The sequence below is a fragment of the Streptomyces spiralis genome (assembly GCF_014654675.1).
Lineage (GTDB): Bacteria > Actinomycetota > Actinomycetes > Streptomycetales > Streptomycetaceae > Streptomyces > Streptomyces spiralis.
This window is the reverse complement of the sequence record NZ_BNBC01000019.1, coordinates 14,252-129,594: the sequence shown is the minus strand read 5'-3', so window position 1 is coordinate 129,594 and position 115,343 is coordinate 14,252. Positions and strand designations below refer to the sequence as shown.

At 71.7% G+C, this 115,343-nt stretch carries 94 protein-coding genes and 2 pseudogenes (1 of these 96 cut by a window edge); 54 read left to right on the top strand and 42 right to left on the bottom strand.

Translation table 11 applies throughout. The annotated features are described in order from the left end of the window. The 3 genes from IE318_RS20800 to IE318_RS20790 form a co-directional block, all read right to left on the bottom strand. Nucleotides 1-227, bottom strand: partial view of a phosphatase PAP2 family protein gene (locus tag IE318_RS20800; RefSeq protein ID WP_189902559.1) — the 5' end (the start) only. 1,075 nt of this gene lie to the left of the window's left edge; the window shows 227 of its 1,302 coding nt (coding positions 1-227); the start codon lies at nt 225-227; its stop codon lies off the left edge, out of view. 274 nt (nt 228-501) lie between these two features. Beyond that, nucleotides 502-1,773: a MalY/PatB family protein gene (locus IE318_RS20795; RefSeq protein ID WP_229903633.1), complete on the bottom strand. Its 1,272-nt coding sequence runs from the start codon at nt 1,771-1,773 to the stop codon at nt 502-504. Between the two features lie 61 nt (nt 1,774-1,834). Further along, entirely contained in the window at nt 1,835-2,986 is a 1,152-nt protein-coding gene (locus IE318_RS20790) for a YeiH family protein (protein ID WP_189902502.1), read from the bottom strand. 71 nt (nt 2,987-3,057) lie between these two features. On the opposite strand from IE318_RS20790, the gene IE318_RS20785 reads away from it, so the two are divergent. The 5 genes from IE318_RS20785 (at nt 3,058) to IE318_RS20765 (ending at nt 8,116) form a co-directional block, all read left to right on the top strand. Then, complete coding sequence (locus tag IE318_RS20785; protein ID WP_229903632.1) at nt 3,058-4,047, top strand: LysR family transcriptional regulator; 990 nt, start codon at nt 3,058-3,060, stop codon at nt 4,045-4,047. Between the two features lie 183 nt (nt 4,048-4,230). Beyond that, entirely contained in the window at nt 4,231-4,764 is a 534-nt protein-coding gene (locus IE318_RS20780; RefSeq protein ID WP_189902498.1) for a hypothetical protein, read from the top strand. Between the two features lie 85 nt (nt 4,765-4,849). Then, on the top strand, nt 4,850-5,788 hold the full coding sequence (locus IE318_RS20775) for a hypothetical protein (protein WP_229903631.1): 939 nt from the start codon (nt 4,850-4,852) through the stop codon (nt 5,786-5,788). Between the two features lie 20 nt (nt 5,789-5,808). Next, complete coding sequence (locus IE318_RS20770) at nt 5,809-7,143, top strand: Dyp-type peroxidase (protein WP_189902494.1); 1,335 nt, start codon at nt 5,809-5,811, stop codon at nt 7,141-7,143. A gap of 61 nt (nt 7,144-7,204) precedes the next feature. Next, nucleotides 7,205-8,116 (top strand): bile acid:sodium symporter family protein, encoded by a 912-nt coding sequence (locus IE318_RS20765; protein WP_189902491.1) that lies wholly within the window; start codon nt 7,205-7,207, stop codon nt 8,114-8,116. An 18-nt stretch (nt 8,117-8,134) separates the two neighbouring features. On the opposite strand, the pseudogene IE318_RS20760 reads toward IE318_RS20765, so the two are convergent. Continuing rightward, nucleotides 8,135-8,410 (bottom strand): annotated as a pseudogene (locus tag IE318_RS20760) (AMP-binding enzyme); the annotation flags it as partial. An 83-nt stretch (nt 8,411-8,493) separates the two neighbouring features. Between IE318_RS20760 and IE318_RS20755 the strand changes: the two are divergent. Beyond that, entirely contained in the window at nt 8,494-8,679 is a 186-nt protein-coding gene (locus tag IE318_RS20755; protein WP_189902489.1) for a hypothetical protein, read from the top strand. Nucleotides 8,680-8,718: 39 nt separating this feature from the next. Here IE318_RS20755 and IE318_RS20750 read toward each other — a convergent pair whose 3' ends face one another. Together IE318_RS20750 and IE318_RS20745 are read right to left on the bottom strand one after the other, a co-directional pair. Further along, the gene (locus tag IE318_RS20750; RefSeq protein WP_189902487.1) at nt 8,719-12,090 is read right to left on the bottom strand and encodes a LamG-like jellyroll fold domain-containing protein; all 3,372 of its coding nucleotides are present in this window, start codon (nt 12,088-12,090) and stop codon (nt 8,719-8,721) included. 187 nt (nt 12,091-12,277) lie between these two features. Continuing rightward, nucleotides 12,278-14,245 (bottom strand): DUF8189 domain-containing protein, encoded by a 1,968-nt coding sequence (locus IE318_RS20745; protein ID WP_189902485.1) that lies wholly within the window; start codon nt 14,243-14,245, stop codon nt 12,278-12,280. Between the two features lie 467 nt (nt 14,246-14,712). Here IE318_RS20745 and IE318_RS20740 point away from each other — a divergent pair, with 467 nt between their 5' ends. The 6 genes from IE318_RS20740 to IE318_RS20715 all read left to right on the top strand — a co-directional run bounded on the left by IE318_RS20740 (nt 14,713) and on the right by IE318_RS20715 (nt 28,004). After that, entirely contained in the window at nt 14,713-24,414 is a 9,702-nt protein-coding gene (locus IE318_RS20740) for a polymorphic toxin-type HINT domain-containing protein (protein WP_189902482.1), read from the top strand. After that, a complete protein-coding gene (locus IE318_RS20735; RefSeq protein WP_189902480.1) occupies nt 24,411-24,908 on the top strand; it encodes a hypothetical protein in 498 nt (165 codons plus the stop codon). The genes IE318_RS20740 and IE318_RS20735 overlap by 4 nt, the downstream gene beginning before the upstream one ends. 167 nt (nt 24,909-25,075) lie before the next feature. Next, complete coding sequence (locus tag IE318_RS20730; RefSeq protein WP_189902478.1) at nt 25,076-25,447, top strand: DUF6317 family protein; 372 nt, start codon at nt 25,076-25,078, stop codon at nt 25,445-25,447. A gap of 11 nt (nt 25,448-25,458) precedes the next feature. Then, the gene (locus tag IE318_RS20725; protein ID WP_189902476.1) at nt 25,459-27,042 is read left to right on the top strand and encodes a peptidoglycan-binding protein; all 1,584 of its coding nucleotides are present in this window, start codon (nt 25,459-25,461) and stop codon (nt 27,040-27,042) included. Continuing rightward, nucleotides 27,014-27,544, top strand: a complete 531-nt coding sequence (locus IE318_RS20720; RefSeq protein ID WP_189902474.1) for a protease inhibitor I42 family protein — start codon at nt 27,014-27,016, stop codon at nt 27,542-27,544. Before IE318_RS20725 ends, IE318_RS20720 begins: the two co-directional genes overlap by 29 nt. Before the next feature lie 46 nt (nt 27,545-27,590). Then, on the top strand, nt 27,591-28,004 hold the full coding sequence (locus tag IE318_RS20715; protein ID WP_189902472.1) for a hypothetical protein: 414 nt from the start codon (nt 27,591-27,593) through the stop codon (nt 28,002-28,004). A 99-nt stretch (nt 28,005-28,103) separates the two neighbouring features. On the opposite strand, the gene dmpG is transcribed toward IE318_RS20715, so the two are convergent. Genes dmpG through IE318_RS20685 form a run of 6 tightly spaced genes read right to left on the bottom strand, consistent with a single transcriptional unit; the run spans nt 28,104 to nt 34,346 of the window. Beyond that, nucleotides 28,104-29,123: a 4-hydroxy-2-oxovalerate aldolase gene (dmpG, locus tag IE318_RS20710; RefSeq protein ID WP_189902470.1), complete on the bottom strand. Its 1,020-nt coding sequence runs from the start codon at nt 29,121-29,123 to the stop codon at nt 28,104-28,106. Further along, nucleotides 29,120-30,103 carry an acetaldehyde dehydrogenase (acetylating) gene (locus tag IE318_RS20705; RefSeq protein ID WP_189902468.1) on the bottom strand — a complete coding sequence of 328 codons (984 nt, stop codon included), beginning with the start codon at nt 30,101-30,103 and terminating at the stop codon, nt 29,120-29,122. Before IE318_RS20705 ends, dmpG begins: the two co-directional genes overlap by 4 nt. Beyond that, nucleotides 30,100-30,963: a 2-keto-4-pentenoate hydratase gene (locus tag IE318_RS20700; RefSeq protein ID WP_189902466.1), complete on the bottom strand. Its 864-nt coding sequence runs from the start codon at nt 30,961-30,963 to the stop codon at nt 30,100-30,102. The genes IE318_RS20705 and IE318_RS20700 overlap by 4 nt, the downstream gene beginning before the upstream one ends. Next, a complete protein-coding gene (locus IE318_RS20695) occupies nt 30,956-31,813 on the bottom strand; it encodes an alpha/beta fold hydrolase (protein WP_189902464.1) in 858 nt (285 codons plus the stop codon). Before IE318_RS20695 ends, IE318_RS20700 begins: the two co-directional genes overlap by 8 nt. Then, complete coding sequence (locus tag IE318_RS20690; RefSeq protein WP_189902462.1) at nt 31,813-32,763, bottom strand: VOC family protein; 951 nt, start codon at nt 32,761-32,763, stop codon at nt 31,813-31,815. Before IE318_RS20690 ends, IE318_RS20695 begins: the two co-directional genes overlap by 1 nt. 35 nt (nt 32,764-32,798) lie before the next feature. Continuing rightward, nucleotides 32,799-34,346, bottom strand: coding sequence for a bifunctional 3-(3-hydroxy-phenyl)propionate/3-hydroxycinnamic acid hydroxylase (locus IE318_RS20685; RefSeq protein ID WP_189902460.1), 1,548 nt, complete (start codon nt 34,344-34,346; stop codon nt 32,799-32,801). Between the two features lie 183 nt (nt 34,347-34,529). Between IE318_RS20685 and IE318_RS20680 the strand changes: the two genes are divergently transcribed. Then, nucleotides 34,530-35,189 carry a TetR/AcrR family transcriptional regulator gene (locus tag IE318_RS20680; protein ID WP_229903630.1) on the top strand — a complete coding sequence of 220 codons (660 nt, stop codon included), beginning with the start codon at nt 34,530-34,532 and terminating at the stop codon, nt 35,187-35,189. A 21-nt stretch (nt 35,190-35,210) separates the two neighbouring features. Here IE318_RS20680 and IE318_RS20675 read toward each other — a convergent pair whose 3' ends face one another. Further along, nucleotides 35,211-35,987 carry an IclR family transcriptional regulator gene (locus tag IE318_RS20675; protein WP_189902455.1) on the bottom strand — a complete coding sequence of 259 codons (777 nt, stop codon included), beginning with the start codon at nt 35,985-35,987 and terminating at the stop codon, nt 35,211-35,213. Between the two features lie 69 nt (nt 35,988-36,056). On the opposite strand from IE318_RS20675, the gene IE318_RS20670 reads away from it, so the two are divergent. From IE318_RS20670 to IE318_RS20655, 4 genes are read left to right on the top strand one after another with little or no spacing between them, the layout of a single operon-like run. After that, nucleotides 36,057-37,217: a cupin domain-containing protein gene (locus tag IE318_RS20670; RefSeq protein WP_189902454.1), complete on the top strand. Its 1,161-nt coding sequence runs from the start codon at nt 36,057-36,059 to the stop codon at nt 37,215-37,217. Nucleotides 37,218-37,219: 2 nt separating this feature from the next. Then, complete coding sequence (locus tag IE318_RS20665) at nt 37,220-38,047, top strand: fumarylacetoacetate hydrolase family protein (RefSeq protein ID WP_189902451.1); 828 nt, start codon at nt 37,220-37,222, stop codon at nt 38,045-38,047. After that, nucleotides 38,044-38,676 (top strand): maleylpyruvate isomerase family mycothiol-dependent enzyme, encoded by a 633-nt coding sequence (locus IE318_RS20660; protein ID WP_189902449.1) that lies wholly within the window; start codon nt 38,044-38,046, stop codon nt 38,674-38,676. The genes IE318_RS20665 and IE318_RS20660 overlap by 4 nt, the downstream gene beginning before the upstream one ends. Before the next feature lie 27 nt (nt 38,677-38,703). After that, the gene (locus IE318_RS20655) at nt 38,704-39,963 is read left to right on the top strand and encodes an FAD-dependent oxidoreductase (protein ID WP_189902555.1); all 1,260 of its coding nucleotides are present in this window, start codon (nt 38,704-38,706) and stop codon (nt 39,961-39,963) included. 124 nt (nt 39,964-40,087) lie between these two features. On the opposite strand, the gene IE318_RS20650 is transcribed toward IE318_RS20655, so the two are convergent. From IE318_RS20650 to IE318_RS20625, 6 genes are all read right to left on the bottom strand, one after another. Further along, nucleotides 40,088-41,107 (bottom strand): hypothetical protein, encoded by a 1,020-nt coding sequence (locus IE318_RS20650; RefSeq protein WP_189902447.1) that lies wholly within the window; start codon nt 41,105-41,107, stop codon nt 40,088-40,090. A 36-nt stretch (nt 41,108-41,143) separates the two neighbouring features. Continuing rightward, a complete protein-coding gene (locus tag IE318_RS20645; protein ID WP_189902445.1) occupies nt 41,144-43,093 on the bottom strand; it encodes a DNA/RNA non-specific endonuclease in 1,950 nt (649 codons plus the stop codon). 81 nt (nt 43,094-43,174) lie between these two features. Beyond that, nucleotides 43,175-46,555, bottom strand: coding sequence for an ALF repeat-containing protein (locus tag IE318_RS20640; protein WP_189902442.1), 3,381 nt, complete (start codon nt 46,553-46,555; stop codon nt 43,175-43,177). 727 nt (nt 46,556-47,282) lie between these two features. Continuing rightward, nucleotides 47,283-47,849: a type 1 glutamine amidotransferase domain-containing protein gene (locus IE318_RS20635; RefSeq protein ID WP_189902553.1), complete on the bottom strand. Its 567-nt coding sequence runs from the start codon at nt 47,847-47,849 to the stop codon at nt 47,283-47,285. 215 nt (nt 47,850-48,064) lie between these two features. Continuing rightward, nucleotides 48,065-48,373 carry a DUF1931 family protein gene (locus tag IE318_RS20630; protein ID WP_229903629.1) on the bottom strand — a complete coding sequence of 103 codons (309 nt, stop codon included), beginning with the start codon at nt 48,371-48,373 and terminating at the stop codon, nt 48,065-48,067. A 63-nt stretch (nt 48,374-48,436) separates the two neighbouring features. Then, a complete protein-coding gene (locus IE318_RS20625) occupies nt 48,437-49,717 on the bottom strand; it encodes an MFS transporter (protein WP_229903628.1) in 1,281 nt (426 codons plus the stop codon). A 136-nt stretch (nt 49,718-49,853) separates the two neighbouring features. Here IE318_RS20625 and IE318_RS20620 point away from each other — a divergent pair, with 136 nt between their 5' ends. Then, nucleotides 49,854-50,744: a LysR family transcriptional regulator gene (locus IE318_RS20620; protein WP_189902440.1), complete on the top strand. Its 891-nt coding sequence runs from the start codon at nt 49,854-49,856 to the stop codon at nt 50,742-50,744. A 61-nt stretch (nt 50,745-50,805) separates the two neighbouring features. On the opposite strand, the pseudogene IE318_RS20615 reads toward IE318_RS20620, so the two are convergent. The 6 genes and pseudogenes from IE318_RS20615 to IE318_RS20590 all read right to left on the bottom strand — a co-directional run. Continuing rightward, nucleotides 50,806-51,078, bottom strand: a pseudogene (locus IE318_RS20615) (PucR family transcriptional regulator); the annotation flags it as partial. 154 nt (nt 51,079-51,232) lie between these two features. Then, nucleotides 51,233-51,412: a hypothetical protein gene (locus tag IE318_RS20610; protein ID WP_189902438.1), complete on the bottom strand. Its 180-nt coding sequence runs from the start codon at nt 51,410-51,412 to the stop codon at nt 51,233-51,235. A gap of 87 nt (nt 51,413-51,499) precedes the next feature. Further along, nucleotides 51,500-51,943 carry a PaaI family thioesterase gene (locus tag IE318_RS20605; protein WP_189902436.1) on the bottom strand — a complete coding sequence of 148 codons (444 nt, stop codon included), beginning with the start codon at nt 51,941-51,943 and terminating at the stop codon, nt 51,500-51,502. Between the two features lie 493 nt (nt 51,944-52,436). After that, on the bottom strand, nt 52,437-53,108 hold the full coding sequence (locus IE318_RS20600; RefSeq protein ID WP_189902434.1) for an enoyl-CoA hydratase-related protein: 672 nt from the start codon (nt 53,106-53,108) through the stop codon (nt 52,437-52,439). A 44-nt stretch (nt 53,109-53,152) separates the two neighbouring features. Beyond that, nucleotides 53,153-53,869, bottom strand: a complete 717-nt coding sequence (locus tag IE318_RS20595; RefSeq protein WP_229903627.1) for a TetR/AcrR family transcriptional regulator — start codon at nt 53,867-53,869, stop codon at nt 53,153-53,155. Nucleotides 53,870-54,312: 443 nt separating this feature from the next. Continuing rightward, the gene (locus IE318_RS20590; protein ID WP_189902430.1) at nt 54,313-55,650 is read right to left on the bottom strand and encodes an aminotransferase-like domain-containing protein; all 1,338 of its coding nucleotides are present in this window, start codon (nt 55,648-55,650) and stop codon (nt 54,313-54,315) included. 88 nt (nt 55,651-55,738) lie between these two features. Between IE318_RS20590 and IE318_RS20585 the strand changes: the two genes are divergently transcribed. The 4 genes from IE318_RS20585 to IE318_RS20570 all read left to right on the top strand — a co-directional run bounded on the left by IE318_RS20585 (nt 55,739) and on the right by IE318_RS20570 (nt 58,667). After that, the gene (locus IE318_RS20585) at nt 55,739-56,362 is read left to right on the top strand and encodes a DJ-1/PfpI family protein (RefSeq protein WP_189902428.1); all 624 of its coding nucleotides are present in this window, start codon (nt 55,739-55,741) and stop codon (nt 56,360-56,362) included. A gap of 764 nt (nt 56,363-57,126) precedes the next feature. Beyond that, nucleotides 57,127-57,546 carry an aspartate 1-decarboxylase gene (gene panD, locus IE318_RS20580; protein WP_189902425.1) on the top strand — a complete coding sequence of 140 codons (420 nt, stop codon included), beginning with the start codon at nt 57,127-57,129 and terminating at the stop codon, nt 57,544-57,546. Between the two features lie 36 nt (nt 57,547-57,582). Then, complete coding sequence (locus IE318_RS20575) at nt 57,583-57,927, top strand: GNAT family N-acetyltransferase (protein WP_189902423.1); 345 nt, start codon at nt 57,583-57,585, stop codon at nt 57,925-57,927. Between the two features lie 5 nt (nt 57,928-57,932). Then, the gene (locus tag IE318_RS20570) at nt 57,933-58,667 is read left to right on the top strand and encodes an aspartate/glutamate racemase family protein (protein WP_229903626.1); all 735 of its coding nucleotides are present in this window, start codon (nt 57,933-57,935) and stop codon (nt 58,665-58,667) included. A gap of 825 nt (nt 58,668-59,492) precedes the next feature. Here IE318_RS20570 and gnd read toward each other — a convergent pair. Then, nucleotides 59,493-60,932: an NADP-dependent phosphogluconate dehydrogenase gene (gene gnd, locus IE318_RS20565; protein ID WP_030178398.1), complete on the bottom strand. Its 1,440-nt coding sequence runs from the start codon at nt 60,930-60,932 to the stop codon at nt 59,493-59,495. Between the two features lie 317 nt (nt 60,933-61,249). On the opposite strand from gnd, the gene IE318_RS20560 reads away from it, so the two are divergent. Then, a complete protein-coding gene (locus tag IE318_RS20560; protein ID WP_189902421.1) occupies nt 61,250-62,560 on the top strand; it encodes a transglycosylase family protein in 1,311 nt (436 codons plus the stop codon). Here IE318_RS20560 and IE318_RS20555 read toward each other — a convergent pair. Further along, entirely contained in the window at nt 62,550-63,878 is a 1,329-nt protein-coding gene (locus tag IE318_RS20555) for a DMT family transporter (RefSeq protein ID WP_189902419.1), read from the bottom strand. The genes IE318_RS20560 and IE318_RS20555 overlap by 11 nt on opposite strands. 211 nt (nt 63,879-64,089) lie before the next feature. On the opposite strand from IE318_RS20555, the gene IE318_RS20550 reads away from it, so the two are divergent. From IE318_RS20550 to glgC, 3 genes are all read left to right on the top strand, one after another. Then, a complete protein-coding gene (locus tag IE318_RS20550) occupies nt 64,090-64,845 on the top strand; it encodes a (2Fe-2S)-binding protein (protein ID WP_229903625.1) in 756 nt (251 codons plus the stop codon). A 155-nt stretch (nt 64,846-65,000) separates the two neighbouring features. After that, nucleotides 65,001-66,164: a glycogen synthase gene (gene glgA / locus IE318_RS20545; RefSeq protein WP_189902415.1), complete on the top strand. Its 1,164-nt coding sequence runs from the start codon at nt 65,001-65,003 to the stop codon at nt 66,162-66,164. A 50-nt stretch (nt 66,165-66,214) separates the two neighbouring features. Then, nucleotides 66,215-67,435 (top strand): glucose-1-phosphate adenylyltransferase, encoded by a 1,221-nt coding sequence (glgC, locus tag IE318_RS20540; RefSeq protein ID WP_189902413.1) that lies wholly within the window; start codon nt 66,215-66,217, stop codon nt 67,433-67,435. Nucleotides 67,436-67,474: 39 nt separating this feature from the next. Here glgC and IE318_RS20535 read toward each other — a convergent pair whose 3' ends face one another. Continuing rightward, nucleotides 67,475-67,852: a cupin domain-containing protein gene (locus tag IE318_RS20535; protein WP_030178386.1), complete on the bottom strand. Its 378-nt coding sequence runs from the start codon at nt 67,850-67,852 to the stop codon at nt 67,475-67,477. A 295-nt stretch (nt 67,853-68,147) separates the two neighbouring features. On the opposite strand from IE318_RS20535, the gene IE318_RS20530 reads away from it, so the two are divergent. From IE318_RS20530 to IE318_RS20515, 4 genes are all read left to right on the top strand, one after another. Next, complete coding sequence (locus tag IE318_RS20530; protein WP_189902412.1) at nt 68,148-70,763, top strand: PA14 domain-containing protein; 2,616 nt, start codon at nt 68,148-68,150, stop codon at nt 70,761-70,763. Between the two features lie 52 nt (nt 70,764-70,815). Then, entirely contained in the window at nt 70,816-73,149 is a 2,334-nt protein-coding gene (locus IE318_RS20525; protein ID WP_189902410.1) for a GH92 family glycosyl hydrolase, read from the top strand. Nucleotides 73,150-73,298: 149 nt separating this feature from the next. Continuing rightward, entirely contained in the window at nt 73,299-74,660 is a 1,362-nt protein-coding gene (locus IE318_RS20520) for a wax ester/triacylglycerol synthase family O-acyltransferase (RefSeq protein ID WP_189902408.1), read from the top strand. Between the two features lie 116 nt (nt 74,661-74,776). Beyond that, complete coding sequence (locus IE318_RS20515) at nt 74,777-76,294, top strand: SDR family NAD(P)-dependent oxidoreductase (RefSeq protein WP_030178378.1); 1,518 nt, start codon at nt 74,777-74,779, stop codon at nt 76,292-76,294. A 91-nt stretch (nt 76,295-76,385) separates the two neighbouring features. On the opposite strand, the gene IE318_RS20510 is transcribed toward IE318_RS20515, so the two are convergent. Further along, nucleotides 76,386-76,907 (bottom strand): hypothetical protein, encoded by a 522-nt coding sequence (locus tag IE318_RS20510; protein WP_189902406.1) that lies wholly within the window; start codon nt 76,905-76,907, stop codon nt 76,386-76,388. Between the two features lie 436 nt (nt 76,908-77,343). Here IE318_RS20510 and IE318_RS20505 point away from each other — a divergent pair, with 436 nt between their 5' ends. Both IE318_RS20505 and IE318_RS20500 read left to right on the top strand, forming a co-directional pair. Then, entirely contained in the window at nt 77,344-77,517 is a 174-nt protein-coding gene (locus IE318_RS20505) for a hypothetical protein (protein ID WP_107473447.1), read from the top strand. 74 nt (nt 77,518-77,591) lie between these two features. Next, a complete protein-coding gene (locus IE318_RS20500) occupies nt 77,592-78,074 on the top strand; it encodes a GNAT family N-acetyltransferase (RefSeq protein WP_189902404.1) in 483 nt (160 codons plus the stop codon). Between the two features lie 52 nt (nt 78,075-78,126). Here IE318_RS20500 and IE318_RS20495 read toward each other — a convergent pair whose 3' ends face one another. Further along, nucleotides 78,127-79,476 carry an amidase gene (locus tag IE318_RS20495; protein WP_189902403.1) on the bottom strand — a complete coding sequence of 450 codons (1,350 nt, stop codon included), beginning with the start codon at nt 79,474-79,476 and terminating at the stop codon, nt 78,127-78,129. 349 nt (nt 79,477-79,825) lie between these two features. On the opposite strand from IE318_RS20495, the gene IE318_RS20490 reads away from it, so the two are divergent. Continuing rightward, nucleotides 79,826-80,077, top strand: coding sequence for an NfeD C-terminal domain-containing protein (locus IE318_RS20490; protein WP_030178368.1), 252 nt, complete (start codon nt 79,826-79,828; stop codon nt 80,075-80,077). A gap of 13 nt (nt 80,078-80,090) precedes the next feature. Beyond that, on the top strand, nt 80,091-81,317 hold the full coding sequence (locus IE318_RS20485; protein WP_229903624.1) for an SPFH domain-containing protein: 1,227 nt from the start codon (nt 80,091-80,093) through the stop codon (nt 81,315-81,317). A gap of 208 nt (nt 81,318-81,525) precedes the next feature. Here IE318_RS20485 and IE318_RS20480 read toward each other — a convergent pair whose 3' ends face one another. Next, entirely contained in the window at nt 81,526-82,572 is a 1,047-nt protein-coding gene (locus IE318_RS20480) for a LacI family DNA-binding transcriptional regulator (protein WP_189902401.1), read from the bottom strand. 237 nt (nt 82,573-82,809) lie between these two features. Here IE318_RS20480 and IE318_RS20475 point away from each other — a divergent pair, with 237 nt between their 5' ends. The 7 genes from IE318_RS20475 to IE318_RS20445 all read left to right on the top strand — a co-directional run bounded on the left by IE318_RS20475 (nt 82,810) and on the right by IE318_RS20445 (nt 92,960). Next, nucleotides 82,810-84,102, top strand: a complete 1,293-nt coding sequence (locus IE318_RS20475) for an ABC transporter substrate-binding protein (protein WP_189902399.1) — start codon at nt 82,810-82,812, stop codon at nt 84,100-84,102. A gap of 6 nt (nt 84,103-84,108) precedes the next feature. Next, a complete protein-coding gene (locus IE318_RS20470; protein WP_189902397.1) occupies nt 84,109-85,050 on the top strand; it encodes a carbohydrate ABC transporter permease in 942 nt (313 codons plus the stop codon). After that, nucleotides 85,047-85,952, top strand: a complete 906-nt coding sequence (locus tag IE318_RS20465) for a carbohydrate ABC transporter permease (protein WP_189902395.1) — start codon at nt 85,047-85,049, stop codon at nt 85,950-85,952. The genes IE318_RS20470 and IE318_RS20465 overlap by 4 nt, the downstream gene beginning before the upstream one ends. A gap of 64 nt (nt 85,953-86,016) precedes the next feature. After that, nucleotides 86,017-87,273, top strand: a complete 1,257-nt coding sequence (locus tag IE318_RS20460) for a glycoside hydrolase 5 family protein (protein WP_189902393.1) — start codon at nt 86,017-86,019, stop codon at nt 87,271-87,273. Continuing rightward, nucleotides 87,270-89,312, top strand: a complete 2,043-nt coding sequence (locus IE318_RS20455) for an endo-beta-N-acetylglucosaminidase (protein ID WP_189902390.1) — start codon at nt 87,270-87,272, stop codon at nt 89,310-89,312. Before IE318_RS20460 ends, IE318_RS20455 begins: the two co-directional genes overlap by 4 nt. Before the next feature lie 59 nt (nt 89,313-89,371). Next, a complete protein-coding gene (locus IE318_RS20450) occupies nt 89,372-92,392 on the top strand; it encodes an alpha-mannosidase (protein ID WP_189902387.1) in 3,021 nt (1,006 codons plus the stop codon). A 100-nt stretch (nt 92,393-92,492) separates the two neighbouring features. Next, nucleotides 92,493-92,960, top strand: a complete 468-nt coding sequence (locus IE318_RS20445; protein ID WP_051844710.1) for a DUF4231 domain-containing protein — start codon at nt 92,493-92,495, stop codon at nt 92,958-92,960. Between the two features lie 28 nt (nt 92,961-92,988). On the opposite strand, the gene IE318_RS20440 is transcribed toward IE318_RS20445, so the two are convergent. After that, the gene (locus IE318_RS20440) at nt 92,989-93,744 is read right to left on the bottom strand and encodes a FadR/GntR family transcriptional regulator (RefSeq protein WP_373311232.1); all 756 of its coding nucleotides are present in this window, start codon (nt 93,742-93,744) and stop codon (nt 92,989-92,991) included. A 162-nt stretch (nt 93,745-93,906) separates the two neighbouring features. Between IE318_RS20440 and IE318_RS20435 the strand changes: the two genes are divergently transcribed. Genes IE318_RS20435 through IE318_RS20400 form a run of 8 tightly spaced genes read left to right on the top strand, consistent with a single transcriptional unit; the run spans nt 93,907 to nt 101,806 of the window. After that, nucleotides 93,907-95,004 (top strand): sugar ABC transporter substrate-binding protein, encoded by a 1,098-nt coding sequence (locus IE318_RS20435; protein WP_189902385.1) that lies wholly within the window; start codon nt 93,907-93,909, stop codon nt 95,002-95,004. After that, complete coding sequence (locus IE318_RS20430; RefSeq protein WP_189902383.1) at nt 95,001-96,512, top strand: sugar ABC transporter ATP-binding protein; 1,512 nt, start codon at nt 95,001-95,003, stop codon at nt 96,510-96,512. The genes IE318_RS20435 and IE318_RS20430 overlap by 4 nt, the downstream gene beginning before the upstream one ends. After that, entirely contained in the window at nt 96,505-97,533 is a 1,029-nt protein-coding gene (locus tag IE318_RS20425; protein WP_189902381.1) for an ABC transporter permease, read from the top strand. The genes IE318_RS20430 and IE318_RS20425 overlap by 8 nt, the downstream gene beginning before the upstream one ends. A 38-nt stretch (nt 97,534-97,571) precedes the next feature. Continuing rightward, complete coding sequence (locus IE318_RS20420) at nt 97,572-98,921, top strand: L-fuconate dehydratase (RefSeq protein ID WP_189902379.1); 1,350 nt, start codon at nt 97,572-97,574, stop codon at nt 98,919-98,921. Continuing rightward, complete coding sequence (locus IE318_RS20415; protein WP_189902377.1) at nt 98,918-99,673, top strand: SDR family NAD(P)-dependent oxidoreductase; 756 nt, start codon at nt 98,918-98,920, stop codon at nt 99,671-99,673. Before IE318_RS20420 ends, IE318_RS20415 begins: the two co-directional genes overlap by 4 nt. After that, nucleotides 99,670-100,659: an aldo/keto reductase gene (locus IE318_RS20410; RefSeq protein ID WP_189902375.1), complete on the top strand. Its 990-nt coding sequence runs from the start codon at nt 99,670-99,672 to the stop codon at nt 100,657-100,659. Before IE318_RS20415 ends, IE318_RS20410 begins: the two co-directional genes overlap by 4 nt. Then, nucleotides 100,656-100,970 (top strand): L-rhamnose mutarotase, encoded by a 315-nt coding sequence (locus tag IE318_RS20405; protein WP_189902373.1) that lies wholly within the window; start codon nt 100,656-100,658, stop codon nt 100,968-100,970. The genes IE318_RS20410 and IE318_RS20405 overlap by 4 nt, the downstream gene beginning before the upstream one ends. After that, nucleotides 100,967-101,806 carry an amidohydrolase family protein gene (locus IE318_RS20400; RefSeq protein WP_189902370.1) on the top strand — a complete coding sequence of 280 codons (840 nt, stop codon included), beginning with the start codon at nt 100,967-100,969 and terminating at the stop codon, nt 101,804-101,806. The genes IE318_RS20405 and IE318_RS20400 overlap by 4 nt, the downstream gene beginning before the upstream one ends. A 23-nt stretch (nt 101,807-101,829) precedes the next feature. Here the strand turns inward: IE318_RS20400 and IE318_RS20395 are convergent, their stop codons facing one another. Beyond that, nucleotides 101,830-103,254, bottom strand: a complete 1,425-nt coding sequence (locus tag IE318_RS20395) for a lipase maturation factor family protein (RefSeq protein WP_189902368.1) — start codon at nt 103,252-103,254, stop codon at nt 101,830-101,832. 111 nt (nt 103,255-103,365) lie between these two features. On the opposite strand from IE318_RS20395, the gene IE318_RS20390 reads away from it, so the two are divergent. Next, nucleotides 103,366-105,453 (top strand): SpoIIE family protein phosphatase, encoded by a 2,088-nt coding sequence (locus tag IE318_RS20390; RefSeq protein ID WP_189902366.1) that lies wholly within the window; start codon nt 103,366-103,368, stop codon nt 105,451-105,453. A gap of 52 nt (nt 105,454-105,505) precedes the next feature. After that, nucleotides 105,506-106,369 carry an Fpg/Nei family DNA glycosylase gene (locus tag IE318_RS20385; protein WP_030178312.1) on the top strand — a complete coding sequence of 288 codons (864 nt, stop codon included), beginning with the start codon at nt 105,506-105,508 and terminating at the stop codon, nt 106,367-106,369. 7 nt (nt 106,370-106,376) lie between these two features. Here IE318_RS20385 and IE318_RS20380 read toward each other — a convergent pair whose 3' ends face one another. The 3 genes from IE318_RS20380 to IE318_RS20370 all read right to left on the bottom strand — a co-directional run bounded on the left by IE318_RS20380 (nt 106,377) and on the right by IE318_RS20370 (nt 108,412). Then, on the bottom strand, nt 106,377-107,027 hold the full coding sequence (locus IE318_RS20380; protein ID WP_189902364.1) for a zf-HC2 domain-containing protein: 651 nt from the start codon (nt 107,025-107,027) through the stop codon (nt 106,377-106,379). A 178-nt stretch (nt 107,028-107,205) separates the two neighbouring features. Further along, nucleotides 107,206-107,718: a hypothetical protein gene (locus tag IE318_RS20375; RefSeq protein WP_189902361.1), complete on the bottom strand. Its 513-nt coding sequence runs from the start codon at nt 107,716-107,718 to the stop codon at nt 107,206-107,208. 145 nt (nt 107,719-107,863) lie between these two features. Then, nucleotides 107,864-108,412, bottom strand: coding sequence for a sigma-70 family RNA polymerase sigma factor (locus IE318_RS20370; RefSeq protein WP_030178304.1), 549 nt, complete (start codon nt 108,410-108,412; stop codon nt 107,864-107,866). A gap of 262 nt (nt 108,413-108,674) precedes the next feature. Here IE318_RS20370 and IE318_RS20365 point away from each other — a divergent pair, with 262 nt between their 5' ends. Next, nucleotides 108,675-108,845, top strand: coding sequence for a hypothetical protein (locus IE318_RS20365; RefSeq protein ID WP_189902359.1), 171 nt, complete (start codon nt 108,675-108,677; stop codon nt 108,843-108,845). Here IE318_RS20365 and IE318_RS20360 read toward each other — a convergent pair. Then, nucleotides 108,785-110,212 carry an amino acid permease gene (locus IE318_RS20360; protein WP_189902356.1) on the bottom strand — a complete coding sequence of 476 codons (1,428 nt, stop codon included), beginning with the start codon at nt 110,210-110,212 and terminating at the stop codon, nt 108,785-108,787. The genes IE318_RS20365 and IE318_RS20360 overlap by 61 nt on opposite strands. Nucleotides 110,213-110,342: 130 nt before the next feature. Beyond that, nucleotides 110,343-110,822, bottom strand: coding sequence for a universal stress protein (locus IE318_RS20355; RefSeq protein WP_030178298.1), 480 nt, complete (start codon nt 110,820-110,822; stop codon nt 110,343-110,345). Between the two features lie 163 nt (nt 110,823-110,985). On the opposite strand from IE318_RS20355, the gene IE318_RS20350 reads away from it, so the two are divergent. Continuing rightward, on the top strand, nt 110,986-111,834 hold the full coding sequence (locus IE318_RS20350) for a polysaccharide deacetylase family protein (RefSeq protein ID WP_189902354.1): 849 nt from the start codon (nt 110,986-110,988) through the stop codon (nt 111,832-111,834). A gap of 49 nt (nt 111,835-111,883) precedes the next feature. On the opposite strand, the gene IE318_RS20345 is transcribed toward IE318_RS20350, so the two are convergent. Continuing rightward, nucleotides 111,884-112,570 (bottom strand): class F sortase, encoded by a 687-nt coding sequence (locus IE318_RS20345; RefSeq protein ID WP_189902352.1) that lies wholly within the window; start codon nt 112,568-112,570, stop codon nt 111,884-111,886. Between the two features lie 337 nt (nt 112,571-112,907). Between IE318_RS20345 and IE318_RS20340 the strand changes: the two genes are divergently transcribed. Then, nucleotides 112,908-113,384, top strand: a complete 477-nt coding sequence (locus IE318_RS20340) for a hypothetical protein (protein ID WP_189902350.1) — start codon at nt 112,908-112,910, stop codon at nt 113,382-113,384. A 116-nt stretch (nt 113,385-113,500) separates the two neighbouring features. Here the strand turns inward: IE318_RS20340 and IE318_RS20335 are convergent, their stop codons facing one another. From IE318_RS20335 to IE318_RS46145, 3 genes are all read right to left on the bottom strand, one after another. After that, complete coding sequence (locus IE318_RS20335) at nt 113,501-113,932, bottom strand: hypothetical protein (RefSeq protein ID WP_189902348.1); 432 nt, start codon at nt 113,930-113,932, stop codon at nt 113,501-113,503. Between the two features lie 261 nt (nt 113,933-114,193). Continuing rightward, entirely contained in the window at nt 114,194-114,958 is a 765-nt protein-coding gene (locus IE318_RS20330; protein WP_189902346.1) for a bestrophin-like domain, read from the bottom strand. A 16-nt stretch (nt 114,959-114,974) separates the two neighbouring features. Continuing rightward, a complete protein-coding gene (locus IE318_RS46145) occupies nt 114,975-115,103 on the bottom strand; it encodes a hypothetical protein (protein ID WP_268256743.1) in 129 nt (42 codons plus the stop codon). Nucleotides 115,104-115,343 lie beyond the last annotated feature (240 nt).

Here is a 115,343-nt window from a genome sequence, read left to right as displayed (position 1 = left end):
ACCACGTCGACGCCGATCGCGACACCGGCCGAGACGAGCCGTTGCCGCCAGCTGAGCACCACCATCATCAACGCCAGACCGGCGTAGAGCAGGGGCCCCGAATGAGGTGCGAATATCACCTCTCGCGTCAGATTGGTGATCGGCCCCGGCAGGCCGTAGCGGCGTGCGGCATATTCCAGCGCGATGAGGAACCCGGCGACCGCCACACCTGCCGCCCCCCACAGCATCACTCGCGGCCGGCTCCATGCGGAGAGCTCGGAGCCGTTGTCTCTTCGCGAGGATATTCGCTTTTGCGTGTTTTCCAATTATTCGACTCATTCGGTTAGATGGTGGACAAAAGGATATGAATTATGCCGGATGGCGTGATTTACCGGTGAAGAACGGGCGGTAGTCGATCATCACAGGTTCGAACATGCTAACGGTATGGTGTGCCGGTTTCACGGCTTCGGCCCGCTTGACGCCGTGAGTCGCGGGCCGGGCCTCGGACCGAGCCGCTCCCGATCAGTACACCCGGCGCGCGTGGAGGACGGCGGCTCGTCCCATCCTGGCGACCGCCTCGGCGAGGACGGAGTGGGAGGTCGCGAAGTTCAGGCGGACGTGCCCCGCTCCTCCCGTTCCGAAGATGTGCCCGGAGGACAGGGCGACCCTGGCGTGCTCGAGGAACATCCGTGCCGGGCCGGCCAGGTCCGTGACCACCGCGAGGTCGCCGGCGCCCTCTTCCGGGGCGAGGCCGAGGGACCGGCAGTCGAGCCAGGCCAGGTAGGTCCCCTCCGGCCGCGCGTAACCGACCCCGGGCAGGTGCTCGGCGACCAGCCGGCCCAGCAGGTCCCGGTTCGCGTCGAGCCCCGCCAGCAGCGCGTCGAGCCACCGGTCCCCGTGGCGGTAGGCCGCCGTGTGGGCGATCACGCCCAGATAGCTGGCGCCGTGCGTCACCTCCTCTGGCATCCGGCCCAGATCGCCGGCCGCCTCGGGCCCCGCGAGGGCGAGCGCGGCCTTGATACCGGCGAGGTTCCAGCCCTTGGTCGCCGACATCAGCGAGAAGGCGTTCTCGGACCCGGGCACGCTCAAATAGGGAGTGAACGTGGCGCCCGGCAGCACGAGCGGGGCGTGGATCTCGTCGGCGACCACACGGACCCCGTACCGCCGGGCCAGCGCCGCCACGGCGGCGAGCTCCGCGAAGGTGTGGACCGTGCCCGTCGGGTTGTGCGGATTGCTGAGCAGATACGCGATCCCGCCCCCGCCGCTGCGCTCCCGGACGCGCCGGAACGTCTCCTCGAGCGTTTCCAGGCTGATCCGGAGGTCCGGCCCGAGGGGCGCTTCGACGATCCGGCGGTCGTCATGGGTGACGAAGGCGTAGAAGGGCGCGTACACCGGAGAGTTGACGATCACCGGATCCCCGGGCTCGGTGACCAGCCTGAGCACCTGGACCGCGCCCGTCATCACGTCCGGGATCACGGCGGTGCGGTCGATCGCCACCCCGTCCCACTTCCAGCGCCGCGCGGCGAAGCCGGCCAGTGACTCCGCGAACTCGGTACCGACGGGGTATCCGGTGTCGCCGGCGTCGACGGCTTCGCGCAGCGCGTCGGCGACCGCCGGTGCCAGCGGGACATCCATCTCCGCCACCCACAGGGGCAGGACGTCCGCCGGATGCGTGCGCCACTTCATGCTCCCGCGCCGGCGCAGCTGCTCCAGCGACAGCTCCTCGAGAGGGTTCGCACACTCTTCGGCCTCAGCGCCCGCGTCCGCGGAGCCGCGCCCACCCACGGCAGTCATCTTCAGCATTGGACCCCCATCCCGATCTCGACGCAAGGGTCCGGGACCGTCGGTGCGACGGTCACAGGTACCGGGTCAGGAACTGGAGCCCCAGGCTGGTGGCGGACACGACCAGCCACAGACAGCCCCCGAGCAGCAGCGGCGCGGGGCCGGTCCGGCGCAGCCTGGAGGGCTCGGTGGACAGGCCGATCGCGGACAGGGCGACGGTGATGAGGAAGACGGCGAGCGTGCCGAGCGGGCCGTGGGCGGCGGACGGCACGAGACCCGCGGTGTTCGCGGCCGCCAGGGCGAGGAAGCCGGTGAGGAACCACGGCACGAGCCGGCCGACGCGCACCGGGCCGGGCAGGCTCCGCCCGGAACCTGCCGCGCCGACACTGGCCGGCGCGCCGTCCGTCCGTGCGCGGCGGCGGGCGAGGGCGGCGAGGCCCAGGCAGATCGGGATGATCAGCAGCGTCCGGGCCAGCTTGACCACCACCGCGTAGTCGGCCGCCGGGCCGCCGTAGGTGGTGGCGGCGGCGACGACCGACGACATGTCGTTGACCGCCGTGCCGGCGAACAGGCCGAAGGCGTGCTGGCCCATGCCCAGCAGATGCCCGAGGACGGGGAAGGCCAGCACCGCGGCGACGTTGAAGACGAAGATCGTGGAGACGGCGTAGGCCACCTCCGCCTCGGCCGCGCCGATGACCGGCGTGACCGCGGCGATCGCGGAGGCGCCGCAGATGCCGGTGCCCACGCCGATCAGGGTGCGCAGATCGCGGACGACACCCAGTCGCCGTCCGATCCAGTACGCCGACGCCAGGCAGACCGCAAGGGTCACGATCATCACCGGCAGAGAGCCGACACCGACCCGGAGCACCTGGCCCAGGGACAGCTGCGCGCCCAGGACCACCACCGCGGCCTGGAGAACTCCGCGCCCGGCGAAGACGATGCCCGGCCGTGTCCGATCACCCGGCCGCACCACGATGGCCACCAGCACCCCGAGGACGATGCCGCTCACCGGCCCGCCGACGACAGGGACCAGCCGGCCCAGTGCGGTCGCGACCAGGGCGACTCCCACGGCCAGGGCCAGCCCGGGGAGCCGGACGGCAACGCCGGAGAGCCGGGCGGCGACACCGGGAGGCCGGGCGGAGAGCGCGGCCGCGGACCCGCGGGCAAGGGCAGGGCGGGGCGGCCGGGCGGTGGTCCCTGACGGGGACAGGCTGGCGTCCTTCATGATCACCACTCTGGTCGGCGCCGTCCCGGCCCTGTAGCCCCTCATTGATCATCAGCTCATAGCGCAGACGTATGACTGACTCATACGCTGGGACTGTGACAGACTCCTCCGCGCCGGATTCCCGGACCCTTCCCCTCCCCTTGCGCACGCCCGACCTCGAGTCGCTGCGGCTCCTCGTCCTCGTGGCCGACCTGGGCAGCCTGGGGCGGGCGGCCGAGCGGCTGCGGATCTCCCAGCCGTCCGCCAGCCGCCGGCTGTCCACGCTGGAACGCGGGCTGGGACTGGTGCTGGTCGACCGGACCCGCCGCGGCTCCCGGCCGACGCTGGCCGGACAGATCGTCGCCGGACACGCCCGGCGGGTCCTGGACGAGCTGGACGACCTGCTCGCCGGGGCCGGCAGGCTGCGTGACCGGAGGGAGGCCGAACTGCGCGTCGCGGCGAGCCTGACCATCGCGGAGTACCTGCTGCCGGTCTGGATCAGCGAGCTGCGCGCCCGCCGGCCGGAGCTGTACGTCGGACTGCAGGTGACCAACAGTGAGCACGTGCCCGAGCTGGTCGAGTCGGGCGAGGCCGACATCGGGTTCATCGAGGGGCCGCGCCTGTCCCGCGTGATGTCCACGAAGCAGGTGGCCGAGGACCGGCTCGTCGTCGTGGTCGACCCCGCTCACCCGTGGGCGCGGCGCCGCGAGCCGCTGTCGGCGCGGGAGCTGTCCCGTGCGCCGCTGGTGCTGCGGGAGAGCGGTTCCGGCACGCGGCAGACCCTCGACCGCGCCCTGTACCTGGCGGGCTGTGAACGGGTCCGGCCCCTGGTGGAGCTCGGCTCGACGGCCGCCGTCCGCGGCGCGGTGATCGCCGGCACCGGGCCGTCCGTCCTGAGCGAGCTGGCCGTCCGCGGCGACATCGCCGAGGGCCGGCTGATCGGCGTGGACGTCGAGGGCGTCGACCTCACGCGCGACCTGCGCGCGGTATGGCCGACCGGACGGCGCCTGGTGGGCCCGGCGGCGGAACTGGTCACGGTGGCCCGCCGAGCGGTCGCGGGCGAACGGCGGGGCCGCGGGTAGGGCCCCCGTACGATCTCACCGTCCAGCACGGCCAGGGGCTTTCTCCCTCAGGTCCACTCCGACACCGCCGACACGGCGACCTCAGAGATCACGTCCGGCCCCTCCTCCGCTCCACGGGCGCAACCAGCGAGCCGGTGGGACGATGACGGGGTCCCCGACCGGCACATGGCGGGAGGAGCGGGCATGGAGATCAAGCCGCAGGCAGTCGTCATCCCCAAGGACGCCGATCACCTGGAACAGGGGAAGTACGGCCCCGTTTTCCCCAGGACCCCGGCGTGCCACGGGTTCACCGTCATCGCGCGCGTCAAGCCGGGCCGCGCGGAAGCGGTACGGGACTACGGCCACGCACTGGCCAAGGCGCTGGAGCAGGATCCGTATCTGCTCGCGCCGTTGAAGTTGCACTACCTCAGGTGGGTGCTGTTCGACGACGACACGCGCTTCATGTACCAGGGGATCTTCGACACCGACTTCGACAAGTACACCGAGGACGCGATCGCGCTCTTCGCGAAAGCGGGTGTGAGCACCGTCTTCGAGAATCTCGAGGGGTTTCCCGAGGACTGGCGGACCAACCCCGAGGCGTTCATCCGCTTCGTGCGCGAGCATCAGTGTCCGAGCTTCATCGAGTACGGAGAGTACCCGTACGTCACGGCGGACGAGATCAAGAAGGCGCTGCGGGTCAAGGGCGCCCTGTCGGAGATGCTCGACCAGTTGCAGTGAGGGCCGTGACATGAGTGAGACCAGGACCGCGCGCACTTATAACCAGAGGCACACCCCACGGGAGTACACCCCCGGTGGAAAACGGGTGAGCATCTACGTCTCGTGGAGCTATCCGGCCGAGGCGGGCCGGTACACATCGGAGTTGGACAACCGCTTCTCCACCATGACCGAGGTCAGGCGGGCGGCATGGCCCGCCTACGAGGACCCGAAGTGGTCCGATCCGTATCGGTTCCAGCAGGGCATCGCCGGTGCGCTCGAGCTGTTCTTCTGGGCCTGGGTGCCGTTCCAGGACTTCGTCGAGGAGACCACGGGGCATCCGGTTCCGGTGTACCAGCGCATCGACCAGGCCGGCTTCCAGACCCCGCTGGACGAGCGGGTCCTGGCGGACACCGATGTCCTGTTCGTCTTCGGGCTGGACCACATGATCACCCGACAGGAGGCCCGGCGGGACGAGATCGAGGCCCTTCGGGCCTTCCTCGCCCGGGAGGACGTCCGCCTGGTGCTCGGCCCCCACCACGACGTCGGCGCGTCGGACGATCTGTCCGAACGGGAGATGGAGTACCGCCACCACGGCGATCCTCTGGTGCCACGCCGGCAACGGTTCGCGACGTACGTCAGGGACCTGATGAAGGGTCTGGGCGTACCGGTCGTCAACCGCTACGGACTGCGTCCCGCGACCGGCGAGGACAACAGGATCGCGCCGCTGTCCACGGTCCGCGACCTGGATGCCAAGGGGTGGCTGGACGGCGTGACCAACTTCAACTTCCACATGCATCTGCCGCACTACGAGGTGACGCCCGGCGACCCCGAAACCATCCATGTCCTGGCGAGGCAGCCGATCGACACGTCCAGGCCGCATCCGTTCACCGAGGCCGGCAACAGCGAGTTCAACATGTTCCTGTGGATGCCGCCGAGCGGGGACCGGGCGGGCGATGTGCTGCTGGCGGACTCGACGATCTTCAGTTCCCTGTTCGGGGGTGATGAGAGTCTGCGCAGCTTCTGGCGGAACCTCGTCTCGAAGTAGGGCCGGCAAGGAGGTCGCCCGTGAGTGAGCCCTCGGCGGTCGGGCTGGAGCTGGACGACATCCAGCGCGGTGTCCTGAGCCCCCGGCCGACCCCTTACGCGGCCGCCTACCTGGCCTTCCGGATCGACGACCGGGAACAGGGGCGGGAGCTGATGCGGCGCGTCAGCGGAGCGGTGACCTCCGCAGCGGACGCGGCCAGCCCGCTCGGGGACGCCTGGGTCAGTGCCGCCCTGACCTGTCGCGGCCTCGAGGCCCTCGGAGTGCCGGCCGCATCGCTGGACACGTTCGCCTGGGAGTTCCGGCAGGGTATGGCCGCCCGTGCCGGAGCACTCGGCGATGTCGGCGACAGCGCCCCGGAGCACTGGGAAGCACCGCTCGGCACCCCCGACGTCCACGTGGTGATCACAGCCATCGCGCCCGACTCCCCGCGCCTTCAGGCCGCCATCGAGCGCGCTCGCCCGGCGTACGACCGTCTCCCCGGGATCACCGCGGTCTGGCGGCAGGACTGCTACGCGCTGCCCACCGAGACGGAGCACTTCGGCTATCGCGACGGTGTCAGTCATCCCGCCGTCGAAGGAAGCGGCATCGCCGGCTCGAACCGGCTCGAAGTCCCGCTGAAGGCCGGGGAGTTCGTTCTCGGATACCCCGACGAACTGGGAGGAGCCCAAACCCCGCAGCCCGCCGCGCTGGGGCGCAACGGCAGCTACGCCGTCTTCCGCAAACTCCACCAGGACGTCGCCCGGTTCCGCCGCTACCTGAGGGACAACTCCACCGGGCCCGAGGACCAGGAACTGATCGCGGCGAAGATCATGGGGCGCTGGCGCAGCGGGGCTCCCCTCGCGCTCGCCCCCGAGCACGACGATCCGGCGCTCGGCGCCGACCCGCACCGGCGCAACACCTTCCAGTACCAGCGGGACGACCCGATCGGTTTCCGCACTCCCGGCGGCTGCCACATCCGCCGGGCCAACCCCCGCGACGCCGCCGTGGCGGGCGAGGTGCGCCTGCACCGCATGATCCGACGGGGCGCCGTCTACGGACCGCCACTGCCGGACGGGGTGCTCGAGGACGACGGAGTGGACCGCGGCCTGATGTTCGCGTTCATCGGCGCACACCTCGGGCGGCAGTTCGAGTTCGTCCAGTCCGAGTGGTTGAACGACAGCGTCTTCTTCGGCGGAGGAGACGGCAAGGACCCCGTCACCGGCTCCCAGGACGGCTCCACCGGTTTCACCGTTCCCCGCAGGCCGGTGCGACGACGCCTCGCCGCGCTGCCCCGGTTCGTCGTCACCCGAGGAGGCGAGTACTGCTTCCTGCCGAGCCTGAGCGCCCTGCGCCGGCTCGGCGGTCTTCAGGAGTGACGAGCGGTGACACGCGCCGTGGCCGACGCCCGAGGATCTCCGCTTCCTGGAGAGTGGGCCGATGGACACCCTGCACCTGGTGCTCAACGCCGTCACCGTCGTCTTCATCGCGGCCACGATGTTCGCGGCCGGCCTGGGGGCCACCCTCCCCGCTCTGCGAGGCGTCTTCACCGACGTCCCGCTGCTCCTGCTGGCGCTGCTCGCCAACATGGTGGTCGTCCCGCTGCTCGGCTGGGGCATCGGAACGCTCCTCGGCCTTCCGCCGGCCTCGCTCGTCGCCCTCGTCCTGCTCGCCTCGTCGCCGGGCGGCCCCTTCGGCGCGAAACTGGCCATGGTGCAGAACGGCGACGTTGCCGCGGGCGCGGCGATGCAGGTACTCCTGGCCTCCATCGGCAGTCTCACGTTCGCACCCACCGCCAACGGCATCCTCAGCGCCGCCGACATCGGCACCGACGTGTCCCTCGACGTCGGGGCGCTGGTCCGGACCGTGGCGCTGCTTCAGCTGGTGCCGTTCGCCATCGGCCTGCTCATGCGCCACTACGCCACGCCCACGGCGCGGTCATGGCACCCCACGGCCGCCGCGGTCTCCAACATCACCTTCCTGATCGTGCTGGCGGGCATGCTGCTCGGCAACTGGCGAACGGTCGTGGATCTCTTCGGCTCCCTCTCCCTGCTCGCCGGTTTCCTGCTCGCGGCCGCCGCTTTCGGCGTGGGCACCTTGCTGGCCACGGGCACGACGGTGCGCCGTACCACCATGGGCGGGGTCGCCTCGGTGCGCAACGCGGGTCCCGCGCTGGCCGCCGTAGGGCTCGCGTTCGACGACCGGACCGCCGTGCTGGGGGCGCTGGCGGGGGTCCTGCTCAGCGGGCTGGTCGCGGCCCTGCCGATCGCCGTGTTCCTCAGCGGCCGGCGTCAGGCCCCGGCTCCGCCGGAAACCGGACGAGGCACGCCGTCGGCCCCCACACGGCCTTGACGTCTGCCGAGGCGTGAATCACGGGCGGACCGGCGGCGGGACGGTGATCTCCCGCTTGAGGATCTTTCCGGTGGGGCCCTTGGGAAGCTCGGCGGTGAGGGTGACGACGCGGGGATACTTGTACGCCGCCACGCGTTCCTTGACATAGTCGCGGATCTCCTCCGGCGTCGTGTCGTCGCCGGTCCTCAGCACGACGACCGCGGCGACCTCCTCGCCGTGCAGTGGGTGCGGAACTCCCACGACAGCGGCCTCGGCGATCGAGGGGTGCCCGTGGAGGACCTCCTCGATCTCCCGGCGGCGAGGAGACCGACGAGGCCCTACGGGGGCGGATCACCGCGGCCATCAGACGGCAGCTGTTCCCGCGCCACGTACCCGACGTGATCGCGCGGGTACCCGGGCTGCCCCGCACGCTGACCGGGAAGAAGCTCGAGGTGCCGGTCAAACGGATTCTGCAGGGCGCCCGGGTGTCCGAGGTCGCCGGTCCCGGAGCGGTGACGAACGGCTCCATGCTGGACTGGTTCGCGGAATTCCGGGCCCGGACGGACTCGAGCAGGACCAGGTGAGGCAGGACATGGTCAGCCTGAGGACCGGCGGAACCGGGGTCACATCCGGGCGTACGGCTGAGGCGACAGCGTCTCGAAGGGGAGCCGGACGGTGGTGGCCGTCCCGGTGTCCGCGTTGGACGTGCGCAGGGCCGTCAGTTCCTCCGTCGTCAGCGCGCGCCGCACCAGGCGGAACTCGTCCAGGGAGCCCTTGAACCGGTCGTAGCCGTCCGGCCTGGCTCCCAGATGGAGACCGAGCACGGCGAAGCCGTCCTCGTACGTCACCGAACCGGCCGGAGCCGTGGCCTCGGCGGGCGCTCCACCGTCCACCGACAGGCTCAGCTTTCCGCCCGTGCGCTGGAGCACCACATGGTGCCAGGCGCCGTCGCCGAAGGCGTAGGCCGCGCTGCCGTCGGCGGCGTAGACGGTGGTGGTGGCCGTTTCCGTCTGGAGCACGGCGGCGAGCCGGTCCTGGCCCGGCTGGGCCCGCAGCCACAGCTGCCGTTCGGCGGCGCCGACGCCGTAGGCCCAGAAGAGGACCTGGTTGGCGCTCGTCTGGCCGGCCGTGTAGCGCATCCAGGTCGCCACGGTGAAGTCGCGGGAGCCGAGGGCCAGGTCCGCGCCGTACGGCAGCTCGACGGAGTCGTCCGTGCCGTCCAGGGCAAGTCCCGCACCGAACCTGCCCGCCGAGGCCGCAGGCCGGGCTCCGCCCCGTACGAAGGCGTGGCCGCAGTGCACCGACGAGTCCGGGGTCGCCGGGCCCGCGGCCGGTCTGACCACCTGGTGGGCCTCGGTGTTGCCGTTCTCCATGGACCACGACAGGGCGGGCCTGTCGGTCGGGTAGCCGCCCGCGGAACCGACGGCGGACCGCGCGACCCTCGTCAGTTCGTCCGCGGTGAGCGCCCGCTTGTAGAGCCGGGCCTCGTCCAGGGAGCCGGTGAACACATCGAGGTCGCCCGGCTTGGAGCCGATCCTCAGCCCCTCCGGTGTGGCCGTCGAGGTGAGGGCACCGGACAGCCCCGTCGTCTCGGCGGCCGTGGTTCCGTCCACGCTCAGCCGCAGCGTGCCACCGCTCCGGCCGACCGCGAGCAGGTGCCAGGCGCCGTCGCCGAAGGCGGCCGACGGGCCGGGGTCGGGCAGGGCCACCTGCACCGCACCCGAGGGCGTCTCGGCCCAGGCGAGCAGCCGTCTCTGTGACGGCTGTGCGCGCACCCACAGCGAGGGTTCGCCGGAGACGGAGCCGTAGGCCCACAGCAGCGCGGCGTTCGGGTCGGTCGCGGTCAGGGTGTGCCGGAACCACAGGGTGTAGGTGAAGTCGCCCGAGCCGACGTCGAGGGCCGGCAGATAGGGGACCTCGACGCCGGGCCGGGACGCCGAGACGGAGATCGCGCCCTTGCCGACCCGGCCGGCCACCTCACCGGGCACTCCGCCGAGAAGGGTGCCGTCGGCACAGTGCCCCGAGACGTCGTCCTCGATCGCGACCGAGGTCAGCGCGGGCACATCGGCGGTGTCGACCACCTGGAACGGCAGCCGCACACCGAGCGAACCCTCCGCGGAAGGGGCCGCGTTCGCCGATCGCAACTCCGCGAGCTGGGTATCCGTCAGCGCGCCGAGGTACACCCGGAACTCGTCCAGGCCGCCGCTGAAGGGGTCACCGGCCGCGGTGTCGGGCTTGGCCCCGAGCCGGATCCCGTCGACACCGTCGACGCGTTCGGCGCTGACCGACCCGGCCACCCCCGTGGCCTGCGCCGAGGACGTGCCGTCCACCGAGAGCGTGATCCGTCCGCCGCTGCGCACCAGGGCCAGATGGTGCCAGGCGTCGTCGCCGAATGCGGTCGACGGGCCTGCATCGGGCAGGGCGACGGAGGCGGTGCCGCCGGTGCCCTGCACCCAGGCGTACAGCCGGTCCTGGCCGGGCTGGGCGCGCACCCACACCTGCGGCTTCGCCGCGCCGTAGCCGTAGGCCCACATCAGTACCCGTTGCTGGGTCTCGCCGGGCTGCGCCTTGTACTTGAAGAACAGCGAGCAGGTGAAGTCGCCGTCGCCCGGGTCGATGCCCGGCGTGTACGGCACGTCGGCGTACTCACCGTCGGCGTCGAGCACGAGCCCCTGGCCGAAGCGCCCGGCGCCGAGCGCCGAACCCCCGGCGAGATAGGCGTCGTCGGCCTCGGGCGTGGCGTCAGGAGTGGTGCGGCCCGCGGCCCGGGAGGCCTGCGGGTGGACGGCGCCGGTGAAGGTGCCCGGTACACCGGCCGCCGCCGGGGTGAAGCGGTTGAAGTAGATGTTGGCGGCGGAGAAGCCGTCGCCGCCCTCGTAGACCAGGCCCAGCTCGCCGTCGGTGAGCTCGGCCAGGTCCGAGTACCCGGCCCGCTTGGCGTTGATCTGTGCGGCGTCGTGCCAGGTGGTGCCGCGGTCCGTGGAGTAACGGATCCGCATGTTCTGGCGGTCCGTCGGGTGCGAGGGCGCCGAGAGGACGAGCGTGTCACCGGGCGTGGCCCGGTACGTCTGCTCCAGCGCGAGGACCGACGCCTGCACCTCGGGCGTGGTCAGCGAGGGAACCACCTGCTGCGCGGGCACGGTCGCGCCCGAGTCGGTGCTGACGGCGTGCGTACGGTGACCGGACGAAGCACCGTTGTTGTTGCGGGCGTTGATGTAGACGTCCCCGTTGTCGAGTTCGGCGACGGTGGGTTCGCCCGGCAGCATCCCGGGCCCGGCGGAGTCGGCCGTGGCGCTCGCGAACCACTCGTCGCCGTCGTCGCTGTAGAGCACTCCGACGAGCTGGGGATCCTGACCGGACTGCGGGGGTGACTCGTACGCCCCCACCACCAGCCGGCCCGCCTTGTCGCCGCGCTTGAGCTGGATGCCGTGCGAGGGGCCGGTGCCGAACCAGCCGTCCTGCGCGTTCGTCAGCCGCGGCAGCGGCTTCGGTGCGCCGAAGGTCAGCCCGTCGTCCGTGCTGCGCTGGATCCACGGCAGCCGTCTGCCGCCCGGCTCGGCCGGTTCCGACGTGGAGAGCAGGTAGACGGAGCCGGTGCGCAGGTCGGCGACGGGGGAGGGGTTGCCGCGCGTGTACGGCGTCTCCGGGTCGGTGTCGCTGCCGGCGAGCGCCACGCGCATGGGGCCCCAGGTGCGGCCGCCGTTGGTGGAGCGGCGGACGACGATGTCGATGGCACCCCGGTCGGCGCAGGAGGGCGAGCGGCGGGCCTCCGCGAAGGCGAGCAGGGTGCCCGCCTTCGTACGGACGATCGTGGGGATGCGGAAACAGCCGTATCCGGCGGTCCCGGAGCGGTACAGGATCTGTTCGGTCCCGATGAGGCCGTCGGACGACGGCTGGGTACCGCCGGCGGCGGCGGGCGGAGCGACGGCTCCCAGGAGGATCAGGGGCAGGGTGACGAGGGCGGCGCCGAGGGCGCGCAGGCGTGGCCGGGACACGGCGGTGCAGACCTTTCTGGTGCGGTGCGGACCTCGGGTGAGGATCTGGGGCGTCTGGCCGTCAGCGGACCGCCGCCCGGTCCGCCGTTCCCCGTGCCGACAGGACGGAGGGAGACGGGCAGAGCGGGCGGCGGTGGAGGCGGGGCGTGACGGCCGTCGGGCCGTCACGGCCCCCTCTATGGTGTGATCACTTGGCCGGAGGGGCGGGCAGCTTGCTGCCCTGGAAGTCCGGCGCGTCGGCCGCGGCGCGCATCGTGCTGAGCGAAGAGGTCTGCTGCACCTGGTAGATGCGGGTCTGGTTGTCGGCGGTACGGAAGGTGTAGGCCCAGGTCGGGCCGGTGGGGTTGGTGTAGGTGAAGGCGGTCGGCTCGGTGGCCGACGCCTCGAAGCTCACCTGCTGCCAGGCGCGCCAGGCACCACTGCCCTGCGCGGTCTCCCCGGTGTTGTGGACGTAGCCGTCGGTGCCGCGGACGACGACCTCGGTGAGGCCGGTCAGCGGGGAGATCACGGCGCTGGGGGAGCCCTGCGCGGTGATGCCGGCGATGGTCTCCCAGGCTCCGTAGGCCCCGCCCTCGGCGGACTGGCCGGTGGTGACCACGTTGCCGTTCGGGTCCGTGGCGAAGACACGCATGCGGTAGCCGGGGTAGACGATGACGGACGGCGTGCCGTCGATGGCCTGGGTGCCCAAGCCGGTCCACGCCGAGAGCGTGCCGCCCTCCTTGAAGAGCGCGGTGGAGAGGGTGCCGTCGGCCTCCCTGCCGAAGAGCTGGATGCCGTCGCGCACGGTGACGGCGGTGAGGGGGCCGGTGAAACCGCTGCCGGAGAGCGGCATCCAGCCCATGAAGTCGACGTTGGCGCGCTGCTGGATGCGGTACCAGGGCTTGCCGTCCGCGTCGACGGCGAACTGGGTCATCAGACCGCTCGGGGTCTTGCCGGTGACGGCGTGCTGCTGCATGGCGCCGGCCAGATCGATCCAGTTGCCCCAGTCGGCGCTGCCCACGGCGGACTGGTTGCGCTGCCAGACGCTGCCGGAGGTGTTGTGGGCGGTGACGACGACACGGCCGTCGGTGTGCGCGGAGAGCGAGGGCCGGCCGGTGAAGGCCTCCTGGCCGGAGATCACCGTCCACTGGGCGCCGTTGATGTCGGCCGGGTCGGTGCGGCCGTGGACCAGGCGGCCGATGTTGTCGGTGTAGGCGATCTCCAGCTTGCCGTCGGACGCCTGCATGACGGAGTTGGGGGTGTACGACTCCAGCGGCACGGGCGTCGCCGCGGGTGTGTAGTTGACGTTGAGCTTGCAGATGTCGGGCCCCGCCGAGACAGAGACGTAGCCGGCCCAGCCGGACGCCTCGACCTGCTTGTTGTAGACGGGGAAGTTGCGGGTGTCCTCGTCGAAGCGGTAGTACGTGACGGCGCCGCCGCCCTTGACGCGGAACAGCGTGTCACCGCCGTAGGACGGCATGAACTTGGTGTCGCTCCAGTCGGCGGCGGACGCCAGCACATGGCGTTCGATCCAGCGCTGGCTGGTGTAGTCATAACGCGATCGGTAGAGCTTGCCGTCGGTGGCGTCACGGCCGTAGATGACGCCGCGGTCGCCCGCGTAGATGGCGTCGTAGTTCCAGCCCTTGTCGACGATTTTGCCGCTGCCCTCGACGAACTTGTCGGCGGTCGCGTCGTAGCGGTACCAGCGCAGGTCGTTGGTGGTGCCGGAGAGCGACCATATGTAGCCGCCGCGGTCGATGGTGATGTCGTCGGTCCGGCCGGCGGCCCTGAACTGGGTGAAGTCGGAGCTGATCTTCCGGTGGTGGACGTCCCAGGTGGTGCTGGAGGTGATCCGGTGGCTGTAGTACAGCCCGTCCGACTTGATGCCGTAGAAGGACGCGCCGGGGCCGGCGAGCATGAGGCCGTAGCCGGTCCAGGTGGTGTCGATGGTGTTGCCGGCGGGCAGGGCGTTGCCGACCGCCGGGTCCGGCATGTCGGTTCTGCTGAGCTTGCCGGCGGAGTCCAGGGTGTAGGTCGCCCCGGCGGAGCCGCAGGTCAGTGACACGGCGGCCGCCGCGGGAGCGGAGGGCAGTGCGCCGGTGAGCGGAAGGGCGGTCGCCAGGGCCGCGGCCAGAGCTGTGGCGGAGATGAGTGTGCGAGGTGAAGTCCGATTCATGACGTGGACGTTAGGCGTCCGAGGGTGAACGCGACCGTTTCAGCAAGGTGAACAAAGATCGCCGATAAGGATCTTGAAGGTAAACAGATGGGCTCAACACGACTTGCACCGTGGTCGATTGATGGGATTTCAATTTGACGGCCCACCCGGCGGTGATTCGGCGTCCTCTGAGGCGTCAGGTGAATCCCGCGTGAACTCCCGCCGTATTTCCGTTGAATGAAGCCTCGGGGGAACCCATGTCGACCCCTGCCGGAATCCTGAGCCCCGAAACCGGCACCACCAGTGGGTGCCTTGGGAAAAGCACGTGTCGATTCCGAAGGTAATGATCACGTAATGATCACGCCAAGGTGAATGGTCTTGTCATCCAGTCGACATGGTCATGGTGATCCGACAGGCTTCCCCTGCTCATTCGTTCGATCTGTGGGGGGATCGTGCCGGCGTACCGGACACTCGCGCGCACGTTGCTGATGCCGAGACTTCTGCGTTCGCGCTGGGGCAAGGCCATCGGGCTCGCCGTTGCAACGGTCATCGCCGTCGGCTCGCTCGCCGTCGCGGGCGCCGGGCTCCTCCTCTTCCCCGGGGAGCCGGCCGCCGCCAAGGGCCCCGGTCAGCGCTGGGGCAGTGCCGAGGGGCTGAGCCATGCCGCGGGCGGCAGGCGCAACAACAGCGTGCCGCGGTCCCTGCGGGCCAAGTACCCACTGAAGAGCCCACCCGCCGCACGGGCCGTGGCGCGGAAGAACACGGTCCAGGTCAGCACGCCGGCCCCCGCGAAGGTCAAGGGCTTCGACCGCAGGACGAGCAAGGAGATCGCCTCGGAGCGCGACGCCCGCAGCCGTACGTACGCCAACGAGGACGGCACCCGCACCACCGAGATCTCCACCGAACCCGTCAACTACCGGGACGCCCGCGGAGTCTGGCGGCCCATCGACACCTCGCTCGTGGAGGACCACGGCGGCTGGGACAACGCAGCCGACTCCGTGGCCCTGCACTTCGCCGGCCGGGCCGACGCCGGCGAGCTCGCCTCCGTCACCCTGCCGTCCGGCGAGTCCTTCGGGTACGGGCTGAGCGGCGCCGCCTCCGTGGGGGGCAGCGCGGACGGTGCCCGCGTGAGCTACGAGCAGGTGCTCCCGGGGACGGACCTCTGGCTGGACTCGCGGGCCGGCGGGGTGAAGGAGACCCTCGTCCTGAAGTCCGCCGACGCCCCGGACGCCTTCGTCTTCCCGCTCCGCCTCAGGGGCCTCACCGCCAAGGCCGACGGCGGATCGATACTGCTGACCGACGCCAAGGGCCGCACCCGCGCCGTCGTCCCGGCCGGCTTCATGGAGGACGCCGCCCACGCCGTCTCGCACGCCGTGAGGTACGAACTCGTCGAGCAGGACGGCGGCCAGGCGCTGAAGATGACCGTCGACCGGGACTGGCTCGCCGACCCGGCCCGTGCCTTCCCCGTCCGCGTCGACCCCTCCGTCGACACCACGTCCGCCTCCACCTCCATGACCGTCCGCAGCGGCGGTTCCGTCGTCGGCTCCAGCGAACTCCAGGTCGGCAAGGGCCCGGACGGCGCCTCCGCCGCCTACCTCGGCTTCCCCGGCCTCGACGAGGAGCTCAGGTACCACCAGATCTTCGGTGTCCAGTTGCAGGTCGTGAACTTCGACTCGGCCTCCTGCAAGCCGCGTTCCGTCTCCGTCCACCCCGTCACCGGGTCATGGACCGCCGGCACCGGCACCGCCTACCCCGGCCCCTCGGTCGGCGCCGCCCTCGCGTCGAAGTCCTTCGCCTACGGCTACATAGGCTTCGGCCAGTCGAAGTCCGCCTGCCCCACCTCCGGTGAGCTCTTCGACCTCGGCAAGGGCGGCCGCGACCTGGTGCAGCGCTGGGTCAACGGCACCCAGGCCAACTACGGCCTGTCCCTGCGGGCCTCGGCCACCGACTCGCTCGCGTTCAAGAAGTTCACCGGCCACGCCACGGCCAACCCGCCCAAGCTGTACGTCACGCACTCCCCGTACAACGCCTCCTACAGCTTCCCCAAGCCCGTCCCCGACCCGCCGGTGCTGCAGAACCAGGCCGGCCAGGTCAAGGTCGCCGTCACCAACAAGGGCGCCGAGACCTGGACGCCGTCCACCTACTACCTCGCCTACCGCGCCTACGACAAGAAGGGCAAGCTGGTCACGCAGCAGCGTGCGGGCAGCCTCACCGGCAACGTGGCCCACGGTGCCAAGGCGACGGTCGACGCCACCATCAAGGCGCTCCCGCCGGGCGTCTACATGCTCGACTTCACGATGGTGCGCCAGGGCGGCAAGGTCTTCACCGACGAGCAGGTGCCGCCGGGGCGCCTGACCATCCAGGTCTTCGACATCGCGCCGGTGGTCAAGGAGCAGTTCCCGCCCAACGGCTACCAGGCCCAGACGCTGACCCCGCAGCTGTGGGCGGCCGGCGTCGACATCGACGCGCCCCCCGGCTCCTCGCTGCAGTACAAGTTCGAGATCTGCGAGGCCGACAAGGACGGCAAGCCGACCGCCTGCACCACCTCCGCCTATCAGACGAGTTCGGCCTACCCGGTCCCGTCCGGCCGGCTGAAGTGGGGCAAGACCTATCTGTGGCGCGGCTTCGTCAAGGACGCGTCCAACGAGGTGCCCACCCAGCAGGTGGCGCTGGTCGCCGCCGTTCCGCAGCCCGAGATCACCTCGCGGCTCTCCGGCGCGCAGGGCAAGGAGTTCGACCCCAACGTCGGCAACTTCACCTCCAGCGCGACCGACGCGTCCCTCGCCGGCGTCGGTCCCGACCTGACCCTCATCCGTACCTACAACAGCCTCGACCCGCGCCGTGACCTCGCCTTCGGCGCCGGCTGGACGACCCGCTTCGACATGCGGCTCACGCCGGACGACGACGGCAGCGGCAACGTCGTCATCCGCTACCCCGACGGCCAGGACGTCCGCTTCGGCAGGAACGCGGACGGGACCTACGCCCCGCCGCCCGGCCGTTTCGCCAAGCTGACGTTCGACTCCACGGCCAACACCTACAAGCTGCAGGACAAGTCCGGTAGCACGTACGAGTTCAGCACGACCGGTCTGCTGGCCAAGACCACCGACGCGTACTCGAACTCGGTCACCTACACCTACAGCGCCGGCAAGCTCGCGACCGCGACGAACAACCGCACCTCCCGCTCGCTGACCTTCACCTGGACCGGCGCGCACGTCACCAGGGTCCAGACGACCCCCGTCGACGGCGCCCCGCTCACCTGGAACTACAGCTACACCGGCGATCTGCTGGACAAGGTCTGCGACCCGCTGAACGGCTGCACCCAGTACGGCTACGGCACCGGCAGCCACTACGCCACCACCGTGCTCGACTCCCGCCCCGAGTCCTACTGGCGCCTGGGCGAGGAGGAGGGCACCGCGGCGAACAGCGCCAACGAGGCCAACCTCGGCAAGGACCGCGGCACCTACCAGAACGTCACCCTGAAGGCCGCCGGCGCGATCACCGGCGACCCCGGCACCGCCGCGTCCTTCAACGGCACCACCTCACGCGTCGACCTGCCCGCCGGCACCCTGAAGAAGAGCCGTGACGAAGCGGTGGAGGTGTGGTTCAAGACGATCGCCGGCGGCACCGGCGGCCCGCTAGTCGGCTACCAGGACAAGGCCTGGGGCACCACGCCCGGCACCGGTGTCCCGATGCTGTACGTCGGCACCGACGGAAAGCTCCGCGGCCAGTTCTGGACCGGCACGGCCGGACCGATCACCGACATCGGCAAGAACGTCAACGACGGCCAGTGGCACCACGCGGTGCTGTCGATGTCCGACTCCACCCAGAGCCTCTACCTGGACGGCAAGCTCTCCGGGACCAGCACGGGCAAGCAGCCGCTGCAGACCACCCTCACCTACAACCAGATCGGCGCCGCGTACGCCACCACCCCCGCCTCCTGGCCGGGCTGGGGCTCCACCGCCGCCAAGTCCTTCGCGGGCACCATCGACGACGTCGCCGTCTACCACCACCCGCTGGGCACGGCGGCCGTCACCGCCCACTACCGCGAGGGCGGCCGCACCGCCGACGTCCTGACGAAGACCACGCTGCCGAGCGGCCGCATCGCCTCCGAGGTCCAGTACGACACCACCCGCGACCGCGTCCAGGAGTACACGGACCGCAACGGCGGCACCTGGGAGATCGGCACCCCCGCGGTCTTCGGCAACGACAAGGACCTGCGCCGCACCGTCGAGGTCCGCGACCCGATGGACGCCCCGTACTTCTACGAGTACGACGGGCTGTCCTCGCGGCTGCTGCGCTACGGCGAGCCGATGGCGCTGGGCGCCCGGGAGTCCGTCACCGCGTCCCCGTCCCCGTCGCCGACCGACCCCGGCCAGGTCTGCACCGAGCCCGACCCGGGCGACCCGGCCTTCTGCACCAACCCGCCCGGTGACGGCGGCGACGGGCCGGACTTCATCCGCTACCCGGTCGACGGTGTGGCCATCCGCTCCTTCGAGTACGACGACAACGGCTTCCAGACCGGGATCACCAGCGAGAACGGCGACAAGGTCACCCTCGGCTACGACGACCGCGGCAACGTGACCAGCCGGACGACCTGCCGTGCGCAGGGCGACTGCCAGACCTCGTACACCACCTACCCGACGGCGACCGGCGACTTCGACCTGCGGGCGGACCAGCCGTCCGAGACCCGCGACGGCCGTTCGACCGGCCCGACCGACAACCGCTACCTCACCAAGTACACCTACAACACCAGCGGCGCGCTGCTCACCCAGACGGCGCCCGACGGCGGCACGGCGCGCAACACGTACACGACCGGCGCCGAGCCGGCCGTCGGCGGCGGCAACACGCCCACCGGCCTGCCGCTCACCACCGCCGACCCGCGCGGGAAGATCACCCGCTACCAGTACTACAAGAACGGCGACCTGGCCTGGGTGACCGATCCGTCCGGCAGCGTCACCAAGTACACCTACGACGCGCTGGGCCGCAAGCTCAGCGAGACCGTGGTCACCGACGCCCAGCCGGCCGGCACGACGTCCACCTTCACCTACGACAAGCTCTCCCGGGTCCACACCCTCACCGACCCGGCGGCGACCAACGCCGTCACCTCCGGCAAGCACCAGCAGCGCACCACCACCGACTACGACGCCGACGGCAACGTGGTGCGCACCGAGATCGACGACGTGCTCGGCGGCGACGCCGCGCGGGTGATGACCTTCGGCCTCGACGACCACGGCCGCCCGGAGCTCGTCACCGACGCCGAGGGTGACGAGACCTCGTACACCTACGACGTCTTCGGCAACAAGACGTCGATGGTGGACGCGAACGGCAACCACTTCGACTACGTCTACACCGCGCGCAACATGCTGGCCGAGACCCGGCTGCGCGACTGGGACGACGACGGCGGCGACGACAGCTACACCGTCATGCAGTCGTACGCCTACGACATGGGCGGCCGGCTGGTCCGGCACACGGACTCGATGGGCCGCTCGTTGATGTACCAGTACTACGGCGACGACCTGGTCAAGTCGATCACGCTCAAGGACTTCCACAACCCCGACGGCACCAAGCGCGACATCGTCGTGGAGTCCGACACCTACGACGGCGCGGGCAACGTCCTGACCGAGACGACCGCCAACGGCAAGCTCGTCACCGCGTACACCTACGACCCGGTCGGCCGGGTGAAGTCCGAGGTCGTGGACCCCGACGGGCTCACGCGACGGACGACGTACACCTACGACCTCGCCGGCAACGTGCTGACGACGGCCTCCAGTGGTTCGCCCTCCAACGTCCCCTGGCCGGTGAGCGTCAGCGGTGACTCCGTCCGCTACGAGTACGACGACGCGGGCAACGTCCTGCACGAGACGGTCGAGAACGGCACCGACTCACGCACCACCGACTACACCTACGACGAGCGCGGCCTCACCACCTCCAAGACGGACCCGGCGGGCAACAAGACCGAGTACGCCTACGACGAGCTCGGCCGCGCGGTCTCCGTCACCGCGCCCGCCGTCCGGACCGAGTCCGGCGGCAGCACGCCCGCCACCACCCGGCCCACCACCTTCACCGGCTACGACACCTTCGGCGCGGTCACGGAGTCGGTCGACGCCCTCGGGAACGTCAACCGCACCGCCTACGACCGGCTGGGCCGAGCGATCACCGAGACGGCGCCCTCCTACACGGCGCCGGGCTCCACCGAGACCGTCGCCCCGACCGTCACCAACACCTACGACGCGCTCGGCAACCTCACCGAGAGCACCGACCCGCTCGGCCGCGTGACCAAATTCCAGTACGACCGCCAGAACCGGCTCACCGTGAAGGACGTGCCCGTCGGCACGGGCGACGAGCGGGGTCAGTGGACATACACGTACACCCGCACCGGCGAGGTGCTCTCCGTCACGGACCCGAACGGCGCCCGCGCCGAGACCACCTACGACGACCTGGACCGCCCGGTCACCACCACCCAGATCGAGCGCAAGCCCCAGCCGGGCGCCTTCACCACCCGCAACGAGTACGACGACGCGGGCAACGTGGTGAAGCAGACCTCGCCGAGCGGCGCCGTCAGCCAGTTCACGTACGACAGCCTCAGCCAGCTGACCCGGATGCAGGAGCCCAGCGGCGCCATCACCCAGCTCGGCTACGACGCCTCGGGCCGCGAGGTGCGCCACACGGACGGCATGGGCCGCACGTCGGCGAAGATCTACGACCAGCTCGGCCAGCTCGTCCAGGACCAGGACCTGGACCCGTTCAACAGCGTGCTGCGCAAGGTCGGTTACGCCTATGACAAGGCGGGCAACCTGGTCGCGTCGACCAACCCGCTGAACCGGACGACGACGTACACCTACGACGCCCTCAACCGGCTGACCACTCAGACCGAGCCGGTCTCCGACAGCAAGTCCATCACCACGTCCTTCGGCTACGACGCGCTCGGCAACCGCACCCGCTACACGGACGGCCGCGGCAACCCGACGATCTACACCGTCAACACGCTCGGCCTCCCCGAGTCCGTGATCGAGCCGGCCACCGACCGGGACCCGTCCCCGGCGGCCCGCACCTGGACGACCGCGTACGACGCCGACGGCGAGCCCGTGAAACTCACCGCGCCGGGCAACGTGGTCCGCGAGCGCGAGTACGACAAGGCCGGCCAACTGGTCCGCGAGACCGGCACGGGCGCCGAGGCAACCACCCCCGAGAAGCGGTTCCAGTACGACCCCGCGGGCCGGCTGGTCGAGGCCACCTCCCCGCAGGGCGACGACACCTACGAGTACAACGACCGGGGCGCGCTGCTGAAGGCGACCGGCCCGTCCGGCGACGCCACGTACACCTACGACAACGACGGCCTGCTCACCAGCCGCACCGACGCGGCCGGCACCGCGAGCTTCACCTACGCCAAGCAGCAGCTGACCTCGGCGACCGACCCGCTCACCGGTGTGCGGCAGAGCTACACCTACGACGGCGCCGGCGCGGTCAAGAAGGTCGACTACGGCGCGGGCCAGTCGCGCGACTTCACCTACGACGACCTGGGCCGGCTCGACACCGACACGCTGAAGAACAGCGGCGGCCGGACGATGGCGTCGACCGACTACGGCTACGACACCGACGACCGGCTGACGTCCAAGACCACGGCCGGCACCGCCAAGGCCGGGACCAACACCTACGGCTACGACTACGCCGGCCGCCTCACTTCCTGGACGGCCGACGGCACGACGACCGACTACGGCTGGGACGACAGCGGCAACCGCGTGAAGAACGGCGGCAAGACCGCCGCCTTCGACGAGCGCAACCGGCTGCTGTCCGACGGCGACTACACCTACGACTACACGTCACGCGGCACGCTCGCGTCGCGCACCAGTTCCGGTCTGAAGGAGGACTTCACCTTCGACGCCTTCGACCGGCTGGTGAAGGCGGGCCAGTCCGGAACGGAGTACACCTACGACTCGCTGGACCGCATAGCGGCCCGCAACGGCGTGGACTTCTCCTACGCCGGCTTCGCACCCGACCCGGTCAGGGACCAGACCGCCACGTACGGCCGCGGCGCGGCGGACGAGCTCCTGTCGGTCGCCGAGAACGGCGGTACGGCCCGGCTGACGCTGGAGGACAAGCACGGCGACGTCGTCGGCAGCATGTCCGCGGCGGACGGCGCGGCTCCCGCCCTGGACGAGTCCACGGCCTTCGACCCGTTCGGCCAGGTGCTCGGCACGGCCGACATGGACGGCAACCTGGGTTACCAGGGCGACTGGACCGACCCGGACACCGACCAGGTGAACATGGGGTCCCGCTGGTACGACCCGGGGACCGGCACCTTCGACTCCCAGGACTCGTACCTCTACAGCTCCGGCGCCTCGATCCTCGCCAACCGCTACACCTACGGCGCCGGCGCACCGCTCGACTACACCGACCCGGACGGCCACTGGCCGAGCTGCGGCTGGTGCAAGAAGGCCGTGAGCTGGACCGGCAAGAAGCTCCGCCAGGGCGCGCACTGGGTCTCCAAGACCGCCCAGTCCGTCTGGCACGGCGTGCAGTGGGCGTGGAACAACCCGGGGGCGGCGTTCAAGCTGGCTCTGAGCTACGTCGGCAAGGCCGCAAGCTGGGTCTACCGCAAGTCGGGTCTGAAGACGGTCGTCGACGCCACCGTCAACGCCGTCAAGTGGGTCGGCCAGAAGACGGGCATCACCGAGTGGGCCCGTGAGAAGGCGAGACAGGCGGCCAGAGCGGCGTACCAGGCCAAGGTCTACATCACGAAGAAGGCCAGACAGGCGGCTTCCTTCGCGGCGCAGCACAACCCGATCCCGGCGATCCTCGCCGCCACCAAACCGCTGATCGCCGTCGGCAAGGCGATCGTGACCGCCGACCCGAACCTTCCGGCCATCGTCGTCGGCGCGGCCGTCCAGGTGGTCGCCGACGCCGCCAAGGCCGCGGACGCCATCCGCGACGAGGTCGTCAAGCAGGTCGGCAGCGTCGTGGAGAGCGTCTCCGACGCGGTCGACTGGGGCGAGGTCTGGGACGGCGTCAAGACGGTCGGCAACATCGTCGGCGACGTCACCGGCTTCAACGACATCAAGAACTGCGTCACCACGGGCGACATGGAGTCCTGTGCCTGGGCGGCGGCGACCGTGGGCGGCATCGTCCTCGGCGGCGCCGGCGCGGCGGCGGTCCGGGCGGCGAAGGCCGGACGGATGGCGGCGAAGGCGGCGAAGTACGCCGACGAGATAGCGAAGGCGGCGGAGAAGGGCAAGAAGGTCCTCGAAGAGGCCGAGTCGGTGGCGGAATGCGTCTCGACCGCCAGGGACGTGGCCTCGCTCGCCAGCGGCAACAGCTTCCTGCCCGGTACGGAAGTCGTGATGGCCGACGGCAGCCGCAAACCGATCGAGAAGGTCAGGGAGGGCGACGAGGTCCTCGCCACCGACCCGACGACCGGCAAGACCTCCAAGGAGAAGGTCACCGACACGATCGAGGGCAAGGGCACGAAGAAGCTCGTCAGGCTCACGATCGACACGGACGGCGACCAGGGCCACGCGACGGACACCATCACGGCGACCGCGGGCCACCCCTTCTGGGTCCCCGACCTGAAGAAGTGGCTGAAGGCCGGTGAACTGAAGCCCGGCCAGTGGCTCCAGACGGGTACCGGCACCTGGGTCCAGGTCGACGCGGTCAGCGCATGGACGCAGCAGGCCGCGGTCTACAACCTGACGGTCGACACGGCGCACACGTACTACGTGGCGGCGGGCAAGACGTCGACCCTCGTCCACAACTGCCCCGCGGGCAGGGGCACCAGAGGCGCCCAGGGCAAGTTCCAGCCGACGATCACGGTTCACCGGGCCCAGGGCGACTGGAACATGGACGAGCGCATCTCGGAGGCCACCGGCCTGCGGTACGAGGCGGCGGAAAGGGCCACGGGCAAGGCGAAGTCCCGTACCTACACGGCCGCCGTGCACAAGAAGAGCGGGGACATCGCGGTGGGCTGCTCGGGCAACGGCAGCTGCGCCGAGCCGAACATCCTCGATCACACGGGCTGGGACGCGGACGACGTCGTCTTCACCAGGGCGATCCGCCGGGAGGACTTCGGCGACGGGAACGGCAAGATCCTCCAGGAGAAGGAGATCTGTACGACCTGCCAGGGCAACTATCCCACCGACAACTTCGTCCACAGTGTCATCTACGACCCCGAGGGACCATGGATGATCGGACAGTGACGAGAGCATCGATCCTGGAACTGCGACGCCACGACTGGTCCGCGCTGCGCTGCGGCTGCGGGCGGTCGGGTGCGCATCTGACGGAGTCGTTCAGCAGACTGCTGGACGCCCGGAGCACGCGCGAGACGATCGGGTACACGCTGGAGAACCACCTCGAGGTGCAGAGCATGCTCTTCGAAGTGGCCCCGCATGCCGTGCCGGTGATGCTCACGGCCCTGGGGGAGGATCTGCACGACTCCGTCCGCAGGCACTTCCTGGGAATGCTGGAGTACCTCGTGACGGGGGAGTCCCACCGCAGCGAGATCGACGCCGGCCGTCCCGATCTGGAGGAGGAGTGCATCGCCGCGGTCCGCGAGGGCATCTGGGCGCTGTACACCGAGGCCGTGTCCGGTGACGCGGAGGCCGCGCTCGACATCCTGGACTACGTGGACGAGGACGAGGACCGGCTGGAGTACTACCGGTCCGTCCTTGCCGCGCGCCTTGGTGAGGGGTGAGGAGGACCTCAGTCGCAGTCGATCGTCCGGGGCGGGACGAGCGCCAGGGCTGCCGTCGGGGTGGGTGATGTGAAGAGATGTGCGGGGCAGACGACGTGTGATCTTCTTATATGGACTGCGTGTTAGCCTGCGCACGGTCACGATCGACACGCATACGGGGGAGCACGGTGGGATCGGACGGCTACCAGGCCAAGGCGGGTATGACCGGTCAGGCCCGGCAACTCGACGACGCCGGCACGGACATGGACGGCGTCAGCTCGGCCGTGAAGTCGCGCACCACCTACTCGTACAGCGATGCCGGCGGCGATGACGCCGCGTCGGCGCTGAACGCGTTCGTCAAGGCCTGGGAGGCGGAGGCCAAGACACTGGCGTCGGCGTTGCACGAGCTCGGTGGCAAGGTGCAGTTGGCCAAGAAGACCTACCACGGCACCGATCGCCTGGTGAAGACGCACGCGGACAGCGTGCCCCTCGGCGGCACGAGCAGCCTCACCGACACATCGACGCAGGGCGGACGCACCTCGGTCCTGTCGAGCTACTGAGGAACGAGCCGGTGTCGTTCTTCTCCTCTCCGCTCGACTCCCCCTCCTTCCGCCTCGCGTGGCTCGCCGGGCTGTCCAAGAAAATGCTAGGTTCCGGGAGCAAGAACGAGCTCCTCGACCTGATCGACGACGCCCTCTCGGTGCCCGAACCGGGCGGCGACCCGGGCGTGCTGGAGGGCCTGGCCATGCTCTACCGCGGCCAGGTCGACCAGGTCGGCAGCGTCTTCGACCAGGTCGACCGGGTGGGCCGCAAGGGGCTTCCGGAGGTGTGGGTCGGCGACACGAGCGTCCTCGCCTCCGACGTGGTGAAGGCGGCCGGCCGGGCCGTGACCCAGATGAGCGAGGCGTTCCAGGGGTGCGCGACGGTGCTGCTGACGCTGGCCGACGCGATCGGCGCCGCGCAGCGCAAGGACGAGCGGGGCCGCGGACAGCTGCTGGAGCAGAAGAAGACACTCGGCGGCAAGGACGGATTCTTCGACAACCTGCACGAGAACGACGAGGAGGAGTGGGACCGCAAGAACGCCGCCCACTTCGGCTCCTACGCGGTCGACCTGATGCACGCCGCCGTGGCCGACGCGCAGGAGGCCACCCGCGTCGCGGCCCGGGACCTGAACAAGTGGGCCGCCGAGGCACGCGCCGGCAAGATGGAGACCAGCGAACTCACCGCCGTCGACAAGCTGATGCTCGCCGACACCGGCGTCGCGGGCGCCGACACCGAGCTGAACGAGATCCTCACGGCCGGCGACCTGGAGCGCGCGTCGGCGCGCATGGACCTGCTGAGCCTCGACGACGAGACGGCCATGGAGCGGATGCTGGCGAAGTCGGACAGCCCGCAGGAGCGGGCCTACCTGATGAAGGCCCTGGCCGCCGGCCACAGCGTCGCCGAGATCGAGACGTTCCAGAACAAGATCCACGGCAAGGACCCCGCCTGGCTGCGCCGGCACCTCACTCCGGTGGTCACCGCCGCGGACAGCATCAACGACGAGGGCCTCGCGCCGGACGGCTCGAACAACAACAAGGACTACGTCACGTTCGACGGCCAGCGGTGGATCCAGGGCGGCGACGGCTCCGAGGGCACCTGCGTGGCCTCGTCCACCGTCACGTCCCGCGCCATGGTCGACCCCGTCTACGCGCTCGACCTCACCGGCGGCCCCGACGGGCAGCAGGACGACCCCGAGGCCTTCAAGCAGCGCCTGGTGGCCGAGCAGCACCGGCTGCACACCGAAGGCGACGGCGGCGCGAACTGGGGCGGCATGGGGCCCGAGGGGCAGGAACGGATCAACGACACCGCCGTCGGCAGTGCCACCGGCACCGACTACGAGCGCCAGGACCTGAGCAGCGCCGCCGACCGCAGGGCGGTCCTCACCGAGGTCGAGAAGTCGGTGGCGCAGGGGCGGCCGGTGCCGGTCGACGTCTCGGGCAAGGAGGGCGCCCACGCCATGACCATCATCGCCCAGGAGGGTGACAGGCTCCAGGTGTACAACCCCTGGGGCTCGACCACCTGGGTCAGCGAGGACGACTTCATCAACGGCCACATGGGCAAGGCTTCCAACAGTGATCTCCCCAATGCGTACAGCGTCTATCTTCCGCGGTAGCAGGGGCGGTGCCGCGATCGCGGCGGCCGCGCTCCTCGCTCTCGCCACGGGCTGCGACTCGGGCACCGACGAACCGGCCGGCGGCTCCACGAGCACCGCGAGCCACCCGACGAGCCATCCGGTGAAGGACACCAGCATCACTGCCGAGCCGGGCGAGCGCTTCACGCTCACCGTGGACCAGAACGCCTCCACCCGCGAATACTGGTACCTGGTCGACCCGAAGCCCGACAGCTCGGTCCTGGTCAGCCACGGCCAGGACTATGCGTCGGACTCCGGTGACGAGCCGGAGCCCGGTGCCGGCGGCCGGCTCACCTTCACCTTCGAGGCCAAGGGCAAGGGGACCACCCGGTTCACGCTGCTGCACTGCACGTTCACCACCTGCCAGGGCAACACCTCCACCCGGCCCCCGCGGACGACGGGACCCTCCGCCGGCCCGACCACGGGGGAGGCCACCCCCTCCCAGGAACCCGAGCGCATCACCTACACCGTGACCGTCGGCTGAGCCGCGGCGGACCAGCCAGACGCGACGAGACACCCGAGGCCCCGCCATGAACGACGACGCCCCGCACCCGCCGGACCGCACGGACGACGAGCTGGCCCGGCTCGACATCACGGTCCTGCTGCGTTACGGCCTCACCGCCGAGCCCGGCCCGCGGCGCACCGCGCTGTTCGGCGACGGCGCCGCGGCCGCGGCCGTCATCCTCGACCGCCTCGGCACCGAGCCCCGCTCGGTCGCCTTCCTCGCGGACACGGTGCGGGCCGGCGGACTCACCCGCGCCGCGGAGCTGCCCGAGCCCCTGCCTCGCCGGGAGGCGGCCGTCCTCGTACGGGAGTGGCTGCGGGCGGGCACCGAACTCGTGGGCGGGATCACCGCCGACGACACCGCGGCCACCTGGCTGCATGCCGTCGCGACCATCATCGAACTGAAGCAGCTGACCCGGGCGCGGGGCCGGAACACGTGATCCGAGCAGCCGATCCGAGTACGGCGGAGGGTGTGGGATCACCAGAGGCCGCGCTCGGCGGAGCCCACCCGCGCCTGGAACCGGTTTCCTCCTGCCCGGTCAGCTCGCCGCGTTGTGGCCGGCCAGGGTGAGGGCCACGTCGACGATCATGTCCTCCTGGCCGCCGACCAGGCCCCGTCGGCCGCACTCCATCAGAATGGCGCGGACGTCGACGCCGTAGCGGTCGGAGGCGACCTCCGCGTGGCGCAGGAAGGAGGAATAGACGCCGGCGTAGCCCAGCGTGAGGGTTTCGCGGTCGACGCGGACCGGCCGGTCCTGGAGCGGGCGGATCAGGTCGTCGGCGGCGTCCTGCAACCGGAACAGGTCGCAGCCGTGTCGAAGGCCCGAGAGGTTCGCCACCGCGATGAACGCCTCCAGGGGGCAGTTGCCCGCGCCCGCGCCGTGGCCCGCGAGGGAGGCGTCGACGCGGCGCACCCCGTGCTCCACGGCGACGATGCTGTTGGCCACCGACAGCGAGAGGTTCTCGTGGGCGTGGATGCCGATCTCGGTGACGTCGTCGAGGACGTCGCGATAGGCCCGGACCCGGTCGGCGACGTCCTTCATCGTGAGCCGGCCGCCGGAGTCGGTGACGTAGACGCAGTGCGCGCCGTAGGACTCCATCAGCCGCGCCTGCTGTGCGAGTCGGGCCGGTTCGGCGCGGTGGGAGAGCATCAGGAAGCCGGAGACGTCCATGCCCAGTTCACGGGCCGCGGCGATGTGCTGCGCGGAGATGTCCGCCTCGGTGCAGTGGGTGGCCACCCGGACCGAGCGCACCCCCAGGTCGTAGGCGGTCTTCAGGTCGTGGATGGTGCCCACGCCGGGCAGCAGCAGGGTGGTCAGCCGTGCCCGTTCCAGCACCGAGGCCGCCGCCTCGATCCACGCCCAGTCGGTGTGGGAACCGGGGCCGTAGTTGAGCGAGCCGCCCGCCAGCCCGTCGCCGTGGGCGACCTCGATGGCGTCGACGCCGGCGGCGTCCAGTGCCCGTACGATCCGCTGCACGTCCGCCGGGGTGATCCGGTGCCGGACGGCGTGCATCCCGTCCCGCAGGGTGACGTCCTGGACGAAGATGCTGCTGCTCATGCGGTCACCTCACAGGCACCGGCCGTACGGGCCGCGATCCGCTCGGCCACCCCGAGGGCGGCCGAGGTCATGATGTCGAGGTTGCCCGCGTAGGCCGGGAGGTAGTGGGCCGCGCCCTCCACCTCCAGGAACACGGACACCTGGTGGGTCGGCCGGCCGGCCGCGCCCTCGGCCAGCAGGGTCCGGACCGGCTGGTCCCCGGGAACCGGGGTGATCTGCACCTGCTGCTTCAGCCGGTAGCCGGGGACGTAGGCCGCCACCTCCGCCACCATCGCGGCGACGCTCTCCCGGATCGCGGCGTGCCGGGTGGTGTCGGGCGCCTCCACCAGGCAGAGCACGGTGTCCCGCATGATCAGCGGGGGCTCGGCCGGGTTGAGGATGATGATCGCCTTGCCGCGGTCCGCGCCGCCCACCTCGACCAGCGCCCGGGACGTGGTCTCGGTGAACTCGTCGATGTTGGCCCGGGTGCCCGGACCGGCCGACTTGGAGGCGATCGAGGCGACGATCTCCGCGTAGCGGACCGGGACCACCCGGGAGATGGCGGCAATCACCGGGATGGTGGCCTGGCCGCCGCAGGTGACCATGTTCACGTTCGGAGCGTCCAGGTGCTCCTCCATGTTGACCGCCGGGACGATGTACGGGCCGATCGCCGCCGGGGTCAGGTCGATCAGCCGCTTGCCCAGCGGTGTCAGCTTCGCCGCGTTGGCCTGGTGGGCCCCCGCCGAGGTGGCGTCGAAGACGATGCCGATCTCGTCGAAGCCGGGCAGGGCGATCAGCCCGTCCACGCCCTCGTGCGTGGTGACCACGCCCAGGCGCCTGGCCCGGGCCAGGCCGTCGGACGCCGGGTCGATGCCGACCAGGGCGCCCATCTCCAGGTGCCGGGCGGTGCGCAGCACCTTGATCATGAGATCGGTACCGATGTTGCCCGAGCCGATGATCGCGACCTTGGTGCGGGGCGCACCGTCTGCTCGCGTTGTCATGCCGTTCCTTTCCCGATGGCGGTGGTGACCGTGCCCAGCCCGCCGATCACCGCCGTGACCCGTGCGCCCGGCGCGAGCGGACACATCCGACCGAGCGCACCGGAGAGCACCACATGGCCGGCGCGCAGCGGATCGCCCAGGTCACGTGCCGTGCGGGCCAGCCAGAGCACCGCGGCGAGCGGGTCGCCCAGGCAGTCCGCGCCGGTGCCCTCGGACACGGTCCGGCCGTCGACGGACATCTCCATCACGGCCGTCCGCGGTTCGAACTCGGCGAGGCTGCGGCGCTCCCGGCCGAGCACGAAGGCGCCCGCGGAGGCGTTGTCGGCGATGGTGTCGGACAGCGTGATGTCCCAGCCGGCGATACGGCTGCCGCAGATCTCCAGGGCGGCCACGGCGTGGTCGACCGCGGCCCGCACCCGGGCCGGATCCAGTGGGCCTTCCGCCAGGTCCGCGCCCAGCACGAACGCGATCTCGGCCTCGACCCGGGGCTGGAGCACGGACGCGTACGGCACGGTGTCGCCGTCCGCGTGTCCCATGTCGTCCAGCAGCACTCCGAAGTCCGGCTGGTCCACGCCGAGCTGGTGCTGCACGGCGGGTGAGGTCAGCCCGATCTTGTGGCCCACGACGCGTGCGCCGCGCGCCAGGCGCGCCGCCGTGACCCGCTGCTGCACGGCGTACGCGGCACCGGTGTCGGTGGTGCCGATCAGATCCCGCACCGGAGCGCACGGGACGCGGGTGGCGGCGGCCTCCAGCAGTCGAGCGGCCGCCTCGGCGACCCCCTGCGGCACCTGCTGGGCGCCGGCCTCCTGCGGCACGTCGGAGGCAGCGGACGCCCGCCGCACCTGCCTGGTGTCACTCATCGCCGGGATTCCCCCGGACGAAGTCGACGACCAGCCGGTTGAACTCCTCGGCGTGCTCGATCATCGCCCAGTGCCCGCAGCGGTTGAGCAGGACCAGCCGGGAGTCGGGGATGTTCGCCAGCAGGAACAGGGAGTTCTCGAAGGGGACCACCCGGTCGTCGCGGCCGTGGACGAGCAGGGTGGGCACCGCGATGTCGCGCAGCCGGGCCGGGTCCACCCAGCGCGGCAGCGGCGCACCGTGCGGCAGCCCCGCCACATAGTTGGCCAGGTGCTCGGGCCGGGCGAGGGCCGCCTGCGAACGGGCCTCGCACAGCTCGGGCGTCGCGAAGCGCGCCTTGTCGTAGCACATGATCTCGACCAGCCGGCGCATGTTCTGCGGGCTCGGGTCCTGGTAGGCCTCGATGAGGACCTTCAGCCCCTCGGACGGCCCGTCACCGGCCCCGAACAGGCTCGGCATACGCCCCACCGGCGGTCCCATCGTCACCAGGTGGCTGATCCGCCCGGGGTGCTCGGTGGCCAGCCGGAGCGAGGTCTGGCCGCCCATCGAGTTGCCCACGAACGCGGCCCGGGGGATGTCCAGCGCGTCGAGGAACTGGATCGCGGCGTCGACGTGGTCCAGCCGGTCGACCGTGGCCTGGTCCGACTCACCCCAGCCGGGCATGTCGACGGCGTACACGTGGAAGTGCTCGGCGAGGGCCTCGATGTTGCCGCTGAAGTTGCTCCAGCCGGTCGCCCCCGGGCCGCTGCCGTGCAGCAGCACCAGCGGATGGCCGGAGCCGGCCTCGTAGTAGCGCAGCGACCAGTCGCGGGTCCTGACCGTACGTGCGGCCTGTTCCTTGTCGAGTGCCATCAGCGCTCTCCTCCTGCGGTTCCTTCGGTTTCCAGCGGGGACGGCGCCGCGGCCAGCAGCTCGGCCACCACGCCCGGCGGGCGGTGGCCCCAGCTGTGCAGCCGGTCGAGGGTGCGCACCTGCCAGGTGGCGTCGTCGATGATGAGCCCGCCCCAGCCGTACTCGACGGAGAAGCCGGAGGGGGTGAAGACGTAGAAGCTGAACATGTGGTCGTTGGGGTGCATCCCCAGCGTCATCTCGAACGGCTGCTTGGCGTCCGTACAGCGGTCGTAGGCCAGGCCCACGTCCCGGATGTCGGTGACCTCGACCATGAAGTGGTGAGTGCGCTTGGGGGAGGGCATGTCGCCGAACGCGACCGTGTGGTGGCGGCCGTTGCAGTGCAGGAAGATCAGGTCCGCGACGATGCCGGGGGCCAGTTCCTCGACGATGATGTCGCTGATCTTGAAGCCGAGCAGGTCGCGGTAGAAGCCGAGGTACTCCTCGCGGCTCACTCCGTGGGCCAGCAGCACCTGGTGTCCGGCGCCGCCGGCCCCGGTGACGAACTCGCCGAGCAACGCCTCGGAGGCGAACGGGGTGTCGGCGTCGGCCAGGCCGGTGACCAGTTCGACGCGGTTGCCCATGGGGTCGGTGGTGGTGAAGATCCGCTCCACCCGGCGGTCCGCGGCGAGCGCCGCGTCCCCCTCGTCGACCCGGAGGCCGGCGGCCCGCAACCGCTCGACGAGCACGTCGAGTTCGGCGTCGCCCTCGACCTCGTAGCCGCTGACGACCAGGTCGTCGGCCGGTCCCCGGGTGACGATCCAGCGGTGCGCCTTCTCGTCCAGACGCAGGGTGAACCGGTCCTCGCCGCGCTCGCCGAGCTGCATACCGAGCAACTCGACACCGAAGCGCTCCCAGTCGGTGAGATCGCCGACCTCGTAGACGACGTAGGCGAGTTCCTTGACTCCGCTCATGGGACATCTCTCCTTGAAGGTGGGTGGACGGGCGGTCAGGCGGGTACGGCGAGCCCGCTGGTGTCGGCGGCGGCCACGAAGCGGTCGGGGCGCAGCGCCACCGCGCGCACCCCGTACCGGCGCAGCCAGGCGCCGAGCACGCCGTCCAGGTCGACGAGTTCGTCGGGTCCCTGGGTGTAGGCGTTCTGCGGGCGGACCGCGCGGTAGCGGGCGCCGAGCGCGTCCCACTGCCGGCGCTCCTCCTCGGTCAGCAGCGTCGAGGGGTCGACGTCGTCGCCCAGCAGCACGAAGGTGTCGCCGAGCAGTTCGTCCAGCCGCCCCATCCGGCCGACGGTGTCGCCGACCACCGGCTGCGGCACCATCCGGCCGACGACGCTGCCGTCGCCGAGCGGGCCGCGCAGCCAGCCGGCCTCCAGCACCGGCGGCGCGATCAGCGGCGGCTCGAAGGGGGTGACGAGTCCCTCGGGCGGCGGCGCGGACAGGGCGGCCCGCTCCTCGTCGGACATCTCCTGCTTGATCACCCGGCCGAGCTGCACCGCGAGCCCGGTGTAGAAGGCGGCGTTCGGGCGGCGCTCGGCCTCATAGGTGTCGAGCCAGGACTCGGGCAGCTGACCGGCCAGCACCCGGCCGAGCTTCCAGCCCAGGTTGTGCGCGTCGCGCATCCCGGTCTGCATTCCGGCGCCCGCCCACGGCGGCATGAGATGCGCGGCGTCGCCGGCCAGGAAGACCCGGCCGGAGCGCCAGGTCCGCGCCATCCGTACGTGGTGCCGGTAGAAGGCGTGCTGGTGGATCTCGACGTCGTCCTCGCTCACGCCCAGCGCCTTGAGCAGGGGCCACACCTCGGTGCCGGTGGGGAAGTCGGCCTCGGTCTCGTGCGGCTTGAGCGGGATCTCCCAGCGGTGGTTGCCTGCCGACAGCGCGATGTCGACGACCGGCCGCTCCCTGTCCGTCCAGAAGGTGAGGAAGTCGCGATCGGGCCACCAGCGCTTGACCCGGCAGTCGATGACCACCCAGGTGACCTCGTTGGTGTCGCCGAGCAACTGGATGCCCAGCCGCTGCCGGGTCCTGCTGCTGCCGCCGTCCGCGGCGATCGCGTACCGGGTCCGGAACCGGCGGACCTCGCCGGTGGCCGTGTCGGTGGCGGTGACCGTGACCCCGGAGCCGTCCTGCTCGATCTCCGTCACCTCGGCGCCGTAGCGCACCGAGATCAGATCCCCTCGGTCCTGCGCGCAGGCCCGCAGCTCGGCCTCCATGACCGGCTGGTAGATGTTGTAGAAGCGTGCCCTCGCCCCGAGCGCCGACGGCGGATGCTCGACGCGCATCACCTCGTGCCCGTCGTACGTCATCCAGCGCAGCGCACGCTGCGGGTCGATCACCTTCTCGATGCGCTCGCCGATGCCCAGGCTCTGGAAGATCCGCATGGTCCAGTCGTTGACCGTGACCGCCCGGGCCCGCGGATAGATCTCTTTGTCCCGTTCGAAGGCGATCACTCGCGCGCCCTGCTGAGCGAGGGTCAGAGCACCGACGACGCCCGTGGGGCCGTAGCCGATGACGGCGACGTCGGCGTCGAAGTTCTGGGGCATGGCGGCCTCCTTGCCGTCCAAAGTTTTGGACCGGTCGTTCAGTCCAATAGTGGGGACTGTCACACGGTCCGAAAAAGCCGGTCAAGGGGGTGCATCACGGATTCCGCACAGCAGAATCAGCACCCGTATCGCCGAGGACAGGCCCTAATCTCCGGCCGAATGAGCGCAGGTATGCTTCAGCGCGTGGAACCCAGGCGCGACAACACCGGCAACCGCAGGGGGCGGCGCTCCCGGGAGGAGATCCTCGAGGTCGCGTCACGCCTGATGGCAGAGCGTGGATTCGCGGCGACCACGCTGTCGGAGCTCAGCCGTGAGTCGGGATTGCCCAAGAGCGCGGTCTACCACCACTTCCGTTCCAAGGGCGGGCTGCTCTCCGCGGTGATGGAGCACGGCGCCTACACGTTCTTCCGGCACATGGCCGAGGCGCAGGCGGATCCCCCGCGCGAGGGCAGCGCACGGGAGCGGCTCGGTTGGTACCTCCGGCGCACCGGGGAGGTCTTCCTCGCCCACCCGGACTTCCTGCGGCTGCATCTGATCCTGGTGATGAACGCCGAGGTGGCGGAGGCGGCGGAGGCCGCGGAGGTCGACCGGATCATCGAACGGGTGCGGCGGGACGGCCGCGCGCTCATGAACCACATGATCGCCGACTCGTTCGCCGAGTACGGCCCGGAGGTCGCGCAGGCCGTGGCCGACCGGCTGGACTACTTCGCCATCGCGGGCTTCGACGGGGCCTTCGTCGCCTGGCAGGCCGACCCTTCCCGCTCGATGGCCGAGGCGATGGACCTGCTCACCGACGCGGTCGCGGCCCTCGGCGAGTCCATCGCCGCGTGCCCGCGCTCCTGACGGCGGGCCGCCCGGCCCGGATCAGCGACGCTCGGCCAGGTCGTCCTCCAGAGCGAGCGCCGCCGTACTCAGGGCCGTGACCAGGGACGGGAGGCGGTGCGAGGCGTAGCGGACGCTGGGCATCGACACCGACAGGCCGGCCAGCGCGGTGCCGTCTCGATCGCGCACCGGCACGCCCACGGCGATCAGACCCCGCTCGGACCGTTCCTTGTTGACGGCGAACCCGTTGCGCCGCAGCCGTGTCAGCTCCGTGCGCAGGCGGTCGAGGTCCGGTCGGTCGGCCGGACGATCGCGGTAGCGCTCGGGGGCGTACACCTCGGCCAGTTCCTCGTCGGAGAGTTCGGCGAGCAGGAGCAGTCCCGCCGTGGTGCGGTGCGCCGGGAACACCATGCCCTCCCGGGAGCCGACCCGCAGGGCCTGCCGGCACTCGACGCTGGCGATGAACCGGGCCGTGTCCCCGGTGCGCACCGTCAGGTTCGCGGTCTCGCCGAGCAGGTCGACGACCCGGTGCAGGTGGGGCATGGCCGCCGCGCGCAGCCGCGAGACCAGGGACTGGGAGTGAGCGGCGAGTTCCAGCACCGGTCCCGCGCGGTAGAGGCGGTCCTCGTCCTGCACGGCGAAGTCCCGGTAGACCAGCATGGCCAGGATCCGGTGGGCGGTGGACCGGGCGACGCCGAGGCGCTCGGCGATCTGCGAGACGGTCGCGCCGCCCTCCATCTGCAGGATGGTCGCCGCCCGCAGCGCATGGTCCACGCTGGCGATCGGGTAGGGCGGCGGTGTCTTCAGCGGCTTGTCCATGGTGCGTCCTCTGATTCTGCCTTCCAGAATCTTCATGTTCTCTCACCAGACGCGGCGCACGCTGATGCCGTGACTGAGACCTCCATCGACCAAGACATCGCCACGGGTTCCCCGGTCCGGCTCCAGGCTGTCGCCGCGGAGGGGCAGCCCGCGGTCACCCCGGCGCTGGAAGGGCTGTACCGGGGCTTCGAGCAGGAACTGCTCGTCCCGCTGTGGACCGAGATCGGCGACCTGATGCCGGCCCACCCGCGGTCGCGCGCCGTGCCGCACCTGTGGCGCTGGGAGCGGCTGCGGCGGCTGGCGGCCCAGGCCGGCGACCTGGTTCCCGTCGGCCGTGGCGGTGAGCGCCGGGCCATCGCGCTGGCCAATCCCTCCCTCGGCGGGAGGCCCTTCGCCACCCCGACGCTGTGGGCGGCCATCCAGTACCTCATGCCCGGTGAGGACGCCCCCGAGCACCGGCACACCCAGCACGCCTTCCGCTTCGTCGTCGAGGGCGAGGGCGTGTGGACGGTCGTCGGGCGCGACCCGGTGCCGATGAACCGCGGCGACTTCCTCCCGCAGGCCGGCTGGAACTGGCACGCCCACCACAACGCCACCGCCGAGCCGATGGCCTGGATCGACGGCCTGGACATCCCCTTCCAGTACGTCACCGAGGCACAGTTCTTCGAGTTCGGGCGCGACGAGATCAGCGACGCCGAGCGGATCACGCCGGAGCGGTCGCGCTCCGAGCGGCTGTGGGGTCACCCCGGTCTGCGCCCGCTGTCGGCCGTCCCGGCCACGCCGGGCAGCCCGCTGCTGTCGTACAAGTGGCAGTACACCGACGCCGCTCTCCGCGATCAGCTCCTGCTGGAGAAGGAGGGCTTCGGCGGCACCGTCGAGCCGGGCCACGCCGCGGTGCGCTACTCCAACCCGCACGACGGCTCCGACGTCCTGCCGACCGTCCGCGCCGAGTTCCACCGCATCGCCCGCGGCACCGAGACCGCGCCGGTGCGCGAGACCGGTTCGTCGGTCTACCAGGTCTTCGACGGCTCCGGCACGGTCACCGTCGGGGAGAAGTCCTGGTCCGTGACGCGCGGCGACCTGTTCGTCGTCCCGTCCTGGGAGCCGTTCTCCGCGAAGTCCGAGGCCGGCGCGACCGACTCCGACTCCGGCGCCCTCGACCTGTTCCGCTTCTCCGACGCGCCCGTCTTCGAGGCGCTCAAGCTCGACCGCACCCAGAAGGACGCCTGACCATGCAGCTCGCCACCATCCGCACCGCCGACGGGACCCGGGCGGTCCGCCTCGACGGCGAGGTCCTCGTCGACCTCGGGTACGCCGACCTGGGAGAACTGTTCGCCGAGGCCGACTGGCAGGCCAAGGCCGCCGCCGCCTCCGGCACCACCCACCCGGTCGAGAGCGCGGACTTCGCGCCGGTCGTCCCCACCCCCTCCAAGGTCATCTGCGTCGGCCACAACTACACCAACCACATCAAGGAGATGGGCCGGGAACTGCCGGACCACCCGACCCTCTTCCCGAAGTTCGCCGACACCCTGCTGGGCGCGAACGACGACATCGTCAAGCCGGCCGAGACCGACGCGCTCGACTGGGAGGTCGAGCTGGCCGTCGTGATCGGCAAGGAGGTGCGCCGCGCCGACGAGCAGCAGGCCGCGGACGCCATCGCCGGCTTCACCGTCATGAACGACATCTCGGTGCGCGACTGGCAGTTCCGCACCATCGAGTGGACCCAGGGCAAGATCTGGGAGGCCACCACCCCGGTCGGCCCCTACGTCGTCACCCCCGACGAGGTCGGCGGCGTCCGCCCCGCGCTCCAGGTCAGGACGGTCGTCGACGGCCAGGTCATGCAGCAGGACGACACCGGCACGCTGCTGTTCGACCCGGTCTTCCTGGTGCGGTACATCTCCACCGTCATCACCCTGCGCCCCGGCGACATCATCGCCACCGGCACCCCGGCCGGCGTCGGCAACGCCCGCAAGCCGCAGGTCTTCCTCCGCCCCGGGCAGACCGTGGTCACCGAGATCTCCGGCCTCGGCACCTGCACCAACAAGGTGGTCGAGGCATGACGGACACCGCACGGACCTTCGCCGACGCGCGCGCGTGGGCCCGCACGGGGACGAAGCTGGTGCTCGACGCCGTCGCGGACCTCGACGAGGCCGGCTTCTCGGCCGACAGCGGGCTGCCCGCATGGAGCCGCAAGCACCTCGCCGCCCATGTCGCCGCGAACGCCGACGCTCTGTGCAATCTCGTGCACTGGGCGGCCACCGGTGAGGAGACGCCGATGTACGCCTCCGCCGAGGAGCGGGCCGCGGGCATCGCCAAGGGGCCGGCCCTGTCGGGCGACCAACTGCGTTCCTGGCTGACCGCCTCCGCGCGCCGGCTCGCCGACGGACTCGACGGGCTCACCGACGAGCAGTGGCAGCATCAGGTCGTCACGGCCCAGGGCCGATCGGTCCCCGCCACCGAGCTGCCGTGGATGCGGGCCCGTGAGGTGTGCGTCCACGCCGTCGACTTCGCCACCGGCACTGCCTTCGCCGACCTGCCGGACGGCTTCCTGACCGCGCTGGTCGACGAGGTCCGCGACAAGCGCGGACTGGCCGATGTGCCCGACGGGCCGCTGCCGCAGGTCGCGGCCTGGCTGACCGGTCGCCCGCACTCGCTCGCCGACGCTCCCGAGCTCGGCCCGTGGCTGTAAAGGAGTTGAGTCATGTCCCATCCTGATGTGATCGTCGTCGGCGGCGGCATCGGCGGCCTCGGCGTTGCGTTCTCGCTGAGCCGCCAGGGCCAGAGTGTCCGCCTGCTGGAGCGTGCCCCGGCCTTCGGCGAGGTCGGCGCCGGCATCCAGCTGGCACCCAACTGCACGCGCATCCTCGACGACTACGGCCTTCTTGCGGAGGCCAAGAGCCTCGGCGTCGTCCCGGACGCCATGGTCATGCGCGACGCCGTCGACGGCGACGAGCTGACCCGGCTCGACCTGCGGGACCTGGAGAAGCGCTACGGCTATCCCTACATGGTCATCCACCGCAGCGACCTGCACGGCCTGCTCCTGCGCGCGTGCGAGCGCGCCGGCGTCGAGCTGGTCACCGAGGCGCAGGTGACCTCGTACGAGAGCACCGGCGACGGCGCCCGCGTGACCCTCGCCTCCGGCGAGACCCACGAGGCGGGCGTCGTGATCGCGGCCGACGGTCTGCACTCCGTCGCCCGCAAGCTGCTCGTCGACGACGAGCCCGTCTCCTCGGCGTACGTCGCCTATCGCGGCACCGTCCCCGCCGAAGTGCCCCGAGTACGGTCCGTCGACCTCAGCGAGGTCGTGGTGTACGTCGGCCCCGCCTGCCACTTCGTCCACTACGGCCTGCGCGGCGGCGAACTGCTCAACCAGGTCGCCGTCTTCGAGTCACCCAAGGCGCTGGCAGGGCAGGAGAACTGGGGCACGCCCGACGAGCTCGACGCCGCCTTCGCCAAGACCTGCGACTTCGTAAGGGACGGCCTGCCGTTCATGTGGCGCGACAAGTGGTGGCGGATGTTCGACCGCAACCCGGTCATGAACTGGGTCCACGGACGGATCGCGCTGCTCGGCGACTCCGCGCACCCGCCGCTGCAGTACATCGCGCAGGGCGCGATCATGGCGATCGAGGACGGCTGGGTGCTGGGCGAGCACGTCGCCCGCAATCGGGCCGCCGACGGCACGGTCGACTGGGGCACCGCCCTCGCCGCCTACGAGGCGGTCCGCCCGGAGCACTGCCGCCGCGTGCTGAGCACCTCCCGCAAGTGGGGCGAGCTGTGGCACCTCGACGGCGTCCCCCGCGAGCAGCGCAACGCACTGCTGCGCACCCGCGACACCTACGACTACTCGTTCGTCGACTGGTTGTACGGCCCGACCGCGCTGACCCCGGACGAGGAGCCGGCCATGTTCACCCCGATCCCGCTGTCCTCGGCGCATGCCGAGGCGCCGCTGAAGGTCGCGGAAGCCAGTGCGGCGTGAGCGACGCCTACCTCCATGCCGCTGTGCGTACCCCGTTCGGCCGCTTGGAGCACTCGACGCGTGGGGTTGCGAGCCCTGCTCGCCCAGTGGCGCATGAAGCTCCTGCCGGCTCCCGGCGTGCCGGTCACTGGACCAGTTCGATGTGGGGGTGGGACGGGGACACCGGGCAGACGTGGAGTTGAAGGCTGGAGCCGCGGGCGATCCCGATCAGGGTGAAGTTCGCGGGCGGGGTGCCGCGGAGCAGTGGAGTCGGGTTCGTCCGCTCCTCCTCGGGGGCCCAGCTGTCGCTGCCGGCGTCCCATTCGAGGGTGGCGATGGTGAGGAGTGGGAGCGCCTCGGTGCCGCACTCCGGACAGCGGCGGGGCATGGGGTCGGACAGGCCCCAGCGGGACCAGCCGCCGGTCTTCCAGCCGGGCGAAGTGGACAGCTCGTTCTCGTAGAACTCCTGCGGAGTGGCGGGGCAGGAGCCGTTCCACCGGCTCGGGTCGCCCAGCTCCTGCCGCAGCTCCTTGTCCAGCTCCATGAAGGCGGGGTACTCCGTGACCTGCTCCGGTGCCAGCAGGCACGGCTCCGGGAGATAGCCCTGGGACTTGATCGCGGGCGGTTCGGGAGGCGCGTCGAGGATGTCGGTTACGGTGCCGGCGGAACGCCAGAAGACCGCGGTGCGGGGGTGGGTCGGGTGGTCGAAGGGGCACCACAGGACCTGGAGGAGGTCGACCCCGGGCGGGCTGAACGGGAGAGTGACGTCACGGGCGTACAGCTGGGCGACAGGGAGCAGGGGGACCGGGTCCTCGGGCCAGGGGCGGCCCTGGAGGATCCGCTTCTCGGTGGCCAGTTCCTCGGGCGTGGGCCGGGAGGCAGGGCTGCCGAGGTGCCGCCGGCTGGCTATCGCCGCGTGGTTACGGCGGAGGAGCCGGATGTCGTCCGGGGACAGAACCCTGCGCGTCGCACCCCTCTCGTGCGGTCCTTCGCAGTGCGGCCACGGTTCGTCGGCGGGCCACAGCAGCGGCCCGCCGACGGAACTGTCGTGCACCGTCGGTGACCCCGGCCGCGGGTGCAGCCGGGTCGCCGTCCGCGCCAGCGGGGCCAGTTGAGGGAAGAGCGCGGTCACGTCGAGCGGCCGCGGTGGGGTGGTGAAACTCATGCTGGCTCCCGAGGGCACGAACAAGGTGGAGAGGGATCAGTTGCCGAGGTTGTGCGCCCCGCCGGTCTGGGTGTTGGGGATGTAGACGCCTTGGAACATTGGTTCGATCGAACCGTCCCCGCGCTCGATCTTGGCGCTCATCGTAACGCCCACCGGAATCGTGCTGTCGGCGCTCAGATAGGTGGGAGTCACCTCGTAGAGGATCGCGTCGTCATCGCTGAACGAGTCCAGCCGCACCTCGTCCCGGATTTGCTCCTCGTACTCCCACATGCTGCCTGCACCGGTGTTCATCCCGACCTGCCAGCAGGGCACGAGGTTCTTCGAGATCCGCCCGCCGAGGATGTTGGCGACAAGGTGACACCGGGCGAGCTGTTCGGTGAGATTGTTCGCGGAGGCGTAGTCGGCCGCGTCCAGCCAGCCGGTGATCTCTCCGCCGGCTTCACTGCCGGGGCCGAGCTGCTTGCCGAGGCAGGCGGTGGCCTTGGTCGCCCGGTAGCCGGCCGCGCTCGTCGGGTTGTTCTTCTGGACGTGCGGAACCGGTTCGACGGTGTTCTTGATCCAGCCGACGCCGGCCGGGCGCGAGTCCTCCGGCGAGATCCCCAGGCACTCCGCGTGCGAGCCGTCGAGCGACGCCGAGAACGTCAGCTTGAACTGGTCGGCGTCGATGACCCGCTGGCTCGCGAACCCGTCGGCGAGCTGGGTGTCGGCGAACTGCTTGTCGGCGGCGGCGACATGGGCGCGCACACAGCGCTGCGAGGTGTCGAGGCTCGAACCGCCGTTGAGCTCGAAGATGATCCATCCGCCGCTGCCCCAGTGCGGGATGAGCTCGGCGCACTGGGCACCGTCCCGTCCGCCTTCCTTGGTCTCCGCGAACGGGAACTGGGCGCAGGTGTCGGTCGGTATGAGGTCGGTGGCGTCCGCGAAGGGCTCCGAGGAGCCGCTTCCGCAGGTGCTGCTCGTACGGTCGGCCACGCCGCTCGTCGACCGGGTCAGCGGGGTGTTGAGGCCCCAGCGGTCGGTGAGGTTCTTCTGGGCCCACAGATACGCCGCCACCGCGCCGCCCTGATCCGAGCCCTGCGTGCTCATCGACAGCTCGGGCATGACCGACGGAACAGCACAACCCGCCACCGAGCTGCCGCCGACCGCGTCGTCGCACCTGATCTCACGCGGGTTGTTCCACGACGCGTTCGGGTCGACCGCCACCGCGCCCGGGGACGTCACGTACATCGCGTAGGACGTGTAGAAGGAGGCGGAGGAGCCCGTCGTCTGCGGCGAGGAGTAGGTGACGGTTCCGGTCAGGGTCTGGCCGAGGGTGATGTTGCCGCCGTACCAGGGGGCCGTCTTGGTGGCCCTGCAGCCCGTGCCGCAGGAGACGCGGAACTTGGCGTCCAGCGCGGTGACGTCGCCACTGGCGCTGGTCATGGTGGCGGAGACCTGCTCGCTCCAGGTCGTGGCCGTCGCGGAGAGGTCGGCGCTGGTGGCGACCGCCAAGGTGCCGCGTCCGATCTCCCGACCGTTGCTGTCGCGGAGGATGTAGGTGACGTTGATGCCGCTCACGCAGTACGAGAAGCGCTCGTAGCTGTAGCTGCCGGGGCTGGTGATGCCGCAGCTGCTGGCGGCGGCGGTGGAAGCGGCGGCGGTGGCGGCGAAACCGGTGCGGGTCTGCGCCTTCGCGGGGGCGGGGGTGACCGTCACACAGGACTCGACGGCACCCGCGCGGCGCTCCTTGGAGCCCGGCGCGGTGGGGGTGCAGTCCTCACCGGAGCCGGCCGCGAACTTGCTGGTCTTGCTGGTCTTGCCGCTCTTGGTGGTCTTCGCGCTGGCCGCTGCGGACTTGGTGGTGGACGAGGCCTTCGCCGTCGCGGGCGGCTCGGCCGCCTGGCTCGTCGCGGCCGTCGTGAGGACGAGGGTCAGGGCGGTGAGGACGGTCAGGACCGTCGAGCGGGCGCGTCTCTTTGTGGCGCGCCCGCCATGTATTCCATGCACGGGGGCAGGACCTTTCCGTGGAAGAGGGGGACAGGGGGCGCCGCCTGACTGCGGCGCCCCCGGGAGAGAGAACGGGCGGGATCAGGCCGCCAGGCCCCAGTCGCTGAGGCCCTTCGTGATGCCGGAGACCAGGTCCTCGCCGACGTCTGTGATCTTGCCGACGACGGGCTTGACGAGGCCGCCGCCGAGCGCCTTGTCGGCGGCGCCGACCCACTTGTAGGCGCCGAAGGAGACCAGGCTCAGGCCGGTGCCGGCGGCCGACTCCCAGAAGGCGCTGCTGGTGAAGCCGTGCTCGATGCCCGTGAAGAGGGTGCCGAGGGCGCCCGCGCCCGCGGAGACCCCGGCGAAGAAGCCGGCCGCGGCGAGGGCCGGCGGGAAGACGGTGGCGGCGAGGGCGCAGCCGGCCGCCAGGAACCCGGCGCCGATGCTGATCGTGTTGGCGGCGTCGGCGTAGAACTGGGCGTCGTTCCACCACTCGTCGGCGTCGCCGTCCGCGGTGCCGTTCGGGTTGACCTGGTTGTTCTTGTCGTTGTTGGCCGGGTCCTCCCCGATCGCGCGCTGCCGCTGGGCCTCGAGCGCGGCCGCCTTGGCCCTCGCGATGTCCTCGGCCCGCTTCTTGTCGGCGGCGATCTTCTTGGCCTGGACGTACGCGGCGGCGGCTGCCTTCGCGTCGGCGGAGGCGGCGAGCTCGGAGGCGCGGGCCGCGGCGGCGGAGCGCTGGGCCGCGGCGGAGGAGGCGATGGCCGCGCGCGCCGAGTCGACGGCCTTGTTGGCCGAGTAGTTGGCAGAGCGGGCGGCGCTGCGGGCGGTGGCGGCGGCGTTCTTCGCCTTGGTGGCGGAGGCCTGGGCGTCGGCGGCCGACTTGTCGGCGGCGTCGGCGTTGTCCCGCGCCTGCTGGGCGTAGTCGTCGGCCTTGGCGGCGGAGTCCAGCGCCTTCTGCGCCCACTCCTGGGCCTCGGCGGCGGCGTTGCGGGCGTCGGCGGCGGCCTTCGAGGCGACGGCCGCGTCCTCCTGCGCCTTCTCCGCGATCTTCGCGGCGGCGGCGATGGCCCCGCGGATGGCGGCGACGTGGGTGGCGGTGTCGAAGTCGAGCTGGGCCGTGCGGTACTGGACCATGGTGATGAAGTTGCGCAGCATCCACGCCGGTCCTTCGAGCGCGACCTGCGCGTAGGCCTTGGTGAAGGCGCCCGCGGTGTTGATCAGTTGGTTGGCCCGGACCCGGTCGTCCTCCTGGACGGCCAGCGGGTAGTCGTGGTCGAAGAAGTAGTTGAGGGATTCGGTGGTGTTCTCGTCGAGCGCCTTGTTGCCGGCCTTGGTGACGGCCGCGCCTGCGTCATCGCCGAGGATCTTGGTGATGGCGACGCGCAGGTCCTCGTCCGAGGCGCGCTTCATGCCGCTGGTGAGGAAGTCGCCGATGGCCTTGGAGTCGGTGCTCTCCAGCGCGGCCGCGGCGGCCGCGGCGACCTGCGGTCCGCCGACCGTCGCCACGTGGAGGGTGGTCTCGCGGTCGTCCTGCTCCTGGGCGAGGGCCCGGTCGAGGTCGATCCAGGCGTAGACGTCGTCGTCCGAGCCGGCGAGGGCGTGCTGGGCGGCCTGCCGGGTGTTGGCCCCTCGGGCGTCCATCAGGGCGATCGCGGCCTGCCGGCCCAGGGTCGCGGCGGCCGACATGTCGCCGGAGTACAGGGCTTCTTCGGCCTTGGAGATGAGGTCCTTGGTCGCTTGGGTGGTGCGCTCCTCCATCAGCCGCTTCTCGCGGACGTCGGAGAGCTCGGCCTGCTCGATGGCGGCGAGCTGCTGGGCCTCCTCGATGGCCTGCTGCTTGTCCTGCTCCAGGGTCTGTGCCTCGGCAGCGCGGGCGTTCTTCTCCACCTCGATGGCGTCGGTGACGGCCTGGGTGGCGACGTTCGCGGCCTTCACGGCCTCCGAGGCGTGGGCGGTCGACTTGTTGGCGTAGTCGACGGCCTGCCCCGCGTACTTCACGGCCTCCTCGGCGGCGTCCGCGGCCTTGTCGGCGTGGTCGGCGGCGGAGTTGGCGGCGTCGCGGGCGGTGCGGGCCGCCTTGGCGGAGGCGGTCGCCAGTGCCTGGGCGGCGGAGGCGGCGTTGGTGGCGCGGTTGGCGGCACTGGTGGCGATGGCGGCCTGGCGCTTGGCCTCGGCGGCCTCCGCCTGGGCGGCACCGGCGGAGACGGCGGCCTGGGCGGCGGCCTGGGCGGCGGCGGCCGAGTTGCGGGCGGCGGAGGCGGCGGCCAGGCCGGCGTTCGAGGACGCGTCGCCGGCGAGGGCGGCCTTGGCGGCAGCGGCGGCGGCGCTGCGGGCCTTGGCGGCGGCGTTGCGGGCGGCGACCGCGGCGTTCTTGGCGGCCTCCGCCTTGCCGGCGTCCTTGGACGCGGCGATCGCGGCGTTGTAGGCGGTGGCGGCGGCGTTGCCGGCCTTCGCGGCGGCCTGGGCGGCGCCCACGGCGGCCCAGGAGGCGCGGCGGGAGGCCTGCACGGCGGCGTTGGAGGCGTTGACGGCGTTGCGGGCGGCGTCGGCCGCGCCCTTCGCCGCGCTCGCCGCCTTGCGGGCCGCGGCCCCCGACTTCTGCACGTCGCTCTGGGCGGCGGCGGCCTCGGCGGCGGCCTTCTCGGCGGCCTCCTTGGCCTTGGTGGCGGCGGTCTCGGCGCGGGCCCCGGCCTCGACGGCCAGGTTCGTCTCGCGCTCGGCGCGCTTGCCCTCGCGCTCGACGACGGCCACCAGTTCCTCGATGGTCGCCGACTCCTGGTCGCGGGCGCGTGCGATGTGCTGGCCGGTCTCGATGAACCACTCGACCTCGTTCGCGGTGCCGCTGAGCGCGCGGTCCGCGTACTTCTGCACCTCCGGGCCGCCCGTCGCCAGCATGGCGGCGACCTGGACCCGGGTGTCCTCCAGCCGCGCGTCGTACTGCTTGTCGGCGAGGAAGGTGATGAGGGCCTGCTCGGTGCCGGCGTCGAGGGCGGCGTTGGCCGCGCGCACCACGCCCTTGCCGCCGGTGGACGAGACGATGGTGGTGGCGACCTGGAGGTCCTCCCGGATGGCGGGGGCGAAGCCCGCCGAGAGGAAGCCGGCTATCGATGCGTCGCCGTTGTCCAGGGCGGCGACGGCCTCGCGGCGCAGGCCCTTGCCCGCACGGTCCAGGCTGCGGATGATCGCGACCCGGTTGTCCTGCACGGTCTGCTGCGGCAGCGTCTCGGCGAGGAAGGTCTGGATCTCGGTGTCGGTCCCGGAGAGGGCCGTGGTGGCGGCGGCCTTGACGCCCTTGCCGCCGGTCAGCCATGCGCGGACGGCCTTGGCGCGCTCGGTGTCCGGCAGCGGCACCGGGTCGGAGCCTGCTGTCTCGGCGGCCGCCGCGGTGGCCGGCCGCAGGATCGAGGGGGTGGCGGCGACGGCGGTCGTGGCCGCGAGCGCACCGAGGACGCGGCGTCTGCTCCAGAAAGCTGCCTGCATACGGGGCTTGCCCTTCTACGAGTAATGCGGTGACGTGTCGGATTTCGCGCCACGACGGACGGCGGATCCGTGGATCCGACGCCCGTCGCAATTCGTCAACACTATCAACTCGTAGAAAGTTTGCGGAAGTTTGACCTGTCGAGCTCCGAACAGCACGCTGGACGTGCAGATTTGACGGGTCGGCACATCCTTTCACAAATCGCGACGCCAGCCCAAACGACATTCTCTCTGCGTGACCCAGGTCACGGAAAGCTTGCTTCCAATGTCCAGGTATGAGCAGTTCAGGGCGCTGGGCGCGGTGCTTTGCCGTGCCGGGAAGCCAGGGCCGACGGTGATCACCGGGGCTCGAAGTAGTGCGTCGCGGAGGCGCGCCAATGGTGTGCAAGGGGGGGAAGGGGGGCTTTCATTCCGCGTGTGCGGCTTCCTCTGTTTGTGACCGGTTTCGCGACCGTGGTTTTCAAGCCAGGGCGGCGGCTGAGGAATTGGGGATGCAATGAAGGAAATCGGCGCCAACGTCGGAAAGTCGCGGAGAATGCGGCTCACGGTACGGGTACTCGACGCCACCGCCGGCGGCGCGCCGGCCGCCGGGCCGACAAGATCCTGGCGGAGCAGAACAGCGTCCTGAAGCGAGGTGACCGCCCAGGCTGACCGGCCCGTGGTGGTGGAGAGCGGGCCCACCTCCACCGTGCACCAGCCTGCTCCCACCGCCTGCGACCAGGCCGCCGGGTCAGCCGGGCATGGGGTGAGGCGCCCGGGCGAACTGCTCCACGACGGCGGCGCAGAAAGCAGGCAGGTCGGCCGGGCCGCGGCTGGTGACCACCTGCCCGTCGACGACCACCTCCTGGTCGGCGACGACCTCCGCGCCGGCGTTGCGAAGGTCGGTGCGGATGCTGGGCCAGGACGTCAGGCGGCGGCCGCGCACGGCGTCGGCTTCCGCCAGGGGCCACGGGCCGTGGCAGATCGATGCGACCGGTTTCCCGCCGGCCATGAAGTCCTTGACGAACCGCACCGCGTCGCGGTCCATGCGCAGTTGGTCAGGGTTCATGGTGCCGCCGGGCAGGAGCAGGGCGTGGTAGTCGTCGACGGAGGCGTCGGCGACCAGTCGGTCCGCCGGGAAGGTTCCGGCCGCGTTGAGGTCGAACTGGCGGGCCTGGATCTCGCCGTGGTGGAGCGAGACGATCTCGGTCCTCGCCCCTGCGCCCTGCAGCGCGCCGCGCCGCTGGTCGAGTTCCACGCGCTCGACGCCGTCGGTGGCCAGAATCCCCACCCGCATCCCCCGGAGTTCCTGTGTCAGGGTACGGCTCCCCTCACGAGTCGCTGGTTCTCAGGACGCGAGCGGTCGGGACACCCAGCAGGGCCCGTCGTCCAGCCGTCGTCGCGGGCGCCGAAATACTGGTGTCCGTGTATCCGTCCGCTGCCTTGTTGAGTACGAGTTCGTGGGCGACGATCCGGGGCGGCTCGGCCTTCCCGGCCTGAGACGAGCCGGCGCCATGCACCGGGGCGCGACTGCTACAGCAGCCGGTCGAACACCGCTGTAACGAGGGGAGAGTGTGCGGCGAGCTGTTCCAGGATCGGCTTCAGCTCGACCTCCTCGTCGAGCCGCCGGAACCGATGGATGCTCTCCTGGAGGCCCTCGGTGATCGGTAGATCCCACGGTTCGACGGGGTCCCTGCCGTTGGCCTTGGCCGACGCCTGGCCGACGACCAGGAGGTCGTAGAGCTTGGCGTCGACGAAATCGCCGTACCGCTTCAGGTCGTTCCTGTCCACGTCGAGGCTTGCGGCGGCGCGGAAGAACCTCTCGAACTTCGACACACCCATCACGGTCAGTCCTCTCGCCTCCTCACCGGGAACGGACGGCGCCGTTCGCTCCCGCCCGCGCCGCTATCGTGCGCGATCCCGCAGCGCGACGACCACCGACACAACGGCGCCGCAGGAGAGGACCGCCGCGAAGCCGATCATCGCGGTCTGCACGGCGAAGTGCCGCAGAGCGATGCTGAACAGGACGGAGGGCAGGCCCATTCCCAGGTATGCGACGACGAAGAACACGGCGAGGACCCCCGCGCGTGAGGCGGGCTCGGCCACTGAACCGGCACGTTCGACTCCTCCCTTGAAGAGCAGCCCGGAGCCGGCTCCCGACAGGGACACGGCGACCAGGTAGAGCCAGAGGGCGGGGTGGTAGAGGGCGACGGCGCACAGGACCAGCCCGACCGGAAAGACCACTGCCCCAACGGTCAGGACCCGGGGCAGTGGGAGGCGGCCCAGCACCAGTTGGGCGGCCGCCGCGGAACCGAACATGAGGAAGGCCGCCAGGCCGACCACGAGGTGCGAGTCGCTGTGCAGGGTGCCGTGGAGCACGCTCGCCCCGAGGGAGGAGATCAGGCCGAGGATCGCGAAGGCGAAGGCGCCCAGCGCGCCGGCCGCGCCGAACGCCCGCCGGCCGCCGGGGCGCAGGACGAACCTGCTGGGCGGTTGGGCCGCGGGCAACTCCAGGTCCACGGTCTCCGGGGTGCACAGCACCAGGGCCAGGCACACCGCCATGGCGAGTGTGAAGATCGCCTGGGTGGTGATCAGGGGCGTGGGAAGCCACTCGGCGGCGGCTCCGGCGACCAGGGGCCCTGAGGCCAGGCCGCCGAGGTTGGCGGCGGTGGCCACGATGCCGGGCAGCACCGAACCTGTCCGTTCCGGACGTGCCTCGTGGTGGAGGTCGTGCAGGTACGTCGTCGCGGTCGAGGCCATCAGCCCCAGTCCGACACCGTTCAGGATCCTGCCCGCTATCAGCCCCGGCAGGTCCCGCCACACGATCAGCACGACCGACGCGACGATGCCGACCAGCAGCGCCGGGACGATGATGCGCCGCCGGCCGAGCCGGTCCGACAGGTGTCCCAGCCCGAGGAAGGCGGCTGCTGCGCCCACGACCATCGAGGCGTACGCCACCGTGACCGTGGTCGCGCCGAAGTGGTCTCGGGCCTCGTACAGCGGCCACAGCGGAGTCGGCGCGGTACCGAAGGCCATCAGCACGGTGAAGGCCACCGCCACGATCCAGAAGCCGGTCGCGTGCGAGGCGCGGCGCCGGGCGGGGGCGCGGGGCGGCAGGTCGTCGGGAGCGGGCGCGGGGATTCGGTGGGTCGGGTTGTCGGGAGCGTCGGCTGTGGGACGGCTCAACGGCGTCGGTACGGCAGGCAGGAGTACCCCTCCTCGGGCGGAAGTGGATGGCGTTTCTCCATCCTCCTCACCAGCCAGAATCAGCGCCAACGAATGTTTTTGCTCGGCTCCAGCAATGCGAGTGATACTTCTTGGTGTGGAGCTACGTCAGCTGGAGCACTTCATCGCGGTCGCCGAGGAGCTGAGTTTCACGCGTGCCGCCCGTCGGCTGCACGTGGTGCAGTCCGGGGTGTCCGCCGCGATCCGCTCCCTGGAGCGCGAGCTCGGCTGCGCGCTGTTCGAGCGCACTTCGCAGCAGGTCCGGCTCACCGGGGCGGGCGCCGCGTTGCTGCCCGAGGCTCGGGCCACCTTGAACGCCGCCCAGGCCGCCCAGGACGCCGTGCGCGCCGCACAGGACACGCTGCGCGGCACGGTGAACGTGGGCGCCATGGCCTCGGTCGAGGTGGTGGACCTGCCTGCGCTCCTCGGGCAGCTGCACGCGCGGCATCCGGCGATCGACGTCCGGCTGCGGCTGGCGACGGCCGGCTCGGCGGGACTGGCACACGCGCTGCTCAGCGGGGACCTGGACGCGGCCTTCCTGTCGCTGCCCGAACGCAAGCCCGCCGGGATCGACGCACGGGAGCTGGCCACCGTGCCGCTCGTCCTGGTGGTGAACGCCGCCCATCCGCTCGCGCAGCGGGGAAAAGTGGCACTTGCGGACCTCGCGGGGGAGCCCTTCGTGGACTTTCCGCCGGGCTACGGCAACCGCGAGGTGGTCGACCGGGCGTTCGCGGCGGAGGGCGTCGTACGCCGGGTGGCACTGGAAGTGCCCGACATCGACATGGGGGCGGCACTGGTCCGGCACGGACTGGGCATCGCCTTCCTGCCCGCGTTCGCCGTTGCCCGCACCCCCGGCCTGCACGTCCTGGATGTCCACGACACCAGGCTCCGCTGGAGCATGCATCTCGGCACGTCGTCGACCCGGCGGCCCAGCTCGGCTCTGCGAGCGATGCTCGAGCTGGTCGACCTCCACGTGATCGCCCTGTGACGCCCGGGCCGGGGCCCGGACGTCACCCGTCGGTGGTGTCCGGCCCCTGCGTTCGCCTCGCTCAGGCCGCGACATCTGCCGCTGCGAGGTCGTGGCCGCTGATGTCGCGGATACGCTGGAGCCGATAGCGCAGCGTGCTGCGGTGGACCGCGAGGGAGTCGGCGGTCTCGTCGTAGTTGCCGCCACAGTCGAAGTAGCGGGACAGGGTCTCCACCATGGTCGCGTGGTGCCGGGAGTCGTAGTCGATGAGCTGCCCGAGCTACTCCTGGACGAACGTCTCCAGTTCCCGGTGACCGCTGCCGGGTCCCAGGATGCGGTAGAGACCGAGTTCGTTCGACCACTGCACCACGGCGACTCCGACGCGTGCCGGTATACCGTCAAGAGCGCCCTTGACCTGTACAAAGCAGGCAGGGAGCCGTCTTCCAGGAGTCCAAAGTGCTGTGTACTCTGTTCAGGTCCAAGATCTAGCGTTTGGGTGTTTCCGCAGGTCAGGTCGTTGATCGCCACCTCCAGGTCAGCAAATGGTCAGCATCGGGCCGGACGGTGTCCGGCTTGCTGACCTGCACCCGCGGCAGTGACCTGCCGCGCCGCCCGGTGCCCTCCACCAGGCCACGGTCGAAAACCAGATCCTGCGCGGGCAGCTCGGGCAGCGCGCTGCCACCGTCCACGCGCTGCCCCCCCCCGCAGCCTCGGCCGCCGACGGCCCACGCGGAACGTGACCTTCACGGCAGGTGAAACCGACCTCGGCGAGCGACCTAAAGGATCAGGCAGGTGGTGGTGGCGTGGGCGATCAGTTTGCCCTGGTCGTCCAGCACCTTGCCTTCGGCGGTCGCCGTACGGCGGCCAGCGTGGATGACGGTGCCCTCGGCGGTGAGGGTCTGGCCGTCGGTGCGGGCGGCGCGGATGTAGTTGACCTTGAGTTCGAGGGTGGTGTAGCCGGTCCCGGCGGGGAGGGTGGTGTGGACGGCGCAGCCCATGGCGGAGTCGAGGAGGGTGGCGGCGATGCCGCCGTGGACGGTGCCGAGAGGGTTGGCGAAGTCGGGGCGGGTGTCGAGGGAGATGACGATGCGGCCGTGGGCGACCTCGTCGAAGCGCATGCCGAGCAGGCGGCCGATGGAGGGGATGTCGGTGGGGCGTTCGGTCTGCACCCAGCGCATCAGTTCCAAGCCGGTCATGGCGGTGAGGTCGGTGGTGGTCACGGGTCGTTCTCCTTGCGTGGTGCTGGTGGTGCCGCCCCGAGGGGCGGGGTGTTCATCAGGCGGGGAGGGGCTGGATACGGGCGGGAACGTGCTTGGGCCACGGGTTCCGGCGATGGGGTCGCGCCAGGTGACGTCAGTGAGGGTGTTCAGGGCGACGCCGGTGCGTTCGTTGCCGCCTTCTTGGGTGGGCAGGTCGAGGCCGAAGCCGTTCGGCAGGGCCGCGTCCCGGGCTGCGCGCGGGCGTCGCTCTCGACCACCGCCTCAGCGGTGCCGTGCGACGCGGTGATCTGGGCGAGGGCGCCGTCGGACAGGCTCAGCCGTTCGGCGGCGTGCGGGCTGACGCGCAGGGCGTCCTGTTGGTCGCGCTCGCGCCAGGTGTTGTCGCGGAAGACGGTGGTTGCGGTGAACGCCCTGATGCGGTGCGCAGTTGGGGCAGCCCGTGCCCCCGGGGACGGCGCCCGGGGCGGGGCTTGGTGCGTCGGTGAGGTGCTGGTCAGCCGAGCGGGTTGGTGGTGTCGCGCAGGCTGGCCAGGGCCGGTGCGTACATGCGGGCCTTGATGGTGCCGAGGGTGTCGCCGGCCTTGTTCACCTGTGCCTGGGCGATCTCGATCGCGGTGGAGCGCACGGCTTCCTCGGTGACGGCCTGGTCGACGATGCCGGTGGCCGCGGCGTCGGCGCCGCCGTAGCGGCGAGCGGTGATCATGGCTTCGTGCGCGGTCTGCGGCGCCAGCCGGGATTGGATGAGGGCGGCCATGCCGGGGGTGAAGGGGATGTTGATGTCCGCTTCGGGCAGGCACCAGTAGCCGCGGTCGGCGCGCATGACGCGGAAGTCGTGAGCGAGGGAGAACATCGCGCCGGCGGCGAAGGTGTGCCCCTGCAGCGCGGCCACCGTGATGACCGGCAGCGACAGCATCCGCGCGAACAGCTCATGGACGGTGACGACGTAGTCCTGGTGGTGGTCGGTGTGGGCGGACAGCCAGTCCAGGTCGAGCCCGTTGGAGTAGAACTTGCCGGTGGCGGCGGTGACCAGGGCGCGAGGGCCTTCCGCCTTCTCCACCTCGTCGAGCGCGGCGCTGACGGTGGCGAGCCAGTCGGGGTGGAAGCGGTTCTCTCCGTCTCCCAGGTCGAGGACGAAGACGTTGTCCTGACGGTCGAGTGAGGGCATGGCGACTCCTTCGGGCTGAGCTGACTTGGACAAGCGAATGCGGGCTACGGCCGGGGACCGGATTCGGCACCGGGGCGGTCGCGCAGGGCGTGGAGGAGCAGGTCGTGGATCTCGGCGGCGGCTGCCTCGATCGGGGCGGTGCTCCGTTCGGCCCGGCACATGATCACCGCGCCTTCGACGGCGGCGATCATGAAGGCACCGAGCCGGCGGCTGCGTTCCTCGGTCAGGCCGTGCCGGACGAGAAAAGCCGTGAGGGCCTCCTGCCAGCGGGCGAAGACTGCGGCGGCCGAGCGGGCAAGCTGTGGTGCATCGTCGTTGGTCTCCACGGCCACCGCCACGATCGGGCAGCCGGCCCGGAAGCCGCTCTCCACGAGCCGGTCACGCCACAGCCGGAAAAACGCGTCGACGGCCGCCACCGGGTCATCCACCTGCATCGCGGTGTCGATCAGCCCCGTGAGGAAGTCCCCCGCCAGTGCCAACGCCTCCTCGATGAGCTGCGCCCGCCCGCCGGGGAAGTGGTGATACACCGAGCCCCGAGGAGCTCCGCTGTGGGCGAGCACCCGGTCGATGCTGGTCGCGCTCGCACCGTATTCACGCAGCAGAGCTGCGGCACTGAGGACCATCCGGTCACGGCTTTCACTCCTGCGCGGGCTCATCTGCTCACCAGCTTCCCCATGGCCACACGGCCCACCAAATGGCCTACCTGTCAGTAACTTAAGGTGTATGCCATAGAACATGCAAGAGGGGTTGCGGGCGGTCATCGAATCCGTACCGATGGCGCCGCTCGGCCACATGCACGCCGGCTGTGGCGGTGCCCCTGGGCACGCTCAGCTCAACACCTGAGAAGCGCGCGGGGCCGCCCTCGCGCAGTTCGACGGCTTCGCGCGGGCCGGTGGACGCCCGGGAAGGCACGCTGGTCCGCACCCCGTCGGCGGCCTTTCCTGCTCCCGTACCGCCTTCCGACGCGAGCCGAATCCAATGCGGCAGCTCTCCGGAATCGCCGGAGGGGCGACTTGATTTTGCTGGCGTCAGCCCCTCCGAACCCACCTCGCTGCCACAGCACCGGGCCACGACGCCGCCGGGCCTGAGCGCCGGCCTGGGTGATTCGGCGTGGCACACCGCCGCGTCTGCCACCACCGCGGCCGAACCGACGGCCGCCGGCTGGAGGGGCAGTGCGGGAGGGAGTCGGTCGGCCGAGTGGAGTTTAGGTGTAGGCGTCCTCGACAGCGACTCGCCGCACCGTGCGCAGCGTCGACTGGAGACTGTCCAGATCGGTCGAGCCGAGAGCGAGGCGGAGCGCCTGTGGTATGTGCTTCGAGGTGGTGAAGGGCTCCGCCGTGCCTACGGAGATGTGCTGACGCGCGAGGGTGGCGGTCAGGCGATCGGCGCGTGCGTCGTCGGGCAGCGTCAGCCATGTGAAGTAGGACGAGGGGTGGCTGATGAGTGGTAGGCCTGCCAGTTCTTGTCTGGCGAGTGCTTGGCGGGCCTTGGCGTCGTCGCGTTTCTGCGCTTCCAAGCGGTCCACCGTGCCGTCCTCGAGCCAGCGGCAGGCGATCGCGGTGGTGAGGGCCGGGGTGTTCCAGGTGGTTGCCCGAATCGCGCGTTCGAGCGACGGCACCCTGGACGGCGGGGCGACGACGAAGCCGACCCGGAGGCCGGTCGCGACGTTCTTGGACAGTCCCGAGACGTAGACGGTGATGTCCGGTGCACTTGCAGCCAGCGGCGGTGGAGGGTCCTCGACCAGGTAGGCGTATGCGGCGTCTTCGATGATGAGCGGACCGTGCTGCCGAGCGATCTCGATCAGACGGGTGCGGTCGGTCGCCGACATGACCCACCCGAGAGGATTGTGCAAGGTCGGCATGGTGTAGATCGCGCGCACAGGGCGGGTCGCGCACAGCTTCTCGAGGGCATCGAGATCCGGCCCGTCGGTGGTTGTGGGTATGGGCTCCAGGTCGAGATGAAAGGCATGCGCGAGCACCTTGAAACCCGGGTAGGTGAGTGCGTCGACCGCGACGACGTCGCCGGTGTTGAGTGCGGCCATGACGGTGATGGCCAGGCCGTGCTGCGCACCGTTGACAATGAGGATCTGATCCGCGTCAGGAGTCATTCCCCGACGCCTCAGGTGCCGTGCGATCGAGGCTCTGTCCTGTGGGCGCCCTCGATGTGGTTGGTAGCGCAGCAGCGAGTCGAGTTCACCAGAGGTGGCCACCTCGCGCAGAGCCTGCCGTAGGAGATCGGCTTGGTCGGGCAGCGACGGATAGTTGAAGTTGAGGTCGACCGCATCCGCGGCGACGACTTGCTGATCGATGCCGTGACCGGCGGGAACCGCGATGTCACGCACGAATGTGCCGCGGCCCTGTTCCCGGCTCACCAAGCCCATCGCTTCCAGCTCGGCGTACACCCGGGTCGCGGTCACCACGGCGATGCCCTCGCGGGCGGCGAGCCCGCGGTGTGTCGGCAGCCGCACGCCTGCGGCGAGCCGGCCTGTCCGGATGTCGGATGCGAGCGCGTCGACCAGGATCTTGTACCGCGAGGCTGCCATGCACCGGATTGTATCCATGACAATTCTTTGACTGTCCCGTTCGTGAGTCCTTACCGTCAAGACCCACTCATCCGGAAGGACAGCCGCCGTGCACATCGCCATCCTCACCTTCGAGGGCTACAACGAGCTGGACTCCCTGATCGCGCTCGGTGTACTCAACCGCATCAAGACCGACGGCTGGCGCGTCACCATCGCCACCCCCAGCCCCAAGGTGACGTCGATGAACGGGGTGACCATCGAGCAGATGTCCACTCTTGAGGAGGCGTGCGCCGCTGACGCCGTCATCGTCGGCAGTGGCATCGCCACCCGCGAGGTCGTCGAAGACCAGGCGATCATGAACATCCTGCGCGGCCTGGACCCCTCGCGCCAACTCATCGCCGCGCAGTGCTCCGGCGCGCTCGTGCTGGCCAAGCTCGGCCTGCTGAACGACATCCCCGCCTGCACCGACCTGACCACCAAGCCATGGGTCATCGCCGCCGGCGTCGAGGTGCTCAACCAGCCCTTCTACGCCAAGAACAACATCGCCACCGCCGGCGGCTGCCTCGCCTCGCACTACCTCGCCGCCTGGATCATCGCCCGCCTCGAGGGCAACGACGCCGCCGAAAGCGCACTGCACTATGTCGCCCCGGTCGGCGAGAAGGAGGAATACGTCGAGCGCGCGTGGCGCAACGTCACCCCCTACCTGCCCGCTCCCGCGCCGGCGCTCGTCTGAAACGACCAGGCACAGGCAGTGACTGGCCAGGAAGCCGTGCCCCGGCAGCCTGCCTGGTCGTTCGCGGGCCGCCTGCGATCGTTTCCGGCGGACTGGCCAAGGGCTTCACGTGGCGCCAGTTGGCTGATGCCGAAGTCGGTCCACCTGCGGAAGTCTTTCGCCGGTGGCTACTGCCGCGCTTCTCGGCAAAGGCGCCGGCTCCCTCGCCATCGCCTTGGCGGCGGTCTCCACGGCGCCGCCGAGGAATGCGGCCTGACGACCGGCCGGCAGCCGACCGCGCTGCGGCGTTGTGCCTCCGCCGCACCGATCGAGCTCGGGAAAAGCAGGTTCGAGGTTCTCGAATCGGTCCTGCCCGCCTGGGCATTGGCTGGGCAGGCAGACCCGATGCCTTGTCGCGCGCCGAGGGCTCGGTGACGGTGCGCGTCGATCTCACCCAGCGGTCGGCTCGCCGCCGACGCCGAGCCGGCCGACGACGGAGGAAAAGAAGACCATCCGTGACAGTGGCCGTACGGTGTTCAAGGCGCCGCCCGCGCGGATGTGGGACTCGGCGGGCAAGGTCTGCGACGCGCAGACGCAGTAGGCGATGACGGATACGGCAGTCGAAGCGAGGGTGGAGTCCTACGCGCGGAAAGTCAGCAACGGGTCAGTGTGAGTCCTGAAACACCCGGGGACAGCTGACCGAACATGCGAATCGTTGTACGCTCCGAAGACCGCCCTTGACCTGCAAAAAGCGGGCAGGGAGCAGACAAACCGGGAGTTTCTCCGTGCTTCGTACCATGTTCAAGTCCAAGATCCACCGCGCCACCGTAACCCAGGCCGACCTGCACTACGTGGGATCGGTGACCATCGACGCGGACCTGCTCGACGCGGCGGATCTGCTGCCCGGTGAGCTCGTGCACATCGTGGACATCACCAACGGGTCCCGGCTGGAGACCTACGTCATCGAGGGCGAGCGGGGATCGGGGGTCGTCGGTATCAACGGTGCGGCGGCGCACCTCGTGCACCCCGGTGATCTCGTGATCATCATCAGCTACGCTCAGGTGACCGACGCCGAGGCGCGGACGCTGAAGCCGCGGGTCGTGCACGTGGACGCCGACAACCGGATCGTGGAACTGGGAGCCGACCCGTCCGCCCCCGTACCGGGCACGGACCAGCAGCGCAGCCCGCAGGCCGTACCGGCCTGACCGCCGCCGAACGACACGTCCAGGAGGAGCCGGCCGATGAGTGACATCGACATCCGCGACGACCGAGCGGCCGGCCGCCTGGAGGCGGTCGCCGACGGTGAAGTGGTGGGCCGCATCGAGTACTTCGTCCTGGACGAGCCCCGGCGCGCGCTGGTGCCCGTGCACACGATCGTGGAGCCGGCCCACGAGGGCAAGGGCATCGCGGGCTCGCTGGCGCGCGAGATCTACGCCACGGCACGGCGCGAGGACACCACCGTCGCCCCGCTCTGCCCGTACGTCGTCGGGTGGGCCGAACGCCACCCGGAGGAGGCCCCGGCGGCCGACCCCGAGCTGCTGGACGCCGCACGGGCCTGGCTCGCGGCACATCCGGGACGGTTCTGAACGCCATGGGCGCCCGGACGGAGGTCGCTCTGCTGCACACCTCGCCGGTGCACGTCCCGGTCTTCGACGCGCTGCGCGACGAGCACCATCCGCACCTGCGACTGCGGCACTTCGTCGACGAGGAACTGCTGCGCCGGGCCCGCCGGGAGGGTCCGGACGCGGTGACGGACGAGGTCCGGGCGGTGCTGCACCGCGCCGTCGCCGAGGGCGCCCGCGCGGTGCTGTGCACCTGCTCGACCATCGGCGGCGTCGCAGAGACGATCGGCGCCGGACTAGAGGTGCCGGTGCTGCGGGTGGACCGGCCCATGGCCGCCGCGGCGGTGGCAGCCGGCCCGCGCGTGGTCGTCGTCGCCACGGTCGAGAGCACCCTCGCACCGACCGTCGCGCTCATCGAGGACGAGGCGCGCCGCGCCGGTCGGCCCGTCAGCGTCCGCCCCCTCCTCGTCGACAGCGCCTGGGCACGTTTCGAGGCCGGCGACACCGAGGGGTACGTCCGCGAGGTGGCGAGCGCGGCCGACGCGATCGGCCCCGCCGACGCCGACGTGATCGTCCTCGCCCAGGCATCCATGGCCCCTGCCCAGCACCTGACCACGACACCCGTCCCGACCCTCTCCAGCCCCCGCCCCGGACTCGCGGCAGCGGCAAGGGCGGCCGGGACCGCGCCGCCGACCGAGACCGCGCCGCCTGCCGAGAGCCCGGCGGCGGCCGGGATCCCGAAGGCCGCTGAGCTCCCGGGCTGACGAGGTCCCCGGGTAGCCGGATCGATCCCCGGGTAGCCGGATCGCGGAGGCGGGTCGGGATTGCGCAGGCCGCCGAGACTCCGGAGGCCGCCGAGACCGCAGAGGCCGCCGAGACCGCAGAGTTCGCAGAGGCGGCAGGGGCCGCCGGGACCGCGGAGGCGAAGAGACCGCAGAGACCGCAGAGATCGCAGAGACCGCAGAGACCGCGGCGGTCTCCGAATCCGTGCAGGCCGCCGAAACCCCAGAGGCCGCCGCGTTCACGAGGCCGGCCCACGCCCCTCGCAGTCGCGCCCTGTGAGCCCACCCGGGTCCTCGGGCTCGTGCCCATGGGTGACTGGCCGGGCGGGCGTCGGGTAGGCGGGGGAGTAGTCCAGAGCCGATGTCGAACGACTGGCTGGAGGACGGAACGCCATGACGAATCCCTACCCCGACCCTGTTTCGCCGCCACCCACGCCGGGCCCGGACCCCCAGCATCCCGAGCCGCAACCGGAGCCGCACCCGGCTCCCGAGCCGCATCCGGTCCCGGAGCCGCACCCCGTTCCCGAGCCGCCCCCGGTTCCGGGACCACCGCCGGGTCCCGGGCCGACCCCGCCCCCGGAGCCGACCCCGCCCCCGGCGCCCGGGCCGCCACCTCCGGGTCCCGTGCCCACACCGCCGCAGCCCGGGCCGCCCGAGCCCTCCCCGTCCCCGATTCCACCGGGCCCGGAGCCCGTGCCGAGTCCCGAGCCGGGGCCGCCTCTCACCTGAGGGCAGGGCGTCCCCTGCACGCCGACGGTGGGCGGCCCCCGGCCGCCCACCGTCCTCGTGCGTTCGAGCCTCCCGCTCCTACGCGCTCACCTCCGACCGGTCACCGCCCCACAGCGTGTGGAAGGAGCCGTCCCGGTCCACGCGCCGGTAGGTGTGCGCGCCGAAGAAGTCTCGCTGGCCCTGGGTCAGGGCGGCCGGCAGCCGCTCGGCGCGCAGGGCGTCGTAGTAGGCCAGCGCCGCCGAGAAGCCGGGCGTCGGTACGCCCTGCCGCGTCGCCGCGACCAGCACCTCGCGCCAGTCGTCCTGGGCCGCCGCGATCTCCTGGGCGAAGGTCTCGTCGGAGAGGAGGCTCGGCAGGTCGGGGCGGGCGTCGTACGCGGCGCGGATACGGTCCAGGAAGGCCGCGCGGATGATGCAGCCGCCGCGCCAGATGGCGGAGACGGCACCGAGGTCGATGTCCCAGCCGTACTCCTCGCTGCCCGCCGCGATCTCGTGGAAGCCCTGCGTGTACGAGACGATCTTCGAGGCGTACAGCGCCTGCTCCACCCGGTCCGCGAAGGCCGCCGCCTCCGCCTCGGACAGCGGGGAGGCCTTAGGACCGGCCAGGGAGCGCGAGGCCTCCCGCAGCGCCGCGTGCCCGGACAGGGACCGCGCGAAGACCGCCTCCGCGATGCCGGACACCGGTACGCCCAGGTCGAGGGCGATCTGCACCGTCCAGCGGCCCGTGCCCTTCTGCTCGGCCTGGTCCGTCACCACGTCCACGAACGGCTTGCCCGTCGCCGCGTCCACGTGGGACAGCACCTCGGCGGTGATCTCGATCAGATACGAGTCCAGCCGCCCGGTGTTCCAGGTGCGGAAGATCTCCGCGATCTGGGCGGGGGAGTACCCGGCCACCTCGCGCAGCAGCTGGTACGCCTCGCCGATCAGCTGCATGTCGGCGTACTCGATGCCGTTGTGCACCATCTTCACGAAGTGACCGGCACCGTCCGGGCCGATGTGCGTGACGCACGGCGCGCCGTCCTTCGCCTTCGCGGAGATCTTCTCCAGCATCGGGCCCAGCGAGCCGTACGACTCCGTCGAGCCGCCCGGCATGATGCTGGGCCCGTGCAGCGCGCCCTCCTCGCCGCCGGAGATGCCCGTGCCGACGAAGTGGATGCCCTGTTCGCGCAGCTCACGCTCGCGGCGCCGGGTGTCCGCGAAGTGCGCGTTGCCGCCGTCGATGATCATGTCGCCGGGCTCCAGCAGCGGAGCGAACTCCTGGATCACCGCGTCCGTCGGCTCGCCCGCCTTGACCATGATCACCAGGCGGCGCGGCCGCTCCAGCGCCGCCACGAACTCCTTGGCGGTCTCCGTCGCGACGAAGTCGCCCTCGTGCCCGAACTCCTCCACCAGCTCGTGCGTCCGCGCCACCGTCCGGTTGTGCAGCGCGACCGTGTAGCCGTTGCGCGCGAAGTTTCGGGCGAGGTTGCGGCCCATGACCGCGAGCCCCGTCACGCCGATCTGGGCTGTTGTGCTCATACCGCCTGCTCCTCAAGGAATCCGGTGGATCATCGGCTGGAACCCCTTCGACCATCCTGGCGCGCCCCCGCAGGTACCGCACATCCGGGCCCGGTCCGCCGCAGGGCACGTCCACGACATCCTCCCTTACGTACCGCATCTGCCCGTTGCCTCAGCGCGGACACGGCCGATCCGACCGGCGAAAACAACCGATCCGGCCAACGGAAGCCTCCTATCGGCCACTTGTGCCGCAGAAGCGGCCGACAGCCGTCTTGTCATGGCTCGTTCGCGGCATTTACTTTTGCCCCTCCTGACGCATGGCGAGGGGGGCTTCAGTCATGGCCGCACGCGGCCGGCACCGCCGGTACCAGCCCAACAGGATCAACCGCGCCTCGCTCACCGTCACCGCGGGCGGCGCCGGCATGGCCCTCCCGCTCATCGGCGCCGGCGCCGCCCACGCGGCCGACGCCTCCACCTGGAACAAGGTCGCCGCCTGCGAGTCGAGCGGCGACTGGAGCATCAACACCGGCAACGGTTTCTACGGCGGTCTGCAGTTCACCAGGTCCACCTGGGAGGCGTACGGCGGCACGCGGTACGCGCCGCGCGCCGACCTGGCCACCAGGGATCAGCAGATCGCGATCGCGGAGAAGGTGCTCGACGGCCAGGGACCCGGCGCCTGGCCGGTGTGCTCGGTGCGGGCCGGTCTGACCCGCGGCGGCGGCGACCCCGGCGTCCACCCGGACGGCACGGCGGCCCGGCCCGCGCACAGCCGGGGCAGCACGAGCACCGCGGGCACGGACGGCTCCAAGGGCCACGACGGACCCAGGGTCAGCGAAGGCTCCAACGGCTCCAACGGCTCCAAGGGCACTGGGCGCGACGGGAGTTCGGTCCGTGACGTGCGGCCGCAGACCACACCACAGTCCCGCGCCGGTCGGGCCGAGATGTACACGGTGGTCCGCGGCGACACCCTCTCCGGGATCGCCGAGGAGCGTCACGTCCGGGGCGGCTGGCACCAGTTGTACGCCGCCAACCGCGCCACGGTCGGCGACGACCCGGATCTGATCCTGCCGGGCCAGCGCCTGTCCCTCCGCACCGGCCGGACGACCCAGCCGGCCCGCACGGACCATCCGGCCGCCAAGGAGAGCTCCACCGCCACGCGTCCGTCCGGCCGGACCGGGACCGAGCCCGCCACCCGGGGCGACCGGAGCGAGACGAGCAGGGCCGGCCGGCCCCACACCGCTTCGCACACCCTCGTCGCCCCCGTGCGGGGTCCGCTCGGCACGGGCTACCGCGTGGGAGGATCCCACTGGTCGAAGGGCTACCACACCGGCGTCGACTTCGAGGTGCCCACCGGGACGTCCGTGCACGCGGCCGCGGCCGGCCGGGTGGTCGACGCCGGGTGGGGCGGGGCCTACGGCTACCAGGTGGTGATCCGGCACGCCGACGGCCGCTACACCCAGTACGGGCATCTGTCGGCGATCTCCGTGCGGGCCGGGCAGACGGTCACCGCCGGACAGCGCATAGGGCGCTCGGGGGCCACGGGCAACGTGACGGGCCCACATCTGCACTTCGAGGTGCGGACGGGGCCCGGTTTCGGTACGGACATCGACCCGGTCGCCTATCTCCGGGCCGGCGGCGTCACGATCTGACGCGGACGCGGACGCGGACGCCGACGCCGGAACGGCGCCGGGCCAGGACGGGCATCGGGACGTACGCCCCGCCGTAGAAGGGGACACCGCAGAGCGGGCCGGGGCAGTACGGACCGGCGTGGAAGACGCCGGGGGAAGGCGGCGCTTCGCCCCCGCCCGGCCCGCGACCGATCTCCGCCGCTGCCCCGGCGCCTGCCGTCTTGGCGCCCGCCGCGCCGATGCCCGCCCCGCCGATGCCTGCCGCGCCGATGCCCGCCGCCCCGGGGGACGGCGCGGCGGGGACGAGGGTGTCCGTCGGCTCCGTGTCGGCCTGCCCGGGAACGGAGACCTCGGGTGCCCGTGTCCCGTTCGGCAGCGTCCCGGTCGCGGGCACCTCGTCCGGGATCTGCTCTTGCGGCGCCAGGCCTCCCAGCGCCAGGCCTCCCAGTGCCAGGCCCTCCGACGCCGGACCTGCCACCGCCGTCTCACCGGCCGGCAGCGACTCGTCCGCGCTCTCGAGGCGTTCGGTGGTCAGCAGGATCAGGCCGCCGGTGGCCACCACGCCGCAGCCCAGGGCGAGCACGGTGCCGGTGGTGCCGTAGCGGAAGGTCTCACCGAACATCGTGATGCCGACCGCCGCCGCCACCACCGGGTTCACCACCGTCAGCGTGGCCAGCGGCGCGGCCAGGCCGCCGCCGCGGTACGACGCCTGCGACAGCAGCATGCCCGCCGTGGCGAGGACGCCTATCGCGGCCAGGGACGGCAGATCCGCCGCCGAGACGCCGTCGCTCCAGTCCACCGCGACCGTCTTGGTGAACACCGAGGACATGCCGAAGGCGATGCCGGAGCCGGTGGCGAGCAGCACGCTGCGCACCGCTGGATGCCGGTGCGCGGCCCGGCCGGCGACCGTCAGCGCCACCACCGCACCGCCGGTGACCACGGCGACGGCCAGGCGCTGCGCGGCGCTGAGCGACTGCGTGTCGGACGCGCCCACCAGCGACAGCAGACCCGCCAGACCCACCGTCGCCATGATCGCGCCCCGCCACGCCGCGGCCCCCGCCCGACGGCCGACGAAGAGGGCGGCCATGGGCAGCGCGAACACGATGGTCAGGGCGCCCAGCGGCTGGACCAGGCTGAGCGGGCCGCAGGCCAGCGCCACCACGTGCAGCAGCCCGCCGAGGCCGTTCAGCGCGACCGCCGCCCACCAGGCGGGCCGGCGCAGCGGCGCGTACTGCTCGCCGGGGGCGGACACCGCGACGCGCTCCTGCACGATCGCGCCGCCGGCGTAGGCGACGGCGGACACGAGCGACAGCAGCACGGACAGCGCGAGGGCGCTCATGAGCTGCTCCTCTGCGGGACGCGGGGGCGGCGGGCCCGGCGCGGCGAAGGGTCGGCTTCCATGGTCCACAAGCCTGCCGTGCCGATCTCTTGCCGTCGTCGTCCCTGAGCACGCAATGGGTCATACTGCCGATGGAGTACGGATCGCGCCCAGTCCTCCCCTGGGTGGGCGACACAGGGTGGACACCCCCTGGTGGAACCCCCTAAGGGACTTGGTAGTACTGCTCCTCGTGGACCTCGACCCGGATCTCGCCGCCCTCCGTTCCCTCGGCGGCTTCTTCGTCCTGCGCACGGGCGAGCCGCCGCGCGCCGCGCTGCTCACCCTGGCCCAGGCCTACGGCGACGCGGCCTCCGGCAGCGACGAGCACCCCCTCGCGGTGCGCGTCCGCAGGGTGGCCGACGGCATCCGCGCCGCGGAGCCGCGGGTCGCCGCGTCGGTGGCCCAGCAGGCGCTCATGGCCCGGCTGTGGTCGACCGTACTCGGCTGCGCCGTGCTGTACGGGCGCATCCCCGACCTCGACCCGCGCCTGCTCCGCTGGGCCCCCGCCGGCAGCGCACCGGACGACCTGTGGCTCACCAGGGTGCGCGGGCTGCCCGCCGACGCGGACACCCTCGCGGACGCCGTCCTGCACGGCCACCTCCAACCCCTGGCGGCGGCCCTGCGCGTCCGCCACCGCCTCGCCCCGGGCCTGTCGCGGGGCAACGCGGCCTCCGCGCTGGCAGGCGCCGCCCGCCAACTGGCCCGCCTCGCGCGCGACCACGGCCGCCCCGGGGCCGGCGACCACGCCCGGGACCTGGCCGCACGGCTCCTCGCCCACCCGCTGCTCGCCGGGACGGGCACACTCGACGACACGGGCTTCCGCCGGCGCAGCTGCTGTCTGTACTACCGGGTCCCCGGCGGCGGTGTCTGCGGCGACTGTTGTTTCACACGAGCCCCGCGCTCTTCCGCGCGAGCCGCATCTGAGTGACCATGAAGGCGACCGGCGCGACACGGCCGGCGATCAGCGACCGACAAGCGACCGACGACGAGCGAGCGACCGACGATCGGCGACCGGCGGACAACGGCCGGCGCACGCGACCGGCCACGACGGGACGACGGGGCCGCCGAGACAGGGGGTTGCGGGTGCGAGTGGGACTGCTGACCCGGGAGTACCCGCCGGACGTGTACGGCGGTGCGGGTGTCCATGTGGAGTTCCTGGCGCGGGAGCTGAGACCCCTGGTCGACCTGGAGGTGCACTGCTGGGGGGAGGCGTCCTCGGCGGACAAGGCGGACGGCGTCGTACGCCACCGCCCCTGGTCGGCGCTGGACGGCGCCAACGACGCCCTGCGCACCTTCTCCGTGGACCTCGCCATGACCGCCGGCCTGGACGGCTGCGAACTGGTCCACTCCCACACCTGGTACGCCAACCTCGCCGGCCACCTCGGCAAGCTTCTGTACGGCGTGCCGCACGTGCTGACCGCGCACTCCCTGGAGCCACTGCGCCCCTGGAAGGCCGAGCAGCTCGGCGGCGGCTACGCGCTGTCCAGTTGGGCGGAGCGCACCGCGATCGAGGCGGCCGACGCCGTGGTCGCCGTCTCCGGTGCCATGCGCGAGGACATCCTCGGCTGCTACCCGGCCCTCGACCCGGCCCGGGTCCACATCATCCACAACGGCATCGACACCACCCTCTACCGCCCCGACCACGGTACGGACGCCCTCACCCGGATCGGACTCGACCCGGACCGCCCCTATGTGCTGTTCGTCGGCCGCATCACCCGTCAGAAGGGCGTGCCCCATCTGCTGCGCGCGGTGCGGGACATCGACCCGGCGGCCCAGGTCGTGCTGTGTGCGGGCGCACCCGACACGCCCGAGATCGACCGGGAGTTCCGCGAGCTGTACGAGGAGCTGAGCCGGGTCCGCGCGGGCGTGCACTGGATCCCGCAGATGCTGCCGCGCCCGGACGTGATCCAGCTGCTCACCCATGCCGCGGTCTTCGTCTGCCCCTCGGTGTACGAGCCGCTCGGCATCGTCAACCTGGAGGCGATGGCCTGCGGCACGCCCGTCGTGGCGTCCCGGGTCGGCGGGATTCCCGAAGTGGTCGAGGACGGCCGGACCGGGGTACTCGTCGACGTCGACGACGACTTCGAGGCGGCCCTGGCCCGCGCCCTCGACGCGGTGCTCGGCGATCCGGAGGCGGCGCGCCGGATGGGCGAGGCCGGGCGGCGGCGCGCGGTGACGGAGTTCGGCTGGGACGCGGTCGCCCGGCGCACGGTGCGGCTGTACGAGGAGATCCTCAAACAGGCTTAGTCCTCCCTGCTCAGGGGCAGTAGTGGTTCAATCGGGTGAGGGGAGCGGCCATGCGGCGTGGTGGACCTTCGGTCCTCGGGATCGTCCTTGCGGGCGGAGAGGGCAAACGGCTGATGCCCCTGACCGCGGACCGCGCGAAACCCGCGGTCACCTTCGGCGGAACGTATCGCCTGGTCGACTTCGTCCTGTCCAACCTGGTCAACGGCGACATCCTGCGCATCTGCGTGCTGACCCAGTACAAGTCGCACTCGCTGGACCGGCACATCACCACCACCTGGCGCATGTCGAGCCTGCTCGGCAACTACGTCACGCCGGTCCCCGCGCAGCAGCGCCTCGGCCCCCGCTGGTACCTGGGCAGCGCCGACGCGATCCTGCAGTCGCTCAACCTGATCTACGACGAGCAGCCCGACTACGTGGCGGTCTTCGGCGCCGACCACGTCTACCGCATGGACCCGCGGCAGATGCTCCGGCAGCACATCGAGGGCGGCGCCGGGGTGACGGTCGCCGGCATCCGGGTGCCGCGCTCCGAGTCGTCGTCGTTCGGGGTGATCACGCCGGGTTCGGACGGGCACACCGTGCAGCGCTTCCTGGAGAAGCCCGCCGACCCGCCGGGCCTGCCCGACGACCCCGAGCAGGTCTTCGCCTCCATGGGCAACTACGTGTTCACCACCAAGGCGCTGATCGACGCCCTGCAACGGGACGCCGAGGACGAGCGATCGGTGCACGACATGGGCGGCTCGATCCTGCCCCAGCTCACCGAGCGCGGCGAGGCCCAGCTGTACGACTTCAGCTCCAACCACGTGCCCGGTGAGACCAGCCGGGACCAGGGCTACTGGCGGGACGTGGGCACGCTCGACGCCTACTACGACGCCCACATGGACCTGATCGCCGAGCGCCCCGCCTTCAACCTGTACAACCGCGACTGGCCCGTCTACACCCACTCCAACCAGCTCTCGCCGGCCCGGTTCAACGCCGGTGGCATCGCCGGGGAGTCGATCATCAGCGCCGGCTGCCTGATCCGCGGGCAGGTCACACGGTCCGTGCTCTCCCCGGGCGTCCGGGTCGACCCGGGGGCGGTGGTCCAGGGCTCCGTGCTGCACGACAACGTGCACATCGGCCGGGGCGCGGTCGTGCGCGGGGCGGTCCTGGACAAGAACGTCGAGGTGCCGCCCGGCGCGACGATCGGCGTCAACCCGGAGCGGGACGGGGAGCTGTACACCGTGTCCAAGGGCGGGGTCATCGCCCTGGGCAAGGGCCAGCGGGTGCCGTAGCCACGGCACCGGAGAGGTTCAGGCCGGGGCGGTCGCCCCTCAGCCGCACAGCGGCGGGAAGTGGTTCAGGGTGACCGCGCTGGCCCGGCGCATCTCCTCGGACGGGCTGAACTGCACGTACTCGCTGCCCGGCGCGGTGTGCACGGGGACGTGCCCGGGTGGGGCGTAGAACGCCTCCCCGGCCCGGTACACCTCGTCGCGGTCGGGGTAGCGGAAGACCAGCTCGCCCTTGAAGACGTAGCCCCAGTGCGGGCATTGGCAGCGGCCCTCCGGCAGCCCCTTGAGCAGCGGAGTGTGGTCGACGTCCTCGCGGAAGGTGAGGAAGTCCACCGTATAGGGGTCGAGATCCTCGGAGTGGTCGACCACCGGACCGTAGTCGCCGCCCTGGGTGGCGGTGTGCCGCGAGACCTTGGGCATCCGGTTCACTCCCTTCCGCGCGGAGGAGGACGCGTCGCGCGGGCACGCGCGACGTGGAAGTGACGCCCTCATGGTGCGCGCCCCCCGGGCCCCGGGTCCACTTGGATCTCCGACCGCGCGCACCTCCCCGGAAGCCCGGGCATCCCGGTCGCGCGCCCGGCTCTTCTTGTCATGTCCCTGGACGTACGCCCGTGCGCGTGACAACGTTATTCCGCACCAGTTCGCACAATCCCGCACAACGAGTTCGCGGAATAGCGAACAAGAGCCGCCAGTTTCCTTCGCCACGAGGAGGATCGTGCGCACCAGACGTCTGAGAGACCGACTCGCGCTGCTGCTCGCAGCGGCCCTGGGCCTCGCCGCGTTCACCGCGGCGCCCGGCGCGACCGCAGCCCCCGGTGACGACCCCGTGGAGATCCACGGGCTCAAGGGCGAGTACTACACCCAGTCCGCCCCGGGGGCCTTCGACTTCGCCGAGCTCAAGGCCACCACCTTCGACCCCACTCTGGACTTCGACAACCTCGAACCCCGCCTGGCCGCCGCCACCGGCCGGTCCGACGACGTCAGCGTCCGCTGGACCGGCCGGATCGTCCCCGAGAAGACCGGCGCCCACACCTTCTCGATCACCGGCGACAACGGCTTCCGCCTCTGGGTCGACGGAAAGCTCACCATCGACCACTGGGTCGACGACTGGGACAGGGAACAGACCTCCGCCCCGGTGGAGCTGACCGCCGGCACGGCCTACGACATCAAGGTCGAGTACTTCGAGCACTACGGCGGCTCCAACCTCCACGTGCGCTGGACCGAGCCCGGAGGCACCAAGGAGGCCGTCCCGCAGTCGGCGTTCCTGCTGCCCGAGGGCTACGACTACGACGGCGCGATCGCGACCACCGTTCTCACCGACGGCCGCACCCTGAAGCTCGACTTCGCGCAGAGGCTCGCCGCCCCGCCCGCCGCCCTCGGCGACCATCTGCGGGCCGTGATCGGCGGGGCCACCTGGCCGCTGGGCGCCGTACGGCCCGACCCGTCCGACCCGCGCGCCCTGCTCGTGACCCTGAAGGAGCCGGTCGTCGGCAACAAGACCGGCACCGCCCGGGGCACCGCGGACGTCCGCTACGACGGCCAGGGCGGCCTGACGTCGGGCGACGGCACCGCCGTGGGAGCCTTCTGGAGCAGCGGCCCCAACCACTCCACGTACGAGCTGCGCACCAAGTGGACCGACCAGGTGGGCCCGGACAACGCCCTGCCCGAGTACCCGCGCCCGCAGCTGACCCGGCCCGACTGGCAGAACCTCAACGGCCGCTGGCAGTTCGCCGCCGCCGGAGCCGGCGAGCAGCCGCCCGTGGGGAAGACCCTGTCCGAGCGGATCCTCGTCCCCTACCCGGTGGAGTCCCAGCTCTCCGGCCTCGAACGGCACGAGGACCGCATGTGGTACCGGCGCACCTTCACCGTCCCGGCGGGCTGGCACATCGGCCACGGCAAGCGGCTCCGGCTGAACTTCGGGGCGGTCGACTGGAAGGCCGACGTCTACGTCAACGGCACCAAGGTGGCCGAACACCAGGGCGGCTACGACAAGTTCAGCGCCGACATCACCGACGCGCTGAAGCCCGGCCGCACCCAGGAGCTGATCGTCGGCGTCTACGACCCGACCGACGCCTCCGGCGGCGAGAACCCGCCGCTGGGCAAGCAGCGCCTGGACCCGAGCGGCATCTGGTACACCCCGACCTCGGGCATCTGGCAGACCGTGTGGATGGAGCCGGTCGCCACCGACCACGTCGACTCGCTCAAGCTCACCCCGGACGTCGCGCACGGCACCCTGACCGTGGAGGCCCAGGGCGTCCGCGACGGCGTACCGGTGACGGCGACGGCGTACGACGGCAGGCGCCCGGTCGCCACGGTCCGCGGCCGCACCGGCGGCCCGCTCACCCTGACGATCCAGGACCCGCACCTGTGGTCGCCCGACGACCCGTTCCTGTACAACCTGAAGGTGCGGGCCGGCGCCGACGAGGTCGGAAGCTACTTCGGGATGCGCTCCGTCGCCGTCGAGAACGTGAACGGCGTCCCGCGCACGGTCCTCAACGGCAAGCCGATCTTCATGATGGCCACCCTCGACCAGGGCTTCTGGCCCGACGGCCTGTACACCGCGCCCACCGACGAGGCACTGGCGTACGACCTGAAGGTGCACAAGCAGCTCGGCTTCAACGCCGTCCGCAAGCACATCAAGGTCGAACCCGACCGCTGGTTCTACTGGGCCGACCGGCTCGGCCTGATGGTCTGGCAGGACATGCCCGCCATGACCGCGGGCGTCAACCCGTCCACCGCCGCCCGGGCCGAGTACGAGCGGGAGATGAAGGAGATGATCGACGAGCACATCAGCAGCCCGTCGGTCGTCATGTGGGTCACCTTCAACGAGGGCTGGGGCCAGTACGACGAGGCCCGCATCGCCCGGCAGGCCAAGTCCTGGGACCCGACCCGGCTGGTCAACGGCATGTCCGGCATCAATCTGGGCACCGACGGCGGCGCCGGCGACATCATCGACGAGCACGGCTATCCGTCACCCGCCCTGCCGCACCACCCGGACGGCAAGCGGGCCCTGGTCAGCGGCGAGTACGGCGGGCTCGGCCTGGCGGTCCCCGGACACGCCTGGTCGGTGCAGCAGAGCTACGTCGACGTCGACCCGGCGACGTACACCGACGACTACCTGTCGAAGCTCGACGAGGTGCGCGCACTGGTGTGCCGCGGCAGCAACGGCGCCGTCTACACCCAGATCAGTGATGTCGAGGGCGAGCTCAACGGCCTGCTGACCTACGACCGCAAGGTGCTCAAGCCGGACGCGGCCCGGGTGCGGGCCGCCCAGCAGGCGCTGATCCGCGACGCGTCGCGGTCGACACCCGCGGGATGCCCGGCTGACTGACCCTCAGACCCGATCATGCAGGCAATGACGTCTCCATCGGAGGTCTTCCTGCATGAGAGGGACCCGGCGCCTTCTTGTGGCGCTCCGCCTGTGCGTGGCGGGAGCGGTGACAGCGTCCGCGCTGTCCGCCGCTCCCGCCGCCGCTCGGGCCGCCTCACCGCGCGACGCCCGGTTCACCGACCTGGTGAACCCGTTCATCGGCACCGCGAACGAAGGCAACACCTTCCCCGGTGCGGCCGTGCCCTTCGGCATGGTGCAGTTCTCGCCGGACACCGGCCACAGCACCGGCTACGACTACGCCCACAGCCGCATCCGCGGCTTCTCCCTGGTCCACCTCTCCGGCGTCGGCTGCCGTCTCGGCGGCGACCTGCCGGTCCTGCCGACCACCGGTGACGTCAGACAGACGGACTACGCGAAGTACGCGGCGGGTTTCCGCCACGAGGACGAGGCGGCGGCCCCCGGCTACTACCGGGTCCGCCTGGACTCCGGCGTCGAGGCCGAGCTGACCGCCGGCACCCGCACCGGCGTGCAGCGCTACACGTTCCCCGCCACCGACAAGGCCGACGTCCTGCTGAACGCCGGTCAGGCGCTGCACCGGACGGTCGCCTCCACGGTGGAGATCCTGGACGACCGCACCGTGCGCACCGCGATCACCGGCCGCGGCTTCTGCAAGGACACCGTGCCGTACACCGTGTACACCCTCACCCGGTTCGACCGGCCGTTCACCGCGTACGGCACCTGGGACGGCACGACCGTCACCGCCGGTGCGCGGTCCGGGCGCGGCGGCGCCTATCTGCGGTTCGACACGACGCGGGACCGCACCGTCGAGGCGACCACTGCGCTGTCGTACGTCGACGCGGCCGGTGCGGCCGGCAATCTGCGCGCCGAGGGGGGCCGTTCGTTCGACGCCGTGCGCGAGGCGGCCCGGAGGGCGTGGGAGAAGCGGCTGGCGGACGTACGGGTGACCGGGGGCGACACCACCCGTCGCCGCACCTTCTACTCGTCGCTGTACCGGGTGTTCCTCGGGCCCAACGTCGGCAGCGACGCGGACGGCCGCTACACCGGCTGGGACCAGCGGATCCACCGGGCGAAGGGCTTCACGTACTACCAGAACTGGTCGCTGTGGGACACCTACCGCACCCAGGCCCAGCTCCTCGCCCTGCTCGCGCCCCGCGAGTCCCGGGACATGGCCATCTCCGTCATCAGGATCGACGAGGAGAGCGGCTGGCTGCCCAAGTGGGGCTACGGCACCGTGGAGACGAACGTGATGACGGGCGACCCGGTCACCCCGTTCCTGACCAACGCCTACCAGCAGGGCCTGCTCGCCGGCTACGAGGAGCGGGCCTACCGGGCGCTGAGGAAGAACGCCGACGGAGTGCCGCCCGCCGCCTCCCCGGCCGTGGGCCGCGACGCCAACCCGGACTACCTCGCCCGCGGTTACGCCCCCTACGTCCGGGGCCACGAGCCGCCCAAGTCCGGCCACTCCGACTACGCCTTCGGGGGCTCGGCGACCCTGGAGTACGCGCTGTCGGACGCGATGCTGGCCCAGATGGCGCGCGCCCTCGGCCACCGCGCGGACGCCGACCGGTACGCCGCCCGCTCCCGCAACTACCGCAACCTGTTCGACGCGTCGACGGGGTTCTTCCGCGCCCGGGACACCTCGGGCGCCTTCACCGGACCGGCCGACCCGGCGCAGAGCGAGGGCTTCCAAGAGGGCACCGCCTGGCAGTACCAGTGGCTGGTGCCGCAGGACATGCCGGACCTGGTGCGCCTGATCGGCGGCCGGCGGCCCACCAACGACCGGCTCGACACGTTCTTCGCCTACGGGGAGCTGCTGAAGGATCCGGAGCGCGTCGCGCGTGACGTCTGGGTGAACGGGCCGTACGCCTACTACAACGCGGACAGGTACAACCCGCAGAACGAGCCCGACCTGCTCGCCCCGTACAGCTATCTGTCGACGGGGCAGCCGTGGAAGACCACCGACGTGGTGCACGCCGCGCTGACCCTGTTCACCGACGCCCCGGCCGGACTGACCGGCAACGACGACCTCGGCACGATGTCCGCCTGGGACGTGCTGTCGTCCATCGGCCTGTTCCCGGTGCAGCCCGGCTACGACACCTGGGGGCTGTCCACGCCCGTCTTCGAACGTGTCGACCTGCGGCTGGACCGCCGTTACCACCCGCGTGGCGCCCTCACCATCACGGCGCCGGGCATCTCCCGGGACAACCGCTACATCCAGACGGTGCAGACCGACGGGGTGACCCACCAGCGGACGTACCTGACCACCCAAGAGCTGCGCTCGCTGCGCACCGTGCGCCACACCGTGGGCCCGCGGCCGTCGGCGTGGGGCACGTCCGAGGCGGCGGCGCCCCCCGTGCTGAGGTGACTTTTCCCCGTGCCGTTGGTGTCCCGCCCCCGATCCGCGGGGCGGGGACTTAATCTGGTGTTAACTGAGCGTAGCCTGATCGTACTTGACCGTAATCGGTTGCACGCGGTTGACTGCCTACTCACCCACCGTCGACGCGAGGCAAGCCATTGACTTCTGACCTGCTCGCTCCACTCGACCTGGCGTTCTGGAACATCGAGTCCGCCGACCACCCGATGCACCTCGGTGCGCTCGGGGTCTTCTCGGCCCACTCGCCCACCGCCGGGGCGCACGCGGCCGACCTGCTCGCCGCCCGTGCCGCCGCCGTGCCCGGACTGCGCATGCGCATCCGCGACGTGTGGCGCCCCCTCGGCCTGCGGCAGTCCCTCGCCCACCAGCTGCGGCAGCCGTTCGGCTTCGGCGGCGCCACCCGCGAGCCCGACCCCTGCTTCGACCCGCTCAACCACGTACGGCTGCACGCCCCGGTCACGGACTTCCACGCCGCCTCCGGACGCCTCATGCAGCGCCCGCTGCAGCGCAACCGCCCGCCGTGGGAGGCCCATGTGCTGCCCGGCGCGGACGGCGTCTCCTTTGCGGTGCTGTTCAAGTTCCACCACGCCCTCGCCGACGGACTGCGCGCCCTGACCCTCGCGGCGGCGATCCTCGACCCGATGGACCTCCCCGAGCGCCGGCCCCGCCCCGCCGAGCCCCCGCGCGGCCTGCTGCCCGACGTGCGCAGACTGCCCGGGCTGGTGCGCGGTGCGGTCTCCGACGTCGGCCGCGCCCTGGACATCGGCGCCTGCGTCGCCCGCTCCACCCTCGTCACCCGCTCCACGCCGGCCCTCACCGCCGAGCCCACCGGAACCCGGCGCACCGCCGGTGTGGTCATCGACATCGACGACGTCCACCTGGTGCGCAAGAAGGTCGGCGGCACCGTCAACGACGTACTGATCGCGGTCGTCGCCGGCGCCCTGCGCAGCTGGCTCGACGAGCGCGGCGAGAGGTGCGACGGCGTCGCGCCCCGTGCCCTGATCCCGGTCTCCCGGCGCCGCCCGCGCACCGCCCACCCGCAGGGCAACCGGCTCTCCGGCTATCTGATGGAACTGCCCGTCGGCGTCCCGGACCCGCTGCGCAGGCTCGCCGCCGTACGCACCGCCATGGACCGCAACAAGGACGCGGGCCCCAACCGGGGCGCGGGCGCCGTCGCCCTGCTCGCCGACCATGTGCCGGCCCTCGGCCACCGGCTCGGCGGCCCGCCCGTCGGCCAGGCCGCCCGGCTCTGGTTCGACATCCTGGTCACCAGCGTGCCCCTGCCCGGCTTCGGCCTGCGGCTCGGCGGCCACCCGCTCACCGAGGTCTACCCCTTCGCGCCCCTGGCCCGCGGCCAGTCCCTGGCCATCGCCATCTCCACCTACCGGGGCCAGGTCCACTACGGGCTCGTGGCCGACGCCAAGGCCGTCCCCGACCTGAACCGGCTGGCCCGAGCCCTGACCGAGGAGGTGGAGACCCTCATCACGGTCTGCGCGCCCTAGGGGGCGTCTCGTCTCGCCGCGTTTGGCGGTGCGTCCTCGGGCTGCCGTATGATTCCCCGTTCGAAAGCGGGCGCGAGTCGGAGCGCCGCGTGAACGATCAGGGAAACGGCAGCGCGATGACGGTGACAGACGACGGCTCCATGGCCACGGACGAGGTGGTGTACGCGCCCGGCGACGAGACCGCGTACGGGCCCGGCATCGACCCCGAGCGCCTCGCCGTCTGCCTCGACGTGCTCAAGGAGCTGGACCAGCTCGAGGTCGACCACCCCGACGCCGTCACGGTGCGCCGGGCCACCTCGCACATCTACCGCTCGGTCAAGCAGCGCCGCCGCCAGGAGCGCCGCGCCGCCAAGACCGCGCACGACCGCGCCGTCACCGAAGCCACCGCCACCGGCTCCGCAGAGCGCATCGACGACGAGACCGAGGGCATCCTGCCGTCCTCCAAGGTCGAGGCGGGCAGGATCGCGGGCATACTCCAGCGCCCCCGCTCCTGCTACACCTGCAAGCAGCGCTACGTCGAGGTCGACTACTTCTACCACCAGCTCTGCCAGAAGTGCGCCGCCGAGAACCGCGCCAAGCGGGACGCCCGCGCCGACCTCACCGGCAAGCGCGCCCTGCTCACCGGCGGCCGGGCCAAGATCGGCATGTACATCGCGCTGCGGCTGCTGCGTGACGGTGCGCACACCACCATCACCACGCGCTTCCCCAAGGACGCCATACGCCGGTTCAAGGCCATGGAGGACTCGGCGGACTGGCTGCACCGGCTGGAGGTCGTCGGGATCGACCTGCGCGACCCGGCGCAGGCCGTGGCCCTGGCCGAGCAGGTCGCCGAGGCCGGCCCGCTCGACATCCTGATCAACAACGCGACGCAGACCGTACGCCGCCTGCCCTCCGCGTACGCGGCGCTGGTCGAGGGCGAGACCGCCCCGCTGCCCGCCGGTGAGCTCCCCGCCCACCATGTCATCGGCGCCTTCAACTCCGGCGCCGTCGACGGCATCGCCGCGCTGCCCCTCGGCACCAGCGGCCTGGACGCCCAGAAGGTCGCCGACCTGGCCCTGGTCGCCGGCAACGCCAGCGTCGCCCGGCACCTCGACGGCACCGCCATCGACGCCGGCGGCCTCGTCCCGGACGTCGTCGACACCAACACCTGGGTGCAGACCATCGACCAGATCTCGCCGGTCGAGCTGCTCGAGACCCAGCTGTGCAACTACACCTCGCCGTTCATCCTGATCAGCGCCCTGCGTCCGGCCATGGCCGACGCCGCGAAGAAGGCGGCGAGCGGACGCGCGTACGTCGTCAACGTCTCGGCGATGGAGGGCGTCTTCAGCCGCGGCTACAAGGGAGCCGGGCACCCGAACACCAACGCCGCGAAGGCGGCCATGAACATGGTGACGCGGACCAGCGCCGAGGAGATGTTCCAGACGGACGGCATCCTCATGACCTCCGTCGACACCGGCTGGATCACCGACGAGCGCCCGCACTACGACAAGCTGCGCCTCGCCGAGGCCGGCTTCCACGCCCCGCTCGACCTGGTCGACGGCGCCGCCCGCGTCTACGACCCGATCGTGCGCGGCGAGGCGGGCGAGGACCTGTACGGCGTCTTCCTGAAGGACTACGCGCCCGGCAAGTGGTGAGCCGGGACCGTACGTGACTCGACGTGACGAGGCCTGACCCGCCGGGACCTGGTCCGGCCTGAACGGCCGGACGGTGCCGGACCGTCCGGTGTCAGTCGACCGCGCCCAGGCGGGAGTTGCGGGCCGCGACCAGTTCCAGGAGGGTCCGCCAGTCCTCGAGGACCCCGGCGTCGGAGCCGTCGGTGCGCGCCTCCTCGCGCGCCTGCCGCAGGGTCAGGGCGTCCTCGTCGACCGGGTGGGCGCGGCGGCCCTCACCGGCCACCGCCTGCCGCCGTACCAGACGGGCGACGCGCTCGCCCAGCAGACCCCGCACCGCGTCGGCCGCGCGGGCGGCGAGGGCCGCCCCGTCCTCGGCCCCGCCCCCAACCGGGGCACCGGTCGCGGACCCGGCTTCGGGGGCCGTGGGAGCCAGCAGCCGCCCGATGCCGTGGACCAGGCCCGCCACCTGGAGCTCCTTGTCGGCCGGACGGCGCCGGCGCAGCAGCGCGGCGGTCCGCAGCGCGTGGTCGTGGAGGTCGGCACGGCGGCCGTCGCGGCCGAGGCGATCGGGTGCGGCGGCGCCCCGGCAGGCGTACAACAGGTCCATCAGCTCCTCGACGCTGCGCAGCTCCATGCGTCAGTCCTCCCGCGAGACAGCCGTTGCGGTACGCCAGCAGACCATGGCCGGCTTGCGGCCGGGCCAACGGGATCTGAACTGAGCGACGCACACCGAACGGATGAGTCCTCCATGATGCTTGATGCGACAAATCGGTTCATAAACTATCCAATGAACACGCTTGACTCCAGATAGTTACCTGGACTTTGCAGCCCTATCGAGCGGGGGGCCGCTCATTTGGTTAATCTGGAGTAGACGGACAGCACCAACGGGTTCCAACCAGCACCCATGGTCCGTCCCGGGGCGAGCGGGTGCACAACGGCCTGCCCGAATCCCAGTTGCCGGCGCCACCGCGTCCGATCTGTCCTTGAGCCAGACCCGAGCGGACGTCGGGCGCCGGAGCGAAGACTGGCGTCAGACGCCCCGAGGGTGACCGACACATAAGGAGTGCGCGGTGACACCGGAAAAGACGAATCGCGAAGAAGGCCCCAAGGAACGCACGGAGCGCCGCTCCCGGCGCCCCGGAGATCTCGGCAGTCTCGACGTGTGGGCCCGGTCCGCCCCCATCCGTCTGGCCGGCTACGAGGACGACCTCGCCGAGCCGCACATCCTGCCCAGCGTGGACTGACCTCCGCTCGGGAGTGTCTCCCTGGAGCCCGCCGACGCGATCGTCCACAGCATGGGCGTGCGAGACTCGCGCCCATGCTGATCCGGGAAGCCGTCGCCGAGGACTGGCCGCGCATCTGGCCGTTCTGGCACCGCATCGTCGCCGCCGCCGAGACCTACGCCTGGGACCCGGACACGTCCGAAGAGGACGCCCGGGCCCTGTGGATGAGCCCCGCCAAGCGGGTGTTCGTCGCCGAGGACGACACCGGCACGGTCGTGGGCTCGGCCTATGTCACCCCCAACTACGGCGGTCCCGCCGCCCGTGTCGCCAACGCGGGCTTCATGGTCGACCCCGACCGGGCCGGCCAGGGCATCGGCCGCGCCCTCGCCGAGCACGTCCTGACGGCCGCCAAGGCCGACGGCTACCGGGGCATGGTCTTCAACGCGGTCGTCGAGACCAACCCGGCCGTGGCGCTGTGGACTTCCCTCGGCTTCACCGTGCTCGGCACGGTCCCGCGGGCGTACGAGCACCCGCGGCACGGCCCGGTCGGCCTGCACATCATGTACAAGTCCCTGTAGAGACCCCGGAGGCCTGACCCCCTGGAGCCCGAGGGCCTGGCGGCCCCTGTGGCTACCCGAGCTCCGGATCGGTCGTCCTGCGCCACGGGCGCGACCGCTCGATCTGCTCCGCCAGGTCCAGGAGAGCGGCCTCGGAGCCCGGACGGCCCACCAGTTGCACGGCGCAGGGGGCACCGGAGGGCAGTGTGCCGAACGGCACCGCCATCGCCGGCCAGCCGGTCAGGTTCCACGGCGGGGTCATCGGCGAGTAGGCGCTGTTGGCGAGCACGTTGCGCATCCAGCCGCGCTCGTGCCACGGCACGGCCCGCGGGGATCGGCGGGCCAGTGCCGGGGTGAGCAGCACGTCGTGCTCGGCGAAGAACGGCTCCAGCCGCTCGCGCAGTCGCTCCCGGCCGGCGCCCGTGCGTACGCCGTCGACGAACCGCCGTCCGACGGCCGCGTGCACGCGGGTGCGCCGGGTCAGCCGCCGCGGGTCCAGACCCACCGCGTCCACGGCGGTGCCGGCCGTCCAGTGCCGCACGGCCGTCACGCCGAGCGACATCGGGTACGGCGGATCGGCGCGCAGCACCCGGTGACCGGCTCCGGCCAGCACCTGTGCCGCCTCCCGGACCGCGCCGGCGTACGGCCTGCTCACCGCGACCCCGGCCAGCGGGCTGCGCACGGACACGGCGATCGTGCGTACGGTGTCCACCGCACCCCGTGCCACCTCGCTGTCGGCCAGGACCGCGAGCATCAGCCGGGCATCCCGCACCGTCGTCGCGAGCGGCCCGTTCTCCGACATGCCGAACCAGTCGCCGTTGCCGATGCCCGCCGGCACCACGCCATGCCCCGGCTTGATGGTGACGAGGCCGCAGTTGGCGGCCGGGATGCGCAGCGAGCCCATGCCGTCGTTGCCCAGGGCGATCGGCACCATCCCCGCGGCGACCGCCGCCGCGCTGCCGCCCGACGAACCGCCCGCCGTGCGCGAGGTGTCCCACGGGTTGCGGGCGGTTCCGTGCACGCCCTCCGTGGTGCCGAAGACACACAGCTCGGGCACGTTGGTCAGGCCCACCACCACCGCGCCCGCCGCACGCAGCCGGGCCACGGTGACGTGGTCGTCGGCGGCGGGCGTGTCCGGGGTCGCGGCAGAGCCGAGGCGGGTGGACTCGCCGCGCACCGCGAGGTTGTCCTTCACGGCCACCGGTACGCCCGCCAGGGGCAGTCCGTCCAGGTCGGGCCGGGCCGCGACCTCGTCGGCCTCGGCCAGTGCCGCCTCGGCACGGACGGTACGGAAGGCGCCGATCCGGCCGTCCAGGCGCTCGATGCGGGCGAGGTGCTCGGCCACCACCTCGCGGGGCGTGGCCCGCTTCTCGCGTACGGCGGCGGCGATCTCGGCGGCACTCAGGCCGACCCAGCTGGTCACGGGCGCTCCTCGGGAGGGGGCGGGCATGGTCGTACTCACGAGTACGTTGTGGGGAACTGTGCCCGCAGACAGGCCCTCCCGTCGAGAGGTCGGGGCACGTCGGTCCGGACAATGACCCGACTTCGTCGGCTCATGGCAGGAGGACGAGGCGGACCGGACCGCATCCGGCCGGCGGAGGACGTGCAGCACTGCCGACGGGTGGAGAGCCACATGCGTGTATGCGGCATGCATACGGTGCGCACGGCACCGCGCCGATCGCTCCCGGTCGGGCCCGCCGCGGCGTATGCGGCTCGCCCCGGTGGGTCTATGGTCGGAAGGACAGGACGAGTACGAGGGGAAGTAGTCGGCGATGGCGCAGGACGAGGCCGTGATCGGCTGCACGGGGGAGCTTCTCATCGGTACGCGTGGATCCGCCGGTCCCGGCGAGATCCTGGTGCGGGTCAGAGGCGGTTCCGAGACCTTCCTCGCCTGGTCGCAGGAACCGCTGCCGATCGGTGCGACCGTGCTCGTGGTCGAATCCCGTGGATGCCGTGAGGTCGACGTCATCGAGTGGGCCGACCCGTTGGACAGGTTGCGCGACGATTCGGCCGACGCAGGCTAAGGAGAACAAGCCCATGTTCGGTTACCGCGTTCCCGCCCCCGACGAGGCGATGCTGATCTCCGGAGGCAGGCGGGGCCTGGGGGGCGCGCCGTTCCGGGTGGTGACGGGGCACGGCAAGTTCGTGCTGCCCGTCTTCCGCAAGGTCCGCTTCCTCACCCTGTCCATGTGCGAGTCCGAGGTCGTCGAGACCTGCGTCACCAAGCAGGGAATCGCGCTGCACGTCCGCGCCGTCATCGCGTTCAAGGTCGGCAACGACAACGAGAGCATCATCAACGCCGGGCAGCGGTTCCTCTCCGACCAGGACCAGATGTCGGTCCTGACCGGCCGGATCTTCGCCGGTCACCTGCGCGCCATCATCGGCTCGATGACCGTGGAGGAGATCGTCACCGAACGCCAGAAGCTCGCCGCCGAGGTGCTGGACACCTCCAAGACGGAGATGGCGAAGATCGGCTTGATCGTGGACTCGCTGCAGATCCAGTCGATCGACGACGGCGACACCGGCTACATCGACGCGATGTCCGCCCCGCACAAGGCGGCCATCCAGCGGCAGGCCCAGATCGCCCAGGCCCAGGCCAACCAGGCCGCCGCCGAGGCGGAGCAGGAAGCCGCGCGCAGGCAGGCCGAGTACGCCCGTCAGACGGCCGTGGTGAAGGCGGAGTACTCGGCGGAGGTGGACCGGGCCCAGGCGCACGCGGCCCAGGCCGGCCCGCTGGCGCGGGCGCACGCTCAGCAGGAGGTGCTCGCCGCCCAGACGGAACTGGCGCAGCGCCAGGCCAAGCTGCGCCAGCAGGAGTTGGTGGCCGAGATCGTGAAGCCCGCGGAGGCCGAGGCCGAGCGGGTCAGGATCCTCGCCGCCGCGGAGGCGCAGCGGATGAAGGTCCAGGCCGAGGCCGCGGCGTCGTACGACCGGGTCGCGCTCGACCGGATGCTGATCGACCAGCTCCCGCTGATCGTCAAGGAGGCGGCGGGCGGCCTCTCCGGAGCCAATGTCAACGTCCTCAACGGCGCGGACGGGCTCGGCGAGATCGCGGCCGGTCTGGTCGCCCAGGGCCTGACGATCCTGGACTCGGTCCGGCAGAACCTGAACGGCCACGGCGGCCAGAACTCCGGCGGGCGCCCCGAGGAGGGCAACGGCCGGCTCGAGCTGCAGGGCCCGGACGGGGCGAAGCCGGACACCGACGAGAGGCAGCCGGGCGACGACTCGGCCGCCGGGGACCGGCCGCAGCCTCGGACGCCGTGAGATCCGGACCGGGCGCGGCCGGGGCTTTTCGTGCGCCGCACGCGCAGTGCCGCCCGAGGTGTTCGGCCTGAGGCAGACGCCTTGCGTCGGCGGTGCCGCATGGGGTGTCCGCGCGGCGCGAGCACCCGGCACGTAGCGGTGTCGGACACGGTGGCGGTGCCCGTTGCACGGTGGGCACCCCGCGCCGTGGCGCGCGGCCCCGTGAGTTTCACGCGTCCCGCGCCGCCCCCGTGCTCTCCCGTTCGACCAGGCGGGGCACCGGCACCCGGACCGTACGGGCCGGGCCGCCGTCCAGCAGGGCGGTCAGCTCCCGGGCCGCCGTACGGCCGAACTCCATGCTGTCCCGGGACAGGGCGGACAGCCACGGCGTGACCATGCGGCACAGGGCGGAGTCCTCCCAGGACACCACCGAGACGTCCGCCGGGACCGAGAAGCCGAGTTCGGCCGCGACGGCGACACCGGCCAGGGCCATCACGTCGTTGTCGTAGATCAGGGCCGTCGGGGGAGCGGCCGAGCGCAAGACCTCGCGGGTGACGGCGGCGCCCTCGGCATCCGAGTAGTCGGTGGTCACGGACTCCACGCCGGTCAGTCCGCGGCGCTCGGCCTCGGCGCGCAGCGTGCGGATCCGGCGCTCGGTGTGGGCGAGGCCCGCCAGCCCGGCGATGTGCACGATCCGCCGGTGGCCGAGCCCGTACAGCCCGTCCACCACCGACGCCATCGCGCCCGCGTCGTCCGCCCACACCGTGGACAGCCCGGGATGCCGCTCGTCCGGGGCGCCGCCGATCACCACGGCCGGCAGGCCCAGTTCGTCGAGCAGGTCCGGACGTGGGTCGTCGGTGCGCGGGTCCACCACCAGCACGCCGTCGACCCGGTGCTCGGCCCACCATCTGCGGTACACCGCGCACTCGTCGGCGATGTCCTCCACCACCTGGAACAACAGGCCCAGATGGCGCTCCGCCAGCACCTCCTGGATGCCGGAGACCAGTTGCAGGAAGAAGGAGTCCACGCCGAGCGTGTCCGCCGGGCGGGCCAGCACGAAGCCGACGGTGGCCGCGCCCTCCCCGGACAGCGCGCGGGCCGCCGTACTGGGCCGCCAGCCCAGCTGCTCGGCGACCCGGCGCACCCGGGCGCGGGTCGCCTCCGACACGCCGGGCCGGTCGTTGAGCGCGAAGGAGACGGCGCTCTCGGAGACACCGGCGCGACGCGCGATGTCCTTCATGGTCGGCCGGCGTGCCGGGGACCGCTTGGCCGGCATGTTCCCCCTCATTTCTCAGCGGTGATGCGGTTGGAGCGGTGATCGCTAAAGCGCTTGAGTGTCAGCACTCTAAAGCGCATTAGTCCCGACTGGCAAGCATCATCCATGACGTCTGTGACCTGGACTAATGTTCTTCTGATTACTTTAGCGGCGCCGAATCCATTGACTTTCCGTTAACCCGGCGTGCATGGTCACTGCCGACACCCGTCGTCGACGCCGCAAGGGAGCCGTGTCACCGTGCCCATATCCCGCAGAGCATTCGCCGCCGCCGCTTTCACCGCCCTCGTCCTGCCGCTGAGCGCCTGCGGCTCGGGCGGCGACGGCGGCGGCTCGACGGACGCCTCCGGCAAGGTCGAGGGCGACATCACCTTCCAGACCTGGAACCTGCGCGCCAACTTCAAGGACTACTTCGAGGGCCTGGTCGCCGACTTCGAGAAGAAGTACCCGGGCACCCATGTGAAGTGGGTGGACCAGCCCGCCGAGGGCTACGCCGACAAGATCAGCGCGGACGCGGCCGGCGGCACCCTGCCCGACGTCGTCAACGTCTCCCCGGACCTGGTCGCCCCGCTCGCCAAGGCGGGCCTCGCGATGGACCTGGACAAGGCCGCCGCCCAGTACAAGGCGGAGTACCTGCCCGGCGCCTGGGCCGGCCACCAGATCCCCGGCATGACCGGCACGTACGCCTTCCCCTGGTACCTCAACACCGGCCCGCTGTTCTACAACAAGACCCTGTTCGAGAAGGCCGGGCTCGACCCGAACAAGCCGCCGAAGACCTACGACGAGCTCTTCAGCGACGCCCTGCAGATGGCGGACAAGAGCGGTGGCAAGGTCGCCACCCTCGCCAACATCCCCACCATCGAGGACTTCGGCCGCTACGGCGTCCCCCTGATGAACAAGGAAGGCACCGCCTTCGCCTTCAACGACCCCAAGGGCGTCGAACTCCTCACCAAGTACAAGCAGTTGTACGACGCCAAGGCCCTCGACCCGCAGGCGCTGACCGCCACCCCCGAGTCGTCCGGGAAGAAGTTCCTCACCGGCGCCGTCGCCATGAACCCCGGCAGCGCCCTGGACCTGGACAACTTCAAGAAGCAGGCGCCGAACCTGTACAAGAACATCGGCATCACCGACCAGATCACCAGCACCGGCCACGTCAACATGTACGTGATGGGCCTGATGGTGAACGCGAGGACCAAGCACACGCCCGCCGCGGTCGCCTTCGCGCACTACGTCACCGACGCCGAGCACCAGATGTCGTTCGCCAAGAAGGTCGCCATCTTCCCGAGCACCGCCGGCTCCCTCGACGACCCGTACTTCACCAAGGAGGACGGCACCGACGAGACCCGGGTGCGCATCGCCGCCGCCAAGTCGCTGAAGAACGCGGCCAACTACACACCCGTCCTGTTCAGCGAACAGATGAAGACCGCGCTGCGCAACGAGGTCGCCAAGGCGCTCCAGGGCAAGCAGAGCCCCAAGGCGGCTCTTGACAACGCTGTCAAAGCCTGTGACCAGCTTCTGAAGCAGCAGGGATAACGCACCATGGCCACCTCGACCGTCTCCCGGACGCGCCCGTCGCGTCCGGCCCGGCATCCCGGGCGCCCGGCGAACCGGGTGCGGCGCCAACTTCCCACCAGCCCCTGGCTGTTCGCCGCCCCCGGACTGCTGGTCACCGGCGCCTTCATCCTCTACCCGTTCGCCTCCACGGTGATCAACGCCTTCACCGACCGCCGCACCCTCATCCCGGGCCGGTTCGTCGGGCTCGCCAACTTCCGTGAGCTGCTGCACGACGACATGTTCTGGACCGGGCTGCGCAACAGCGCGCTGTACGTCCTCGGCGTCGTCCCGGCGCTGGTGATCCTGCCGCTGCTGCTCGCCCTGCTGGTGCAGAAGAACGTCCCCGGCATCACCTTCTTCCGGTCCGCCTTCTACACCCCGGTCGTCGCCTCGATCGTCGTGGTCGGCCTGATCTGGGTGTGGCTGCTGGACGAGCGCGGGCTGGTGAACTCGCTGCTGGAGACGGTCGGGGTGGGCAAGGTCGGCTTCCTCAGCGACCAGTGGCTGCTCCTGCTGAGCGCCATGGCCGTCACGGTCTGGAGGGGGCTCGGCTACTACATGATCATCTACCTGGCGGCGCTCGCCAACGTGCCGCGCGAGCTCCACGAGGCCGCCGCCGTGGACGGAGCGGGCGCGGTGCGCCGCTTCCTCACCGTCACCGTCCCGGCCGTGCGCTCCACCATGGTCCTGGTCGCCGCGCTCGCCTCGGTCTCCGCCTTCAAGGTGTTCTCCGAGGTGTACCTGATGGCCGGCCCGAACGGAGGCCCGGCCGGTGAGGACACCACCCTGGTGATGCTCGTGCAGCGCACCGGCACCGGCCTGACCGGCCGGGTCGGTTACGCCTCCGCCATCTCGCTGGTCGTCTTCGTCGTCACCGTCGTGCTGATGCTGCTCGTCCTGCGCGCCGACCGGAGGGAGGACTCGTGAGCCTCGTCCAGAAGACCCCGGCCACCAGGACACCGGCCCCTGCCCGGCGGCCCCGCTTCACCGACGACAACGGCCGCCGCATCCGGGCGTGGGAACTGATCCTGCGCTACGTGCTGCTGCTCGCCGTCCTCGCCCTGACCGTCGGGCCGTTCCTGTGGCAGCTGTCCACCTCGCTCAAGGGGCCGACCGAGGACATCTTCAGCTCCCCGCCGAAGTTCCTGCCCAGCCACCCCACCCTGCACAACTACGAGCGGGTGTCCCAGACCATCCCGGTCTGGGACTACGCCCTGAACTCGCTGAAGGTCGCCACGGCCAACGTGGTCACCAACTGCGTCGGCTCCGCCCTCGCCGGCTACGCCCTGGCCCGGCTGCGCTACCGGGGCCGCCGCGCGACCACCGTCGTCTTCGTCCTCGCCATGCTCGTGCCCGCGGAGAGCATCGTCATCGCCCAGTTCACCACCATGCGTGACCTCGGCCTGAACAACACGCTCGTCGGCGTGGTGCTGCCCGGCGCCGTCGCCGCCATGAACGTCCTGCTGATGCGCAACGCCTTCCTCAACCTGCCCTACGAGATCGAGGAGGCGGCCTACGTCGACGGCGCCGACGTCTGGCAGCGGTTCCTGCGCATCGCCCTGCCGTCGGTCAAGGGCACCCTCGCCGTCGTGGCGATCTTCGCCTTCATGGGCGCCTGGGACGACTTCCTGTGGCCGCTGATCGTGCTCAGCGACCCGTCCAGGTTCACCCTGACCATCGGCCTCAACTACCTCCACGGCACCTTCGCCAACGACGAACGCCTCGTCGCAGCCGGCACGATCATCGCCGTGGCCCCGTTGATCGCGCTCTTCGCCTGCCTCCAGCGCTACTTCTTCCGCGGTGTCGGCGAGGGCGCCGTCAAGGGCTGAGCACCGAGAGCCGCCCGGCCGTCAGCAGGGCCGACCCCCGTACTCCCACCCGCAAGGACCCCGCATGCCTTCTGCCGTGCGCTTCGGCGTCAACTACACCCCGAGCCAGGGGTGGTTCCACCACTGGCTCGACTTCGACCTCGACGCCGTCCGCGCCGACCTGGACTCCATCGCCGAGCTCGGCCTGGACCACGTCCGAGTCTTCCCGCTGTGGCCCTACTTCCAGCCCGACCGCGCCCTGATCCGCCCCCGCGCCGTGGAACAGCTCGTCCAGCTCGTCGACGCCGCCGCCGAACGCGGGCTCGACGTCAACGTGGACGGTCTGCAAGGGCATCTGTCCAGCTTCGACTTCCTGCCGGCCTGGACCCGCACCTGGCACCGGCGCAACCTGTTCACCGACCCCGAGGTGCTCGACGGCCAAGCCGCCTACCTGCGCACCCTGGCCGCCGCCCTCGCCGACCGCCCGAACTTCCTCGGCATGACGCTCGGCAACGAGGTCAACCAGTTCTCCGCCGGCCCCCACCCCGACCCGGACCGGGCCACCGCCGACCAGATCGACGCCTGGCTGGAGCGCATGCTCGGCGCCTGCGAGAAGGGCGCCCCCGGCAAGCCGCACCTGCACGCCGAGTACGACGCCACCTGGTACCAGGACGACATGCCCTTCACCCCGGCCCAGGCCGCCCGGCACGGCGCCCTCACGGCCGTCCACTCCTGGGTGTTCAACGGCACCGCACAGCGCCACGGCCGCACCTCCGTCCCCACCGAGCACCACGCCGCGTATCTGATCGAGCTCAGCAAGGCCTGGGCCGACGACCCGCACCGCCCGGTCTGGCTCCAGGAGGTCGGCGCCCCCGCCCCCCTGATCCCCGCCGAGCACGCCGCCGCGTTCACCGAGGCGACCGTCTCGAACGCCCTGGACTGCCCCGACCTGTGGGGCATCACCTGGTGGTGCTCCCACGACGTCTCCCGCGAACTGGCCGACTTCCCCGAACTCGAGTACACCCTGGGCCTGCTCACCAACGACCGCGAACCCAAGGACATCGGCCGCACCCTGGCCCGCGCGGCCCGCGACCACACCTACGCCCCGGCCCCGCGCACCACCGCCCTCGCCGTCCCCGCCGACCCGGCCGCCCGCTCCCGCTGTGCGCCCGGCGGCGACGTCTTCGAGGCCTTCTTCCGGCTGACCGCCGACGGCGCCCGCCCCACCACCGTCCTCGACACCCGGGCGTCCGACCGGGACCACCTCGCCGCCCGCGGCATCACGGAAGTCGTCACGTCCGACCAGGTACCCCCCACCCCGCAAGGAGGCACCCGCACGTGAACCCGAAGCCCACCAGACGCACCGTCCTGATCGCCGGCGCCGCGGCCGCGTTCCTGCCCGCACTGCCCGCGCCGCCCGCCCGGGCCGCCGAGGGCGCCCCGAAGGCGACGGCCGCGCTCCAGCCGTACGCCTCCTACTGGTACCCCGACTCCCTGCCCTCCGGCAGCCCGGGTCCCGGCATCACCTGGCGCAGCCTGAAGACGTGGCGCGCCGCCACCGACCCCGACCTCGCCTTCAACGCCTCCTCCGTCCCGCTCGCCCGCCGCTTCACTCCGGCCCCCGCCAACACCACCGCCCGCGCCGGACAGGCGCGGATCCAGTCCCTGGTCTCCTTCGGACCCACCTCCTCCAACCCCTCCCAGGGCTCGGCCACCGCCGACACCTACGCCCTCACGCACTGGGCGTACATCGACGAGCTGGTGTTCTGGGGCGGCTCGTCCGGGGAGGGCCTGATCCTGGCCCCGAACGCCCCCGTCGTGGACGCGGCCCACCGGCACGGCGTCCCCGTCCTCGGCAACGTCTTCCTGCCGCCCGCCGCCTACGGCGGACAGCTCCAGTGGACCCGTGACCTGGTGCAGAGGGACGCCTCCGGCCACTACCCGCTCGCGGCGCAACTGGTGGCGGTGGCGGCGGCGTACGGCTTCGACGGCTGGTTCGTCAACGCGGAGACCGGCGGCGGCGACAGCGCGCTCGGCGCGGACATGCTGGGCTTCGTACGCGAGCTCGAGCGGCTGTCCGAGGCCAGGGGGCAGCGGGTGACCTGGTACGACGCGATGACCGTGAACGGCTCGGTGAGCTGGCAGGGCGCGCTGAACAGCCGTAACCAGGACTTCTTCCAGGCCGCCGACGACATGTTCGTCGACTTCCGCTGGAGCGCGGAATCGCTCGCCTCCTCGGCGGACAGGGCCGCACAACTGCAACGCGACCGCTACGAGTTGTGGGCCGGCGTGGACGTGGAGTCGAACGGGTCGAACACGTCCGTGGACTGGGACGCGATCGTGCCCACCGACCGGCCGCACGTCACCTCCGTCGGCCTCTACCGCCCCGAGTGGACCCGCAACCACCTGCCCGCCGGGCACACCCCGGAGGACTTCCACGCCGCCGACGACCGGTTCTGGACCGGTCGCTCCCTCGATCCGTCCCGTCCCGACCCGGCCGACGGCTGGCGGGCGCCCGCCGTGTCCGTGGCGGACCGGTCGACGGTCACCTCACTGCCGTTCGCGAGCACGTTCAACACCGGGCACGGGCTGCGCTGGTACGAGGACGGCGAGGTCGCCTCCGGCACCCCGTGGAACCACCTCGGCCTCCAGGACCGGCTGCCGTCCCGGCGCTGGGTGGTGCGCACGGACGGGCAGCGGCCCGCCGTCCGCTTCGACTTCGCGGACGCCTGGCGCGGCGGCAGCAGCGTGCTGGTGGACGGCGCGCTCGACCGGCCCGCCGTGCTCGACCTGTACGCGACCCGGCTGCCGATCGGCCCGGACACGGTCGTCGAGCTGACGCATCGCGCGGAGGCGGGCACCGTCCGGGTCGAGCTGGCCGTGGCGGCCGCCGAGCCGGACGAAGCCGGGGCGGCACCGCCGTACACGTACCTCCCGCTGCCGGCCGGCACCGCCGACGGCTGGCGGACCTCGACGGTCCGGCTCACCGGCCTGACCGGGACCGTGCACGCGATCGGCGTCCGGCTGACCGCGACCGGTGACGGCGGGCCGGTGCGCTGGCGACTCGGCCGCCTCGCCGTCCACGGGCGCACCGGCACCGGTGCCCCGGCCGCCCCCTCCGGGCCGCGGATCACCGCCGCCTCCGGCGGAGACCTGCGCCTGGCCTGGAACCATCCGGCGCCCGGCACGGTACGCCACTACACCGTGCACCGAGTGCTGCCCGACGGCACCCGCCGCTTCCTCGGCGGCACCTGCCAGCGGGCGTACTTCGCCGGCGGCCTGACACCCGCCACGGGCGAGCGGGCCGTACGGTTCGAAGTGCGCGCGGTGGGGGAGCTGTACACCGCGTCGGCCCCCGCGACCGTCACCCACCCCTGGTAGCCGTCCGCCGACCCACCCACTGATCCACCCGCTGACGTACGACCCACGGAGCACCCCTCATGCATGACGACCGCAGCCTGGTCGAAGGCCGCCTCAAGCGCGTCCTCGACGAGCGCATCCGCCCCGCCGTGTACCCCGAGTCCGTCCCCCTCCAGGTCGCGGTGTGGCACGCGCCCGGCGAGCCCGTGCCGGTGGCCGAAGGACTGGCCGCAGAGCCGGAGCCGATCGAGGTGGGCGCCCGCTGGGGTGCTCCGTGGGGCACCAGCTGGTTCCGGGTGACCGGGACCGTGCCGCAGGAGTGGGCCGGGCGGACCGTCGAGGCCCTGCTCGACCTCGGCTTCGACGAGAACATGCCCGGCTTCCAGTGCGAGGGCCTGGTCTACCGGCCCGACGGCACACCGGTGAAGGGCCTCAACCCGCGCAACCAGTGGGTCCGGATCGGGGCGCCCGTCGCGGGCGGCGAGGAGGTGCGGCTGCACATCGAGGCCGCCTCCAACCCGGTCATCCTCGACTACCACCCCTTCCTGCCCACGCGGCTCGGCGACAAGGAGACCGCGGGCAGCGAGCCCCAGTACACGCTGACCCGCATGGACCTCGCGGTCTTCGACGAGACCGTGTGGCAGCTGGTCGTCGACCTGGAGGTGCTGGGTGAGCTGATGGCCGAGCTGCCGGTGGACTCCCAGCGCCGCTACGAGATCCTGCGCGCGGTGGACCGGGCGCTCGACGCCGTCGACCTCCAGGACGTGAACGGCACCGCCGCACGGGCCCGCGCGCGGCTCACCGGCGTGCTGTCCGCGCCCGCCGTTCCCTCCGCGCACCGCATCAGCGCGGTCGGGCACGCGCACATCGACTCGGCGTGGCTGTGGCCGCTGCGCGAGACGGTGCGCAAGGTGGCCCGTACGACGTCCAACATGACCGCCCTGCTGGAGGACGAGCCGGACTTCGTCTTCGCCATGTCCCAGGCGCAGCAGTGGGCGTGGGTCAAGGAGCACCGGCCCGAGGTGTGGGCGCGGGTGAAGAAGGCGGTCGCGGACGGGCGGTTCGTGCCGGCCGGCGGGATGTGGGTGGAGTCCGACACCAACATGCCCGGCTCGGAGGCGATGGCCCGGCAGTTCGTGCACGGCAAGCGGTTCTTCCTGGACGAGTTCGGCATCGAGAACGACGAGGCCTGGCTGCCCGACACCTTCGGCTTCGCCGCCGGACTGCCGCAGATCATCAGGGCGGCCGGCTCCACCCGGCTGCTGACACAGAAGATCTCCTGGTCGCAGACCAACAAGTTCCCCCACCACACCTTCCAGTGGGAGGGCATCGACGGCACCCGGATCTTCACGCACTTCCCGCCGGTCGACACCTACAACTGCTCCATGAAGGGCAGCGAGATCGCCCACGCGGCCCGCAACTTCAAGGACAAGGGCGTCGCCCGGCACTCCCTCGCCCCCACCGGCTGGGGCGACGGAGGCGGCGGCACCACCCGTGAGATGGTCGCCAAGGCGGCCCGGCTGCGCGACCTGGAAGGCTCGGCGCAGGTGGTGTGGGAGACCCCGCGGGCCTTCTTCGACAAGGCCGAGGCCGAGTACCCCGAACCGCCCGTGTGGGTCGGCGAGCTGTACCTGGAGCTGCACCGCGCCACCCTGACCAGTCAGGCCAGGACCAAGCAGGGCAACCGGCGCAGCGAGCACCTGCTCCGGGAGGCCGAGCTGTGGGCGGCGACGGCGGCGGTGCGGACCGGATTCACCTACCCGTACCAGGAGCTGGACCGCATCTGGAAGACGGTGCTGCTCCACCAGTTCCACGACATCCTGCCCGGCTCGTCCATCGCCTGGGTGCACCGCGAGGCCCGGGCGACGTACGAGTGGATCGCCGGTGAGCTGACCGCGATCATCGAGGCGGCCCAGCGCGCGCTGGCGGGCGAAGGCACCACTCCGCTCGTCTTCAACGCGGCCCCGCACGCCCGCGCGGGCGTCCCGGCCGGCGGCGCCGCCACCCCGGCCGCCGGTGACCGGACGCGCCTGGCGCCCCGTGCGGGCGGCGGGCACGTCCTGGACAACGGGCTGCTGCGGATCGAGATCGACGACCGCGGCCTGGTCGTCTCGGCGTACGACGTGGAGGCCGAACGGGAGACGATCGCCCCGGGCCGGGCCGCGAACCTCCTCCAACTGCACCCGGACTTCCCGAACATGTGGGACGCCTGGGACGTGGACGAGTTCTACCGCAACACCGTCACCGATCTGACGGACGCGGACTCGGTGACGGCCGGCGAGGACGGCGCCTCGGTGCGGATCGTACGGTCCTTCGGCGCCTCCCGGGTCACCCAGGTGCTGTCGCTGGCGGCGGGGGAACGGCGGCTGGTGCTGGACACGGAGGTGGACTGGCACGAGACGGAGAAGTTCCTCAAGCTCGCCTTCCCGCTGGACGTGCACGCCGAACGGTACGCCTCCGAGACCCAGTTCGGGCACTTCCACCGGCCCACCCACACCAACACCTCGTGGGAGGCGGCCAAGTTCGAGGCCTGCAACCACCGGTTCGTGCACGTGGAGGAGCCGGGCTGGGGCGTGGCGATCGTCAACGACTCGACGTACGGCCACGACGTGACCCGTACCGTCCGCACGGACGGCGACCGGGGCACCACCACCACGGTCCGGGTGTCGCTGCTGCGCGCCCCGCGCTTCCCCGACCCCGAGACCGACCAGGGCGTCCACCGCTTCCGGCACGCCTTGGTGCCGGGCGCGGACATCGGCGACGCGGTCCGCGAGGGCTGGCGCGTCAACGTGCCCGAGCGGCGGCTGACCGGTGCCGGGGAGGTCGCGCCGCTGGTGACGGTGGACCAGGACGCGGTGGTCGTGACGGCGGTGAAGCTGGCCGACGACGGCAGCGGCGACGTGGTGGTCCGCTTCCACGAGGCCCACGGCGGACGCGCCCGGGCCACGCTGACGGCGGGATTCGAGGTCGCGGACGTCACGGTGACGGACCTCCTGGAGCGGCCCCTGGCCGACGCCGCGGCACCGGAGCGCGACGGCGGCCGGATCGCGGTGCGGCTGCGGCCGTTCGAGCTGGTGACGCTGCGGCTGCGCCGCGCCTGAGCCGGCCGGACAGGCACTCGGGGAGGGCGGCACGGCCATCGGCCGCCGTGCCGCCCTCCCCGGCCTTTGCGCGCACGGCCCCGGCCGCGATGATGGGGCGATGCGACGAAGAAGCGTCCCCGATCAGTCGTGGGCCTCGGCACCGGATCCGCTGCTGGCCCTGGTCCGACGGGAGTTGGCGTTCTACGCGCGGTCCTGCGACCGCGCCCGGAGGCTGCACCACGTGACGGAGCTGGGCGCACTCGGCACCACCTCGGTGACGGTCGTCGCCGCCGGGCTGCACGCCCCGGCCTGGCTGACCGCGCTGATCGCGGGCGGCGCCGTCTTCTTCACCGGGATGCGGCAGCTCTACAGCCCCGGTTCCCGCTGGGTGCTGGCGGCACAGGCGCGGGAGACGCTGCGCCGGGCCCTGGACCGTTATCTGCTGCTGCCCGAGCCGGAACGCGACGCGGCGGCCCGGCAGGCCCTGCAGAGGGTGCTCGAGGAGGTCGGCGCCGACGAACTGCGGGAGTGGTCGCAGGCGCAGGGGCAGCGACCGGAACCGTCCCTGCCGGCCACCGGTTCCTGAGCGCGGCGGCGGGACGGCCGCACAGCCGTCATGACGGCCCCACCTGCGAGCGCAGCCACTCCTCCACCTCGCCCACGTGTGCGGCCGCCGCCGCCCGGGCCGCCTCCGGGTCGCGGGCGGCCAACGCCCGGAAGATCGCTGCGTGTTCGCGGCGGGTGCGGGCGAAGGCGCCCTCCTCCTGGTAGCCGCGCCAGACCCGGGCGCGGAAGGTGCGCGAGGACAGGCCGTCCAGGATCGCGGCCATCGTCTCGTTGCCCGCGGCCACCGCGATCTCCCGGTGGAAGGCGAGGTCGTGGGCGAGGATCTCCTCGGGGTCGTCGGTGGCGTTCATCGCCGTCAGGTGCTTCTCGACCGCGGCCAGCCGGTCCGGGGTGATGCGCGCCGCCGCCAGCGCGGTCGCCGTCGACTCCAGGATCCGGCGCACCTCCAGCAGCTCCACCAGGCGCGGGCCGCGGGTCAGGTCGGCGACGACACCGAACGTCTCCAGCAGATCGCCGGCCTCCAGCCGGGTGACGTAGATGCCCGAGCCGTGCCGGGCCTCCAGCACGCCCAGCACCGTCAGCGCCCGGATCGCCTCGCGCATCGAGCTGCGGGAGATGCCCAGTTGGGCGGCGAGATCCCGCTCGGTGGGCAGCCGCTGCCCCGGCTCCAGCAGCCCCTCCGAGATCATCCCCTTGATCCGTTCGATGGCGCGCTGCGTCACCGTGCCCTTCTGCGGAGCGGTCGCGGTGGCGCGGACCTCCGCCTCCGTCTCCCCGGTCGGCCCGGTCGGGGTCTCGTCCACGCCACTCCTCCTGTCGCCGTGCGCCGCAGTCTAGCCATCGATGTGGTCCGACCACTATGGCCAGAAGTCGAGAAAGCTTGGCTCCAGAGGGTGTCGCGGGCGCCAATTGGTCTGATAAGTATGCGGGCAACTGCTCGATCTCGCTCGATGAGGAGCCGACAGATGCCCGGCACACCAGTGCGGAACGGACGGCAAGGCAGGCGGCAAGGCAGGCGAAACTCCATCTGGGCGGTGCGCGCGACGGCCGTGGCCGCCTGCGGCACCCTGGCGCTCACGGCGTGCGGCAGCACCAAGGACAGCGGCGCCGCCGGCGCCGGGGGCGACGGCAGCGGCAAGGTCGGAGTGATCCTGCCCCTGCTGACCTCGCCGTTCTGGCAGTCGTACAACGATTACGTGCCCAAGATGGCCGCGTCCGAGGGTGTCGACGCACTGAAGACGGTCAACTCCAACAGCGACCCCTCGCAGCAGATCACCGACATCAACAACGAGCTCAACCAGGGCGTCAAGGGCCTGGTCGTGGCCCCGCTGGACAGCGCCGCCATCCAGGCCGGCCTCGACCAGGCCGAACGCAAGGGCGTGCCCGTGGTCGCCGTGGACGTGGCCCCCGACAAGGGCAAGGTCGCCATGGTGGTCCGCGCGGACAACGTCGCCTACGGCGAGAAGGCCTGCCAGTACCTCGGCGCGCACGTCACCTCGGGCAAGGTCGTGCAGATCATGGGCGACCTCGCCTCGGTCAACGGCCGTGACCGCTCGCAGGCGTTCCGCGCCTGTGTGAAGAAGAACTTCCCCAAGCTGAAGGTGCTGGAGATCCCCGCCAAGTGGGAGTCCGACACCGCCGCCTCCAAGCTCGACACGCTCCTCAACGCCAACCCCGACATCAAGGGCATCTACCTGCAGGCCGGCGGCGTCTACCTCGCGCCCACCCTGCAGACCCTGAAGTCGAAGAACATGCTGAAGAAGGCCGGGGCGGGCGGTCACATCGTGATCGTCTCCAACGACGGCATCCCGCAGGAGTTCGACGCCATCCGCAAGGGCGAGATCGACGCCACGGTCTCCCAGCCCGCCGACGCCTACGCCAAGTACGGCATGTACTACATCAAGGCGGCGATGCAGGGGAAGAAGTTCCAGCCCGGGCCGACCGACCACGACTCGACGATCGTGAAGCTGCCCAGCGGCATCCTGGAGGACCAGCTGCCCGCGCCCCTGGTCACCAAGGACAACGTGGACGACCCCAAGCTGTGGGGCAACACGGTCAAATGAGCAGCCCCGTCATCACCCCGCTGGTGGAGGCGCGGGGCGTCGCCAAGCGGTACGGCCCGACGGTCGCCCTCGCGGACGGCCGGCTCACCGTCCTGGCCGGCGAGTCCCACGCCCTGGTCGGCCGCAACGGCGCCGGCAAGTCCACCCTCGTGACCGTCCTCACCGGCCTCCAGGCCCCCGACGAGGGCGAGGTCCGCTTCGACGGCGAGCCCGCACCTGCGCTCACCGACCGCGACGCCTGGCGCCGCAGGGTCGCCTGCGTGTACCAGAAGCCGACGGTCGTCCCCGAACTCACCGTCGCCGAGAACCTGTTCATCAACCGTCAGCCCACGGGACCCGGCGGCTTCATCAGCTGGCGCAGGCTGAGGGCCCAGGCGGCCGAGCTCCTCGACACCTGGGACGTACGCGTCGACCCGGAGGCACGTACCCGTGAACTCAAGGTCGAGGACCGGCAGATGGTGGAGATCGCCCGTGCGCTGAGCTTCGGCGCGCGCTTCATCGTCCTCGACGAACCCACCGCCCAGCTCGACAACCGGGAGATCGAGCGGCTGTTCACCCGTATGCGGGCCCTTCAGGAGTCCGGTGTCACCTTCCTGTTCATCTCGCACCACCTCCAGGAGGTCTACGAGGTCTGCCAGACCGTCACCGTGCTGCGCGACGCCCGCTGGATCACCACCGCCCCCGTCGCCGACCTGCCGCGGGCCGCGCTGGTGGAGGCGATGGCGGGGGAGTCGGTCGCGGAGCACGAGAGCAGATACGTCCGCGGCGCGGCGGCCGCCGACGCCCCCGTCGTGCTCACCGCGCACGGCCTGACCTCCGAGGCGTACGAGAACGCCGACCTCACCGTGCGCGGTGGCGAGGTCGTCGGGCTCGCCGGCTCCAGCGGCAGCGGCAAGATCGAGCTCGCCGAGTCGTTCGCCGGACTGCACACCCCCACCGGAGGAACCGCCGAACTCGGCGGCGAAAAGCTCCCGTTCGGCGACGTGCAGGCCGCACTGCGGGCCGGGGTCGGCTGCGTGCCGCGCGACCGGCACGAGCAGGGCCTGGTCGCCGCAATGACCGTGGGCGACAACGCCGTCATGAGTGTGCTGAACCGGCTCGGCCGCTTCGGCTTCGTCGCCACCGAGACCCGGCGCGCCGTCGCCCGCGAGCTGATCGAGCGCCTCGACATCCACACCGAGGGCCCCGAGCAGCCGGTGTCCGACCTGTCCGGCGGCAACGCGCAGAAGGTCGTCATGGCCCGCGCCCTCGCCTCCGACCCGCGCCTGCTCGTCCTCATCAACCCCACCGCGGGCGTCGACGTGAAGTCCAAGGAGTCCCTGCTGGCGCGGGTGGACAGCGCCCGCGAGGACGGCACCGCCGTCCTCGTCGTCTCCGACGAACTCGACGACCTCAGGCGCTGCGACCGCGTCCTCGTCCTGTTCCACGGCCGGATCGTCGCCGAGCACCGGGCGGGCTGGCGCGACCACGAGCTGATCGCCTCCATCGAAGGAGTGGACCATGGCTGACACCAAGGCGGCCCGGCCGCCCGCCGCCCTTGGCGCCCCCGCCGCCGCCTCGGCCAGGACGGTCCTGCTGCGCCGGGCCCGCGAACTCGCCCTCGTGCCCGCCCTGTCGCTGCTCATGGTGCTCGGCACGATCGTCAACGACTCGTTCCTCACCGAACGGAACCTGATCTCGATCCTGGGCGCCTCCGCAGCCCTGGCCATGGTCGTGCTCGCCGAGTCGCTGGTGCTGATCACCGGCAAGTTCGACCTCTCCCTGGAATCCGTGGTCGGCATCGCGCCCGCCGTGGGGGCGCTGCTCGTGCTGTCCTCGGCGCAGTCGGGCTGGGGCACCGGGTTCCCGGCCCCCGTGGCCCTGCTCGCGGTCCTCGTCGCCGGCGCGGCCGTCGGCGCGTTCAACGGCGTCCTGGTCGTCAGGTTCAGGCTCAACGCCTTCATCGTGACCCTGGCCATGCTGATCGTGCTGCGCGGCCTGCTGGTCGGCGCGACCGAGGGGAAGACGCTGTTCGGCATGCCCGACGCCTTCTACTCCCTGGCCACCACCACCTTCCTGACCATCCCGCTGTCGGTGTGGCTGGCAGCCGTCGCCTTCGCGGTGACCGGACTCCTCCTGAAGTACCACCGCGTGGGCCGCGCCCTGTACGCCATCGGCGGCAACGCGGACGCGGCCCGCGCGGCCGGCATCCGCGTCGAGCGGGTGGTGCTCGGCGTGTACGTCGTCGCGGGCGTCCTCGCCTCCGTCGGCGGCATCATGCAGACCGGCTACGTCGGCGCGATCAGCGCCAACCAGGGCCAGAACATGATCTTCACGGTGTTCGCGGCCGCGGTGATCGGCGGCATCAGCCTCGACGGCGGCAAGGGCACCATGTTCGGCGCGCTGACCGGCGTACTCCTGCTCGGCGTGGTGCAGAACCTGCTCACCCTCGCGCAGGTGCCGTCGTTCTGGATCCAGGCCATCTACGGCGGGATCATCCTGGTCGCCCTCATGATCGCGCGCGTGACGACGGGCCGCGCCCAGGACTGACCGCGCCGGTTCCCCCGTCACCGACCGAAAGGCCATCCGTGTCCCCGACGCCCGAGCGCATCACCGCGGTCGACACCCACGACATCCGCTTCCCCACCTCGCGCGAGCTCGACGGCTCCGACGCGATGAACCCGGACCCTGACTACTCGGCGGCCTACGTCGTGCTGCGCACGGACGCCGCGGACGGCCTGGAGGGACACGGATTCACCTTCACCATCGGGCGCGGCAACGACGTCCAGGTCGCCGCGATCCACGCGCTGCGCCACCACGTGACCGGACGGACCGTCGAGGAGGTGTGCGCCGACCCCGGATCGCTCTTCCGGGACCTGATCGGCGACAGCCAACTGCGCTGGCTGGGCCCCGAGAAGGGCGTGATGCACATGGCGATCGGCGCGGTCGTCAACGCGGTGTGGGACATGGCCGCCAAGCGTGCGGGCAAGCCCCTGTGGCGGCTGCTCGCCGAGGCCGACCCCGCGTGGCTGGTCGGCCAGATCGACTTCCGGTACATCGACGACGCCCTCACCCCCGAGGAGGCGCTGCACATCCTGCGCCGCGGCCGGCAGGGCGCGCCGGAGCGCACCGCCCGGCTCCTGGAGCGCGGCTACCCCGCCTACACGACCTCGGCTGGCTGGCTCGGCTACGACGACGAGAAACTGACCCGGCTCGCCGCCCAGGCCGTCGCCGAGGGCTTCACACAGATCAAGCTCAAGGTCGGCGCGGATCTGGAGGACGACATACGGCGCTGCCGCGTGGCCCGAGCGGTGATCGGCCCCGGCATCCGCATGGCCGTCGACGCCAACCAGCGGTGGGGGGTGGCGGAGGCGATCCGCTGGACGAGGGCGCTGGCCCCGTTCGACCCGTACTGGATCGAGGAGCCCACCAGCCCCGACGACGTGCTCGCCCACGCGGCCATCCGCGAGGCCGTGGCCCCGGTGAAGGTCGCCACCGGCGAGCACGTGCAGAACCGCATCGTCTTCAAGCAGATGCTCCAGGCCGGCGCCCTCGACGTGCTCCAGATCGACGCCGCCCGCGTCGGCGGCGTCAACGAGAACCTCGCGATCCTGCTGCTGGCCGCCAAGTTCGGCGTTCCGGTGTGCCCGCACGCCGGCGGGGTCGGCCTGTGCGAGCTGGTGCAGCATCTGTCCATGTTCGACTACGTGGCCGTCTCCGGCACCACCGAGGACCGCGTCATCGAGTACGTCGACCACCTCCACGACCACTTCCTGGACCCGGTGGTGATCCGCGACGGTCACTACACGGCGCCCACCACCCCGGGCTTCTCGGCCGCCATGCGGCCGGAGTCGATCGACCGCTACACGTTTCCGGGCGGCGGCTTCTGGGCCGCCGACCCCGACCGTCAGCAGCTTCAGAAGGGACAGGCCGCATGACCGACTTCGACGGACTCCGGGCGCTGGTGACGGGCGGCGCCTCCGGCATCGGCCGGGCCACCGCCGAACTCCTCGCCGAGCGGGGCGCGCAGGTCGCCGTCCTCGACCTGGACCCGTCGTCCGTGACCAAGCCGCTGCTCGCCTTCCGCGCCGACGTGACGGACGACGCCGGCGTGCGCGAGGCCGTCGCCGCGGCCGTCGCCGAACTCGGCGGACTCGACGTACTGGTCAACAACGCGGGCATCGGCGCCCAGGGCACCGTCGAGGACAACGACGACGAGGAGTGGCGCCACGTCTTCGACGTCAACGTCCTCGGCATGGTCCGCACGGCCCGCGCCGCCCTGCCGCACCTGCGCGACTCGCGGCACGCGGCGATCGTCAACACCTGCTCGATCGCCGCCACGGCCGGCCTGCCCCAGCGGGCGCTGTACAGCGCCACCAAGGGCGCCGTGTACTCCCTCACCCTCGCCATGGCCGCCGACCACGTCCGCGAGGGCATCCGCGTCAACTGCGTCAACCCCGGCACCGTGGACACCCCGTGGGTCGGCCGTCTGCTGGACGCCGCCCCCGACCCGGCCGCCGAACGCACGGCCCTCCGGGCCCGCCAGCCCGCCGGCCGCCTGGTGACGGCGGCCGAGGTCGCGGGCGCCATCGCCTACCTGGCCGGACCACTGTCCGGCGCCACCACCGGAACCTCCCTGGCCGTCGACGGAGGGATGCAGGGCCTGCGGCTGCGCCCGGCGGGCCGGTGAGCACCCTCGGCCGCAGCGCCGTCGCCGTCGGCCCCCTCGGCTTCGGCGCCGCCGCGATCGGCAACCTGTACGCCGAGGTCGGCGAGGAGCAGGCGCATGAGACCGTGGCCGCCGCCTGGCGGCACGGCATCCGCTACTTCGACACGGCACCGCACTACGGCCTCGGCCTGTCCGAGCGCCGCCTCGGCGCCGCACTGCGCAGCCGCCCCCGGTCGGAGTACACGATCTCCACCAAGGTCGGCCGGCTGCTGGAGCCCACGGACCGGGGCGGCGACGACCTCGCCCACGGCTTCGCCGTGCCGGCCACCCACCGCCGCGTGTGGGACTTCAGCGCGGACGGCGTGCGCCGCAGCCTGGAGCGGAGCCTGGAACGGCTCGGCCTGGACCGCGTGGACGTCGTCTACCTCCACGACCCCGACGACCACGCCGAACAGGCCTTCCGGGAGGGCTACCCGGCGCTGGAGAGGCTGCGCGCGGAAGGAGTGGTCGGCGCGATCGGGGCGGGCATGAACCAGTCGCGGATGCTGACCCGCTTCGTGAAGGACACCGACGTGGACGTGGTGCTGTGCGCCAGCCGCTACACCCTGCTCGACCAGAGCGCGCTGGCCGACCTGCTGCCCGCCGCCACCGAGCGGGGTGTGTCCGTGGTGATCGGCGGCGTCTTCAACTCCGGCCTCCTCGCCGACCCGAGGCCGGGAGCCACCTACGACTACGCGCGGGCGCCCGCCGAACCGCTCGACCGCGCACTGCGCATGAAGGCGCTCGCCGACCGCCACGGCATCACCCTGCGTGCCGCGGCCCTGGCCTTCTGTTCCGCCCACCCGGCGGTGGCGAGCGTCCTGAGCGGTGCGCGCTCGGCCGCCGAAGTACGCGACTGCGCCGAGCAGTTCGCGACCCCCGTCCCCGCCGCCTTCTGGCGGGAGCTGCGGGAGACGGGACTGCTGCCCGCCCGAGCCCCCGTCCCCACCGAGGAGAGTCCGCGTTGAGAGTCGCCCTGCACACCAAGGCTCGCGCCGACCGGATCGCCGCCTACGAGGCCGCCCACCGCGAGGTCCCCGCCGAACTCACCGCTGCCATCCGCGCCGCCGGCGCCACGTCCTGGACCATCTGGCGCAGCGGAACCGATCTGTTCCACCTGCTGGAGTGCGAGGACTACGGCCGTCTCCTCGCCGAACTGGAGGGGCTGCCGGTCAACGTGGCCTGGCAGGCCCGGATGGCCGAACTGCTCGACGTCGTGCACGACTACTCCGCCGAAGGCGCGGACGCCGGCCTGCCCGTCGTGTGGGAGCTGCCGTGACCGTCGACGCCCACCACCACGTATGGGACCTCGCCGTACGCGACCAGGACTGGATCACCGGCCCCGAACTCCGCCCGCTGCGCCGCGACTTCACGATGACCGACCTCGCACCGCAGGCGCGGGCGGCCGGAGTCGACCGCACGGTCCTCGTCCAGACGGTCACCGTGCCCGAGGAGACCCCGGAGTTCCTGGCCCTGGCCGAGGAGCACGAGCTGATCGCCGGAGTGGTCGGCTGGGTGGACCTCACCCGCCCCGACATCGCCGACGAACTCGCCCGCCTCAGCGGCCTCCCCGGCGGCCGCCACCTCAAGGGCATCCGCCACCAGGTCCAGGCCGAGCCCGACCCTCAGTGGCTGCTGCGCGCGGACGTGCGCCGGGGCCTGGCCGCCGTCGCGGCCGCGGGCCTGGTGTACGACCTGGTCGTCGTCCACCACCAGCTCCCGGCCTGCGCCAGGGCCGCGGCCGGCCATCCCGGGCTCACCTTCGTCCTCGACCACCTGGGCAAGCCCCCGATCGCCTCGGGCCGGCTGGAGCCCTGGGCGACGGCCGTCCGCGCGCTGGCCGCCCTGCCCAACACCGTCTGCAAGCTCTCCGGCATGGTCACCGAGGCCGACCTCGCGGCGTGGACACCCGACGACCTGCGGCCCTACGCGGACGTGGCCCTGGAAGCCTTCGGCCCGCGCCGTCTGATGTACGGCTCCGACTGGCCGGTCTGCACCCTCGCGGCGGACTATTCCGACGTCCTCACCACCGCCCGGGGCCTGACCGCCGCCCTGAGCGAGCCCGAACGCGTGGAGATCTTCGAGGGAACGGCCACCCGCGTCTACGGACTGTGAGCCGGTGACCCGGCCGGCCTCGGTCACGGCCTCTCGGCCGCCTCCACCAGCCGCACCGGCGGCAGAAACTCCCGTACGTAGGTCCGCTCCCAGCAGGCGCCCGTCTCACGCAGCTCCCGCCACGACGTGTAGCGGTAGCGGAACAGGCGGGCGCGGACGTACAGCGGGGGCCGGTCGCGCGGGAAGGGGGAGTGGCGCAGCAGCCGGAGGGTGTCGCGGTCGTTCTCCAGGAGCCGTTCCACCAGGGCGCCGAACCAGGCACCGGCGTACGCCGGCGACAGCGCCACGAACCACATCAGCCAGTCCAGCCGCAGGTGGTAGGGCGCGAACTGGCGCGGCCAGTGCCGCGGGTCCCCCGGCTTGCCCCTGAACTCGTACTCCCGCCACTCCGCGTCCTCGGGCGGTCCGTCGTCCAGCGTGCCCTCGACCACCACCTCGTAGCGGACGCGGCTGATGCTGCCGAACGCGCCGTAGGTGTTGACCAGGTGCAGCGGGTCGAAGGAGCGGTTCATGACCTGGCTCCGGGAGATCATGTTCACCACCGGGCGGTAGCTCAGGGCCACCACGAGCACGGCGACGGCCAGGACCACCACCTCGTACCACAGCGGCGCCGCGGGCACGGACGCCGGGGCGCGCCCCGGCCACTGGACGGCCGACAGGGCCAGCACGATCGTGATCCAGTTCAGCCAGGCGAAGTTGCCCGAGAGCACCAGCCACAGCTGGGTCAGGATCATCAGCGACGCCCCGGCCGTGGCGACCGGCTGCGGGGTGAACAGCAGGAACGGCACCAGCAGTTGCGTGACGTGGTTGGCGGCGACCTCGGCCCGGTGCAGGGGCGCCGGCAGATGGTGGAAGAACCAGCTCAGCGGGCCCGGCATCGGCTGTGTCTCATGGTGGTAGTCCAGACAGGTCAGCTTCCGCCAGCACTCGTCGCCCCGCAGCTTGATCAGCCCGGCGCCGAACTCGACACGGAAGAGGATCCAGCGCAGCAGGAACAGCACCACGATCGGCGGGGCCACCTCGTCGTTGCCCAGGAACACCGCGAGGAACCCGGTCTCCAGCAGCAGCGACTCCCACCCGAAGCCGTACCAGGTCTGCCCGACGTTGACGATCGACAGATACAGCGCCCACGGCACCAGCCACAGCAGCATGCCGCCCCACAGCGGAAGCCATGAGTCCAGACCCGCGAGCAGGGCGGCCGACACGGCGCATCCGGCCCACGCGACCGCCGCGAACAGAGCGTCGGAGTAGCGCCAGTGGAACAGGCTCGGCGCCCGCCGGAACGGCACCCGCTCGACGAACCGGGGGATCGGCAGCATGCCGCGCTCGCCGAGCAGCGCCCGGAACTGCAGGGCGGCCGTCAGGAACGCCACGAGATACACGGCGGCCAGGGCCCGCTGGAAGACCAGCCGGCTCAGCCAGTAGTCGGGTGCGATGAACCATCCCACGGCCCTGCACGCTCCTCTCCTCCATGGTGCCGCCGCCAGTCCTCGGCTCCGGGGCTCCGGCTACCCCTCTCCCAGCTCGAAGAATCGGACAAACCCTGGCAGGGTGGCTCCATGGCTGAACGGGGAGCGCGCACCCTGTCACTGCCGGACGACTGGCCCGTCCACCCGGACCCGATCCTGGCTCTCCACCGCATGGGAACCTTCGACTGGGACCTGGACACGGGTCTGTGCAGCCTGGACGCCATGGCCCACCGGATCTTCGACATCACCCCCGAGGAGTACGACGGCCACCCCGAGAGCCTGGGCTCCCGCGTCCCCGGCGGCGAGGGACAGCGTCTGGACGCCCTGGTGGCCCGCGCGATGAAGGACGGCAGCGAGCACTACGGCACCTACGTCCGCCTGCGCCTGCGCGACGGCTCCCTGCGCTGGGCCCACACCCAGGGCTGCATCCGCCGCGACGAGAGCGGCCGCCCCCGCCGGATCATCGGGATCGTCCGGGACGCCACCGAGGAGCTCGACGACAGCGCCGGCCGCGCACAGCGGCAGGCCCTGGACACCGCCCGGCGCGAGCAGACCAACGTCGTCCAGGCCACCACCGCCGCCCTCGCCCACGCACGCACCGTCCAGGACGTCATCGACGTCGTCAAGGACAGCCACGGCCTGGCCCTTCTCGGTTCCACCAGCATGGTCCTCGGCCTGGTCGAGGCCGGCCGGATCCGGCTGGTCGCCGAAGGACCGGAGGGCACCTCCGTACCCGGCACCCGCGTCACCCGGATCGACGAGCCCTACCCGATGAGCGAGGCCGTGCGCACTCTCAGACCCCGCTTCATCGAGTCCGCGGAGGAGTTCGCCGCGTGCTATCCGGTCCTGTGGCCGCACATCACCGGCCTGGACATCACCTCGGCCGCCTATCTGCCGCTGATCGCCCAGGCGCGCCCCATCGGCGGCATGGGCCTGCTCTACAGCGGCCGCCACGGCTTCTCCCAGGACGAGCGCAACGTCCTGGTCGCCCTCGGCAGCAGCATCGCGCAGAGCCTGCAACGGGCCATGCTCTACGAGCAGGAGAAGGACCTCGCCCAGAGCCTGCAGCAGGCCATGCTGCCGCGCACCATTCCCAGCGTGCCCGGCGCCGACGTCGCCGTCCGCTACCGCTCCGGCTACGCCGGCGGCTCCCTCGGCCGCGACATAGGCGGCGACTGGTACGACCTGATCCCGCTGCCCGGCGGCCGGGTCGGCGCCGTCATCGGCGATGTCCAGGGCCACGACACGCACGCCGCCGCCGTCATGGGCCAGCTGCGCATCGTGCTGCGCGCCTACGCCGCCGAGGGCCACACCCCGGCCACCGTGATGGCCCGCGCCTCCACCTTCCTGCACGAGCTCGACACCGACCGCTTCGCGACCTGCCTGTACGCGGAGGCCGACCTGTCCACCGGCGTCGTCCAGATGGTGCGCGCCGGGCACATCGACCCGCTGGTGCGGCTGGGCGACGGCAGCTGCCGCCGGGTCGCCGTCGCCGGCGGTCTGCCGCTCGGCCTGTCCGCGGAGTTCGGCGGCCTGGAGTACCCGGTCTGTGCCATGGAGCTCGACCCCGGGCACACCCTGGTGCTGTGCACCGACGGCCTCGTCGAAGTGCCCGGCGCCGATCTCGACGACGGCATGCGGGCCCTGGCGGCGTCCATCGCCGCGGGGCCCGAGGACGTACGGCACCTCGCCGACCAGCTGATCGAGATGGCCGAGAAGCGCGGCGGCGACGACGACGTGGCGCTGCTGGTGCTGCGCCGTCGCGCGCTGACCGAGCGGCAGCCCGTGGGCCGCCTGAAGCAGCACGTGGCGCCCGGCGACCCGGAGGCCCTGACCCGGGCCCGGCACCTGATCCGTGCCACGGTCCGCTCCTGGGGCGCCCGGGAGCGCTCGGACGAGATCGAACTGGTGGCCGACGAACTGATCACCAACGCCCTGCTGCACACCGAGGGCGCGGCCATCGTCACCCTGCGGGTGCTCAGCGGCAGCGACCGGCGGCTGCGGGTGGAGGTCGAGGACTCCTCCAGCGCCCTGCCGCGCCGCCGGGAGCCGGGGGAGCAGGGCGTCTCGGGGCGCGGTCTGCTGCTCGTCGACCGGCTCACCGACGTGTGGGGCGTGGAGGCGCGGGGCGGCGGCAAGTGCCTGTGGTGCGAGTTCGTGGTGCCGGAGAGCGCCTGAGCCGCCCCGCGCGGCGCGTGGCGCCGCCGGTGCCGGGTGGCACTCTGGAGGCATGCCGGAACTGCCCGAGGTGGAAGCGCTCAAGGACTTCCTGACCGAGAACCTGGTCGGTCACGAGATCGTCCGCGTGCTGCCCGTCGCGATCAGCGTCCTGAAGACCTACGACCCTCCCGTCGGTGCCCTGGAGGGCCGCGAGGTCACCGCCGTCGCCCGGCACGGCAAGTTCCTGGACCTGGTGACCGGCGACGGCCCGCACCTGGTCACCCATCTGGCCCGCGGCGGCTGGCTCCAGTGGAAGGACCGGCTGCCCGACGGGCCGCCCCGTCCCGGCAAGGGCCCGCTGGCCCTGCGGGTCGCGCTGGAGACCGGCGCGGGCTTCGACCTCACCGAGGCCGGCACCCAGAAGCGGCTCGCGGTGTACGTCGTACGGGATCCGCGGGAGGTACCGGGCGTGGCCCGGCTCGGCCCCGACCCGCTGGCCGACGACTTCGACGAGGAGCGCTTCGCCGGGCTGCTGGCGGGGGAGCGGCGCCGGATCAAGGGCGCACTGCGCGACCAGAGCCTGATCGCCGGCGTGGGCAACGCCTACAGCGACGAGATCCTGCACGCGGCGAGGATGTCCCCGTACAAGCTGGCCGCCTCCCTGACGCCGGAGGAGACCGGACGGCTGTACGAGGCGCTGCGCTCCACCCTGACCGAGGCGGTCGAGCGCTCCCGGGGCCTGGCGGCCGGCCGGCTGAAGGCGGAGAAGAAGAGCGGTCTGCGGGTGCACGGCCGCACCGGAGAGCCCTGCCCGGTGTGCGGGGACACCATCCGCGAGGTGTCCTTCAGCGACTCCTCGCTGCAGTACTGCCCCACCTGCCAGACGGGCGGCAAGCCGCTGGCGGACCGCCGGCTGTCCAGGCTGCTGAAGTAGCCCGGGGTCAGGCCGGGTCGAGCGTCACCAGGTGCCGCCCGTCCGCCGTGCGCACCTCGAAGCGGGCGATCTGGCCGGGATGCATCGCCGCGCCGCCCATCACGGTGTCCGGCCGGTCCTGGTGGGAGGGGACCATCCAGGTGGTCACCGTCTGCTCGGAGCCGTCCCGGCCCACGGCGACCAGCAGGCAGGAGTGCGGCCCCGCCGCGTCCTCGACCCGCAACCGCACCTCGCTGCCCCACTCCGCGTCCGCCGCACTGACCTCGGCCCACACCCCCGTCGTCGCGTCGGTCGCGGCGACCCGCACCGGCCCGTCGCCGTGCCGGGCGAGGACCGCGGCCGCCGGTCCGCCGACGGCGAGCACCACGGAGGCGGCCAGGCCGTACAGCATGCGCCGGCGCCCGGCCCGGTGCCGCCGCGCCACCTCGCCGACCAGCCGCTCCAGCAGCCGGGGCCCGGGCTGGGTCATGGGATGCACGAAGCGCGGCGTGGCCCGCCGGAAGAGCAGCAACTGCCGCGCCGTGGGGCCGAACTCGGTCACCTGCGCCGAACAGCTGGGGCACTCCATGAGGTGGTCCTCGAAGCGGAAGGCCTCCGCCTCGTCCAGCACGCCGAGCGCGTAAGCGCCGACGTCGCGATGCCTTTCCAGGGACCTCATGCCGAATCCTCGCGGTGGGTGCGGGTGGGGTTACTCGTTGCTCCCACCCGTACGCACCGCAGTGCCGAATCACTCAAGCCGCGCACCGAATCGTAATCAAGGGATTCGGAGCGGCCGGGCCCGCGGATTGGTCCGATCCCGGCCCTGGCCGGAAAACGTGCCCGGATCGCGTCCCCGGCTAGAAAAGATGGATGGCGAGGTGCCCCAGAGGCAGTCCGAGCCGCCAGGCGGGCGTCCACACCTTCGGCCCTTCGTCCTCGCTCACCGCGCCCGCCCCGCCCGGCACCGCGTCCAGGTCGGGCGCGAGCAGTTCGGTCTCCTCCAGCCACCGCCAGGCGGCCTCGGCCAGCGCCAGGTCCGGCGAGCGGACGCCGCAGGCGTGCGCGTCGGCCGCCAGATCGGCCATCCGCTCGCGCACCCAGTCCTCCCACGGCTGGTCGTAGGCGGTCAGCGACAGCCACGTCTCCAGCTGCGAGACCACCCGGATGCCGCCGAGCTCGCCGCCGGTGTCGGACAGGAAGACGGTCAGCGCCAGCGCGTCCCGCCCGGCGCGGAACTCCACGGACGCCGGCGGCATCAGATCGCCGGTGCGCAGCAGTTCGTCGGCGATGTACTCGGCGTACAACCAGGCCATGGGGACGACCAGTTCACCGCCGTCGCCGTCCGTGCTCTCTTGACCTCTGTGCAGCATCCCTTCCTGCCTTCCTCCGGTGCGTGCGCGTCGCCCGACCCCGGCTCCTGGGACAGGCCCATCCGGAACACGGATGAGGACAGCCGATTACTCAACAGTGGTCCACAGCAAGGCGCTTTACGGAGGTTTGACCCGGCGGTCGGTTTCAGCGCAGGTCGGCCGCGTATCCCGGAAGCACCCTGCGCAGGGCGCGCAGCGCGTAGTACGCACGGGACTTCACGGTACCGGGCGGAATGCCCAGGGTTTCGGCGGCTTCCGCCACACTCGCCCCCTGGAAGTACACCAGCACCAGGACTTCACGGTGCTGCGGAGTGAGTGTCTTCACAGCCTCCCGCACGTCGAGCGTCGCGGCGGCCCGCTCGGCGTGGTCGGCGATCACCCGTGTGTTCTCCAGGACCGCGTCGCCGACCTCCGGCGGCCTGGCCTGCCGGGCCCGGCGCGCGTCGATGGCGAGCCGGCGCGCCACCGTCAGCAGCCAGGGCCGTACGGAGGCGAAGGCGTCGGCGCGCAGCGCCTCGGGATGCTGCCAGGCGCGCACCAGCGTCTCCTGGAGCAGGTCCTCGGCGCGCTGCCGGTCGCCGTCGCACAGCCGCAGCAGCAGGGCGAACAGCGGCCGGCCGTGCTCGCGCTGGAGCGCGGCGAGCTCGTGCTCGGCGGTCGTGGTCACGCGGGGGAGGGCGGTTCCGGCCGTCATGGCCGTATCGCAGCGCAGGGTCCCGCCCCGGGACAGGGCACGCGCAGGGCTGTGCGGCGGACGGTCGATCGCGTCGACGAACGGTTCGACGAACGGTCCGTCACGGCCCGTGCGCCCCCCGGACGGACCAACGGCACGCGCCCGGGCTGTTTGCGACGGCCCCCGGCTTCATACCCATTTATCTGTCTTGTCCGTCTGTTGTCTTGTCTGTCTTGTCCGTCCATAGGACTGGTCCGGCGCACGAACGCAGTGAGGTGAACCGATGATCGCACGCAGACACCTGGTGGGCCTGGTCCTGACGGCCGTCCTCGCCGTGGCCGCCGCCTGCCAGGCCGACCGCCGGGACCAGGGGGAACCCGCCTCCCCGCAGGGTCAGTCCACGGCCCTCTGGCGCTCCGCCAGCACCGACCGTTTGTACGAGTACCCGAAGTAGACCACGCAGCCGATCAGGAACCACACGGCGAACCGCACCCACGTCTGCCACTGGAGGAACGTGATCAGCCAGATCGAGAAGACCACGCCCAGCGCCGGCACGAACGGCATCCACGGGGTGCGGAAGCTGCGCGGCAGGTCCGGCTGCCGGTATCGCAGCACGATCACCGCCGTGCACACCACCACGAACGCCAGCAGGATGCCGATGTTGGTCAGTTCGGCCGCCTCGGCGATCGGCAGGAACCCGGCGATGACCGCCGACGCCACCCCGACGATCCACGTCACCCGGGTCGGCACGTGCCGCGTGGGGTGCGTCTTCGCGAACCACCGGGGCAGCAGCCCGTCGCGGGACATCGAGAACCACACCCGGGTCACGCCCAGCATGAACGTGAACATCACGGTGAGGATGCCGATGATCGCGCCCACGGCGATCACGTCCGCCAGGCGGTTGAGCCCCACCGACTTGAACGCGGTGGAGAAGCCGCTCTCCTTGTCGATGTCCTTGTAGTTCTGCATGCCGGTCAGCACCAGGCAGGCCAGCACGTACAGCACCATCGCGATCGCCAGCGAGTAGATGATCGCCTTCGGCATGTGCCGCTGTGCGTCCTTGGACTCCTCGGCCGCCGTCGACATGGCGTCATAGCCGAAGACCGCGAAGAACACGGTCGCCGCGCCGGTGAACGCCCCGCCGATCCCGTAGGGGAAGAACGGGTGGTAGTTGGCGGTGTCCACATGGAAGATGCCCACGATGATCACCACCAGCACCACGAGCACCTTCAGCACCACGACGACCGTCTCGAAGCGGGCCGCGTTGCGGATGCCGAGGGTCAGCAGCCAGGCGATGAGCAGACACAGCACGGCGGCGAACAGGTCGACCTTGTGCCCGGACCCGGTGCCGGGCGCGCCCAGCATCCATGCGGGCAGCTTCGCGCCCATGTCCTCGATCAGGAAGCTGAAGTACCCCGAGATGCCGATGGCGACCACCGCCACGATCGCGGTGTACTCCAGCAGCAGGTCCCAGCCGATGAACCAGCCGGCGAACTCGCCGAGCACCGCGTAGCCGTAGGTGTAGGCGGAGCCCGCCTTCGGGATCATCCCCGCGAACTCGGCGTACGACAGCGCGGCGGCGGCACTGGCCACACCGGCGACGAGGAAGGACACCAGCACCGCGGGGCCGGCCGTGCCGTTGGCCACGGTGCCGGCCAGCGTGAAGATGCCCGCGCCGATGATGCCGCCCACGCCGATCGCGGTGAGCTGCCAGAGCCCCAGCGACCGTTCGAGTTTCGGTCCCTCGCCGGCTTCCGTCTCCTCGATGTGTTCGATGGGTTTACGCCGGAGAATGCCTTCACCCATCCGGAGCCTGGCCATGGGCCTCACCTCTTCGCAGACGGCAATCGGCTGACGGCGGATCATGATGGCCCAGCCCGGCCGCGTACGGAAGACACCACGCATCGCCCGGACGGCCCCAGCCGGGCCGCCACGACCGGCGCGAGCGCCCCTACGGCACCACCGTCACCGGCCAGCGCCCCGCCTTGACCAGCCGGACCGCCACCGAGCCGATGATCCGGTGGCCGGCCTTCTCGGAGGCGCCGACGACCACCGCGTCGGCCTTCAGCTCGTCCGCGGCCTTCACCAGGCCGTTGTACGGATCGCCGCGGAAGGTGTGGAACTCCCAGCGGACCTCGAATATCCCCTTCAGCCGCTCGGAGGCCTCCCGGATCTGCTGCACCAGTTCCTCGGCGATCTCGTCGGTCGTCTCGGCCACCGGCGCCCCCAGCGCCGCCCCGGTCGACATCACCGGCTGCACGTACACGAGGGCCAGGAGGGCGCGCTGGCGCCGGGCCAGGCCGGCGGCGTAGGCGGCCGCCCGCATCGAGGACTCCGAGCCGTCCACCCCGGCCACGATCACCTTCGGGCCGTCCGTGCCCCGCTCGAACCCCTGCGCGTGCCGCTCGCGCTCCTCGTGCTGTTCCGTCACACCTGCGAGGCTATCGGAAGCAGCCCTTCCGGCCGAGGCCCGGGGCGACCCCGATGACCAGCGGCCTTGGGCCGCCCGGCCGGTGCTCGGGCGGACGCGGCCACGCGGGTGCAATCGCGCCGCCGTACCGGTTCGGCGGCAGGCCTGCGGTCACTGATGAGTCATGCGGAAGGATCAGTTGCTCACGCGGCGCCGGGCGCTGCTCGCCGGGGCGGCCGCCCTCGGCGCGGCCGGCGCTGCCGGGACGGCCGGTCTGCTGCTGTCCGGCTCCTCCGGCACCGCGGCACGGCCGCCCGCCGCCCCCGCCGCGGGCGCCCAGGCGGGCAGCGTCCCCAAGTCCTCCGCGTACCGCCTGAGCCCCCTGACCGGAGACGCCCCACCGCGGGCCCTGCCGCTGCCGGCCAGGGTGCGGCACGCGCCGATCCTGCGCTTCTCCGGCCTCGGCGACACGATGCTGCTGACCTTCGACGACGGCCCCAACCCGGAGTACACCCCGCACATCCTCGACACCCTGGCCCGCTACGACGTGCGGGCCACGTTCATGGTGTGCGGCGAGATGGCCGACTGGAACCGGGACCTGCTCGCGCGGATGGCCGACGAGGGCCACGTCGTCGGCAACCACACCTGGACCCATCCGCTGCTCACCCGGCTCACCCGCCGGGAGATCCGCGACGAGCTCGAGGCCACCAGCGACATCATCGAGAAGGCCTACGGCGAGCGGCCCCTGTGGTTCCGCGCCCCCTACGGCGCCTGGAACCGCAACGTCTTCCAGCTCAACGCCGAGATGGGCATGGAACCGCTGGCCTGGACCGTCGACAGCCTCGACTGGACCACCCCCGGCACCACCACCATCGTCCGCCGGGTCGAGCGCGGCGCCGACCCCGGTGTCGTGGTCCTCTCGCACGACGCCGGCGGCGACCGCACCCAGACCGTCCACGCGCTGCGCAGATACCTGCCAAGACTGCTGGACGAGGGCTACCGCTTCACCGTGCCCCGCCGCACGTACACCTGACACGGCCCGCGCCCCGCCCCGCGGGCGCGAGAGTCGTCGTGCGGGGCGTTCAGCGGACCTCGACCAGGCGGGCGAAGACGACGACGTTCCCCGCGTATCCGGTCTGCTTGGTGTAACCGCCGCCGCAGGTGATGACCCGCAGTTCCGGTGTGCCCTTCGAGCCGTACACGCGCTCCCCGGGGAAGGCCGCCTTCTGGAACACCTCGACCCCGTACACCTCGAAGACCGCCGTCCTCCCGTCCTCCCGGTGGATGTCGATGTGGTTTCCCTTCTTCAGGGAGCCGAGCCCGTAGAACACCGCCGGGCCGTTCCTGTTGTCCACGTGGCCGTCGATCACCGCGGTCCCCTTTTCCCCGGGGGTGACGGCGCCGTTGAACCAGCCGGCCAGATTCGGGTCGTCCGGCGGCGGCGCGGCCACCCACCCGTCCGCGTCCACGCCGACCGGGGTGATGGGCGCGTCGACCTGGATCAGAGGGATCCGCACCCGGTCTGGCACCGAGTACGACAGCGGCCGAGGTGCCCCGGATCCGGTCGCGGGCGAGGCACCGGACTGCTGGCCGCCGTCCGGCGCGGCGGCCTTCGCGGGCTGCGGCGGACCGGCCTCGAACTCCCCCGAACCGTTGCGGATGAGGGCGAGTCCGGTGAGCAGAACGAGCACTATCACACCCCAGGGGACGCGCTTGGCCTGTGGCCCCTGCTCCTCCTCGGCCGTGTCGGTCAGCTTGCTCACTGACATTCGCCATCCCCTCTCGAACGTGGCCGCCGCCCCGCCCTTCGCGCATACAGGAACGCTAGGTCCCGCGCGCGAAGCCGGCGACGGGACGGAGGCGAACGGGTGGCGTCGCGGAATTCCGGTGCGCCGTCCGGGTCGTTCCGGACGGGCGTCTTCCGACAGCCCATGACCTGCGGCGACGTCCGACGGGGTGAATTCCCCCCGGATCGGGACTCACCAGGACGGACCACTCTCGAAATGCGAGCCGTCACAAGACATCTGACGGTGTGTTGCGAAGGCGCTGTCTCGCCGATCGACCGGGTACGTGTCCCGGGGCGCCTTCCCGGAGGATCCCATGCGCATGACTCGTATCCCCTTGGCGGTCCTGGTCGCCGTCGTCGCCACCGTCGGCTCGGCGGCCCCGACGGCCGTGGAGAAGGGCGGCGGCACCCCGCGCGCCGACGCGGCGGCCGGGCCGGGACGCGGAGGCGTCACGGCCGACGCGTGCCGCGGCGGCGGGCAGGCGGCGTCGCGGGCGTTCGGCGCGGTGCCGACGCGGCCGGCCGACGGGGCCGGCGTCACGGCGAGGTCCGTCGCGGCCCTGCGTCCGCACACCCCCGCCGTCACATACGGCGTCGCGGTCCGCTGCGACGGTCGCGCCCCGGCCCGCCCGGCGGCCTTCACCGCCGTCGGCCGCGCCCGTGCCGGTGCCGACGGCGCCACGACCACCGGCGGCGCCACCAAGGCCGACATCGCCATCGGCGGCGGGCTGATGGGGACCGGCGTTCTCGTGGGCGCCGTCTTCTGGATGCGCGGACGCTTCGGCAAGCGCGTCTGACGGCGGCAACTCGGCTCTACGGGGTGTCTCCCCCAACGCTCTGTCCGGTGACCACGGATCCGGTCCCCGCCTGTGCGGAGGCCGGATCCGCGTCGTCCTGAGTGCCTTGTGCCGGGTCAGGCCACGCCCTCCTCCCCGGTGCGGCGGCGCGAGAGGTAGTAGGCCGCGCCGACGGAGCCCGCGATGAGCGCGGTGCCCATCCCGATCTCCTTGAGGTCGAAGCCGGCGATGGTGCCGCCTTCGCCCGCGCGGACGCCGTGCCGGAAGTGCTCCGGCCGGCCGCCTCCTCCACCGCCGCGGCCCTCGTCGTCGAAGCCGCCGTCGTCGGAGCCGCCGTATCCACCACCACCGCCGCCGCCGTGAGAGCGGCTGTCCCCGCCGCCTCCGCCGTAGCCTCCGCCGTCGTCGGAGCGGCTGTCGCCGTAGGAGCGGCCCTCGCTGCCGTAGGAGTGGCCGCCGTCGCCGCCGCTGGCGAGGGCGGCGGGTGCGGAGAAGGTGAGGGCGCTCACGCCCAGCAGTGCGGCCGAAACGACGCGTATTACGCGCATGATGAATCCTCCGGGTCCCCGAGGAGCAGCTGCGGACCTCTTCCGCGTGTGCCGGAAATGCACCTCGATGATCGAAACGCTAGGAACATGTGCACTCCGGCGCGATCGCACTCGGGCGAACGGGGCAACCGTGTGGGCCGCACAGGGGACGGCGCTCCGGCGGGCGGGGGACAGGACGGCCGTGTCGGGCCGCCGCAGGACGGCCCGACCGGGATGAAGGAATGTCAGGCTCCGTGGAGCATGTCGTACGGTGAGGGCCCGTCAGCCGCCGATGTGCGGGAACAGGTCGAGGAAGGGTGCCGTCGACGCCGAGACCCCTCTGCTGTAGGGCGCGTCGAAGTCCCAGATCAGGAAGAGCAGGAAGGCGATCAGGGCGGAGAACAGCCCGGCCAGGACCAGCTCGCGGGTCGTACGCCGGATCTGCAGCGCGAACACCATGCCGATGGTGACGACGGCCCCGCCGATCAGCCCGAACCAGACCACGCCCGGCATCGTCGCCCCGGTCGAGCCGGCGCGGGCGGCGCGGGCCTGGTCGGCCGCGGTCACCTGGTCGACGAGCGGCTGGTAGGCCTGCGCCTCGAAGTCCGAGGCCGGCCGGTGGTCGGTGACGTCCGCGCGGATCTTGTCGAGCAGCTGGTCGCCCCGCACGGTGACCCTGCCGTGGTCCGCCATCGTCTTCCACTCGGTGGTGACGACGTGTCCGACATAGGCGTTGACATCGGCGCGGATGCGGTCGCGGACGTCCGGCGGGTAGACCCGGACGCGCTCGGAGATCTCGTGCAGCGCCTGGGCCTCCGCCTGGACGTGGTCCTGGGCGGCGACGCGCGCCTCCCAGACACCGGCGATGGCCAGGCCCAGCACGATGGCGTACACCACGCCGATCCACATCGTCATGTACTCGATGACGTCCGGGGTGTCGCTGGGATCGTCGTCCTCGGCCGCCGTGCGGTGCCGTACGAGCGTGATGACGACCACCACGGCACAGGCGGCCAGCATCGCGAGGACGAGAACAAGCCATTCCGACAACGGGTTCCTCCAGGGGTCAGCGCGGACGGAGCGCGGCGACGGCGGCCAGCGCGGGGATCGCGATGAGCAGGACGTAGGTGACGGGCGACGGGCCGTGCCGGGGCGTGGCCCGGTGCGGCTGCGGGCGGTAGCGCGGGTAGGTCACCCGCTTCGCCGAGGGGCGGGGACGGGGCTCGGGGTGCGAATCGGACGTCGGGGCAGGGGCCGGCGGTGGCGGCGGGGGCGGGGGTGTCGGGCGCGGTGAGGGCGCGGGGGCCGGCCGTACGGGCGGCGGCGTCGGCTCCGGTGGCGGGGTGGGTCTCGGTTTCGCCGGCGCCGGTCGGGGGGCGGGCTGCGGCGACGGAGGTGGTGGTGGGGGCGGGGGTGGCGGAGTGGGTGTGGGGCT

What these genes read in the sequence shown, in the direction of transcription:
- IE318_RS20595 (WP_229903627.1), bottom strand. Translation starts at nt 53,869, where the DNA reads ATGACCGCCCGCAACCCCTCTTGCATGTTCTATGGCATACACCTTAAG.
- IE318_RS20370 (WP_030178304.1), bottom strand. Translation starts at nt 108,412, where the DNA reads ATGACGGCCGGAACCGCCCTCCCCCGCGTGACCACGACCGCCGAGCAC.
- IE318_RS20555 (WP_189902419.1), bottom strand. Translation starts at nt 63,878, where the DNA reads ATGAGCGCCCTCGCGCTGTCCGTGCTGCTGTCGCTCGTGTCCGCCGTC.
- IE318_RS20345 (WP_189902352.1), bottom strand. Translation starts at nt 112,570, where the DNA reads ATGTCAGTGAGCAAGCTGACCGACACGGCCGAGGAGGAGCAGGGGCCA.
- IE318_RS20480 (WP_189902401.1), bottom strand. Translation starts at nt 82,572, where the DNA reads ATGCCGGCCAAGCGGTCCCCGGCACGCCGGCCGACCATGAAGGACATC.
- IE318_RS20720 (WP_189902474.1), top strand. Translation starts at nt 27,014, where the DNA reads ATGCGTACAGCGTCTATCTTCCGCGGTAGCAGGGGCGGTGCCGCGATC.
- IE318_RS20665 (WP_189902451.1), top strand. Translation starts at nt 37,220, where the DNA reads ATGCAGCTCGCCACCATCCGCACCGCCGACGGGACCCGGGCGGTCCGC.
- IE318_RS20415 (WP_189902377.1), top strand. Translation starts at nt 98,918, where the DNA reads ATGACCGACTTCGACGGACTCCGGGCGCTGGTGACGGGCGGCGCCTCC.
- IE318_RS20460 (WP_189902393.1), top strand. Translation starts at nt 86,017, where the DNA reads ATGCCTTCTGCCGTGCGCTTCGGCGTCAACTACACCCCGAGCCAGGGG.
- IE318_RS20765 (WP_189902491.1), top strand. Translation starts at nt 7,205, where the DNA reads ATGGACACCCTGCACCTGGTGCTCAACGCCGTCACCGTCGTCTTCATC.
- IE318_RS20650 (WP_189902447.1), bottom strand. Translation starts at nt 41,107, where the DNA reads ATGAGTTTCACCACCCCACCGCGGCCGCTCGACGTGACCGCGCTCTTC.
- IE318_RS20430 (WP_189902383.1), top strand. Translation starts at nt 95,001, where the DNA reads ATGAGCAGCCCCGTCATCACCCCGCTGGTGGAGGCGCGGGGCGTCGCC.
- IE318_RS20740 (WP_189902482.1), top strand. Translation starts at nt 14,713, where the DNA reads ATGCCGAGACTTCTGCGTTCGCGCTGGGGCAAGGCCATCGGGCTCGCC.
- IE318_RS20525 (WP_189902410.1), top strand. Translation starts at nt 70,816, where the DNA reads ATGAGAGGGACCCGGCGCCTTCTTGTGGCGCTCCGCCTGTGCGTGGCG.
- IE318_RS20780 (WP_189902498.1), top strand. Translation starts at nt 4,231, where the DNA reads ATGGAGATCAAGCCGCAGGCAGTCGTCATCCCCAAGGACGCCGATCAC.
- IE318_RS20485 (WP_229903624.1), top strand. Translation starts at nt 80,091, where the DNA reads ATGTTCGGTTACCGCGTTCCCGCCCCCGACGAGGCGATGCTGATCTCC.
- IE318_RS20360 (WP_189902356.1), bottom strand. Translation starts at nt 110,212, where the DNA reads ATGGCCAGGCTCCGGATGGGTGAAGGCATTCTCCGGCGTAAACCCATC.
- IE318_RS20490 (WP_030178368.1), top strand. Translation starts at nt 79,826, where the DNA reads ATGGCGCAGGACGAGGCCGTGATCGGCTGCACGGGGGAGCTTCTCATC.
- IE318_RS20570 (WP_229903626.1), top strand. Translation starts at nt 57,933, where the DNA reads ATGGGCGCCCGGACGGAGGTCGCTCTGCTGCACACCTCGCCGGTGCAC.
- IE318_RS20365 (WP_189902359.1), top strand. Translation starts at nt 108,675, where the DNA reads ATGATCGCACGCAGACACCTGGTGGGCCTGGTCCTGACGGCCGTCCTC.
- IE318_RS20560 (WP_189902421.1), top strand. Translation starts at nt 61,250, where the DNA reads ATGGCCGCACGCGGCCGGCACCGCCGGTACCAGCCCAACAGGATCAAC.
- IE318_RS20390 (WP_189902366.1), top strand. Translation starts at nt 103,366, where the DNA reads ATGGCTGAACGGGGAGCGCGCACCCTGTCACTGCCGGACGACTGGCCC.
- IE318_RS20675 (WP_189902455.1), bottom strand. Translation starts at nt 35,987, where the DNA reads ATGGACAAGCCGCTGAAGACACCGCCGCCCTACCCGATCGCCAGCGTG.
- IE318_RS20660 (WP_189902449.1), top strand. Translation starts at nt 38,044, where the DNA reads ATGACGGACACCGCACGGACCTTCGCCGACGCGCGCGCGTGGGCCCGC.
- IE318_RS20795 (WP_229903633.1), bottom strand. Translation starts at nt 1,773, where the DNA reads ATGACTGCCGTGGGTGGGCGCGGCTCCGCGGACGCGGGCGCTGAGGCC.
- glgC (WP_189902413.1), top strand. Translation starts at nt 66,215, where the DNA reads ATGCGGCGTGGTGGACCTTCGGTCCTCGGGATCGTCCTTGCGGGCGGA.
- dmpG (WP_189902470.1), bottom strand. Translation starts at nt 29,123, where the DNA reads ATGAGCAGCAGCATCTTCGTCCAGGACGTCACCCTGCGGGACGGGATG.
- IE318_RS20350 (WP_189902354.1), top strand. Translation starts at nt 110,986, where the DNA reads ATGCGGAAGGATCAGTTGCTCACGCGGCGCCGGGCGCTGCTCGCCGGG.
- IE318_RS20375 (WP_189902361.1), bottom strand. Translation starts at nt 107,718, where the DNA reads ATGCTGCACAGAGGTCAAGAGAGCACGGACGGCGACGGCGGTGAACTG.
- IE318_RS20380 (WP_189902364.1), bottom strand. Translation starts at nt 107,027, where the DNA reads ATGAGGTCCCTGGAAAGGCATCGCGACGTCGGCGCTTACGCGCTCGGC.
- IE318_RS20575 (WP_189902423.1), top strand. Translation starts at nt 57,583, where the DNA reads ATGAGTGACATCGACATCCGCGACGACCGAGCGGCCGGCCGCCTGGAG.
- IE318_RS20425 (WP_189902381.1), top strand. Translation starts at nt 96,505, where the DNA reads ATGGCTGACACCAAGGCGGCCCGGCCGCCCGCCGCCCTTGGCGCCCCC.
- IE318_RS20690 (WP_189902462.1), bottom strand. Translation starts at nt 32,763, where the DNA reads ATGAGCGGAGTCAAGGAACTCGCCTACGTCGTCTACGAGGTCGGCGAT.
- IE318_RS20590 (WP_189902430.1), bottom strand. Translation starts at nt 55,650, where the DNA reads ATGGCAGCCTCGCGGTACAAGATCCTGGTCGACGCGCTCGCATCCGAC.
- gnd (WP_030178398.1), bottom strand. Translation starts at nt 60,932, where the DNA reads ATGAGCACAACAGCCCAGATCGGCGTGACGGGGCTCGCGGTCATGGGC.
- IE318_RS20640 (WP_189902442.1), bottom strand. Translation starts at nt 46,555, where the DNA reads ATGCAGGCAGCTTTCTGGAGCAGACGCCGCGTCCTCGGTGCGCTCGCG.
- IE318_RS20700 (WP_189902466.1), bottom strand. Translation starts at nt 30,963, where the DNA reads ATGAGTGACACCAGGCAGGTGCGGCGGGCGTCCGCTGCCTCCGACGTG.
- IE318_RS20450 (WP_189902387.1), top strand. Translation starts at nt 89,372, where the DNA reads ATGCATGACGACCGCAGCCTGGTCGAAGGCCGCCTCAAGCGCGTCCTC.
- IE318_RS20745 (WP_189902485.1), bottom strand. Translation starts at nt 14,245, where the DNA reads ATGAATCGGACTTCACCTCGCACACTCATCTCCGCCACAGCTCTGGCC.
- IE318_RS20790 (WP_189902502.1), bottom strand. Translation starts at nt 2,986, where the DNA reads ATGAAGGACGCCAGCCTGTCCCCGTCAGGGACCACCGCCCGGCCGCCC.
- IE318_RS20500 (WP_189902404.1), top strand. Translation starts at nt 77,592, where the DNA reads ATGCTGATCCGGGAAGCCGTCGCCGAGGACTGGCCGCGCATCTGGCCG.
- IE318_RS20470 (WP_189902397.1), top strand. Translation starts at nt 84,109, where the DNA reads ATGGCCACCTCGACCGTCTCCCGGACGCGCCCGTCGCGTCCGGCCCGG.
- IE318_RS20785 (WP_229903632.1), top strand. Translation starts at nt 3,058, where the DNA reads ATGACTGACTCATACGCTGGGACTGTGACAGACTCCTCCGCGCCGGAT.
- IE318_RS20705 (WP_189902468.1), bottom strand. Translation starts at nt 30,103, where the DNA reads ATGACAACGCGAGCAGACGGTGCGCCCCGCACCAAGGTCGCGATCATC.
- IE318_RS20435 (WP_189902385.1), top strand. Translation starts at nt 93,907, where the DNA reads ATGCCCGGCACACCAGTGCGGAACGGACGGCAAGGCAGGCGGCAAGGC.
- IE318_RS20510 (WP_189902406.1), bottom strand. Translation starts at nt 76,907, where the DNA reads ATGGAGCTGCGCAGCGTCGAGGAGCTGATGGACCTGTTGTACGCCTGC.
- IE318_RS20335 (WP_189902348.1), bottom strand. Translation starts at nt 113,932, where the DNA reads ATGCGCGTAATACGCGTCGTTTCGGCCGCACTGCTGGGCGTGAGCGCC.
- IE318_RS20535 (WP_030178386.1), bottom strand. Translation starts at nt 67,852, where the DNA reads ATGCCCAAGGTCTCGCGGCACACCGCCACCCAGGGCGGCGACTACGGT.
- IE318_RS20715 (WP_189902472.1), top strand. Translation starts at nt 27,591, where the DNA reads ATGAACGACGACGCCCCGCACCCGCCGGACCGCACGGACGACGAGCTG.
- IE318_RS20630 (WP_229903629.1), bottom strand. Translation starts at nt 48,373, where the DNA reads ATGGGTGTGTCGAAGTTCGAGAGGTTCTTCCGCGCCGCCGCAAGCCTC.
- IE318_RS20515 (WP_030178378.1), top strand. Translation starts at nt 74,777, where the DNA reads ATGACGGTGACAGACGACGGCTCCATGGCCACGGACGAGGTGGTGTAC.
- IE318_RS20600 (WP_189902434.1), bottom strand. Translation starts at nt 53,108, where the DNA reads ATGCCCTCACTCGACCGTCAGGACAACGTCTTCGTCCTCGACCTGGGA.
- IE318_RS20340 (WP_189902350.1), top strand. Translation starts at nt 112,908, where the DNA reads ATGACTCGTATCCCCTTGGCGGTCCTGGTCGCCGTCGTCGCCACCGTC.
- IE318_RS20685 (WP_189902460.1), bottom strand. Translation starts at nt 34,346, where the DNA reads ATGCCCCAGAACTTCGACGCCGACGTCGCCGTCATCGGCTACGGCCCC.
- IE318_RS20695 (WP_189902464.1), bottom strand. Translation starts at nt 31,813, where the DNA reads ATGGCACTCGACAAGGAACAGGCCGCACGTACGGTCAGGACCCGCGAC.
- IE318_RS20385 (WP_030178312.1), top strand. Translation starts at nt 105,506, where the DNA reads ATGCCGGAACTGCCCGAGGTGGAAGCGCTCAAGGACTTCCTGACCGAG.
- IE318_RS20445 (WP_051844710.1), top strand. Translation starts at nt 92,493, where the DNA reads ATGCGACGAAGAAGCGTCCCCGATCAGTCGTGGGCCTCGGCACCGGAT.